This window comes from Actinomyces sp. Marseille-P3109 (assembly GCF_900323545.1).
Lineage (GTDB): Bacteria > Actinomycetota > Actinomycetes > Actinomycetales > Actinomycetaceae > Actinomyces.
In genome coordinates this window covers 2,304,840-2,419,388 of record NZ_OOHN01000008.1, presented here as the reverse complement: position 1 = coordinate 2,419,388, position 114,549 = coordinate 2,304,840, and the positions used below count along the sequence as shown (strand labels likewise).

The window sequence follows — 114,549 nt, the reverse complement described above, 5'->3', positions numbered from 1 at the left end:
AGGTTCTCCGCCAGCCAGAGGAATCCCCCGATGAGGATGAAGGCCACCGTCGTCGGCATCCAGTAGCGGTCCCCGCCGACAGTGAAGTGGACGGCGCTTCCCCACAGGGCGATGAGGAAACCGGCGGTAATGCCCCAGCGCAGGTCGATGATGACGTGGTGGGTGAAGAAGTTGAGGTAGGCGGCCACGGCCAACAGGCTCACCGGCCACCACCGAAAGCCGCCCACGTGCAGGTCGAGGCGTCGGAAGGCCTGGCAGATGTAGGAGCCGACAGAGGCGTACATGAATCCGGAGAAGACCGGCACCCCGCCGATGCGCACCACCCCGGCGTCCGGATAGGCCCAGGAGCCGGTGTGGACCTTGAATACCTCCAGCGCCAGCCCGATGAGGTGGAAGGCGCAGATGACGCCGAGCTCGCGCCAGGTCTCCTGCTTCAGGGCGACGAAGGCGATCTGAACAACGACGACGTAGATCATGAGGGCGTCGTAGCGGGCGATCGGAGGATCCGCATGGTTCCAGATCAGGGCGCTGACCGCGAGCCCGGCGAAGATGGCGATGGCGAAGGCGCAGCAGGCCAGTTCCAGGAGGGCGAACTGGACCAGGCGGCGGGGGAGTAGCCGCCACCGACTCAGCGGAAGGCGCACGGTTTCAGGCACGGCCGAAGTATGCCGTACCGTGACGTCGCCCTGGCGGACGAGAGCCCTGTGGCCCCCGAGGTCCGCCGCGCCAGGGCCGGCATCATCTCCCGTCAGGTCAACCTCTGACCAGTCCCCATCACCGCCGGATCGAGCGCAGTGCTCGCTTGATGATCCGTTCAGTGGCCGGGGTGGACGACTCCTCCTGCCAACGCTCGCAGAGCCCAATGGCCCAGGCGGGCTGTGTCTTGGAGGCGTCGTGTACCCAGTTCGCCACTGAGTCCTGCACATAGCGGGAGGAGTCGGCACGCAGCGGCTCGAGCAGCGGAAGGCCCCGCTCAGGCTCCTTCTTGAGCGCGGGGATGTGCCGTGCCCACACACCGCGTGGACGTAGCGCCTCGCTGGCGAAGCGCCGAATGCGCTCCGAGGGTTCTGAGGTCCATGGCCGCAGCGCTCGGATCGCCTCGTCGAGCTGGGGCACCAAGTGCGGACGCACCGCCATCCATGACCACTCGCGCACTCCGAAGTGCGGGTCGTCCGCGGCCGGTCGTGCCAGGGTCAACAGCGTGTCGACGTCGGCGTCCTTCTCCCGGGAGACCAGGGCGAAGACTGCCCAGCCCCGGACGGTGTCGGCCGGGTGGTCGGCGAGATCCAGGCAGGCAGAGCGACCAAGGTGCGTACACAGCGCTTCTCCCATGGTCTGCATGCGAGCCAGGATGCCGAGCGAGTCGGCATGCTTGGCCGCTTCAACCAGATCCTCTGATGCATCCGGCACCACCTGCGTCAAAAGGGTGGAGTGGGTGATGGCCAGGATCTCTGCCAGTGTTCGGGACTCGTCTCGTCCCGAGTTCAGGTCGGCCTGGCGCTCTGCGGTGATACTCGCGGCGGGGCTCATACGTCACTTCACCGCGAGGCGGGCGACGTTCTTGAGGTGCTTCTTGTGCTGGCCTCGGCTGGCCTTACCGACCTTGCCGAAATTGACCCACGACCGTCCGTGCATGCCCAGCTGCTTGATGGCGGCGCCCAGGAACACCGAGCCGACGTAGTTGCCGCAGAACCGGCGCAGGTACCAGGTGGGGGAGGTCGAGGTGGTGAGCACCAGGACCTGCTTGATGTGGCCGAGGTGCCCCTTCACCCCCGAGGTCGTCGCGTGGTACGCCCAGCGCTGCTTCATGATCTTGTCCACGAAGCCCTTGACGATGGCGGGCACCTCACTCCACCAGATCGGGCAGATGAAGATGATGCGCGAGGCGCCCTCAATGAGCTTCTGGTAATGGCTCACCAGCGGGTCCAGCGTGCCGCCCTCGGCGAAGAGGGCCAGCTCCTCGGCGGTGTAGCGCGGATCGAAGCCGTCGGCGTAGAGGTCGACGACGTCGTAGGGCTTGCCCGCCTTGTCCAGGGCGGAGGTGGCGGCCTCGAGCACGGCGTGGTTGAAGGAGCCGTCGTAGGGGTGGGCGTACACGATGAGGGTGCGGTCGCCCGTTGTCTTGAGAGTGTTCTTGGCGGTCATCAGCTGTCTCCTATCGTGACGATGGCGCGCAGGGCTGCGCGCATGAAGGTGGCGTCGGCGGCGGTGGCGCCGGCGGCGATGAGCTGGGTGTAGCCCTGCAGGCAGGACCACACTAGGAGGTGAAGCGATTCCGGGTCGGTTCCCCGTTGCGCGGCCAACCGCTCGACCTCGCCGCGGGTGAGGGCCAGTAGCGGGTGCTCGTCCGGGTGGTCGAAGGCCGCAACGGCGGCGGGGCTGACCTGGTTGAACTCGAAGAGCCGAGGGTGCTCGGCGGCCATGTCCACCAGGAGGGACCCGATGCCGACCAGCGACTCGAGCGGGTCGTCCCGGACCAGGGCGCCGGCGCGCGCGCCCAGCGATGTGGACAGCTGGCGGGCCGCCGCCTCGAAGAGGCTGGTCTTGGACGGGAAGTGCTTGTAGCAGGCAGGTGCGGTCACCCCGCAGGCGCGGGCCACGCCGCCCAGCGTCACCTCGCTCCACCCGTGGGTCTCGATGAGGTCCAGGGTGGTGTCGATGAGCCGCTGACGGGTGTCCGTGCTGCGCCGGTCTATCTTCACACTAAGTAGGTTAACTTAGTTCACCTATCTGTCAAGGCGAGCCTTCGGGTGCCGCCCGGGATGCGGAGTACTCGCGCTTCGCCGACGCCGTCAACCGCGAGAGACCACGATCAACCGCGAGTGACCACGATGTGGTCGTTCCGAGACTCGGGGGTCCGGCCCGGGAGGGTTGCGGTCGCTTGCTTGTTAACGTTGCCAATGGCGGTAGCGCAACGACGTCGGACGGTCACTGAGACCGCCCCTGACCAGCGCGGATATCGGTACGGGTGAACCTTGGGGGTCAGAGCCTTGACACCCCCTGCCGCGGCGGCCTTGAATCATCTCAAGTCCATCACAGCACGACGAACGCCTCAGCGGCGCCGGGATGCTCCCGGCCCGTCCGGCATGAAAGGAGCACTGATGACGCGTACCGCTTGCGGCTCCGCACTGCGGTCGACGCCGATGCGCGTGACGCTGCCGTGCTCCGGCCGGTCGTCCAGCCGGCGCCATCGATGCCGGTCGACCGCCGCCCAGTGACCATTCGCTGACCATCCGCTGACGTCTCGAAATCCGTCAGCGTCGGTCGGAGGGTCTCGGGGAGCATCAGATCTCCGAACCCGTCGCCGAGGGGTCCCGCTCAGGCTCGTCGTTGAGTCTCGTCAGTCGGGTCCCTGCTCAATGCCAGTTCCCAGTGACACCCGCTGTCTCCCGGCAGCGCGAGGCTGCACCTCAACTCATCCGATCCTGTTCGCTGTCAGATCCATGATGCCTATGGACCTTGAATTCGGTTCCTGGCACTCTGTTGGGACGGCAGCGTCGCCGCCGGGCCCGCCCGCCACGCGGCGAGTGAAGCGAAAGGCCTGTTGTCATGACCACTGACCCCGCGAACCGTCCTCATTCCGAAACCGCCGCATCTCCAACCGACTCCCACGATCAGGATGCGCGAACCGCAGGCGCGGGCACCGTCCCTGCGCCCACTGCCATCCCGGTCAGCACCGGGCCACCCGAGCGTCCACCGGTCTACCCCCAGCACCCGAGCTCCGGGACGTGGCGCCCCGTCAGTGCGACCGGCGCCCCCCTGGGCGTGCGCGAGGTGGAGGCGGCCGCTCCCACCGCCACCGCCGCCCACACCTCCGCCCAGGCCATCAGCCGCTCCTCCGTCCGCTCCCCCTCGGAGACCGCCGCTGCCGGCGTCGTCCTGCGTGACCTCGCCGACGAGTACGCCATGCTCCTGTGCGCCCACGACCCCGAGGCGGCGGCCCGCACTGGCCTGCCCGGCGGCGCCATCCTGCCCGACTACTCGCCCGCGGGCCTGGCCGAGCGTCTCAGCGCCGAGCGCTCCCTGCGTCACCGCGTGGCCGCCGTCGACCGCTCGACCGGCTCCGACGAGCTCCTGCGCCGCCACCTCCTGGAGCGTCTGGAGACCTCCATCCAGTTCATCTCCGCCGGGGAGGAGGGCGGCAACCTCGGTTTTCTCTCCTCGCCCTTCCAGCAGATCGCCCGGCAGCTGCACCGGCCCCCCGAGGCCCCTGACCGCGCCGGCTCCGATGAGGCGGACCTGGCCGAGGCCGAGGCGAAGTGGGAGGACGCCTGGAACCTGCACCGCACCCGCCTGGAGGCGCTGCCCGCCGCCCTGGAGGGGCTGGCCGCCTCCCTGGCCGCCTCCGCCGAGGCCGGCGCCATCGCCCCGCTCAGCCAGGTCGACGTCGTCGCCGGACAGGCGCGCGACCTCGCCCGCCGCCGCACCCGGGGCCTGCCCGAGGACCTGCCGGCCACCCTGCACGTCCAGCTGCAGGAGGCCGACATCCTCGCCCGCCGCGCCGCCCTGGATTTCGCCTCGCACCTGCGCACCACGCTCTCGCCGCGCGCGCCGCAGGCCGAGGGAGTCGGACGCCGGCGCCACGCCCTGTGGATGCGCCGCATCCTGGGGACCCGGGTCGACCCCGAGGAGACCTACGCCTGGGCCACCGAGGAGCTGGGCCGGGTCATCGCCGAGCAGGACGCCATCGCCGTCGACATCCTCGGTCCCGGTGCCGACGCCAACAAACTCAACCGGCACCTGCGCGCCGACCCGACCCAGGCCCTGCGCCCGCAGGACTACATCACCTGGGCGCAGGAGGTCGCCGACGAGGCCTGGGACGTTGTCGTCGGCCGGGTCCTTGATCCGCCCGACGGCCTGGGACGCCCCTGCGTGCGTCTGGGCGAGCCCGGGGCCGGAGCGGTCCACTACGAGGAGCCGCGCGGCACCGGCGGGGAGCGCCGGCCCGGCATGGTCCTACGGTCCTTGGCCGACGGCGAGCGCATCGTGTGGCCGTGGATGGAGCGGACCACGGTCCTGCACGAGTCGGTCCCCGGACACCACGTCCACGTCGGCGCGCACGCCACCAGCACCCGGCTGACCGCCTGGCAGCGCTATCTCGGTTCCGTGCCCGGCTGCGACGAGGGCTGGGGCCTGTACGCCGAGTCCCTCGCCGACGAGCTCGGGCTCATGCCTACGCCCGAGGACCGCTTCGGCCGCCTGGCGGCGCGCCGCTGGCGCCTGGCCCGGGTCCTGGTGGACCTGGGCGTCCACTCCCGCCTGCCCGTGCCCGACGACGTCGCGGTTCTGCCCGGTGCGAGCCGGGAGTGGGACCGGGCCACCGTCACCGCCGTGCTGCGCCATCACACGGTGATCTCCGAGGGGCGTCTGCGCTTCGAGGTCTCCCGGCACCTGGGCTGGCCGGCGCAGCCGCTGGCCTACGCGGTGGGCGAGCGGGTCTGGCGGGCCGGCCGGCGCAGTGCCCAGGCTCAGGCCCGTGCCGAGGGTGGCGAGCTGGACCTGAGGGCCTTCCATAACCGGGGCATCGACCTGGGGAGTGTGGGGCTCGATCTCCTCGCAAGCGTCTTGCACTGAGGCGCGTGTGGGTGCGGAACCGGCACTGCCTGCGCAAACGTGGTCGGACGGGCCGTGGTGAGACAGCGGTGGGTCGGCAACGAGGTAGTGGTGGGGTCAGGGCGTGCCGGGGCGGCAGGGGTGTCGCCCCGGCACACGAAAGGACGCGTGATGCGTCGGCGGAACCCGGCTCCATTGACGGGCTCCATGTCTTCACTGTGCCATGAAAAGGGGGGTGACGTGCCGAAACGGGCAACTTTAGCGTTTCGATCAGGCAATGTGCTGCTTTGCTGCAAGATTTGTCAGTTTCTCCGGGGACCGTTGTCCCATGATGAAGGTTTGACACAAAATCACTGAAGAAAGCCTGGGCGCGGGTGGGTGTCTGGCTGTCGGTGAATGTCTCCTCGGCGTGTCGCAGCGCAGGATGGAGGCGCCTCCGGCGCGGTAGCGGTAGACGCGCGTTCCGCGCAGGGCCCCGTGATGCTGCAACAAATCGTACAAAACACGGAAATTTGACGGTCATCACAAAAAAGGTGAGCGACAACGGGTCACTTAGGAGTCGGCCGGAGGCCGCATGTCTGGCTACCCTGGTGGTGTGAGTCCCACCAAGCGCCCCGACCAGCGCGTTGCCGTGGTCATCCCCGCCAAGGACGAGGCCGAGCGCATCGCCACCACTGTTCGGGCCTGCCGCTCCATCCCGCGGGTGGACCTCGTCATTGTCGTCGATGACGGATCGACCGACGGAACCCAGGACCATGCCCGTGCCGCCGGTGCTGTCACGGTGCGCCACTCCGTCTCACGCGGGAAGGCCTCCGCTATGGAGACCGGGGCCTCCGTCGTCGCGATGCGCGACTACGTCGACGGGCCCGCCCGGCTCCTGCTGTTCATCGACGCCGACCTGGGCGACTCGGCCGCCTCCTGCGCCGAGCTGGTCCCCCCGGTCGTCGACGGCGTCGCCGACATGTCCATCGCGGTGCCCCCCAAGCAGGCCGGGGCCGGCGGTCGCGGCCGGGTCGTGCGCGCGGCCAGGAGGGCCATCTCGCTCGCCACCGGGTGGTCTCCCGTGGCGCCGTTGTCCGGCCAACGATGTCTGAGCCGCGAGGCCTACGAGAAGGCCGTGCCCCTGGCTGACGGCTGGGGGGTCGAGGTCGGCCTGACGATCGACGTCCTCGTGGCCGGGCTCGCGGTCATCGAGGTCCCCTGCGACATCACTCACCGTGTCACCGGCAATGACCGGGCCGGCACGATGCACCGGGCCTCCCAGTACAAGGACGTCCTGCGGGCCGTCACCCGGCGCAAGCTGCGCCGCCACCGCGTGCCGCGCCACAGCTTCGAGAAGGCGGCCGCCGAGCAGGACCACTTCTTCGTCTACCGCGCCGTGCCGCCGGCGCCCAAGGCCGACGACGACGTCGAGTCCGACGACAAGCCTCACGATGAGGTCGACGGCTTGGAGGCCACGGCGTCGGAGGCCGTCGACGGTTGAGGCGCCGGGAGCGCATCCAGGACGGACTTTGGGCCGCCGAGCCGTGAGAGCTCGCTGACCCCGTCGCTGTCGATATGCGGCGCCACGCCCCGGTGTCGCGTCAGGCGTCGATGTGCCGTGGGGCCGAATCGCTCTCGGTCAGTGCTAGCGACAGCAGGGCCGGAGCCGCCGCCGCCAGGATGAAGCCCGCCATCGTGACGCCGGAGTCGTTGACCAGGACGGACACGAGCGTCAGCACCCCCAGCGCGCGCAGTGCCACCGCCCCCCACTGCACGGACGGGGACATGCCACGCGGCCGGGAACCGGAATCCCGTCCCCGGCCGCGTGGCATATCCCCGTCGGCGGCGGGGGCGAGCCAGGCATACGGGCTTGTACCGGCGCGCCAGGACCGCACTTGCCGGCGCAGCCACCACAGGGCCGCGGCGAGGAGGGCCAGCGCGCAGGCCAGGCCGGCCGCGGCCGCCGGCCGGGTCACGAACGGGCCGACCAGTGCGTACGCCTTGCGCCCCAGCACACCGACGGCGGAGCCGTCCGCCACCTGACGGGCGAAGCGTCCCAGATGCGTGGGCCCACCCGGCCGGATGAGATCGACGGCGGCGAAACCACCCACGACCAGGAGCGTCGTCGCCCCGATGGCCAGCCATCGCCGCCAGCTCAGACGCAGGGCCGCCAGGCCCGCTCCGAGGAGGGCCAGCGTCGGCACCAGGGTCAGGGCGCCGCCCACGTCCGCACCCAGCTGGGGGGCTCCGTCGACGATCAGCGCCGCCCCGCCCAGCATGCTCGTCATAAGCAGCGCGGTTCGGCGGCCACGGCCCAACGCCTCCCAGACCCCGGCGATGGCGACGACGAGCGCGCCCGCGGCGAGCGCGAAGGCCGTATTGGACACCCCGTAGAAACGGCCCGCCACCGCCGCGTTCATACCCAGTGGGTTGTTGAAGGCCAGGTGCGCGCCCGCAGCGGCGTCCGTCAGCCACGCCAGCGGGATCGCCGCCACGACCAGCAGCCTCATCAGGCTCACCCCGCTGGAGGGCGGAGGCGACGACGAGGAGGGCTTGGGGTTGTCAGCCTCGTCCTGCTGCGGCTCTGCCGCGGCGACCCCCCGGGCGGGGAGGGCATCGGCTGATCCGGCTGCCTCAGCGGCTGCCGCGGCCTCGCGTGCTGAGGGCGAAGGAATCGGCGAGGTGACGGAGCGGAGCTGCTTGCGTCGCCGCACCTGCGTCGCGATACCGACGGCCAGGCCGACGACACAGGCCGCGACCACGACGGCCGCGGTCAGAGCTGCGGCCGGCGTCCACAGCGAGGGGGAGCCGGCTCGGGCCCCCACGCGCCACCACGGGACGGCATTGACCAGCAGCAGCGCCGTCGGCAGCGCACTCAGGAGGGTGGCCGCCCCGGCGACCCGACGGCGAACCGCCGAACGCCGGCCCGCTCCCGGATCGCGCAGAACGACGGCCGCCCAGACCAGGAGCACCACGGCCGCCCCGACAAGCAGGGCGCTGGCCGGGATGACGGTGGCCTGTGAGGCGCGGGCGTGCAGGGCGTCATCGGCCAGCCGGGCGATGCGGGAGTCGTTGGGTGCTGCGGTGGTGGTGCTGGGCGTGCTACCGCCGGCGGGTATCTCCAGGGCCTGACCGTCGAAGGCCGGGTCGCTGCGGCCGGCCAGGGCGAGCGTGAGGGTGGGAGCGAGGTCGGTCAGCTGGGCCAGGCCGGGGCGGTGCGTCGAGGTTCCGATGACGAGCCCGTCGGAGGTGCCACGGGTGCTCGTCGTACCTGCCGGGAGGACCGCCATCTGGGGGCCGGGGTCCTCGTCGTCCGCCAGGGAGGCGATGACGATGCGGGTGCCCGGGCGAGCCCGCTCCTGAACCGTGCGCAGGGCCTTGTCCAGCGCGGCGACCCGGTCGGCGTCGGTGGTGGAGCCCTCGGCCGTGTCGACGATGGTGAGGTCGGAGCCGGTGGACAGGGCCTCGGGCAGGGAGGGCGCCAGGGAGACGGACGTGTTCGGCGAGCTCCCCGGTGCTCCGGTGGCGAGCCGTGCCCCGGGGCCGACGGCCTGGATCGAGACATCATGCCCGAGTGCCCGAACCAGGGGAGAGGCGCTGCTGTCAGCGATGGCGGCGCCGGGGCCGGCGCAGGAATCGGTCGGCTCGACGGCGCTCGCTCGGGCGCCCCGGCCCAGGGTGAGCCAGCCGTCGGCCGGGCAGGTGCGGTCCGCAGGGGTGCGCACCGAGAGGTTGATCGGCTCGCCCTCGGAGGCGAGGGTCAACAGGTGGGTGGCGGCTGCGCTGACATCACTGATGCCGGTGGCAGTGCCGGAGACCTGGGACCGCAGGTCCGCCCAGGTGAGATTGCTCGTCCCCAGGACGACGACCGGCGCCGGCCGCGAGGACGAGGCGGTGTCGGATACCGACGCCGTCGGGACCGCGGCGGCGAGCGCCGAGCCCACCATCGTCAGGATCATGCCGATGACCACCAGCAGCACGAGGACGTACACGACCGCGCGCACCAGGCGTTGTTGGCGTCGTCGAGGTCTCACCCGACCAGCCTACGGGGCCTCGTCGCCCGAAAAGTGTCCACAGGGGACGACTTTGACGTCGTCTCCGGTGGTCGACGCGCAGGCAAATTACCCTGACCAGCACAAACGCGGACGGCTTTTCTCGTAGCCGGTTCCAAAGTCGTCCCAGGCGGACAAAATGGGCGCGATGTCCTGGCCGGCATCGGCTCACAGGTACTGGCGGGCTACGGCGACCGCCTCACCGCCATAACCCCCGCCGAAGAGGAAGGCGTGAATCATGATGATGTGCCATGAGTGGAGGCCCACCCGTTCGCGCCAGCCCGCCGCCAGCGGTGAGACCTCGTGGTAGGCCGTGTAGATCCGGTCCAGGTAGCGCTGCCCGAACACCCCCAGGGCTGCCAGATCGGTCTCGGCGTGCGCGCCCTGCGCCATGGGGTCGATGAGCACGCCGACCACCGTGGGCGGGCCTGCCGACTGGTCCGCCCGCTGTCCGGGATCCGCAGGAGCTCCCCCGGACGCCGACGCCTGCGGCCCGAGCCCAGCGCGAGGCGGCGCCCACTGCGCCGCCTCGTCGGCCGGGGTCCACAGGACGTTGCCGCACCACAGGTCCCCGTGCGTGCGGGCCACCGCGACCCGAGCGCCGCGCTCGCGGGCACCGGCGCGTACCAGGGCCGGCTGGTCGGTGTCGAAGTCGCCGTCGCGCAGACGCTCGCACAGCCGCTCCACGATGCGGGCCCCGCCAACGCTGATCGAGCCGTTGTCCCGACTGGGTCGCAGGTAGGGCAGGATCCGGTCCTCGGCGTAGAACTCGCCCCAGCGGCGCGGCTCGCCCTCCTCGGCTGCGTGCGGTCGCAGCCGGATGTCCGAGCGGCCCATCTGCGCCCGGCCGTCCCATCCGGGAGGCGCGGCCCCGAAGGCAGGGGCACCCGCCGCGTGGGTGACGGCCAGTGCTCGGCCGAAGGCCTCCGCCCCAGCCGGCGTCACGCTGGTCGTCGTCAGTCGCGGCTCCTCCAGCCAGCCCGGGCCGCTGGTCACCGGCACCACGTGCGCGCCGCCGTCGACCATCGCCTCGGCGAGCCAGGTCAGGCCCTGGGCCTCCAGGGCGGTGGAGACCGGGCCGTCGTCGTGCTTGCGGAAAACGCTCATGGCCCCAGCCTGCCAGGCCCGCGGCGGCGGCGGGAGGGCCGCGGAGGCTCCATGCCCGGCCGAGGCTGCCGCCGCGTCCCACGTCGTCCCGCGGAGCAGTCCGGTTCCGGCCGACCGGCCCGGACCTGGCTACCCTGTGCCCATGACTGCTCCCGCCCCGCTCTGGTCCTTCCTGGGACCGGCCGGTACCTTCACCGAGATGGCGCTGCGCCAGGTCGCCCCCGTCAACGTCGAGCTCGACCCCTGCCCGGACGTCCCCACGGCCCTGGACCACCTGCGCGAGCGCACGGTGGAGGCCGCCGTCGTGCCCATCGAGAACTCCGTCGAGGGCGGCGTCAACGCCACGCTCGACAACCTCGTGGCCTCCACGCCCCTGGTCATCGCCGCCGAGATGGCCGTGCCGATCGCCTTCGTCCTGGCCGGCCGCCCCGGCACCCGCCTGGAGGACGTGCACGCCATCTCCACCCACCCGCACGCCTGGGCGCAGTGCCGCGGCTGGGTCCACCACAACCTGCCAGGCGCCGTCTACGTGGCCGGAACCTCCACCTCGGCACCCGCCCGCGCGCTGGCCGCCTCCGACGAGGATACCGGCTTCCAGGCCGTCCTGTGCAACCCGCTTGCCGCCAAGGAGTACGGGCTGGAGGTCATCGCCGGGGGCGTCGCGGACAATCCCGACGCCGTGACCCGCTTCGTCAAGGTGACCCGGCCCGGCCGCGTGGGCGAGCCGACCGGCGCCGACAAGACCACCCTCCTCGTCCAGCTGCCGCACGACCGCTCCGGCGCGCTGCTGGACATGCTCGAGCAGTTCAGTGCCCGCGGCGTCAACCTCTCGCGCATCGAGTCCCGGCCCGTGGGCGACTCCCTGGGCCGCTACCGCTTCTCCATCGACGTCGAGGGGCACGTGCGCGAGGAGCGGGTTCAGGCCGCCCTCATCGGGCTGCACCGCACCTGCCCGGTGGTGCGGTTCCTGGGCTCCTACCCGCGGCTGGACGCCCGACCGACGGCGGTGCTGGCCGGCACCAGCGACAAGGACTTCGTCGTGGCCCGCTCCTGGGTGGCCGACGTCCTCGACGGTCGCGCGCTCTAGGCCTGCCCGCGTTGCCGACGGGGGCATTCCGTGCGGCCGGGTGCGTGTAGCTCCGGGCGGGGGCATTCGACGCCGTCAGGGGCGGAACTCCTGCACCCCTGCGCGTGGGATGTCCCCAGCCGCAAGGAAAGGTCCCCGTACGCGTGGCACGTCCCCATCGAACGCGACCCCGGCCGGTGGACAGGCACCCGGGCCGTGCGCAAGGCTCGGGGTCGTGACCACCTCTGACGCCAGCGCCGAGACAACCGCCGCTGTGACCGCTTCCGCCTCCGTCTCCCGTCCGGTCGTCCCGGCGCCTGCCTCATTGCCTCGACGCCGCGGCTCCGGGACCTACCGCGTCATCATGGTGTGCACCGGCAACATCTGCCGCTCCGCCATGGCCGAGATCGTCCTGGGCGACCGCCTCGCCGCCGCGGGGATTCGCATGCGCGAGCCCGACGGCGTGGTCGTCACCTCCGCCGGTGTCTCCGACGAGGAGCGCGGCAACCCCATCGACTCCCGGGCCCGCCGCGTCCTGGCCGAGGCCGGCTACGGCACCGGCGCCGACGATGTCTCGCGCGCCACGGACATCGCCATCACCTCCCACACCGCCCACCGCATCACCGACGCCGAGATCGCCGAGGCCGACCTCCTGCTGGCCATGACCGACTCCCACTGGAACGTCCTTCAGCGCCGCGCCGCCGGCCTGGGGACGGAGCCCTCCAGGATCCGCATGTACCGCGAGCTCGACCCCGCCGCCGCCCAGCAGGCCGAGGCCGTTGCCGCGGGTCGGGCCTCCCGCAGCGTCCTCAACGTCCCTGACCCCTGGTACGGCACCATGGCCGACTTCGTCGACACCCTCGAGGTCGTTGAACGGGTCAGCGATGAGCTCACCGCGCTCCTCGGCTGAGCTCAGTGCAGGCGGTTGTCCAGCCAGTGCATGACGGCCTGAAGGTACTCGGCGCGCGCCAGCGGCCCGGACAGGGCCAGGTCGTGGACGCCCTCGGGGATCTGGCGGACAGTGACGTCGTCGCCCAGGTACTGGGAGCGGTCGATGATCTGCTCCACGTCGAGGACCACGTCGGAGCGCTGGGCCTCCTCCAGGCTCGCCTTCGCGCCGTTGCTGACCGTTGAGCAGCACACGAGGATCGGTACGCGGATGCCCAGCCCGTGGTGGACCTCCCGCTGCAGACGGCGGATCCCCGCCAGGAACCCGGCTCGCACAGGGAAGGACGGCGCCGGCTTGAGCGCCAGGTCCCAGTCCCACTCTCCGCGCCAGCGCCGGTGCAGGGCCGCCCCGTAGTTGTCCTCCGCGCCGCTGCCGGGCTCGCTGATGACACGCTCGGGGTCCCAGCGCGAGATGAGGTCCACCAGGGCCGACCCGTAGGAGCGCACGAGCGCCGAGCCGCGCAGGTCCAGCCACGGGGAGTTGAGCACGACCGCGTCCACGGTCCCGGGGTGGTCGGCCGCCCAGATGGCCGCCTGCAGCCCGCCGGTCGAGTGCCCGTTGAGGACGACGACGTCGTGCCCGTGCTCGGAGCGGATGATGCGCAGCGCCTCGGAGATCTCCTCGTCGTGGACGCGCAGGTCGCGCACGTCGTGCGGGGAGGCGTGCCCGACGCCGGCGCGCCCGCAGGACCGCAGGTCCAGCGCGTAGAACTCGTAGCCGGCGTCGAGGTAGGCCTGCGCCAGGTGGGACTGGAAGAAGTAGTCGCTGCGCCCGTGGAGGTAGAGGACCGCGCGCGAGTGGCGCGGCCGGCTGGCCCGGCCGGCCGCCTCGCGCTGGTAGACGAGCACGGCGTGGTCCGCGCCGGGTGCCTTCGTGGGCGACTCGGTCACTGGGATACGGCGCGCCAGCCACGGCTCGCCCAGGATGTCGGGCGTGATCGCGCTATCGGGGGCGTCTGCCGTCCCGGCTGTCCTGGGGGCGGCGCCTGGGGCGGTGGTGCGGGTCGGACCTGCCGGGGCTGCTGGCTTCGCGGCGTCGGCCGGAGCCGGAGGCGGGGGCACGGGCCCGAGGCCGGCGGGGATCTTCGCAGGCGGCGAGGGCGCGGGTGCGGGCGACGTCGAATCGTCCCCCGTGGCGGGTCCGGTCGGGGTCGGCTCGGGGGAGGTCTGATCTGAGGTCGCACTCATGAGCAGATCCAAACATGCCGCCCTGTGCGGTGCGAGTAGCGTCGCCGATACGAGACCTGGGAATACTCAGAACGTTGCCCAGGCGTCGACGAAGGCCCGATCGAGAAGGCCCGCCCGGCGGCGAGGGCGCCGGCCCGTGATTCGGTCTGCCGCGGGCTCGGCGTCAGCGTGACCTAGGTCCCTTGGGGCCCGCCTCGCTTGCATTGCCGAGGAGACGCTGCGTAAGTTATTTGTGGCCATCCAGAGCAACCGAGAGACCTGGCTCGACGACATTGCAGCAACCCCCTTCATGGTGCGGGTGCTTCCGCCAGGAACGATGGAGGAATACGTGACGACATCAGATCAGTCGGCTGCCGGTTCTGACCGGCGCGAGGGGAATGACCCCTCGGGCCCGCAGGGCGTTGGCCACCAGGAGGGCGTGAGCGCCGACCCTCGGGGCGCCGATTCGCGAGACTCTGAGGCGGACTCCTCCGCCGAGCCCATGATCTCCCTGCGCGACGTCCACAAGGTCTACCGTCTGCGCAGCGGCCGGGAGGTGCGGGCCCTGGACGGCCTCAGCCTCGACGTCGCCCCCGGCTCCATCCACGGCATCGTCGGCACCTCCGGCGCCGGCAAGTCCACGCTCGTGCGCTGCCTGACCTCCCTGGAGCGCCCCACCAGCGGCCACGTGAGCGTCGACGGCCAGGACATGACCACCCTGTCCGCCGGGCAGCTGCGCGAGGCCCGACGCCGCATCGGCATGGTCTTCCAGCACGCCAACCTTCTGGACCAGCGCACCACCGCACAGAACATCGCCTACCCGCTGGCGCTCGCGGGCGTCCCGGGCGGGCAGCGCCGCCCGATCGTGGAGCGCATGCTCAGCCTGGTGGGCCTGGCCGACCGCGGCGCCTCCTACCCCTCCCAGCTCTCCGGCGGACAGAAGCAGCGCGTCGGCATCGCCCGCGCGCTCGCCGACGACCCGGCCGTCCTCCTGTGCGACGAGCCCACCTCCGCCCTGGACCCGGAGACGACCCGCTCCATCCTTGACCTCATCAAGAGCGTGCGCGACACCCTGGGCCTGACCGTCATCATCATCACCCACGAGATGAGCGTGGTCCGCCAGGTCTGCGATTCCGTCAGCCTGCTCGAGGCCGGCAGAATCGTCCAGAGCGGCCGCCTGGAGGACGTCGTGCTCGACGTCGACTCCCGGCTCTCGCGCGAGATCGTACCCTTCCCGAAGGTGCCCGAGGCCGCGGTCGCCCACGGGGAGAGCGTCATCGACGTCTCCATCACCGCCCACCCGGGCCAGCCCGCCGCGGTCGCCCTCATGTCCATGGTGGCCGAGCTCGGCGGCGACATCGCCGCCGGTGTCTTCGAGACCATCGGGGACGCCCAGATCGGGCGTCTGGCCGTCACCGTCCCCGGGTCCGACACCGAACAGGCCGTGAGCACCCTGCGTCAGGCCGGTATTGCTGCGGAGGTCCGCTCATGAACTCGATGCTCCTCCCGCTGACTGAGGCCGCGGCCCGCTCGAGCAACCGCACCTGGTTCGATAACCCGGTCATCCAGCGCAAGCTCGGTGACGCCCTCATCGAGACCCTGTCGATGACCTTCGTCTCCGGGGCCCTGACGATCCTCTTCGGTCTTCTGCTCGGGCTCGCCCTGGTCTCCACCGGCAAGCGCGGTCAGTTCCGCAACCCGGCGCTGTACTGGGTGCTCTCCCAGATCGTCAACATCGGCCGCTCCATGCCCTTCATCATCCTCATGGTGGCCCTCATCCCGATCACGCGGATGCTCGTGGGCACCTCACTGGGCTGGCAGGCGGCCTGCGTGCCGCTGACGATCGGCGCGATCCCCTTCTACGCGCGCCTGGTGGAGACGGCCATCAACGACGTCGACCACGGCAAGGTCGAGGCCGCCCTCATGATGGGCGCCTCCGGACAGCAGATCACCTGGGGCGTCCTCGTGCGAGAGGCCCTGCCGATCCTCATCCAGTCGGCGACCGTCACCATCATCACCCTCCTGGGCTACTCCGCCATGGCCGGTGCCGTCGGCGGCGGCGGCGTGGGCGACCTCGCCATCCAGTACGGCTACCAGCGCAACATGGTGGACGTCATGGTCATCACCGTGGTGGTCATCGTCATCATCGTGGGCATCATCCAGCTCATCGGCGACATGCTCAGCCGGCTGGTGAACCACCGCTGAGGCGATCACCAGCCGGGTAAGCGCGCTGAGCCGTCCAGAGCCGGTCGGCTGCGTCGTCGGCCCCAGCACCGTCAGACCTCCCCTCCCCGACATTGGGGCCACCCGGCCCTGCGAAAGGAACCACTATGTCCTCCTCCATCTCCCGCCGCACCGTCATCGCCGGCGGCCTGGCCACCGCCGCCGCCCTCACCCTGGCCGCCTGCGGCTCCAAGTCCGGCAAGAACGGCGACGTCCAGGGCATCAAGGTCGACGGCGGCACCGCCACGATCACCATCGGCGCCACCCCCAAGCCCCACGTCGAGATCCTCCAGTGGGTCCAGGACAACCTCACCGAGGGCTCCGGCATCAAGCTGGACATCAAGGAGATCAACGACTACCAGACCCCCAACTCCTCCCTGGACGACGGGTCGCTGGCCGCCAATTTCTACCAGACCCCCAACTTCCTGGAGCAGCAGAACAAGGAGAAGGGCTACGACTTCGTCTCCATCGCCGACGTCCACATCGAGCCCATGGGCATCTACACCTCCAAGGGCTACAAGGACGTCAAGGAGATCCAGGACGGCGGCACGATCGTCCTCAACAACGACCCGGCCAACACGGCGCGCGGCCTCAAGCTCCTGGCCGTGGCCGGGCTCATCGAGCTGGACAAGTCCGCCGAGCTGCCCACTGACACCGACGTGACCTCCAACCCGAAGAACCTCAAGTTCACCACCGTCGACGGCGCCCAGGTCTACAAGTCGATGCCGGACGCCGAGGCCGCGGTCATCAACGGCAACTACGCCATCGAGGCCGGGCTCAGCCCGAAGAACGACTCCCTCTTCCTGGAGAAGGGCGGCAAGGACTCCGAGTACCCCAACCAGCTCGTCGTGCGCAAGGACGACAAGGACAACGAGCACCTCAAGAAGCTCGCCAAGCTCCTCAACGACGAAAAGCTGCGCCAGTACATCACCACGACCTGGCCCGACGAGGCCGTCATCCCGGCGTTCTGACGTCAGGGGCTGCGGGCTGGTCGCGGGGGCCGGCTGCGGTTGGTCGTGAGGCCGGCCGCGGCCGGCCCCCGCCCGTTCGAGGATGCACCCGGCCGCGCAGAGTGTCCCCGCCCGTGTCGGTTCAGGCGGCGATGGCGGCGCCCAGGAGGATGAGGCGCAGCGCCCGCTCGGTGGCGTCGGTGACGAGCTCCTCGGCGCGGGAGACTGCCTCGGGCAGGTCCATGGGGACCGGGATGATGCCCATGACGGCGTCGATCCCGGCGGCGTGGACCGCCTCGGAGCCGTGGCCGATCGAGCCGGCCAGCGCGATAACAGGCTTGCCCGCCAGCTTGGCCCGGCGCCCCACCTCGGCGGGGATCTTGCCACGGGGCGTCTGGAAGTCGACGGCGCCCTCGGCGGTGATGACCAGGTCCGCTCGGGCGATCTGGGCGTCGAGGTCGACCCCGCACAGGTCGGCATCCATGAGCACATCGAAGCGTGAGCGCAGCCTGGCCCCCAGCCCAGCGGCGAGCCCAGCGCCCAGTCCGCCCGAGGCTCCGGTGCCCGGGCCGGTGAGCAGGTTACGGTGGGCGGCCTGGGAGGGGAAGGCCTCGGCCAGGAGACCGGCCCAGTGGACCAGCCCCTTCTCGAGAGCCTCCACCTGCTCGGGGCTCGCCCCCTTCTGCGGCCCGAAGACACGGGCCACCCCGTGCTCGCCGGTGAGGAGATTGTGCATGTTGCCGGCCACGAGGACCTCGACGCCGCGCAGGCGGGGGTCCATGTCGGAGGTCTCGATCCGCTGGACCCGGATCAGGTTCGAGCCGATCGGGTCGACCTCGTGGCCATCGGCGTCCAGGAGCCGGGCGCCCAGGGCGACGAGCGCCCCCGCCCCGCCGTCGCAGGTCCCCGAGTCGCCGCAGCCGATGATGATGCGCTGGGCCCCGCCGTCGAGCGCCACCGAGATGAGCTCGCCGACGCCGGTCGTCGTCGTGGCGCCGGGGTCTCGCATGCCGGCGGGCACCAGGCGCAGGCCGGCCGCCGCGGCCATCTCCACCAACCAGGTCCCCTGGGCCGAGCCGCCCAGCCGGGCCAGGTAGGAGTCGACCGGCTCGCCGACGGGACCGGTGACGCGGGTGGTGACGAGGTCGCCGCCGGTGGCCCGGGCCATCGTGGCCGCCGAGCCCTCTCCGCCGTCGACCAGGGGCAGCTCGACGACGACGGCGCCGGGCAGGAGGCGGCGCACCCCGGCGGCCACCGCCTGGCACACCCCTTCGGGGGAGAGGCTCTCCTTGAAGCCCGAGGGGGCGACGAGAATGCGGGTGGGTACGGTCGTAGGCATGATCTTCCTCCGGAAGTACTGGGTTGTCATGATGTGTCAGGAGATGGCGGGGGTGGTTGGGAAACAGAGAGGTACGAGGCAATGGCGTTCCGCAGTGAGACCGTCCGACGCCGCTGGGCCGGCCGGTCTCACCAGTGCAGGCCCAGCAGCGGCCACAGCCAGGCGCTGCAGGCCATGACCAGGACCACCATGAGGGGCCCCAGAAGCAGCGACAGGCGTCGCAGGTCCTCGGGGGAGAAGGTCTCCGTGCCGTCGATGTCGGAGAACATGGCCACCGGCTTGGCCGAGGACGGCAGCGTGTGGCAGAAGCCGGCGGCCGCCGTCGAGGCGAAGGCGGCCGCGGCCGGGTTCACGCCCACCGCCGGCGCCAAGGCCACGATGATCGGGATGAGCACCGCCGAGCGGGCCGAGCGCGACTGGATGACCAGGTGGGAGGCGGTCGAGAGCCCCACCACCACGAGCATGAAGGGCCAGGGCGAGTCGATCCGCAGGGCATCGAAGGCCGAGGTCGCCACCCACTCCGCGGCGCCGGTGGACACCAGCGCGTCTCCCATGGCGAGGGTGGCCGCCATGAAGACCAGCAGCGACCAGGGGGCCTTGGCCAGCGCCTTGCGCAGCGCTACCGAGCCGTAGCCGGGCAGCGAGGTCACCAGCACGCCCAGGAGGGCCACGATGGCTGGGTCGACGCCGTGCAGGGACTCGGTGCACCACAGCACCACCACCGTGCCGACGAGCAGGGCGGCCCGGTTCTCGGCCTGGGTCAGGGGACCGGTGAGCGGGGTCGGGCAGGCCGCTGCGAGGTCGGCGATGTCGACGCGCACCCGACGGCGCATGTCCTCCTTGCGGGTGAACAGCCACACGATGAGCTCGGTGGACAGGTGGCTGGACAGGGCCGCCAGGGGCAGGCCCAGCAGGAGCCAGCCGGCGAAGGAGAACTCCTGCCCACCGGCCGAGGCCACGATGTGGGAGGTCACCAGGTGGGCGCCCGCCCCCAGGAAGGAACCGACCGCGGACAGCAGGATGACGGTGGGGAAGATGAGCGACAGGGCGTGGATGAGCCGCTTGCGTGAGGCTGCCAGAGCGGGGTCCTTGTCCGCCCCGGTGCGCAGCGCGCTGGCCAGGGACGTGTAGACCGGTAGCAGCAGAGCCGCCCGCCCCGAGGTGGAGGGGGCTGCGAAGACCGTGGCGACGATCGCGGCCGTCACCAGGTGGACCAGGACGCGTGGGTGGTCGGTGCCGGTCACCAGCCAGGCCGCCAGGCGTCCGGTGAGGCCCGAGGCGCTCACCCCGACGGCGATGACGAAGGCCGCCACCAGCAGCCAGATCGTGTCGTCCCCGAGGCTCGCGAACATCTCGTCCGGGCTCAGGCCGCCGGTGAGGACCAGGGCGGTGGCGGCGCCCAGGGAGATGTAGGTGTCGTCGACGTTGGTGAAGGCCCAGGCCCACACCGCGGTGATGAAGATGATCAGGGTGAGCGCGCCGGTGACCGACAGGCTCCCCTCGGCGCCGCCCGCCCGCCAGGAGGCCACCCCGACCGCCGCGCACAGGCCCGCGGCGAGGACGGCGGACAGGATGCGACGCCACGGCAGACGCCGGGCCGGAGCGGGCTCGCCGCGCCTCGCCAGGGAGAGCGGCAGGGTCTCGCGCACGGTGGGTGTGTCGGTCTCGAAGGAGTTGGCGGTGTCAGTCGCGGTGGTCATGAGCCGGCCTCCTCTCCCGAGGCGTCATGCGCGCGGTCGTCGTGGGCAACCGCCGGCTCACCGGTGGTCACTCGGGGCGCCGTGTCCGCCGAGGTGCGTGAGGAGGGGACGGTGGCCGGGGAGGAGACGACGGCGGGATCGGGGTCCGAGGAGAGGTTCCAGGAACTGTCGGCCGGGATGCGCAGGCCGACGGTGGCCCCCTGGCCGGAGGCGGAGATGGCGAACACGGTGCCGTCGTGGGCGTCGGCGATGGCCCGTACGATGGCCAGGCCCAGCCCGGCGCCGCGCGGCCTACCACCGGTCTCGCCCTGCGTGAAGCGCTCGAAGAGCCAGTCGACGTCGTCGTCGGCCAGTCCCGGACCCTCGTCGGTCACGGAGATCTCCAGCCCGCTGCGGCCGTAGCCGTCGGTGCCGGGGGCGATGGTGAGGGTCAGGGGGCCGTCGCCGTGCTGCAGCCCGTTGCGGGCGAGGTGGCCGGTGGCCTGACGCACGCGCTCGACGTCGAGCGTGGCCGTGCCCCGGACCCTCAGATCGAGCTTCCAGCGGCCCGGGGCCATGGCCTCGACGTCGTCGAGCAGGGTGCGGGCCAGCTCGGTGACCTCGACGTCGGGAGTGAGGTGGGCGAAGTCGCGCCGTTCGGCCTGGGTGAGGGACTGGAGGTCGTCGAGGATCCGTTGCAGCTCGGCGATCTGAGCGCGTTGCTGGAGGACGGTACGGGTGGCCGGCTGGCTGGCCAGGCGCGCGTCCAAGACGGCCAGGGGACCGGAGATCTCCTGGTGAGCGCGCAGGACGAACTGGGTCTGGCCGTCGAAGGCCTCCTGGAGGCGGTCTAGCATGTCGTTGAACTCCTCGGTCAGGCCGGCGATGTCATCACGGCCCTTGACGGGCAGGCGCCGGTTGAGGTCCTGGGTGGAGACGGAGGCGGCCGCGGTGCGCAGGTCGCGCAGGGGCCTGAGGATCTGGCGGGCCACGAGCAGCCCGACGACGCCGGTGAGGACCAGGACGGCCGCGCTGATGCCGACCATGAGCCAGATCGTGGCGTTGATCTGGTCCACGCGCGAGGCGGTGAAGCTCATGGTGATGACGGATAGGTGCTGGGAAGGGTCGTTGGGCTCGAGCTCGACCCGGGCCCAGCGGACCTCTCCGCTGCCGTAGTCGGTGGCGCCCGACGGCGACTGCAGCAGTTTCACGAACAGGGGATCCGTGCTGGTCAGGTTCAGGGTCGGGGCGGAGGCGCCGGAGGCCTGGGTGGCCTGGCCTGTGGCGTGGTTGTAGATGATGGTGGCTTCCCGGTCGGTGAGCTGCTGGCTGTCCCGGTAGACCTCCATGAGGCGGGTGGTGGAGGTGAAGGGCTGGGAGGTCCGCGGGTCGACGCCGGTGGCCGCGAAGTTCTGGAGCTCCTTGACCTCGTGGGCGACGTCGGTGTTGGCGGAGCGGGAGATGTCCGCCATGAGAGTGGAACGCACGGAGACGATCATGCTGGTCAGACCCAGGGCGACGACGAACAGTGTCCAGGCGACGATGCGCAGCCGGGCGGGGAGTCAGCTCCCCTCTCCGGCGGAGGAGAGGTGGACCGGGCTGGGCTGCGCGGGCGGGCCGGGGACGACGGCCATGAACTCGGCGGCCAACGCCAGCGCCACCGGGACGAGCATGAGCAGAGCCAGGGCGAGGATTCGGCGTGAGGTGTTCATGTCTCAACTGTCACGAGCCATCCCTAGAGGGACCACAAGTGAGCATGAGAGTTCTCTTATGTTAAATAGACTAACGAAACAGTAATATTTGTAGGTCTTTGATGATGGCTGGGGGTGCTGCTCGTGGCGGGGGACGTACGTGTCCCACGAGGACTGCGTCTTCCGACAGATCACTGGGGTCTGACTGTCGTCGTGTGCGGGAAGGGCACGTCCTGGGTGCGAAGGCACGTCCTCGATGTGTGCGGCCGGCCGCGTTGTCAGCGGGCCCGGCGTTGTCATCATCTGTGGACAGTTCGCGGTCTGCGGGTCCGGGAGCCGGCGCGGCCGCCTAGGTTGAAACCGCGGGCGCCCGACGGTGTCCAATGGTGCCAGCGGATTCACGGATGAGAGGACGGTCAGATCCATGGTGGTTCGGGGCGGGGACGGTGCGGACAGGGCGGGCGGCGCTGCCGGCATGAGCGCCGTCGGGCCGGCTGTCGAGGCGCGCGATCTGCGCAAGTCCTTCCCGACCCCCGGTGGGGAACCGATCGAGATCCTGCATGGCGTCTCCTGCGCGATGATGCTGGGGCGGATGACGGCGCTGGTCGGCCCCAGCGGCTCGGGCAAGTCGACGGCGCTGCTGTGCCTGGCCGGGTTGGAGGCGGCGACGTCGGGCCGGGTCAGGATCCTCGGGCACGACCTCGGCGGGCTCCCGGCGGCGCGGGTGGCCGAGCTCTACCGCGATCGGGTGGGCTTCGTCTTCCAGGCCTACAACCTCGTGCCCTACCTGACGGTACGGGAGAACATCACGATCGGTGACACTCTGTCCGGCCGGCGCCCCGATTCGGCGAGGGTGCGGGAAGTCCTGGCCGGGCTGGGGCTGGAGGCGCGCGCCGATGCGCCCACGACGACGCTCTCGGGCGGCGAGCAGCAGCGCGTCGCCCTGGGCCGAGTCCTCTACCGCCGTCCACCAGTCGTCTTCGCCGATGAGCCCACCGGGGCCCTGGACACCCGCTCGGCCGCCTTCGTCCTGGCCGAGCTGCGGCGCCTGGCCGACGATGGGGCCGCCGTCGTCCTCGTGACGCACGACCTGGGGGCCGCTGCCCTGGCGGAGACCGTGCTCATCATGCGCGATGGCCGCATTGTCGACCGCCGCTGTGGTGCCACCCCCGACGAGCTGCTGGCCGCCGTCAACCAGACGGGAGCTGCGGCATGACCCGCTACACCCTGCGCGCCCTGGCTGCCCAGTGGCGGGCCTGGTCGGGGACGGTGGCGGTGCTGGCCCTCGCCGCGGGGCTCGTCAACGTCTGCCTGGTGCACCGCATGACCGTCACCCGGCCCGACGTCGTCGCTGCGGCGTGGGCGGCGGGAGTGGACCCGGCCGAGCTCACGGTTCCGGGTGTCTCGGTCGCCTTCTACACCGCGATGGTGACGGTCCCGGTGGTGGCTGTCGTCGGGCAGTCCTGCGTGCAGGCACTGCGCACGAGCTGGGCCCTGTGGCGGCTCGCCGGCGCCCTGCCCCGGCAGGTCCTCGTCGCCGTCCTCGCCACCGTGGCGGTGCTGGGGCTGGTGGCCTGCGTGCCCGGGATCCTGCTGGGGATGGTGGCGGCCCAGCCCTTCGCCTCGGTACTCACCCGCCTGGCGGCCGCGCGCATGGGGCGGATCGAGGTCGCCCAGACGCCGACGACGCTGCTGCTCACCGTGGTGGTCGTGGTCGCCGTCGCGGTCCTGGGGGCAGTGGGCCCGGCACGCGCCGCGGTGCGGACGCCTGCCGTGGAGGCGGTTCGCGACGCGGCCCCGGGTGGGCGACGCCGCATGGGTGTGCTCCGGTGGGTCGCGGCGGGGCTGTGGGGGCTGGCGTGCGCCGGCCAGCTGGTGGCGGCCGTCCTGGTCCGGCCCGGCCGGATGGTGGAGGGGTGGCCGACCGGCGGGGGCCAGGCGACCCTGGCGTCCCTCCTGCTCGCGGTCCTCGTGGTGCTGCTCGCACCCGCGCTCATCCCGGGGCTGCTGCGGATGTGGTCGGCGCCGTTGGCGCGGCTGGGTGGGCCGTGGCTCATTGCGCGCCGTTCGGCGCTGTGGCGCAGTGCCTCGGCGGCGAGTGCCATCGGCCTGCTGGCCCTGGCGATCTCCTTCACTGCGGCGCTCACGACCAGTCTTGCCACGGGGCAGGCGGTGGTGGAGGCGGCGCACCTGAGCGTGGCGATCAACCAGGTGGACTCGCTGGTGCTGGCGGCGATCCTCGGGGCGATGGCGCTGCTGGGGGCCGTGGCCGTTGTCGGCATGTCCTCCCGGTCCCGGCAGCGTGAGCTCGCGGTATTGCGCTGCGCCGGGAGCACGGTGCGCGGCGTGCGCCGGCAGGTGGTCATCGAGGCGGGCCTGTACGTGGGGACGGCGCTGCTGATCTCGATCGTGCCGCTGGCGGTGACGGCGGTCGGCGAGGCTGTTTTCTACGCCAGGGCCGGGCTGCCGCTGGTGGTGCGCCCCGGCGTCGGGCCGGTGCTGCTGGTGGCGCTCCTGTCCTTTCTGGCCCTGGCTATGGTGCTGCTTGCTCCGATCCGGGGCGCCACCCGGACCCCGATCGGCACCGTCCTGGCGGCCGAGTGAGGTTGTGATCGGGTCGTACCGTTGGTTGCCTGGGGTTCGAGGAGTCTGGCAGAAGCGACAGCCCTCGCCTTGTGTCGACGCCTGCTGAGGTTTACACTCAAATCGCTCAAAACGATCAACTCGAAAACAGTGAACGAACAGCAGTGTTGGAGTGTGCCATGACCGTGACGATTGAGAGCAAGACCTACCTTCCTGAGGAGGATGTCGCCGGGCATTTTGCCGAGATAGTGACGGAACTGGAGGCATCCTCCGGTGCGACGCCCCGGCTGACCGTCAATGGTGAGACGATTGACCTCCCTCCCGCGGTGGCTGAGGCCCTTCTTCAGGTCGTGGATGCGATGCGTCGAGGATTGGCCGTGACGGTGGCGCCGCAGGATCAACGTCTGACGACCCAGGAGGCGGCTGACATGCTGGGCATCTCGCGGCCGACGCTGGTCAGGATGTTGGAGGCCGGCGAGATCCCGTTTGAGAAGGTCAGACGGCATCGTCGCTTGTTCCTCACTGACGTGCTGGAATTCCGTGAGCGTCAGCGTCGGGCGGCGAATGAGGCCCTGTCGGACATGGTGGCCGACGCTCAGGCGATGGGCGCCTACGACGATGACCCCGTCGAGGCTCGCCAAGTCCTCAAGGATCTCCGCTCCCAGGACTGACCGATGGCGTTTTCCGCAGTACTTGATGCCTGTGTGCTGGTCCCCAGCACACTGCGAGACGTTCTTCTTGAGATTGCTGTACGGAAGGTCTATAGGCCTTTGTGGAGCGAGAAGATTGAGGAGGAGGTTGAGAGAACAGTACTTCGGCTGCACGCCTTGCGCGATAGGGATGAGGAGGAGTCCCGTGGCTACGTCAAACGACTTCGGCGGCGGATGAACCTGGCGCTGCCAGATGCCCAGGTGCAGGGTTGGGAGACTCTTCTACCCTCGGTCCCCAGACTTCCGGATCCTGGCGACCGGCACGTCGTCGCAGCGGCTCTCATGGGACGCGCGGACGTCATCGTCACGTTCAACCTCAAGGACTTCGACGATGCCGCTCTTCCTGGTGAGTTGTTCACCCAATCTCCAGACGAGTTTCTTCTCGATGTGCTGGGGCTGTATCCCGAGGCGGTTCGGAACGTGTTCACAACAGTGGTATCCCGGACTGGTCGTAAAGGGCCTCGATGGTCTGTCAACGACCTGCTCACCCGCCTCGAGAAAGAGGAACTGAATGCCTTCGTTACTGCTTGCCGTCAGGAGCTGACACTCTGAGGCGTCGGAAATTGTCTCGTGTTATTCGGTGTTTGCCGCGACTGTGCCTTGCGGCCTGCTGACTGCGGCCGGGGTTCAGATCTCGGGGCGTAGGGTACGGACGCAACGGGGAGGGAGGGACGCTGGTGTCCGGTGAAGAGCGCGGCTCGTCGTCGGCGATGAGGCTGAGGAACACCTGGCGGACGCTGGGGGAGTGGGTGCGCCAGCCGGCGCCTGCGCAGGCCGGCCCCGGCATCCTGTCCACGCTGCTTCTCATCCTGTGCGCCACCTACCAGGGCGGCATGATCGGCAGCGCGGTGCTGACCGGCCGCGTCGGCGACGGCGGCCTGGTTGGGGGGATCGCCCCGACCAGAATCGGATTCACGGTTCTCATCCTGGCGGCCATTGGGTCGACGGCGCTCCTGACTGCGCGGCGCAGGCACCCGCTGGCGGTCTTCCTGACCGAGTGCGCCGTGTACGTGGCGGCCTCGGCACTGGGGCTCAACAACTTCTTCCTCGTCCCGGTGCTGGTGGCGCTGGGGAGCGCGGTGAGCCGGCTCCCGCTGTGGCAGCACCTCGCGGTCATCGGTGCGGCCTGTCTCATGGCGACGGCCAGCGCCGTCCTGGTGGCCCCGCCCGGGATCCTGATGGAGGAGTGGCTCAGCCAGGTGGTCGCCGTCCTGATGACGGCCATCGCGGCGATGCTTGCGCGCAGCGTCGCGAACTGGCGGGCGGCGCAAGCCGACGCCAAAGCCGAGCGGGAGCGCTTCCGGGTGCTTCGGGCCGAGCGCGACCGCGCGGTGAGCCGGGCCGGTATCGCCGCGGAGCTGCACGACTCCGTGGGGCACGGCCTGACCACGATCATCGCTCTGTCCGAGGGGTTGGCCGGCAGCGCCGACCCGGAGGTCGATGAGGCGCTCGGTGGCATCAACGAGGTGGCCCGGGAGTGCCTGGAGCAGACGCGCCGGGCGGTCAGGGCCTTGGCCGACGGCGGGGACTCACCGAACCGGGACGGCGCCGGGTGCCGGTCCTGGGATGAGATCAGGAGCGTCGTCGGCAGGGTCCGGTCGCTGGGCGTCACGGTCGTCTTCACCGAGACCGGGCAGCGGGCCGACGACGAAGCCCAGGCCGACCTGTGCTTCGCGCTCACCCGGGAGGCGCTCACCAACGCGGTACGGCACGCCCCGGTGCTGTCGCAGGTGCAGGTGTCCTGGGACCACGGCGAGTCGGCGGTGACGGTGACGGTTCGCAACGACGGCGCCTCGGGTGACAGTGGCGGGGAAGACGACGGCTGCCGTGGTGGGTCTGCGGAGGGGACCGGCCTGCCGCGGCTGCGGGACCGGATCGAGGTGGCGGGAGGATCGCTGGACTGGGGGCCCGAGTCCGACGGCGGCTGGCTGGTGACGGCGACGGTGCCGAGAACTCGCGGTGAGGGCTGAGGCATGGGCGTGGAATCGGAGGGGTTGAGGCCGACGTCGGTCATGATCGTGGACGACCAGCGCTACGCGCGCCTGGGGCTGGCGCTCATGATCCGCAAGGCTCCGGACCTGCGCGTGGTGGGTGAGGCCGGTGACGGGCAGGAGGCGCTGGAGGTCCTGGAGCAGCTGAACCGGTCGTCGGGGCTGCCCGACGTCGTGCTCATGGATGTGCGCATGCCGGGCATGGACGGGATCAGCGCGACCCGGGCGATGGCGCGGCGGTTCCCGACGGTGAAGGTGCTGGTGCTGACCACCTACGACGAGGACGACTACGCCTTCGGGGCGTTGGAGGTGGGGGCGTCGGGGTTTCTGCTCAAGGACGTGCGCGCGGCGCAGCTGGCTCAGGCGGTGCGGGCGGTGGCGCAGGGTGATGCGGTGCTTACGCCGCGCGTCACCAAGGAGCTCATCGCGCGAGGGGTTCCGCGGGCGCTGTCCGGTGCGCAGCGCGAGGAGCTGCGGGAGAGGTTCGGGGCACTCACGCCCAGGGAGTTCGACGTGGCCCGGCTCATCGCGGAGGGGATGTCGAACGAGGAGATTGCCGAGCGGCTCGTGCTGCAGCCCGCCTCCGTGCGCCGCAACGTCAGTCGCATCCTGGCCAAGCTCCACCTGCGCGACCGCGTCCAAATCGCCGTCGCCTGGTACAAGGGTGATTGAAAAATAATGAGTAATCGACGTGAAGTTTAATGGGATTAGTTCAACTGAAATTAACGCAAAATAAGTTCGTTCGGAATAATGGAGTTTAACGTGAAAGCTTCATTAATTTTAGACTGATGGTTTTTGAGGCTCAAATTTGGGTCTTGAGTCTCCCGCCGTCGCAGTGCTACCCTCAAGGCACAGCTCAAGTGATTGGGTCTGAAAGGCAAAGTTTGCCAATCATTCTATGTGTTGCCAGCACTGCATTGAAGATATGGGGATCATTATGGATGACATTATTTCTGAAGTGCGTCGCTGTCTTGACTCGGGTCATTACCGTGCTGCGTTAGCTTTGGCTCTGAAAATCCCGGACATCTGTGGACTTGTCGAATATCCAGAGTGTCGAAAGAGGTCGACTAAACGATACGTGGCTTGGTTTAATGGCCACATCCTCGTCAACTAAGCTAAAAAGTTCACTCCTGAGGGTGAGGTGTCTGAATCGTACTTCAACGGCGATATGTGCTATTCGTTGCGTTGCAAGCTTCTTCACGAAGGAAATAGTCACATTGAAGCGAAATCAATAATTGTGAGACAAGTGGCTCTTCGTATTTGAGGGTGTGTCGTTGGCGCCTATGCTCCCCATGGCGGCGGTCAGGATGTCCAGAAGAGGGGCCGGCGCGGACGTGATGGCACGAGAGCTTCCACCCAGCGCCAAGTATTTCAGGCGTCAGGGAATCATTCGCTACTCGTACTCGAGCCTGGGGTGCAAGGATGACTCCTGGGTCGATGCTACCGAGGCCTTCTGCCGCGACCTGGAAGGACTGATCAGATGCCGGAAATACTAGATAACCGATACGCTCAGGGCGCGGTGGTGGTGCTCGGCGGGGTCCTGCTCATGTCCTTCGATGCAGCCCTCATCCGTGCTGTAGATCAGCCGGCCGGGGTGTTGTCGTTGTGGCGCGGCGTGCTGATATGCGCTGCCATGGTGCTGGCGGCAGGAGTCTGCCACGTTGCTGGAGTAAAGCAACGCTGGGACAACGAGTGGGCTGCTTGGGGTAACGGACTGATGTTCGGGATGGCATCGGTGGCGTTCGTGTACTCCATCGAGAGCACTTCCGTCGCTAACACGCTTTTTATCATGGCGACCATGCCGGTATGGTCGGCAGTTCTGGGACGAGTGTTTCTCCGGGCCAGCATCGACCGGCCGACGGTCCTGGCGATCCTGGCGTCGCTGGCCGGTATGACGGTCATCTTCGCTTCACAGCTGTCCAGCGCCGCAGGTCGGGGGGAACTGCTGGCCCTGCTGGCTGCCGTGTCGATGAGCGGTGGTTTCGTATGCTCCTCCAGACGCCGCTCCAGCCCCTTCCTCACCACTGCCGTCGGCGGGGCGCTGTGCGCAATCGCCGCTGCCGCCCTTCTGCATGGGGTCGAGGCTCCTGACGAGTCATCCTCGTGGCTGCCTCTGGTAGCCGAGGGCTTCGTGGTCATGCCGGTCGGTCTGGTCTGCTTATCGGTTGGGCCGAAGTTCCTGCCCGTGCACCATGTGGCGATCTTCGTGTTGGCGGAGACGGTGCTGGGCCCGGTGTGGGTGTGGCTGTTCTTCCGTGAGAATCCCGGGGCGGCCTCACTCGTAGGTGGGTCGGTGGTCATCGGGGCGATCATCGGCCTCAATATGCACTACATTCGCCGCTCAAGGAGGGAGGGAGCGGGTGCGACGTGATAAGCGTGACATGGGGGAGAGTTCGCCAATTGTCAAGTGTGCTGCGGTCGTTCTCCGCGGGAATAGCGTGTTGCTTGTCCGCAAGCGTGGTACGACCGACCTCATTTCTCCTGGAGGCAAGCTGGAGAGGGGGGAGTCGCATGTCGCCTGCCTCGGCCGTGAGCTTGATGAGGAGCTCGGGGTCTCGTTGGTGTCGGCCACCTACTTTGGTGCCTACGATGACGTCTCCATCTTCGACCGGAGCAGGATGATCACCCTATTCGTCTACATGTGCGATATTGTGGGCGACCCGGTCCCTCGCTCTGAGATCGAGGCCGTAGAGTGGGTCCCCGTGACCTGCTCGCCAGGTGATGGGTCCACCTTTCAGAGCAGGGTGATTCCTGATATTGCAAGGATGCGTGGTCAATGCTGAGCGGCCCGGTGGGCGTGGTGACAGACCTGGACGGGACCGTCGTCTTCGGCGGAGTCGCCGATCCACGGCTGGCCCCCTTTCTCAGGCGGGCCGCGGGATGTGAGGACATTTCGGTCATCGTGGCGACCTCGCGTGCGCCCCGAGGAATGGTCGAGGTACTGGGGGACGCCGTGACCTGCCTGGAAGGATCGGTCTGCCTCAACGGGGCTCTCTTGTGCCTAGGAGACAAGGAGAGGCGCTACCCCATGAGTGCGGATCACGTTCGCGCCGTCGTGGACGCCGCCTTCCGCGCGGGCATGCCCCTCTACGTGGACCAGGGCCACTCTTTCACCGCACTGGCAGGGCATGATCCTCTCGCAGAGCCGTCGTCACGGGCGGTGTCTGCAGCGGTCTCAGATGTCGCTGCGTCTCCAGGGGCAGCGGCAGAGAAGGAGACCCGGCGAAGGGGCGGCCAAGACTCCGAGACGGCACCGGGCCTCTGGGACGGCCTGGAGCACATGCGGGACTACCCGGATGGCAAGTGGTACACCGACCCGGCGCAGGTGCCGACTGAGGACGTGCTCAAGGTGACGGTCGTCAGCAGGAGGTACCAGGGCCGTGCGGGGCAGGACATCATCAGGCAGAGGATTGCCGATCCGCTACAGGGAGCGTCGGGTACGAGGGCTGCTGGCGCGCAGGAGACGGGCGGCCCAGAGCCCGCGGACACTCTCCAGGACTTGCTGGGACTGCGCCTCGACGGCGTCGTCGCTTACCCGCATGAGGACGGCGTGGTCGACGTCTGCGCGGCAGGGGTGGACAAGAGCGTCTGCATGAGGCTGCCGACCGGCGAGGAGGAGCTGGCCGCCTCGGGATGGGCGGATACCTCAGGAAGGACGGCCGTCATGGGGCAGACGCCGGGCCTTCGCCACCGGCCCGTCTCCACGTGGGTCGCGGTAGGCAACGACGCCAACGAGGTGGCGATGATCCGCGCGGCAGACATCGGTGTCATCGTCGGGGACGGCCTGGAAGAGGTCAGGGCGAGGAGGCGGACGGTCCGCGTCCCCTCGCGCCCCGGTGCGGTGGTGTCCATTCTGGAGCAGCTGCTTGAGCTGCACCACTAACGTCACCAACTGGCGGGTTCTGGTGGTGGATGCACTACCAGAACCGACCGTACCCGTACGCGTGAGATGTCCCCGTTCGGCCGGGAATGCGCCCGGCCATGTTGCCTCAGGATTCGGGCTTGAAGCCGATGACCTTCCCGTCGTCCTTGTCGTAGCCGATGACGAGGTCGGGTGTCGCGATGATGAGCGAGTCCCCGCTCTTCCAATCGATCCCGCTGAAGGCGATCTCCCGGCCGGTCTTGACGTTCATGAGCATCTGTATCGAGTTGACGTCCCCGCGGTTCCACGTGGTCAGCTTGACGACGCCGCCGTTCCGAGAATCCGTCGCACCGGACGCGCACGTGGGAGAGTCCGAGTCATAGGAGGAACCGCCGCTGTCCTTGGGTTGAGGGACGCTGATGGACTTGCCCTTCTTCGGGCTGAGCTTGGTGATGCATCCTTTTTTGTCAGCTGTTGCTGTCAGCTTGGCCTCGCTGTAGTCCTGGTCCTTGAAATAGGTGCGGTACTCCTCGGCGGTAAGGAGTTCCTCCTCGCTCAGGACAACCCTCTCTCCCGCTGCGAAGGTCACAGTGTAGCTGCTCTGCTTCTTGCCCTTGAAGTCGTACATCGTTGCCTCGTACTGAGTTTTCAGTGACGAGTCCGAATCCGAGTCGGAATCCTCGTCCTTCTCGAAGGTCCCCCAGCCGTCCTTGAAGGAGATGCTCATGAGGTCGGGGTCGGCCTTGGAGTCTCCGCCCAGAATGAGCGTCTCCCCGCTGTCGATGTTGATGATGACGTTGTACAGCCAGGTGTAGCGCTGGTTTCCCCTGGTGAGGATGGATTGGTTGTTATAGAAGGTGGAGGAGGACATCTCTCCCGCCCCAGGGATCTCACGCGTCCACTTCTGCTGCTTCTGGGAGTCCCAGGCGGTGCACTTGTCACTCGCCTTGCAGGAGATGGCGATGTCGTCGGCGATGATCGCCGACTTCTCATCGCCCCAGGGGGCTGACGAGGTGTCGCCGGACTGAAGGTCGATGAGCGTGGACTTGTAGACGAGTGTGTTGTCACCCCAGCTCTGAAAACTGGGGGCGGGGCCATAGGGGGAGCTCAGGTCCTCGTCGTCGAGGGTGGTCTGCCATGCCTCCTTCATATTGTTTCCCAACGCGGTGTAGCCGGTCAGAGTGCCGTCGGACCTGTCGAGCGTGAGGAAATGATGGCCGGCCACGTAGGGCTCCTTGTTGGCTGCGACATCGACGCTCCATGCCTTGTCCGCGCCGTTGACCCAGGCCTCCGATGGGGTCACGAACGGAGAGGACGAGGAGACGTCGCTCCGCCACAGGAAGTACCAGGCGGTCACGCCGCCTCCGGTCAGGAGCAGGGCAATCGGCAGAACAATCGCGAGCACCGTGAGGCCCCGCCTCCTCCGAGGCTGGGCCGGTGGCGCGTACATCGGTGCGCCATACGCTGGTGCGGCGAACTGGCCCTGACTCTGGCCCTGTGCCTGCCCCGGCAGCACGCCGATCCGTACCCCGGGCGGCATCGCGGGCTGCTGATCCACGTGCTGGGCGGCCGACTGCATCGACGGAGCCGAGTAGTGCCGGGAGGGTGGCGGCAGGGCGATGGGCTGCGCCACCTGAGACGGGTCCTGCAGGAGCGGGCTCTGCTGGGGCTGGGCGACCGCCCCATATCCGTACCCCTGAGGCGCGGCCCCCTGGGTCGAGGCCCCCTGCGGTACCGCCCCGGGCGTCGTCGGCTGGACGCTGCCATAGCCTTGGGATGTCTGCCCGTAGCCGGAGCCGGCGGAGGCCGCCTGCTGCGATTGGGGCCCCACCGCCATCGTCGGCGCCATCGGGGCGATCTGGCCGGGGGCCTGCGGCTGTCCCGGCTGCGCGGGCGGCGCGACCCCGGCGGACTGGGGCGCGCCCCGCCCGGCCTGGCGCGCCAGCACCTCCTGGACGACGACGTCGTCGGACCGCTCCAGCATCGCGCGGACCTGGGGCGGGATCGACGGGTTGGTCGCCAGGATCGAGTGCAGGTCGGGACGGGTGGCGGCGATCCGCTCAAGGTCCTGCGGCGAGGCGAACCTGCTGAGTGCCGTCGTCGCGTCGTAGTCCGCGGAAGAAGGTGAGTGCCCCGTCGTCATGGCTCCCGAGCCTAACGGACTTTACGGCGGCATACCGCGGAGTCAGGCCATCAGCACCCGACTCGTTGTTGTTCGAGGGGCAGGCAGTGTATCGGTCAGCTGAGGATTCAGTCGACGATGCCGTAGAGGCGGTCCCCGGCGTCGCCGAGCCCGGGCACGATGTAGGCGTGCTCGTTGAGCCGCTCATCGACCCCGGCGGTCACCACCGTGACGTTCGCGCGCTCCCCGACGGCCTCCTCGAGCGTCCTGACGCCCTCGGGAGCGGCGATGAGGCACAGCGCGGTGACGTCGCGCGCCCCGCGCTCAAGCAGGTAGTCGATGGCGGCCACGAGGGTGTGGCCGGTGGCGAGCATGGGGTCGACGACGAAGCACTGCCTGCCCGAGAGGTCGTCGGGCAGACGGTTGGCGTAGGTCTCCACCTCCAGGGTGTCCTCATCGCGCTTCATCCCCAGGAAGCCGACCTCGGCGGTGGGCAGCAGGCGCGTCATGCCCTCCAACATTCCCAGGCCCGCGCGCAGGATCGGCACCACGATCGGTCGTGGATCGGCCAGACGGCGGCACTGCGCCACCGCCACGGGGGTGCGGATCTCCACCTCCTCGGTGCGCACCTCGCGGGTGGCCTCGTAGGCGAGCAGGGTGACGAGCTCGTCCACCAGCTGGCGGAAGACCGCCGACGGCGTCCTCTCGTCTCGCAGCACGGAGAGCTTGTGATCGATGAGGGGATGATCGGCAACGTGGAGGCGCATGGGGACAGCCTAATCCTACAGTCGAGCCCACACCGCTCCGACGCCGCGCCGGCCTCGTCCTCGCTCACGGCGTGACCACTGCGCCGTGTGGTCAGTTTCAGGCCCGGGCATGCAACCAGGCCAGGACGGCCCGTACACGCCGGTTCTCCTCGCCCGGCTGCAGGTCCAGCCCCCGGAAGATGTTCGCCACATGCTTGGCCACCGCCCCGTCGGAGAGCACCAGCCGCTCGGCGATCTGCGCGTTCGACAGCCCTTGCGCCATGAGCTCGAGTACTTCCTGCTCGCGCCGTGTCAGCCGGTCCAGTCCCGCTCCGCCCGGCGCCGCGCTCGCGATCCCGCCCGGCGGTGTCGGCGGCGATCCCACCCGGACAGGCACCGGCACCCAAGGGCCGGGTGGTGTGGCGGCCGCACTCATCGGCGCACCGGACGCCGCTCCTGGCGTCTGCTCCGTCATTGCTCCCGCGACTCCTGCAGCCTGACCGGTCCAGGTAGCGGGGGCCGCCTCGTGCCCGGTGGCGGCGGCGCGGGCGGCCTTCATGAGGTGGGAGACCACTTCGGGGTCGATGACCACTCCGCCGCCCACGACGACGTCGAGCGAGTGCAGGAAGTCCGCCACCCGCCCCACGCGTTCCTTGAGCAGGTAGCCCACAGCGCCACCGCCGCCGCCGGTCGGGGATGTCGGGGACTCGGTCTCCTCCAGCAGATCCTGCACGTAGGGCCCGGCCACGTAGGCGCTCAGCACCACCACCGGCAGCCCCGGATGGGCCCGGCGCAGGTCGATGGCTGCGCGCAGCCCGTCATCCGTGCCGGTCGGCGGCATCCGCACGTCGGTGACGACGACGTCGGGCAGCTGCCCGGCAGCGGCCAGACGCTCGACCTCGGTGCGCAGGGCGTCGGCGTCGGCCACTTGTGCCACGACCTCGTGGCCGGCGGTGGTCAGCAGCCCTGCCAGTCCTTCACGTAGAAGGGTGGCGTCATCGGCGAGCATGATCCTCATGGGGACATCCTGCCCCAGTCGACCGGGTGGGTGTGGGTTGTGGACACCGGGATCTCTCCCAGGACGCCGGTGCCGCCGGGATCACCGCGGCGGCCGGATCCGTCATGGCCGCCAGGTCTGCAGACCTTGTGAAGGCTGGTGACGTGCTCACGCAGGAGCCGACACCGCTGCCGGCGTCAGCGCTTGCGGCCGGGCCTGTCGGCCCTGGGAGACGCCCGCCGGACCGGCCTCTTGAGCGGCGGGCGCCTGGTCGCCCCCGTGACCGCTGGGTCGCCCGTCCGGCCGATCCTGCTGATCGCCCGCCCGGCCATCCTCCGGGCCGTCCGCGCCCCAAGGCGGCGTCAGCGGGGCCGTGATCATCAGCCGTGTCCCACCGCCGACGGGGGAGTCGACCTCCAACTGCCCACCGATGGACTCCACCCGCTGCACCATGCCCCGCAGGCCGGTGGCATTCTCGCGCTCGGGGTCGGCCCCGCCGCGCCCGTTGTCGGTCACGAGGGCGCTCAGCCCGCTGTCCGTGCAGTGCAGTGTCACCGTTGCACGCTCGGCTTGAGCGTGCTTGGCGGCGTTCGTGACTGCCTCGGACACCGCGAAGTAGACGACCGTCGCCACAGGCTGCGAGATCTGGGCCAGGTCGTCCTCCTCGGCATTGACGACGACACTGGTCGGCAGCGGGGCCCGACCCGCCAGATCCTTCAGAGCCGGTGCCAGGCCGCGTTCGGACAGGACTGCCGGGCGGATGCCGCGCACCGTCTCACGCAGGTCCCGTAGGGCCGCCTCAGCGCGGTCCTGCGCCGTGTCTATCCCCTTCAGCAGGGTGGTACGGGACGTGGCGTTGGCACCGTCGTCGGGCAGGGACTCGGCGGCCAGGCGCAGCCCGCCCAGGCTCATGGTGAGGGCGACGAGGTCCTGCTGGGCGCCGTCGTGCAGGTCCCGCTCAATGCGGGTGCGCTCGGCCTCGAAGGCATCCATGAGGGTGGCGCGGCTGGCCGTGAGGTGGCCGACCTCGGCGGTCAGCTGCTCCAGGCGCTGCTTCTTGCGCTCGCCCGACAGCGCCTCCACCAGCAGCAGCCGCAGTGCCCCGAAACCCAGGAGCGCCCCGGCGGCGAGGCCCAGGCCGAGCAACCCGGCCGGCACCAGCAGCCAGGCCTGCTGCGGGCCGGTGACCGTCATCTCCGGACCGAACAGACGAACTGTGAAGGTGTCCTCCGGGGAGGCCAGGAACGGCGCCAGGATACTGCTGACCGCCGCGGTACCGAGGAATCCGCCGACGAGGAATGATGCCGTGGTCAGGGCCAGGCCCCCCAGGCACAGGGGCAGGTCCTGCCGCCAGAACTCCGCGTGGGCGGGACGCGCCAGCAGCCACGGAGTCTTGCGCTCACCCTCCTTGCGGCCAGAGGGGGCATCCGCACCCAATCTGCGCGCAATGATGCGCTCCAACGCCGCCCCCAGGGGGACCGACAGGTGGAACATCAAGGTGGCTGGGAGGAGGAATAAGACCTTCGGCATCCACAGCACGGCGTGCAGGAGCTCCCACCCGATGATGCGGGGCCACAGGCTACGCCGGCTGTACCAGGCGGGGCGGTGATCGGTAGGCGGGACGCTGGTGGGCATCGAGGTCATGTCGACGACGCTAACGGGATGACGTTTGGGGTGCACTCGTGCTGGCTCCCGTGTGGGGGCTGTACAGGGCGGCAAGGTGGTGCTGGCACCCCGGAGGTAGTGCTCACGCGACCAGGGGTGAGGTAGGGCTAGCCGGATACGAAGACGGGGGTGAGCACCAGTGCGATGGCGGCCCGTGGAGAGTGAACTGGTGCACATGAGCCTCGACCCGTTCCTTCCACGCCATGCAGCCGCTGCCTGCGACACCTCCGGCCCCACCTCCTCAGGACCGGCCCGCACGCCCACCCGCGTCCAGGACTCCGCCGGAACCGAGGTGCTCGGGCCGGGAACCGACGAGCCGGTGCTGCCGGCGGACTCCGATGAGGTACGTGTCCACGAACGACATCGGGGCTATACGCGCTGGTACGTGGCGGTGGGCGCCGAAGCCGTGGCGCTGGCGCTGCTGATTGTCGTCGTCGGGCAACAGCTGACGCCGGTCCTGGGAGCCACCGCGCCAGACGGTATAGCGGAGAGCTTGGCGCACGACCTGGGGCCGGGTGCGCGCGAGCTGCTCGCCAGGATGAGCGGCGCCGAGGTGCGGGCCTGGCTGCCGTCGGTCCTGGCCGCACTGTTCACCATTATGGGACCCTGGCTGAGGAGGTCGGCTGTGCGATGGGGGCTGGGCTCCCTAGCGGGAAGCCGAACGGTATCCGTCCTCACCTGGCTCGTCGTTACGGTCGCAGGGATGTGGGGGCTGTCATGATCCGTCGCCAGGGGCACCCCACCGCAGACGGCGCCGAGCCGGGCGCCTTTTGCGGAGCCCAACAGAAATTCGGCCCGGCTACGCGAGAAATGCCGGTCTCGGCACCTCCGATGACGCCGCCGACGCGGGTGCCGCCGGCCATTGAGGTAGCCGGACTCACCCGCGTCTTCCCCGTCGAAGGCCGCCGCAACGCCGACGTCACCGCGCTTGACGGCGTCAACCTCGTCCTGCCCGTCGGCAGCTTCACCGCCCTGGTCGGTGCCTCCGGCTGCGGCAAGTCAACTCTCCTGCAGTGCATCGCCGGGCTCGACGCCCCCACCGCCGGCATCGTCCAGCTCCTCGGCACCCGGACGAGCTCGCTGCGCCCCCGGCCTGCTGCCCGCTTCCGGGCCCGGCACGTCGGCTTCGTCTTCCAGGACGACAACCTCGTCACCTCCCTGTCCGCGCGCGACAACGTCGCCCTGCCCGGTCGCCTACGCCGTAGACCCCTGAGCCGCAGTGCCGTCGACGAGGCCCTTGAGCGTGTGGGTCTGAGCGACCAGTCCCGCCATCTGCCTCACCAGATGAGCGGTGGCGAGCGGCAGCGCGTCGCCATTGCCCGCGTCCTGGCCTCCCGCCCCGATATCGTCTTCGCCGATGAGCCCACGGCCGCCCTCGACGTCGCAGCCGCCGCGACCGTCCTCGACTGGCTCGCCGAGCTCGCCGGAGGCCCCGGTGCTGTGCCTGGCGCCGTGCCCGCAGCTCCTGCCCCGAAGTCGGCCACCGTCCTCATGGTGACGCACGACGCCGCAGCCGCCGCCCGGGCCCAGCACGTCCTCGTCATGGATGCCGGTCGTCTCGTCGCCGCCCTACCCGGAGGTGACCCCGCCGCCGTCTCCGACGCCGTCCTGTCCGCCCGCGGTGCCGGAGGCTCCCGATGATCCGCCTGCTCCTGTCCGACCTGCGCCACCACGCCGGCTCCTGGGCGTGGACCGCCGTCGTCGCCGTCGTCGCGGCGGCCTCCATCGCCGGTCAGTTCAGGGTCGTCCACGGAATCAAGGCCTCCGCCAAGACCCTCGGCGGTGTTGATATGGAGAGCGTCAATGTGCTTACCGGAATCATCATCGGCACGGTGGTCATCTCAGCCATGACCGTCTTGTCCTCCACCAGCAACCTGGCGGTCTCCCAGCGAGAGCGCGACCACGGGCTGTGGAAGGCCCTGGGCATGAGCCCGACCAGGGTCCGCCTGATCATCCAGGGCCAGCTCCTCGTCCTGGGGCTGCTCGCCTCCCTCGCCGCGGTGCCGCTGAGCCTGCCGATCGGCCGGTTCATGATGCACCGGCTCGTCTCCGACGGCATCTCCCTGCCCGGCGCCGTACCCCAGTGGGATCCCGCCGACCTCATCTGGACCGCGATCATCAGCGCCGGCACCCTCGTCATGGGAGGTCGGGGCGCCGCCAAACGGGCCTCGCGCACCCCGGAGGCCCTGCTGCTGCGCGGGACCGGCGGGCAGCGAACGCAGCGGGACAAGGGCCGTGCCTCCCGGGGCGTCCTGCGACTGTTCTGGGCCGTCCTGGCCGCATCCGGGTGGGTCACGGCGCTCCTCACCATCCGCAACGGGGCGAATCAGGAGAACATCTTCATGGCGATCTTCAACGGCGCCCTGAGCGGGCTGATCCTCGTGTGCATCCTGTGCAGCTGGCTCAGTCCGGTGCTGGAGCGTCTGCTCGCCGCCCTGATCCCGAGTCCCGGCGTCGCCTGGCACGTCGCCGGACGCACCTGCGCCCTGGAGACGCGCCGCTCGGCGGCCACCGTCCTGCCCTTCGTGGTGACGATCGGGCTGGTCGCCATCGCCTTCGGTCCGGCGTCGGTTTCTCCCGACGTGAGCGTCGGGGCATTCTCCTCCGTGTTCGGGCTGCCCTTCCTCGTGTCCTGGACCGGGGGTGTGGCCGTCATCGCCATGAGCGCGGGCCGACGTCGTCGTGACGCCGCCCTCCTGCGTGCCGCCGGCGCCATGGAGCACGACGTCCTGGCCATCGAGGTCCTTGAGGGATTTCTCCACGCCGCCGCTGCGACCGTCCTCGGCCTGCTCGTCACCCTGGCCACGGCCGTCCTCCTGTCCGAGGCTCTGCACCGGTCCCTGGCCAGCATTCTGACGGACTTCCCCTGGACGACGCTGGGCCTCGTGTGCGCGGCGACCCTGGCGACCACCTGCCTGGCCGTCGTCGTCTCGGCTCGAGCCGGAGCGCTCGCGGGCGAGCAGAGCCTGGGGCAGGTCCTGCGTGCCCGCGACTGATGCGCCGACCTGTCTGTGCGGAACGTCCCCGTCAACAGACGGGGCAGCACCGAGCCGGGCATTTCTCGCGTAGCCCGACAGAAATTCCGTAGGGCTACGCGAGAAATGCCCGGCTCGGCGCCGTTGGTCCCGTCGACGCACCGGCCCGGCTCGGCGCCGTTGATCCCGTCGACGCACCGGTTGGGCCGGGCGCGAAAGGGGCTGACGCCGTACCCTCCGACGGGACTAGGTTGCCTGCACCGAGCGCATCGAAGGAGAACTCATGGCCACTGACTCCGCCCCCACCATCACTCTCAACAACGGCGTCGACATCCCCCAGATCGGCTACGGCGTCTTCCAGACCCCGCCGGATGAGACTGAGCGGGCCGTGCTCGAGGCCTTCGAGGTGGGCTACCGCCACGTCGACACCGCCCAGGCCTACCGCAACGAGGAGGGTGTGGGCGCCGCCGTCGCCGCCTCTGGGCTGCCCCGCGAGAATGTCTTCCTGACCACCAAGGTGTGGATCTCCAACGCCGGGGACGAGCGTGCCGCCCGCTCCATCGATGGCTCCCTGCGCCGCCTGGGCACCGACTACATCGACCTGCTTCTGGTCCACCAGCCCTTCGGCGACTACTACGGCACCTACCGCGCCATGGAGAAGGCCCTGGACGCCGGCAAGGTCCGCGCCATCGGCGTCTCCAACTTCTTCCCCGACCGGTTCGTGGACCTGGCGCAGCACGTCGAGGTGCCCCCGGCCGTCAACCAGATGGAGACCCACGTCTTCAACGAGCAGGCCGACAACCGCATCTGGTACGCCAAGTACGGCACCGCCCTGGAGTCATGGGGGCCGCTGGCCCAGGGCCGCAACAACATCTTCACCCACCCGGTGCTCACCGCCGCCGGCGAGAAGTACGGCAAGTCCGCCGCCCAGGTGGCCCTGCGCTACCTCATCCAGCTCGACGTCATCGTCATCCCCAAGACGGTCCACCGCGAGCGCATGGTCACCAACCTCGATGTCACCGACTTCCAGCTCGACGACGCCGACATGCGGGCCATCGCCGCCCTCGACGAGGGGCGGGGCGTCGTCGACCACTACGACCCCGAGCTCCAGGAGCGCCTCTCCGCCTACACGATCGAGGAGGACTGACCCTCCCGGCCTTCTCCGACTGCTCCCGGCCACTGGCGGGGACGTTCCGCGCGGCCGGGTGCAACTGAAACCGGGCGGGGACATTCGACGCCGTCGGGGACAGGAATTCTGTCCCCGCCCGCGTGGAACGTCCCGTTGGCGTGCGGGCAGGTGCGGGTCAGAGCCGGCGTGAGAACCGGGACTCGGTCTTCTCGGAGGTGCCCACGTACTCCAGCCAGCGCTCGTAGTGGTCGAGCACGTCATGGGCCACCTGGTCGGAGTTCCAGTCGACGACGTCGTAGCCCTGGCCGCCGCTGTGCGGGCGCACCTCGAGGCGCACCGTGAGGTCGTCGGCCTCGTGGACGGCGAACCCGTAGGCGGGCACGGGCGTGACCACCATGCGCACCACGTAGCGGAAGGAGTCGATGGAGCTGGACTGCTCCTCCCCGACCTCGCTGGCCGGCTCGGAGGAGACGACCAGGCTGGCCCGCCCCAGGAAGGTGCGCTCGTCGTCGGGGTCCTGCGCCTCGGGCCCCTCAACGAAGACCTCGGCGGAGACGTTCTCCTTGCGCAGCTCGGTGGCCACGGCCTCCAGGGCCGGCACGATGCGCCGCTCCATGGCGTGGCCGGCCTCGTCGGGCGAGACGGAGTTGAGGGTGTGGGCCAGGCGCTCGCGCCACGGCGTCTGCTCCAGACCGGCCGCCGAGCCGTTGAAGCCCAGGGCGCGGTTGCGGTTGGCGATGGACAGGGCCTGGTTGTAGGTGTCCTCGGTGCTCAGGGACCGCCACAGCGTGTACATGATGAGGATGAGCACCCCGGAGAAGGGCAGCGCCATGACGATCGTGGCCTGCTGGAGGATGGGGATGCCGCCGGCCACGAGCATCGCGATGGTGAGGATGCCGGTCAGGGTGGCCCAGAAGATCCGCAGCCAGGCGGTGGCGTCCTGGCGCGCCGAGCGGATACGGCTGGAGAGATTGGCCATGACCAGGGCCCCGGAGTCGGCGCTGGTGACGTAGAAGAGGATGCCGATGAACAGGGCCAGGGCGATGAGGATCTTCTGCCCCGGCAGGTGCTCCAGCATCCAGTACAGGCCCTGCTCGGGCTGGTTGAGGGTGATGTCGCGGAACTCGCCGTTGCCGCGGATGACCAGGTCGAGGGCGTGGTTGCCGAAAATGGCCACCCACATGAGGATGTAGCAGAAGGGCAGCAGGAGGCTGCCGAGCACGAACTGGCGGATGGTGCGGCCGCGCGAGATACGGGCCAGGAACATGCCCACGAAGGCCGCCCAGGCGATCCACCAGGCCCAGAAGAACAGGGTCCAGGCGTTGAGCCACTCATCGGGCCGGTTGTAGGCGTAGGTCTCCAGCGTCAGCAGCGGGAAGCGGGTGAAGAAGTCGCCGATGGAGCCCACGAGCGCGTCGATGAGGAAGGCGGCGTTTCCGGTGATGAGCACCCACAGGGCCAGGCCGATGGCCAGCAGCACGTTGATGGTGGACAGGACGCGCACGCCGCGGTCGACGCCGGAGACGGCTGAGACGGTCGCCATGATGACGGCCAGGGCGGTCAGCCCGATCTGGGTGGGGAAGCCCTGCGGCAGCCCGAACAGGATGTTGAGGGCCACATTGAGCTGGACGACGCCGACCCCCAGCGAGGCCGCGATGCCGAAGACCCCGCCGACGAGTGCCGCGGCGTCGACGACGTCGCCGATGATGCCCTCGGTGTGCCGGCCCAGCAGCGGACGCAGGGTGGAGCGCAGCGTGAGCGTGTCACGGCGTCGGTAGGCGAAATAGGCCATGGACAGGCCCACCAGTGCGTACAGGCCCCAGCCTGAGATGCCGTAGTGGAACAGGGACAGGACGATCGCGTCGCGGGCGGCCTGGACGGTCTGACCGTCCCCGGTGGGCGGGTGCATGTACTGGTCGACCGGTTCGGCGACGGCGAAGAACAGGATCTCGGTGCCGATACCGGCCGCGAAGAGCATGGCCGTCCAGGAGAAGGTGGAGAAGTCCGGTGTCGAGTTGTCCGGCCCCAGGCGCACCCGACCGAAGCGGGAGAAGGCCAGCGCCAGGATGAAGACGAGCGCGGCGGTGATGAGGAGGATGTAGAAGGACCCGAACCAGCGGCTCGTCCAGGTCACGGCCGTGCCGAAGGCGTCGTTGACCACCTGGGGGGCGAAGATCGCGGCCAGGGCGACGACGGTGATGATGGCGGCTGAGACGAAGAAGACCACCGGGTTGAGAGGCTGCTTGCCGGGCGGGTCGTCGGGCTGAACGCCGGACTGGGACTCGGGCTGAGCCTCGAGCGGTGGAGTGTGCTCAGAGGGATGGGGGGCGCGGTCTGAGGGCTCGTCCTTTGTGGACTCGCTCTGCTCGCTCGTTTCGGGGGACCGGCTCACCGACCTGCTCCGTTCTTCATGGGGACTCGTTGGAGTACTGGGCTTGGGGACGCGAGGGGAAGCCACCAAGACACCGGGGACAAGATATAGGGGGTGCCGGCGGGTCAGGTACCGGCCCGGGTCCGGGCGCCTCGTGTGGAGCCTATAACGGAGACGATGTGTCCGTTATGTATTCCGCCCGACACTGGTCGGCGGCGTCAGGGCTGTGAGGGGCAGTTCTCGGCGCGTGAGGTCCGATCGCAATCGGTGAGCTGAGGTGGCACGGATCGAGCGGAGTCGGGCGAGAGCGGGGTGAGAACGGTTGCTCCGTCGTTCCCCCTCCTGGTCTGTCATCCTTGGGGCTGTGACGCCTTCACCTTCCGCGCAGCCGCCGGTCCCTCCCGCCCCGGCCGACGTCGGTGCGGGCCGGGGCGCTGCAGGCGCTGCCGGCGTCGTGGGCCGAGCAGCCGACCGTGTCCTGGACGCCGCGATGGCCCGGGCCCTGGAACTGGCCCGCTCGGCGGGTGAGGCGGGGGAGGTGCCGGTGGGCGCCGTCGTCCTCTCGCCGCAGGGAGCCGTCCTGGCCGAGGCCGCCAACGCCCGCCAGGCCGAGCACGACCCGACGGCGCACGCCGAGATCCGCGCCCTGCGCGCAGCCGGCGCGGCCCTGGGCGACTCCCACCTGGACGACTGCACCCTCGTAGTCACCCTCGAGCCGTGCACCATGTGCGCCGGCGCCATCGTCCTGGCCCGGGTGGCCCGACTGATCCTGGGGGCCTGGGAGCCGAGAACCGGCGCCTGCGGCTCGGTGCGCGACGTCGTGCGCGACGCCCGCGCCAACCACCAGGTCGAGGTGCGCGCCGGCCTGCGCGCCCAGGAGTCCCAGGACCTCCTGACCGCCTTCTTCGCCGACCGCCGCTGAGGGCCGACGTCGGTCGTGACTGATACCGCAGAATGCCGCGTTGGGGCGCGGGCCGCCGTCCGTGTACCCTCATGAGCGAGGTAGCGTGTCCGAGCGGCCGAAGGTGCAGATCTCGAAAGTCTGTGTGGTTCATAGCCACCCTGGGTTCGAATCCCAGCGCTACCGCCACCACGGGAGGGCCCGCCGAGCAGCCACGAGCTGTCCGGCGGGCCCTGACCGTCTCTCGTCACGCGGAGAGCCGTCCAGTGCAACGCCGTGAAACGGGCTGCAACGTCAGATGCGGCAGGACCTGCACACCTGCCACGCGCGCTGAAAGCGCTTGGTCCCTCATGTGTCCGATGTCGGGATCTACCCTTGACCCATGAGTCGCCGTCCCCACGAATCCCGCACCCCGGCCGCCCGCGAGACCCCGACGGTGACCAGCCCGCTCATGGACCGGGCCACGTCCAGGCGCGGCTCGCGCGCCAGCGTGGAGTCCACCACCACCCGGATCCCGGGAACCGTCAGCGAGGACTCGGCCACATTCGTGGACACCACGACGCGCCGCCGCCCCGCCGGGCTCGGGGTCAGGGCCGTGTCCTGCGCGCTCGCGGGCAGGCGGCCGTGCAGCGGAAGGACGTCCACGTTCCCGGGCGCGCCGGCGCGCAGGCGAGCGACAACGTCGTCGACCTCGCGGGCCCCGGGCAGGAAGACCAGCACATCACCGTCCTGCTCGGCCAGGGCCTGCTCCACGGTGGCGGCGACGTGAGCGAGGAACTCGCGCGGCACCCCGCGCGGCCCCAGACGACCGGTCCGTCCCGGCGGCGCCCACACCTTCTCCAGGGGGTGGAGGCGGCCGGGAACCTTCACCAGCGGCGCCCGGCCCCGGCCTGCATCGTTCGTGCCGCCCGAACCCTCCAGCGTGCCGCCCAGGATGTCGCGCAGGCGATCGGCGTCGAGCGTGGCGGACATGGCCACGAGCGTGAGGTCCTCGCGCAGGGCGGCGCGTGCGTCCGTCAGGAACGCTAGGAGCAGGTCGCTCTCCAGGGATCGCTCGTGGACCTCGTCGAGGATGACGGCGTCGACGCCGACCAGTTCCGGGTCGCGTTGGAGGCGACGCAGGAGGAGTCCAGCGGTGACGATCTCGATCCGGGTGTCCGGGCCGGTGCGCCGTTCCCCGCGCACCGCGTAACCGACGGTGCCGCCGACTTCCTCGCCCAGCAGGCCGGCTAGGCGGCGGGCGGCAGCACGGGCGGCAATGCGCCGCGGCTGGGTGACGACGACGCGGCCGGGCCGTCGTCCCGGGGTGTCGCCGTCCGGCGCCCCGGCGCCCGGGGCCGAGGTAAGAGCGCCGGCGAGGACGTCGGCCAGGAGCGGCGGTACGAGCGTCGTCTTGCCGGTGCCGGGCGGTGCGGTAAGCACCAGGCAGGCGCCGACGCCGTCGGACCCAGTGAGACCCAGGGAGAGGCGCTCGCGCAGCTCGGGCAGCACCTCGACCACCGGCAGGTGAGGGGGAGAGGCGAGCAGTGCTCTGATGGGGTCGGTCGGTCGAGTCATACCGACATTTTCTTCACAGGATGCGCGGAGCCGCGTCATCTGTGAAGAAAATGTCGGTGAGTGAGAAAAAGGTTCTCGTGGGGGCGCAAGTTACTGCACGCCCAGGAGGATCCCCTGGGACTGCAAGACCTGGGCGAGTTTGGCGACGTACTCTTCGTGCGTCTTCAAGGACTTGTGCATGCCCATCGCCCCGCCGATGAAGGCAGAGTCCGTCGAGGAGAGGTAGCGCACCAGGGTCTCGCCCCGAGGACCGGTCCCGAACTGAAGGTTCTGCGAAAGATAGAAGGTATCGCCCATGAGCGCGCCGAAGGCGATGGACATGCCCTTCTTGCCGCGGGAGATTTGGATGGTGTCTCCGGAGAAGGGGGAGACGGTCCAGCCTTCACTGGTGAAGACGTTCAAGACCGCCACCCGGGCCTGATCCAGCGGTGCATTAACGACGAAGGTTCGTTCAGCCATGACTGAATGCTAGGCGTCGCTCTTCTCTTCTTGCACACAGCATCCAATAAAGCTGTTGTGTGAAGCAGACTTGACATGGTGGATGTTGTCAAGCACACTAGACATGTCAAGCAAACACGACATCCTCTCGTGGGGTGTGTGTCCACTCGGAGGATGATCGCCTTGGATAACGACGTGCGCAGCCTGCGCGAGGCCCGCGGCCTCACCCAGGCCCAGCTCGGAGCCGCCCTGGGCGTGTCCAGACAGAGCGTCAACTCCATCGAGAAGGGCAAGTACGACCCCTCCCTTCCCCTCGCCATCGCCATCGCCCGCTACTTCGAGACCACTGTCGAGGAGATCTTCCATGTCTGAGTCAGATCCCACGCCCACCCCTACCTCCACCCCGACCGCCGGTTCGTCCTCCTCCGGCTCGACGCCGAAAGCGCGGAAAGGCCCGATGACCGCCGTGCCACGGCAGATCGCCGCCGCAGGCATGACGTCCGCCATCGTCATCGTGCTCCTCCTGTGGGTGGCCACCTTCACGATCCCGATCCGCAACGGCTTCCTCTATGGCGCCGCCAGCGGGGGGACGGCCGCAATGCTGGCGCTCGTCGCCCTGTTTGTTGCCAAGAGGTTCGGATACGACACCTTCTTCGTCCGGGAACTCGAGAATCGGGAGGACGAACGGGACAGGGCCGCCTCGCGGCGGGCCTGGGCGCTGGTAGGCGTCGTCGGGTTCATCGGAAACCTTGTCGCTGTCCCCGTAGGCGCCTTCGGGGGCCGGATGGAGCCGGTCGTCGGTATCGTCCTGTGCCTTCAGGTCTTCGGTCTCATTGGGGCGAACATCTACTTCGATCGCACCATGTAGATGTCGCCGCAGCTCTCCGCGGCAGGCGACGGGCGACAGTTGACCGCGACCGCCCGGAGTCGGCTGGAGCCGTTGGGACCGGCTGGGACCGGCGGCGCGCCCCGACATCTTCGCGTAAACTTCGCCCCACCCTGACCGGTGCCCCCGTGCCGGTCATCGTCCCCGCCCTTCCGCCCGCCCCGGGCCCATCCGAGGAGAACCCATGGCCCAATGTCGGGATCTACCCTTGACCCATGAGTCGCCGTCCCCACGAATCCCGCACCCTGTCCCGCACCCAGACCCACCCCCACCCCTACGCATCCGAGGTCGCGCCTCACGCGGCCGCCGACCTCTACGCCCTCCTGTGCGACGCCATGGTTGCCGGCGACACCAAGGCGATCGACGCCCTGCTGACTGACGACTGCGTCCTGACCCACATGACCGGCTACCCCCAGCCCAAGATCGAGTGGCTCGGGGACATCGACACCGGCGCCATGCGCTACCACGCCCACGAGGTGGTCTCCGTCCAGGCCGACACGATCACAGGCTTCCCGGTGGTGCGCGGCCGCACCCGCACCACGGCCACGCTGTGGGGCGGGCGCGGTACCTGGAACCTCCAGATCGTCGGGTACGTCGTGCCCGACGCCGATCCCGACACCGAGCACAACCCCACCGGCTTCCGCTTCAGCCGCCTGGACGCCTCCACGTGGTGAGTCGTCGCTGAGCCGGTCGTCCTGAGAGCGCCGGGGTCAGCCGGAGTCGTGGGGGCCTCCTCGGGCCTCCTCGGGTTTCTCGGTGGTGCCGGCCCTCTGCGGCACCTGTCGCCCGCCGTCCCCCGGATGCCCCCTCGGATCATCCTCACTCCCACTCACCGACGTCGTCCGGTCCCCCTCGTGGCGGGCGCGTTCCACGGGTCCTCGGGCCAGGCGTGCTTGGGGTAGCGGCCGCGCATCTCGGCGCGCACCTGCGGGTAGCCCTGCTCCCAGAAGGAGGCCAGGTCGTCGGTGACGGCCACTGGCCGGCGCGCCGGCGAGAGCAGGTGCAGCTGCACCGCCACCCGGCCCTCCACGATCCGCGGCGTGGTCGCCCAGCCGAAGCACTCCTGGACTCGCACCGCCAGCACAGGCCGACCCGCCTGCCCGGCGCCGGTGGAATCGCTGGCAGTGGTGGAGCCGCCGCCTGTAGAGGTGTAGTCCACCCGCACCTGTGAGCCGGAGGGGACCTCGAGTCGCTCGGGCACCAACTCGTCCAGGCGCCCCGCCTGCGGCCACGGCAGAAGTGCCCGCAGCGCTCCGGCCACATCCAGCCGCTCCAGGCTGAAGCGCCTGCTCCCCGCGCCCGACGCCGCCTCCCCGGCCGACCCGCCGCCCTGCCCGACCAGGCTCATGACCGCCGGCGCCAGCCACTCCTCGGCCCGGGTCTCCAGGGCCGCATCACTCATATCCGGCCAGGGCTCGCCCAGGTGCTCGTGCAGCAGGGCCAGCCGTGCGCGCAGGCTCCGGGCCTCCTCGTCCCACGGCAGTACGACCAGGCCCGCATCGGCTCCCTTGGCGCGCACCCGTTCGACGACCGCGTCCGCCACCGCCTGCGGTCCCGGAGGCGGCCCCGGGGTGGCGGCGAGCGTGATGGCCCCCAGCCGGCGCACGCGCTCGGTGCGCAGCCGCCCACCGTCCCACACGGTGCGCTCCTCCTGGGCCAGCCAGGCCCCGGCCAGCTCCAGCGCCGCCAGCTCATCGAGGGGCGCCGCGGCGCGGATGAGCGCGTCCCCGCGCCCGGCTGTCAGGTCGACGCCGGCCACCGCCAGCCACTCGGACTCTGCCAGCGCCGAGCCCGCAGCCAGGCGCAGCCCGGTCCCGGCGACGCTCGCGTACTGCGCCTCCTGCCCGGCCCGAGGCGCCGGCCCACGCCGCCGGGCGATCCACTGGGGCTGAGCCGTCCCTGCCACCAGAGCCACTGAGGCCTCCAGATCGTGCGCCCCGGCGGCCTCACCGGCCACGGTCTCAGGAACGTTGCCGCCGACGCCGTCGGGCCGGGGCTCGGCGTCCTGGCCGCGGCTCTTGGCCGGGGACCCCGACGCCCCCAGTGCCCCCGACGCCTCAGGGGCGGCGCTCGCAGTGCCGGGATGCTCGGGATGCGCGGAGACGGCACGCCGGCAGGCCTGCTCCAGGCGGCGCGCCTCCGCCTTCCAGACCCCCGACCCCGCCCCGCCGCCGCGCACCTGCCGGGCCAGGGCCGTCAGGTCCCCGCCGGGGGCTCGCAGGTCGGCGGTCAGCAGAGCCGTCGCCCGAGCCGCCCGCCGTGCCCCCAGAATCGGCGCCGTCGCCAGCAGGGCCCGGCCCGCGCGCACCGGCGCCGGCAGCCCGGCCACCGCCCGACCCAGGGGAGTCACGCCGTCGGCGCCGGCCAGCCCCAGGCGCTCCAGCGTTTCCCGAGCGGCCGCCATCGCCGCGGCCGGAGGCTCGTCCACCCAGGCCAGTGCCGCGCCGTCGGGCACGCCCCACACGGCCAGCTCCAGGGCCGCACCGGTGAGGTCCGCGGACAGGATCTCGGGGATCGGGGCCAGCGGGGCGCGCGCCCAGTCCGTGGGCGAGCAGCACCCCGGGCCCATCCGAGGAGAACCCATGGCCCAGCAGCCCGCCTCACCAGGAACCTGGGATGAGGACCCCGATGGCGCCTCCATCCTCCTGGCCACGGGTCGCGCCCGCCACGACCTCCTCGTCGTCGCTGAACCGGCCTTCCTGCGCGACCTCGACCAGGCCTGGGGACGGCCTGCCGCCCGCGTGCGCCTGTCCTTCCTTCCCGGCGTCCATGCCCCGAGCGCCCCCGGCCAGGAGGACGCCCTGATGTCCTACGAGCGCGGTGGCCTCGGCGTCCTCGTCGCCCGCGGCCGCACCAGCCTGTACGAGGGCGAGTCCGCCCGCAGCACGACGGCGCTGGCTCGGATCGCCAGCGGCGCCCGCCTGCGCGCCGCCCTGTTCATCACGCGCGCCACCCCGCTGCACGGCTCCGGTGACATGGCCGGCGGCCGGTCCGGCGATGCGGCGCCCGGCCAGGTGCGTGTCGTCGCCGACCACCTCAACCTCTCCGGCGGCCCCCTCTTCCCGGCCACCGGCATGGTCTCCGCCGGCTGGGACGCGAACCTCGCCGAGCGCCTGGGGCGCCTGCGGGGAGTGAGCGGCAGCGCCGTCGTCGCCCTCATCCCCGGCCCGCTGCGCCCGAGTCCCGCCGAGGCTCGAGCCCTGGTGTCCCTGGGTGCCGACGTCGCCGTCACCGACTCCGTTGCCGAGGCCATGGCCCTGGCCTGCCGGGGCGTGTCCGTCGCCGCCCTGACCTACCTGGACGCCCCGGCCGCCGGCGGCAACCTCGGGCGGGCGCAGCACTCCCTGCGCCAGGCCTCCGGCGTCGCCCTGGCCGCCGTCGAGGAGGTCCTCAGAAGCCTGCAAGCCGGCGCCTGAACGTGATTCTGAGAACGGCGTGAGAAACAATGCTGCCCCGCCTGTCAGCCCCCGCTAAGGTCATCCCGTGAAACCCTTCCTCTTCCTGGCCACCCGCAGCGACGACGAGCCCGCTGACGCCGAGTACGAGGCCTTCCTCAAGCGCACCGGCCTGGACGAGTCCACGCTCGTCCGACTGCGACTGGAGTCCCAGCCCCTGCCGCAGGTCGACCTGGACGACTGGTCCGGCATCCTCGTGGGCGGCTCTCCCTTCAACGCCTCCACCCCGCCGGAGAAGAAGTCCGCCATCCAGAAGCGGGTCGAGACTGAGCTCTCCGGCCTGCTCGATCGGGTCGTCGAGGCCGACTTCCCCTTCTTCGGCGCCTGCTACGGCGTCGGCACGCTCGCCTGCCACCAGGGCGCCGTCGTCGACGCGACCTACGGCGAGGCCGTCACCGCTCCCGACGTCAGCCTCACCGAGGCCGGGCTGGCCGACCCGATCTGTGCGGGCGTCCCGGAGGTCTTCCAGGCCTTCGTCGCCCACAAGGAGGCCGTCACGGAGCTGCCGCCCCACGCCGTCGTCCTGGGAACCGGCCGGGCCTGCCCCGTTCAGATCTTCCGCATTAAGAGCAACCTCTACGCCACCCAGTTCCACCCCGAGCTCGACGGCGACTACCTCGCTCACCGGCTCGGCTTCTACTCCGGCCACGGCTACTTCGCCGACGGCGAGCTCGCCGAGCTCCAGGCGCGCGTGCGCCTCGACGACGTCTCCGAATCCTGGAAGCTCCTGGCCAACTTCGTGTCCGTCCACGCCCGCGACTGACGAGCGCGCCGTCGGCGTATTTCCCAGTTCGCCCAGCGCGGGAGGAGGCGCGTACGGCGCGGGCGGGGTGAATGCTGGGGCACACCCGGGCCGAACCGTTTGATCGGCCCCGAAGGTTCAAGAACTCTTCAGAAAGGGCGTCGCACATGTCCCGCATCGTTATGATCGGAGGCCACGGCAAGGTCGCGTTGCTGGCCGCCCCGCTGCTCGTGGAGGCCGGTCACGAGGTCGTCTCCCTCATCCGCAACCCCGATCAGGCAGACGACGTCGCCGCCGCTGGCGCTATCCCACTGGTCCTGTCCGTCGAGGAGGCCGACGTCGCCGAGCTCGCCCAAGCCTTCGCCGGCGCCGACGCGATCGTCTGGTCCGCCGGGGCCGGCGGTAAGGGCGGCCCGGAGCGTACCGACGCCGTCGACCGCGCCGCCGCCATCCGCTCCATGGAGGCCGCGGCGGCAGCAGGGGTCAAGCGCTACGTCATGGTCTCCTTCCTCACCGCCTATGGGGAGGTGTCCGTGGACCACCCGCTGCGCGCCTACGCCATCGCCAAGATCGCGGCCGACCGCCACCTGCAGACCACCGACCTGGACTGGACGATCCTGGGACCGGGCCTGCTGACCCTGGAGGAGCCCACCGGAGCCATCACCGTGGCCCGCGTACTCAAGGGCACCCCGTCCTCGAAGGCACCGACGTCTCGTGGCAACGTGGCTCGTGTCATCGCCGCCGTGCTCGCCGAGCCGGCCAGCATCGGCAAGGTCATCCCCTTCTACGACGGCGACACCCCCATCGCCCAGGCCGTCACCGATGCGCCTCAGGAGTACGCCGACCTGTCCTGATCGCAGCCTTCGTGGTGACAGACGTCAGACCGATTCCGGCCCGTGCTCACTGAATGGGCGCTGGCCGAAGCTCTTCTTGCAGACGGCGACGAGCAGGGAGGCGGACACGATCTTGCGAGTGCGCGGAGGAGACTCCTTGGTGACGCGGTGTGGTGGGAAGGTCGGGTGAGTAGCGGCGCGCCGCTGGGGTGTGCCGTCACTAAGAGCTCGGAGCCGGGTGAGGAGTGGGCGGGGCCAAACGAGGACTCCGCTCACTGGCGGTTGATGTGAGTGGAGACGCCGTTACCTCGCGTAGGGGTGGTAACCCTGGTACTGAGGTTGTGCGGCCACCACTGCCCGCATGCCCTGGCCCATCTGGGTGGGTCTCCTGGCTGACGAGCGGCGGTTCAGCAGTACCGTCACCCCGACGGCGATGAGACCCAGAAGGATCGACGCCACCCATGCGCGAAAAGCCGCGTGAGGGTGGCTCCCCTGACCAATGACGGTGAAGCCGAGCGCGGAGATGACGGAAGCGCCGGAGAGGCCGAAGGCGGAGAGGATGTAGATATTGTGCAGGGTGATGATCATCGGGGCGATTCCGCAGAGCTTCGCGAATACGGGCCGTCGCGATGGGCGGTACCCGAAATACAGGGTGACTGCGGCAATGATGGCGGTGATGATCGTCAGGAGGATCCCGGGGGTGTATGGAGTTCCGGGGTGCTCGTTCGAGGGGGACGGGACCATCCACAGTCCGATTGTGGCGCTTCGTACGTGATAGACGTTAGAAGCGTACAAGATGGACTTCACAAGACGATGAAGCATGCTCACGAGTATGAACAGATTGACTGACAGTCCCAGGGTAACCGGCCACGGCCATGGTGACGGGGTGCGTTGATTCATGAATGCCGTGGCGATGGCTGCGCTCGCCATCACCAGAAGGCAGAGGATGGGAAGAGGATTGCTGATGGGGCTGTTGTTGAATATCAGGACGTCTATCAGGAACAGCTGTAATGCTGCTGCCGCCGGTACTGCCGTGGGGCGATTCCTGCATATGGATCTCAGTGGCAAGAGAATAAGAATGAACCACCAGGCTCCCGGAGTGTGGAAGATGTAGAAGGCCAATTCAACGAAGAACTGCATCGTGAATCCCGCATCGGTATGGAAGGACGGATGCTTGAAGGCGTCGATCAGGGTCCATACGAGTTGGGTCCCGCAAGCGAGTAGCATCGCGATCAGCGCGATGACTCGCTCTCGCCTCCAAGGCGCAGATGCGGAGGGAACGGCCATGCGGGTGGCACTGGGCGCCGGGGAACCGGCGAGTCGTGGCTGCGCGAACGGCTGCGGGGTAGCGGTGACAGCGGCAGGTGAAGGCGCGCGAACGGATCTGGGAAAGGTTGCTGTGGGACCGGTCTGATAAGGCCTTGGGCTTGTCTCACCGACGACGAGCCCGCTGGCGGGCTGCCCGGCGCTGGAGAGGTGCTGAGCCACTGGCTGGGTCGGAACGGCGGTCTGCCCGCGGTACTGCAGGTAGGGGTAGTCGGCCGGTGGGGCGGCTTGGGGTGACGACCCGTGCGCGAAGGCGGCGTACGGGGAGACCGACGGCGATGGGGGACCGGGAGGTAGACCGTGCAACTGCTCAGGTCTTCCCTGGGGTCCGCCCGATACCGGAGGGGTGTGGCTGGCCTGAGGTGGCGGGAACGGCTGCGACATAGCTGCATTGTGGTCGACCTGATGGTCGGTGTCGATGAGCGAGATGAACCTGAGTGCCGGCCTCACGCCTCCTGAGCGATCTCAGTATCCGCCTCCCAGGGGCGACTGGGGCCGGCCGTACTGACGGAAGCGGCTGTGCGCGCCCGGTGCAGACGTACCTCCGGTGTGAGGGCCATACGGGTTGCCGTTGGTGGATGACGCGATAGGGCGACGCCCTGCGAGCAAGGTCGATCCGATTAGGACGGCTCCAATGATCGTGATGGTCAGCACTTCCACTCCCATGTCGGAGGGTTTGTGCGCGTGCTCGCCGCTGGTGGGCAATCCGTAGGTCAGGACGATGACGAGGTTGCAGAGGGTCAGCAGAGAGACGGCGGTCACGGATGTGATTCGGAAGGCTCTGCTGTGGGGAGACCGCGTTCCCAGGAAGACTCCGGCGGCGGCCAGAGAAGTGATCGCGACCAAAATGACCAGTCCCGGTAACAGAGGAAGTCCGACCCCTCCTGAGCCTGACCATACGAGCCATGTGCTGGCCGTGTACTGACTGATGTTCTTGCCTCTCGATGTCGCCGTGTAGGCGAAGACACCGAGTTCCGCCAGGCGGAGAGCATTGTTGAGCAGCACGAACTGACAGGCCCCCAGGGCGACAGTGATGGTCCATGGCTGTGGGGTCCGTAGTCGCTGATTGAGTCGTGCGGTTAAGACGGCACCCGTCGTGGTGACGATGAAGGACAGGACGACGACGACGGCCAAGAGGTCAGCGTGTGGATTGTTGTCGGATGTGCCGCTCAGTTGCCCGAGTACTCCATAGCCGAACCACAGTGAAAGCCCTACCATCTCGGAGACCGGTTGGTTGCGGAACAGGTGGCGTAATCCGAAGTAAAATGACCAGATCACCGGTGTAAGGCAGATGAGCATGACACCGACGAGCAGGAAGCTCAACCAGTCATTGTTTTTTGTGAGGTTGAGGATCATGGCGATGAAAACGATGGCCTGGAGAGTGCAGGCAACGATCATCATGATCAGTACTGCGGCCTTTTCGCCGCGCCATGGCACATGGTGTCCTGCGCCGATGGCCTGGGGTGCAGGCGCTCCTGCGCCCGGGTGACTCAGTTGTGGGAGCCGGCCTCCGGGGGAGTAACCGGGCGCTGTGGCCGCTCCGCTCAGGTACGGGGACCTGGAGTCCGCATACGGCTGGTGCTGCTGGTATGGCCGGTACCGCGGTGCTCCGGCGGGGCCGGTGAGGTACTGCGGCGCCGGAACCTGTGCCGGTGGGTAGACCTGCCCCGGGAAGGCGGCCTCTCCCGGAGCGCGATACACCGACTGGGTCGGGATCGCGAGCTGCTCGGGGGGCAGATAGGCGGCCTGGCCGGCCGGCGTCGGCGCCTGCCCGTGCGGAGTCCCGGCGTACGGGGCGTACGGGGCGTTCGCGGGCTGCTGGCCGTACATCGCATAGGGAGCGTACGGCGAGCCTGCGCTGCCCTGGCCCTGAGGCGCCCCTGGATGGGGTGGCGGGTATGTCATGGCGTAGTCCTGGTCGTTGTTGCTGAGAGAGGTTGCGAGCCTCGTCTCCTGCCCGGTTTCCAGGGCGTCAGGCGGCCTGCGCGCCGGGTGTGTCAGTTGCGTGCGAAGTGCGAGACGAAGTTACGGATGATCTGCCCGGCATCGTGCGCCTCGGAGGACCGGGCCTGGGTGAGGATGTCCTCGCTCATGTCCGGGTCGCCGTAGCCGGCCTCATCGTAGATGCTCACGCGCTGCTCGAACCGGGCGGCGTCGAGCTCGGGGTTGAACTGGCAGGCGTAGATGTTCCTGCCCACGCGCAGCATCTGAACGGGGCAGTTGGGAGAGCTCGCCAGCAGCGTCGCGTGCGCGGGCACTTCTCCCACGCCCTCGTAGTGCCCGGCGAACACGGTGATGGCCTGGGGAAGCCCCGCCAGGACCGGGTCCTCACGGCCGTCCGCCGTCAGGAACAGGTCGACGGCGCCCAGCTCCTCGCCGAACTCCTCGTGCGTCCCGGTGCCCAGGTAGGCGGCCAGGACCTGGAGGGCGACGCCGGTCGCCAGGAGCGGGATCCCCTCCTTGAGGACTACCGCCAGCAGCTCGCGGATCTGGTCCTCTACGTACTGCTGGCTGCGGGTCTTCTCCGCGGCCGGCGTGTCCGCGTTGTAAGGGCTGGCACCGATGAGCACCCCGGAGACATCGGCTGCGGTAAAGGACTCGAGGAAGTCGACCTCCTCCAGAGCGATGTGCTGCAGGTCGCCGCGCGACAGATCGCTCTGGGCAAGGAAGGACTCGTACTCGGCCTGCGCCGCCTCGTGCTCGGGGCGCGTCGTCACCATGATGAAAGGCTTCACGGGACCACTGTAGGGGACCCGTCGAAGGCGCGGGGCACCTACTTCGCGAACAGTACGAGCACGAGGATGAAGAGCCAGATGATGGTGAAGGCGGATCCGAGGATGAGTCCCAGCCAGGCCATGCCCTCCCCGGCGTCGTAGCTGCGGCGCAGCCGCCGCAGCGCACTGATGCCCAGGATGATCGCGACGATGCCGACGACGGGGACGAGGCTGAACAGGCCCCAGACCATGGCGGCCGTTGCCCCGGAGTCCGTGCGAGGGCGCGGTGCCGTGTAGCCGGGACCGGAGAAGATCTCCGCGGGGTCGAGGTTCTCGGTGCCGGGGAAGACGAACCCCGGTGGGAGCCCGTCGACGTACTGCTCCGAGCCCGGGGAGAAGGGCGCTGCGCTCTGTCCTGGAGGTGCGGGCCGGGCGGTCATCATGACTCCATCATGCCCGCCGTCGCTGGAGACGGCATCGTTCCCACGGAGGAACTGGCAGGGCACTGGACTCGCCTGGGTGCAGTTGGACACGGCTGGGTGCGGCGGGCCGCGCCTGACCGCGGCCCGCGACGAGCGGCCTGACTGGCCCGACCGGCCCAGACCGGCCCAGAACGGCCCAGTCCCCGGCCAGGGGCTATGCTGAAGTCCCGGCAGGCTCTGCCGGGTCCTGCCGAGCGTCCCGCCGGTCCTTCCACGGGACACTGTCATTCACCTCTTCGCTCAGGCAGGAGACCACTCGTGTCCTCTTCTCCTTCTCGTGGCTGGCGCCTCCACGGCGACGGCCGGTCGATCGCTCCGGGCGAGGTCGTCGCCCCCGGTGAGCGCCTCACCTGGCCGCGCACGATCGGCATCGGCATCCAGCACGTCGTCGCCATGTTCGGCGCCACCTTCCTGGTGCCGCTCCTGACGGGTTTCGACCCGGCGACGACGCTGTTCTTTACCGGTGCGGGCACGCTCCTGTTCCTGGGGATCACCTTCGGGCGCCTGCCCAGTTACCTGGGCTCCTCCTTCGCACTCATCGCCCCCATCGGAGCCGTGACCGGCTACACGGCCAACGGCGGCGGCCCCATCGATCCCCACAAGGCCTCCCTGGCCCAGGGCGGGATCATCGCGGCGGGACTGTCCCTGCTGATCGTGGGCGTCGTCGTCCACCTGGCCGGGGCCGGCTGGATCGACCGGCTCATGCCCCCGATCGTCACCGGCGCGATCGTCTCCCTCATCGGATTCAACCTGGCGCCCTCGGCCTGGAACAACGTCAAGCAGGCCCCAGTGACGGCCGTCGTCACCATCGTGTCGATCCTCGTCATCACCGTCCTGTTCAAGGGCATCGTCGGGCGCCTGGCGATCCTCATCGGCGTGCTCATCGGCTACGCCACCGCGGTGGTGCGCGGCGAGGTGCAGTTCGACAAAGTCATCGATGCCCCCGTCCTGGGCCTGCCCCACTTCCACCCCCCGGCCTTCGACGTGAGCTACCTGGGCCTGTTCGTCCCCGTGGTGCTCGTCCTGGTCGCCGAGAACATCGGTCACGTCAAGTCCGTCTCCGCGATGACCGGGGAGAATCTCGACGACGTCACCGGACGAGCCCTGTTCGCCGACGGGCTGTCCACCATGCTCGCCGGCACCGGCGGCGGCTCGGGAACCACCACCTACGCGGAGAACATCGGCGTCATGGCCGCCACCCGCGTCTACTCCACCGCTGCCTACGTCGTGGCGGCGCTCACCGCCCTGAGCCTGTCGCTGCTGCCGAAGTTCGGCGAGATCATCGCCACCATTCCGGCCGGCGTCCTGGGCGGTGCGGCCACGGTCCTCTACGGCATGATCGGCATGCTGGGCGTGCGCATCTGGGTGCAGAACCGGGTGGACTTCTCCGACCCCGTCAATCTCAATACGGCGGCCATCTCCATGGTGGTGGCCATCGCCAACTACACCCTGGCCTGGGACGGCATGACCTTCGAGGGCATCGCCCTGGGGTCGCTGGCCGCGATCGGCGTCTACCACGCCATGCGCTGGATCTCGAAGGTGCGCGGCACCAACCTGGAGCAGGCCTCCCCGGCCTCAGCGCCCGCCGGCACCGAGCTGGAGGGCCCGGCCTACTCCAGCCGCGCCGCCCACGCCCCCTCGGCCGCCTCCCCCGAGAAAGCCTCGATGCAGTCGATCCGTGGGGGCGGCAGTGCGGGCGACAGTGCTGGCGAGGACAAGGACGGAGCCTAGGAGCCGGGTCGCAGTCCGACGGCGGCGTCCCGGCTCAGCTCTTCTTCGCGGCCTTGTCAGCCGGGACGCAGTCGCTGGGGGCGGCGATGGGCTTGTCGGCGCCGAGCAGCTTGATCTCGTCGGCGTTCAGCGCGTTCTGCAGGTACTCCTTGCCCAGCACCACCGAGACCGTGGGGTCGTCTTCGGCCAGGCTCTCATCGATCTGCACCGCCGAGTTGGGGAAGATCTGAGCCAGGGAGTAGGCATTGGTCAGACTGCCCTTGGAGGACAGGATCTGGACCTCGCCTTTGTAGATGCCCCCCGGCCAGTCGCTCGCGGAGGCGACGGTCAGGCCCGCCTCCTCCAGTTCCTGCTGCACCGTGGTCGCCAGGCCCACCGACTCGGAGCCGTTGTAGACGTTGATCGTCAGCGAGGTCACGTCCACGGTCTTCGCGCCGTCGGGCGGGCAGGGCTGCGGCACGTAGGTCGCGGTGCTCTTGGGCTGCGAGAAGCCCGGGTTGTAGGCGGGCAGGATGCCCAGCGACACCAGGAGGCTCACGGTGACCGCGACGACCATGACAGCCAGGACCGATCCGATGACGGTCGCCTGGCGGTGCTGCATGTGTCGCCGGTACTCGGTGCGCGGATCTACGGGACTACTCACGCGATCCAGAGTAATGGACGACGGCGCTCGCCGGGCGTCGCCGGGCCCGATGTGACATGGGACCGAGCTGGGCGGCGAGGAGCCCGCGGTGTCAACCGCTGCTCACCGCTGTCATTCGGTGGCCAGTCAGTGGTCAGTCGGTGTCGGGCCGTGTCAGGCGGTCGGCGGCGCGGGCGCGAGCCGCGGTGTCCCGTCCTCGGTGACCTCCAGGATGCGGGCGTGGATCGCGGTACGTCCCTGCAGGGCGGCGCGCAGCGCCCTGTGCAGCCCGGTCTCCAGGTAGAGGTCCCCCTTGTAGGAGACCACGTGGGCGAAGAGATCCCCGAAGAAGGTGGAGTCGTCGTCCAGAAGGCTGCGCAGATCGAGGGTTGCCCGGGTGGTGGTGAGATCGGCCAGGCGGATCTGCCGAGGTGCGATGACGGCCCACTCGCGCTGAGTGGTGACCCCGTGGTCGGGGTAGGGGGGCCTCTCTCGCACTGCCTTGAAGATCACGGGGGACATCCTAGTGAATGAAGTGGCGCAAGGCGCACGGGAGCGCCGTGGGGAGGTGCACCCGTCCGCGGAGGCCTGCTGAACGGCCCGACCGGCCTCCGAGGGCGAGTCGCCAATCCGTTATCTGTCTCACTAGTTGGAATGTGGTCTGCGGAACGATCAATCCGTCATCTCATTGTTATTGGCGTTATCACAACGAAATCTAATGGTTTGCTGGGAATGGGGGTTGTCTGATGTCGACAAGTGGCGCTGTTGCTGATCTCCAGACTGTTCCCCTCGTCTTCGGCGCTCTAGTACCGTGTTGGGTGCACCGACGTCGACCGAAAGGATGCCGCAGCCATGACCATCGCGGTCCGCCGAAGCGGCTTCACCATTCCCCTGTCCCTTGTTGTCCTCACCTCGACCGCCATGCTCCTGGCCGGTTGTCAGTCCGGTGGCGCCTCGAACGCCAACCAGCAGGGCACCGCGGGCTCGTCGTCCTCCGCCAAGACCCAGTCCACGGCCAGCGCCAAGCCGACCTCCGGGCAGCAGCCGGCTCACGCCTCTCCACGCATCCCCAGCCCCACCGGTAAGGGCGCTGGCGAGTCCTCGTCGCCCCAGTCCTCCGCCAGCACCGGTGCGCGTCCCTCGAGTCCGCGCGCCAGCGAGCCGCGCCCGGCCGCCAGCGGGACGCAGTCATCCGGCAGCGGAGCGGCGAGCTCAGGAGCCTCCAAGGCGAGCACTCAGAACGGTGGTGCGTCCAAGGCCCCGGAGGCGGGCGGCAGCGCGAGCCAGCCCAGCGGGCCTCAGGTCGACACCTCTCAGCCGGCGCAGCCCGCGGCGCCCGATGCACAGACGGCACCGGCGCCCGCCCCGGCGCCCGCCGACAACTCCGGCGATGCCGACAAGACCACCCCCGCGCCGGCCCCGGCCGAGCCGGCTGCCCCGCAGGCTGAGCAGGCCACGTCCTTCGTTCCGGACAACCTCGTCTCGGAGAAGACTGCCATGATCGTCTCGCCGTCGGGCAACATCGGCTGCGACCTGTCCGCCAACTATGCGGGCTGCGGTGTGCTGTCCTACCGCTCCGACGGCACCTTCGGCCAGGACTCGGCGGGCTCGCCCAACTGGTGGTTCGACCTCAGCAGCGGCGCGACGCCTCAGATCGGCGGCCGCGGCGAGGGCGCGTTCTCCCTGGATGAGTCCTTCCGCGGCGGTGGGTCCTCCTCGCCTCAGGTGGTTGAGTACGGCCAGTCCGTCGTCTTCGGCTCCTGGGTGTGCAGCTCCGAGGAGACCGGTATGACCTGCCGCAACACCGAGACCGGTCACGGAGTCTTCCTCAGCTCCGCGCGCTACGAGACCTTCTGAGTCGGACCTGACTGGTTCCGACCACGTGCATGTTCGCCCGGGTTCTCAACCCGGGCGAACATGTTTCCATGTCCCAGGAAGAAGGCCCTGTGTCCGAGTCTCGTGAATCTCCTGGCACGCCGAGCGGTGCCGGCCACTACGGCTACGTGCCCCCGGCGCCGGGCGTCGAAGGCGTCTACGGCTACCCGCAGCCGCCCGCCTACGTGGTTCCCCCGCGGCCTCCGGTGCCGGAGATCATTGTGGGCGACGCCGTCAAATGGGCCTTGTCCCGCACCTTCGCCAATCCCCTCATCATCGCCTGGATGCCGCTGAGCCTCCTGGTGATGGCAGTGGTGATGGTCGGAATCGTCAGCGTGGTCGGTGAGGAGAACGGCGCGATCATTGCCGCGATCGGGATCCCGGCGGCGCTGATCTGGGGGCTGATGATGGCGCTGGGTTTCTACACCGCTGCGCTTCGGATCGCCCGTGGGGAGAAGGTGACGGTCCGGTCCCTCGTTGTGCCGCCCCATGGCTTCGATGCGGCTGCCGCGCTCGTGCTCGTCGGTCTTGCGGGCTCCATCGCCTCCATCTTCCCCCTCGGCGGCTTGGTGGTCGGCTACTTCTTCTGGGTGGCGGTGGTCGTGGCCATGAACGAGGGCTGCTCCTGCTTCAAGGCGATCGGCCGCTCATGCCACCTCATGAAGCAAGGGGGGAACGCGCCGCTGTTGGCGCTCGTCATCCTCCCCCTCTACTTCGCCGGGTTGCCGACCGTCATCGGATTGCTCGTGGTTATCCCGATGATCTTTCTACTGACGGTGTACGTCTACATGCGCATGTCCGGTGGTGACGTGGCGCGCTGATCGTGCTGACGGCGGCCACTGCACGTCGGTCCGGGTGGCTCACCTAGGGCGCAACGGGCCAGTGAGGTAGTGCTGGATCGTAGGCCCGACGACCTCCACCAGGTGGTCGACGCTCGCGCTCGCGACGGGCTCCAGTCTCAGGACGTAACGGATCATGGCCAGCCCCACCAGCTGGGACCCGGCCAGGGTGGCCCTCTCGCGTGCGGATATCCCTGACAGGCCCGACTGCTTGAGGGCCTCGGCCATCGGGACGGCGATCTGCTCGGTCGCGTAGGACTGGATCGCCTCGGGGGCGCTGACGTCCGTGGCCATCCACCGCAGCAGCGTGCGGAAGGTCGCGCCGTCGGCGGCGTCGTCCCAGGCGGTCAGTGACAGCCTCACCAGGCGGGGGCCGGCCGAGCGCAGATCCCCGCTGACGGCGGCCGCGATCTCCTCGCTCGCCCGTACCCGCAGGTTGACGGCCGCCCCGAAGAGATCCCCCTTGGAGCCGAAGTAGTAGGAGACGAGCGCCGGGTCGACCCCGGCCGTGCGAGCCACCGCTCGGATCGTCGTGCCCTCGTAGCCCTGGGCCAGGAACGACTCTCGCGCAGCGGTGAGAATCGCCTCCCGTGTCGAGTACTGCTGGGCACTGCCCGCTTCTGGCCGGCGGCGCGGTCCCCGACGGCGCCCACGGCCGGAAGCGGGACGGCCGGGTCCCATCTCCCATGGTGAGGCGCTCGGCTGCGGCGCACTGACGGCATCACTGGTCACTCCAGGAGATTACGGGCGTCACCAGACCCTTCGGCCCTACCGCCTCGTCGAACCGGAGAAGTCCCGGGAGAACACGGCCCTTACGTGGGGTGGCGGGACGCATGGGTGTGTGACGAGCACCCTATTTTTAGGTAAGTCTATCGATGCGATATTCAACGATGTTCAGATCCGCGGAGAGCCGGGATCGAGGTCGACGGGGTCTGTGGGCGTCATCGCGCCAAGTGCGGCGAGGTGTTCCGTCGTGACGGCGTCGGTATTTCAACAGCGTTGAGGGTGGTAGTTCGCCTCGATACCGTGGGCCACAGCCCACATCGTCGTCGGCTCTCATGGGGTCGGCGCAAGCACGCGCCGAGGTGAAGAATGTCCGTTCCTGCTTCTGTTGCCGGCTTGCAGAGACCTGCGCCCGCTGCGTCCGCGGTGACCACGGGGCTCGCCGCACGCACGGCGACCTCAGTGCCCGGCGGCTCCGGCCTCGTCGGTGTCCCGACGGTCCTGCGGATGGGGCTGGATATCGGCTCGACGACCATCAAGCTGGTCCTCCTGCCCGAGCGCCTGCCCGAGGCGGGCGCCGGTAACCGTCCCGACTCGGCGTCGGCCCCGGCGGTTCCGGTGTCCCCGGTGTTTGCTGAGTACCGGCGCCACAACGCGGACGTGCGCGGCGAGCTGACCCGGCTGCTGGAGGAGGTCGGCCGGGCCTACCCGGGCGCCGTCGTGCGTGGGGCGGTCACCGGCAGCGCCGGGCTGTCCCTGGCCACCCTCATGGGCCTGCCCTTCGTCCAGGAGGTCATCGCCGAGACCGAGACGGTGCGCGTGTGCGATCCGCAGGCCGACGTCGTCATCGAGCTCGGTGGTGAGGACGCCAAGATCACCTACCTCCACCCCACCCCCGAGCAGCGCATGAACGGCACCTGCGCGGGCGGCACCGGTGCCTTCATCGATCAGATGGCCCAGCTCCTCCACACCGACGCCGCCGGCCTGGACGACCTGGCCTCGCGCTACACGACGCTCTACCCCATCGCCTCGCGCTGCGGCGTCTTCGCCAAGTCCGACCTCCAGCCGCTCATCAACCAGGGTGCTGCGAGTGAGGACCTGGCCGCCTCCGTCCTCCAGGCCGTCGTCACCCAGACCATTGCGGGCCTGGCCTGCGGGCGCCCCATCCGTGGCCACGTCATGTTCCTGGGCGGGCCGCTGCACTTCCTGCCCCAGCTGCGCGCCGCCTTCGAGCGGACCCTTGCCGAGCAGGTCGACTCCTTCACCTGCCCCGACAACGCCCAGCTCTACGTCGCCATCGGCGCCGCCCTGCTCTCCTCGGGTGAGCCGACGCCGATCCCGGAGCTGTCCACCCGCCTGGCCACCCGCAAGGCCCTGTCCCTGGGCACCTCCCGGATGCGTCCGCTCTTCCAGGACACCGCCGAGCTGGAGGCCTTCCGTGAGCGTCACGCCCGCGCGCACATTGAGCGGGCCCACTGGCCGGTCCCCGAGGAGTCCCCCGAGGAGAGCGGACCCGAGCCGGACGGCCCGGACGACGAGCTCGACGGTATCGACGACGAGGGGCCTCATGCGGCGTCGGCGTCGGGGACAGGCGGGGAGTTCCGGGACGGTGACTGCTTCCTGGGGATCGACGCCGGCTCGACGACGATCAAGGCCGTCGTCCTGGACGGGCGCGGGCGCATCGTGTGGGAGCACTACGCCGGCAATGAGGGCGACCCGGTGACGGCCGCCGTGGAGATCCTGCGCCGCATCCACCGCGAGATGCCTGATGGCGTGCGGATCGTGCGCTCCTGCGTCACCGGCTACGGGGAGTCCCTGGTCAAGGCGGCGCTGCGCATCGACGAGGGCGTGGTCGAGACGATGGCGCACTACCGGGCGGCGGCCTACCTCAACCCCGGGGTCACCTCGGTCATCGACATCGGCGGCCAGGACATGAAGTACCTGCGCATCAAGGGCGACGCCATCGACTCCATCAGCGTCAACGAGGCCTGCTCGGCCGGCTGCGGCTCCTTCCTGCAGACCTTCGCCCGGTCCATGGGCCTGGAGATCGGTGAGTTCGCCGAGGCCGCGCTGCACGCCGAGCGCCCGGTGGACCTGGGCAGCCGCTGTACGGTGTTCATGAACTCTTCGGTCAAGCAGGCTCAGCGCGAGTCGGCCACCGTGGGGGAGATCAGCGCGGGCCTGTCCTACTCGGTGGTGCGCAACGCCCTGTACAAGGTCATCAAGCTCAAGGACGCCGACCAGCTCGGCGAGCGGGTCTCGGTCCAAGGCGGCACCTTCCTCAATGACGCGGTGCTGCGGGCCTTCGAGCTGCTCACCGGCCGGGAGGTGGTGCGCCCCGACATCGCCGGCCTCATGGGCTGCTTCGGCGCGGCCCTGAGCGCCCGGGCCACCTACGACGGCGTGCCCTCGGGCCTCATGAGCCTGGGCGAGCTCTCCCGCTTCAGCCTGACCACCGAGACCGCCACCTGCAAGCTGTGCCAGAACCACTGCCAGCTGACCATCACCACCTTCAACGACGGACAGCGCCACATCTCCGGCAACCGCTGCGAGCGGGGCGCCACCCAGGAGCGGCGCGCCACCAAGTCCGACCTGCCCAACCTCTACGACTACAAGTACAAGCGGGCCTTCTCCTACCGGCGCCTGCGCGAGGGCGCGGCCACGCGCGGGGACATCGGCATCCCCAGGGTGCTGGGCATGTACGAGAACTACCCGCTGTGGTTCACGGTGCTCACATCGCTTGGCTTCCGCGTCATGATCTCGGGGCGCTCCAACCACGAGCTCTTCGAGTCCGGCATGGACACGATCCCCTCGGAGAACGTCTGCTACCCGGCCAAGCTCGCCCACGGGCACATCGAGGCCCTCATCGCCAAGGGCGTCACGACGATCTGGTTCCCCTGCGTCTTCTACGAGCGCGAGCTCGTCCGGGGCGCCGCCGACCACTTCAACTGCCCGATCGTGGCCACCTACCCCGAGGTCATCCGCAACAACGTCGAGGCCGTGCGCGACGGGCAGCCCCACGGTGGCGAGGGTGCTGACGGCGCTGAGGGGGGCACGGGTCCCGGGGGTTCGGGGGTGCGGATGCTCTCCCCCTGGGGGGCACGGGTCCCGGGGGTTCGGGGGTGCGGATGCTCTCCCCCTTCCTCAACCTGGCCGACCCCGCGACGCTCGCCGAGCGGCTCGTCGAGGTCTTCGCCGACTGGGACGTCACCCTGCCCGAGGCCCGCCGGGCCGTGGCCGCCGGCTTCGCCGAGGACGCCGCCTTCAAGGCCGACGTGCGCGCCGAGGGCCGCCGCGCCCTGACGTGGATGGAGGACAACGACCGCAAGGGAATCGTCCTGGCCGGACGGCCCTACCACATCGACCCCGAGATCAACCACGGCATCCCCGACGTCATCAACACCCTGGGCCTGGCCGTCCTGTCCGAGGACTCCCTCCTGCCCGAGCCCGACGCCGCAGCCCCCGGCCCGACCGGGGCGACCGACTCCGCCGTGGCGAGCGCTACCGGGTCGGCTGCCGGTCCCAGCGCCGGCTCCCAAGCGTCGGGCAGTACCCGGCCATCTCGCTCCGACGCCGACCGCGGCGGCGAATCCGGAGGCAGCGCCGACGACGAGACCACCGGGCAGGCCCGAAAGGCGGGCGAGACCGGAACGGCTGACAAGGCCAGCAGAACCGAACCGGGCAAGCGCCCCGCCAGGCCGGCCAGACCCAAGAAGCCCAAGAAGACCGACTGGGCCGCCATCGCCCGCCAGGCCGGCAACGAGGCCGCCGGCCAGTCGACTGGTGAGGCGGCAGGCAAGGCCGGAGCTCCTGACCCCGGCGACGGCGCCGAGCACGCCGTCGCCACCGGGGCGCTCAGCCGGGCCGTGGCCGCACTGCGCCGTCGGCTGGGCGAGTCCCGGACCGATCCGCAGGCTCCGGCCGACTGGTCCGACGTCACCGGCGTCGGCCTGCCCACTCCCAAGCCCGTGGCCACCCGGGGCGTCACCGGGCGCCTGCGGGTGCGCGACCAGTGGGCCTACCACTCGCGCCTCTACCAGGCCGCCGAGCTCGTCACCACCCGCGACGACCTCGAGCTCGTCCAGCTCAACTCCTTCGGCTGCGGCGTCGACGCCCTGACCACCGACCAGGTCCAGGAGATCCTGGAGTCCGCCGGTGGCGTCTACACGAGCCTCAAGATCGACGAGGTCTCCAACCTCGGCGCCGCCACCATCCGCCTGCGCTCCCTGACCGCCGCCTCCCAGGCCCGCGCCGCGGAGAAAGAGACCGCTGGGAAGGCCACCCGCACCGAGGAGGCCCCCGGCGAGGCCGACGGCACCTTCGACGACGCCGTCGAGATCGACACGACCGCGCCTGCCGAAGAGCTCGCAGCCAGGGGTGATGAGGAGACAGGCGAGGAGATGCCGGACACGACGGCTCGGGAGACGGCCGGCGCCGTCGGAGGGCGAGAGCTGCCGGGGGCCACCGGTCCGGTCTTCACCGAGGCCATGCGCGCCACCCACACCATCCTCATGCCGCAGATGAGCCCCGTGCACTTCCGGCCCCTGGAACCGCTCATGCGGCGCCTGGGATACAAGGTCGAGCTCCTGGAGTCCGCCACCCGCGACGACCTCGAGGTGGGCCTGCGCTACGTCAACAACGACGCCTGCTTCCCCGCCATCATGGTCATCGGCCAGCTCATCGGCGCCTTCACCGACGGCAGCCACGACCCCGACTCCTGCGTCGTGGCCATCTCCCAGACCGGCGGCATCTGCCGCGCCACCAACTACGCCGCCATGCTGCGCAAGGGACTGCGTGAGGCCGGCTACCCGCAGGTGCCGGTCGTGGCGATCTCCCTGCAGGGCATCGAGTCCAACCCCGGATTCGAGCTGACCGCCACCATGGGCCTCAAGATGCTCCAGGGCATTATCATCGGCGACACCCTCAACACCTGCCTGCTGCGGGTTCGCCCCTACGAGGTGGTCGAAGGCGCCACCCAGGAGCTCGTCGATCGCTGGAACCGCATCATCGGGGAGTACTTCGAGCACAAGGGCCGCTCGGCCACCTGGGGCGGGCGCATCGGCTACCGCCGCCTCCTGCGCGAGATGGTCCGCGAGTTCAACGACCTGCCCCGGCGTGACGAGCCCCGGCGCCCGCGCGTCGGCGTCGTCGGCGAGATCCTGGTGAAGTTCCAGCCCGACGCCAACAACCACGTCATCGACGTCATCGAGGCCGAGGGCTGCGAGGCGGCCGTCCCCGGGCTCCTGCCCTTCTTCCTGTCCGGGCTGGTGACCGCCCAGTGGGAGGCGGACGCCTACGGCATCGGCAAGGAGAGTGTGGCCAAGAAGAAGGCGGCCGTCTGGTTCATCGAGCAGCTCCAGGCCCCGGCCCGCGCCGCCCTGCGAGCCGCCGGCGGCACCTTCGACATCGAGCCCTCCACGGCCGAGCTGGCCCGCAAGGCCTCGACGGTGCTCTCCCTGGGCAACCAGGCCGGAGAGGGCTGGCTGCTCACCGGAGAGATGATCGAGCTCATCGAGCACGGCGTGCCCAACATCGTGTGCTGCCAGCCCTTCGCCTGCCTGCCCAACCACGTGGTGGGCAAGGGCATGTTCCGCGAGGTCCGACGCCGCTACCCCCGGGCCAACATCGTCGCCATCGACTACGACCCCGGCGCCAGCGAGGTCAACCAGCTCAACCGCATCAAGCTCATGATCTCCACCGCCCACATGGCGCAGGCGGAATCTGCGCGTGGGACGCCTGAACCGGAGGGCGGCCCCGGCCCCGTGGGCGAGTCACAGGCCTGCGTGACCACGGACGACCTGCTGGCGGGACTCGGGCCGGTGGCCGACGGGACGCCGTCGTCCCCGGACGTCGCCGAAGAACGGCGTCCTCAGCGGACTCGGGTTCGCTGAGGACGCCGGTGCGGACTACTTCTTGGAGTCCTTGGCCGAGCCCTTGACCTCTGACTTGTCTCCCTGAGTGACCACGCAGGTGACGAGGCGATCTCCCTTGGCCCAGGTGTCCTGGCTGGGGGAGAGGTACTCGATCTGGTAGCTGGAGCTGCTGGCCTCGACCCCGACGTACGTGGTGAAGTCCTCCCCCTGGCAGAAGCCCTCGCCCAGGGACTTGATCGCGCCCTCGTTGGGGAGCGTGTCGACGTCGTCGGGGAAGGTGGTCTGGGCGATGACCTCGTAGGTGTGGGTCTTGGCGCAGTCGACCACCGTGACCTCGCCGACCGGGTTGTTGCCACCTGCCTTGCTGCTCACGGTGTTGTAGCAGTTCCCGACCTTGAGGTCCTTGGTGGCGGTGGTGGTTCCCGAGGAGAACAGGCTGCAGGAGGACAGCCCCACGGCAAGAACAGCGGACGCGGGAAGAACAAGGAGCGTGGTCAGCGGGCGCATACACCGAACCGTAACAGTCGGAATGCCCGGATTGTGCCGGTTTTCCTCGGGATCCTGGCCACGTGTGGGGAGCGGGCTGTAAATATCTGGGATAAGGCCCGGGTGGCGACCTGAGACGGAGAGACGGAGGGTCGCCACCCGGACGGAGTGGGTGGCAGGACGGTTGTCGTCACGGGAGTCAAGGGGTGAGCCGTGGCTCCCGCATGGCGGTCCGTCTGCCGGTTGATGTTCTGCTCAACGGGGACAGACTAGGAGTTTTTGATGGAATTGTTCAATGGGGACTTATCCGAGTTCTGGGCGAAGCACACGAAGGTGCGGTCGCCCTGGTCCCAGGTCTCCTGCGACGGCGTGACGGCCAGGATCCTGTAGCTGTTGGCCTTGGAGGGGGAGCCGACGTAGCTGGTCACCAACGGCTCGCAGATCTTGGACATCTCGGTACTGGTGTCGGCCTCGGAGAAGGTGGAGGCCGTGGTGTCTCCGGTTCCGACCATCTCGTACTGGTGGGGCGTCGAGCAGTCGACGACAGTTGCCTCGGTGGCGACCTTCTGGCTGTCCTGAGTGTCGGTGGCGATGTCGGAGACGCAGTCGCCGGCCTTGAGGTCCTCGATGGTGACGGTCCGGGCGTTGGGGTCGGCGGTGGCGCTGGAGGAGGATGTCGACGAGGCGCTGGCCTTTGACGAGGGCGAGGCGTCGTCGGAGTCCTTCGAGTCCTGTGACTCATTGTCCGAGGAAGTCGATGAGTCGTCGCTGCTCGACGACGAGGAGTCCGTGGGGGTGGTGCTCACTGCGTCTTCGTCGCAGGCGCTGAGGCTGAGGGCGAGCAGGAGTGCGGTGGGCAGGGCGATGAGGGCAGAGGTTTTCGTGCGCATGGGGTAACCGTGGCAGGAGTCGGTGGCCGCGTCGATGGGGAGAGGTACCAGTCGGTCGTCTGCCGGGGGAGACGGCATGGAGGGGAGACAACGAAACCCCGGGATCGCTCAGATCCCGGGGTGGTGGCGGAGGATGGGGGATTCGAACCCCCGAGGGCTTGCACCCAACACGCTTTCCAAGCGTGCGCCATAGGCCACTAGGCGAATCCTCCAGGCGCTCCACGCGGCGACAACCGCGTGCAACGAGAAAGCAATATATCGGACCGCCCATCCCCGGGGCCAGCCCGGGGCGGTGGGATCTGTCACGCGAGACCGGTTCTGCTGCATCGGCTCCCCACACGGACGCACCGCAGGCCTCAAGGACCTACCTCCCAGGACAGCCCTCGAGCCTTACGGTGCGTCCTCGAGCTCGGGTGCGGGGATGGGACCGGTCGGGGCCGGTTCGCAACCGGGGGCCGGATCGGGTATTCTCTCGCTCGGCCCCTCGTGCGGCGTCATCCAGTGAATCCCCCAGGACCGGAAGGTAGCAAGGGTAAGCAGGCTCTGACGGGTGTGCGAGGGGTCCTGACGTCTTCCGGCAGCGGCGGGGCGGTCTGCTCGGGCGGCAGGCCGGCGGGCTCGACGGCGCCCCGCAGTCCTCCTGCTGTACTCCACGAGGGTCGGGGTCTACTGCTTGGGGGATGGGTGTACTCCACGAGGGCCCGGGGCTCGTTCAGTACGGACAACTCCCTGCCAGTGGGACCCGAGGTTCGTGGAGTAGGTCAGGGTCACGCCGCGGCGGCGTCGACCTCCTCCAGGCGGCCGGTGGCCAGGTCCAGGACGAAGCCGCGCACGGCGTCGGTGCGGGGGATGAACGGCGAGGCCTTGATGCGGGTGATCGATCGGCGCACGTTGTCGGCCAGGTCGGTGAAGAACCCTGGTGCCCAGGCCGGTCGCACGCCCGTCTCCTCCTCCAGGGCGCGGCAGAGCTCGTCGTCGGTGAAGGAGAGCATGCCGCAGTCGGTGTGGTGGATGAGGATGATCTCCTCGGTGCCCAGGAGGCGCTGGCTGATCGTCAGGGAGCGGATCGTGTCCTCGGTGACGACGCCGCCGGCATTGCGGATGACGTTCGCCTCTCCCGGGTTAAGTCCCAGGACCGCGAAGACGTCCACGCGCGAGTCCATACAGGCGACGACCGCGACCTTCTGCGTGCCCTTGGCCGCCAGACCGCCCCGGGCGCGGACCTCGGCCGAGTAGGCGAGGTGGCGGGTGAGGAGCGACTCGGTGACGGACATGGTTCCTCCGTTTCTGCCGCCGACGACGGACGAGCGCCCCCATCGTGCCAGACCGTGCCAGTGGGCCCCGACTCGCCCGGTACCTCGCACGGGGTCGGCCCGGCCGATTAGGCTCGGCCCGTGACCACCGCTCTGTACCGCCGCTACCGCCCCGACGCCTTCCAGGAGGTCATCGGGCAGGACCACGTCACCGCTCCGCTCATGGCGGCGCTGCGGGCCGACCGCGTCACCCACGCCTACCTCTTCTCCGGCCCGCGCGGCTGCGGCAAGACGACGTCGGCGCGCATCCTGGCCCGCTGCCTCAACTGCGCCCAGGCCCCCACCGACACCCCCTGCGGCACCTGCCCGTCCTGCCGGGACCTGGCCACCGGCGGCCCCGGCAGCCTCGACGTCGTCGAGATCGACGCCGCCAGCCACAACGGCGTCGACGACGCCCGCGACCTGCGCGAGCGCGCCGCCTTCGCCCCGGCCCGCGACCGCTACAAGATCTTCATCCTCGACGAGGCCCACATGGTCACCGCGCAGGGCTTCAACGCGCTGCTCAAGCTCGTCGAGGAGCCTCCCGCGCACGTGAAGTTCATCTTCGCCACCACCGAGCCGGAGAAGGTCATCGGCACCATCCGCTCGCGCACCCACCACTACCCCTTCCGCCTCGTCCCGCCCGACATCCTCGAGGGCTACCTGGGGCAGCTGTGCCGGGCCGAGGGCGTCGAGATCGGCCCCGGCGTCTTCCCCCTCGTGGTGCGTGCCGGCGGCGGCTCCGTGCGCGACACCCTGTCCGTCATGGACCAGCTCATCGGTGGGGCGCACGACGGCGGCGTCGACTACCAGCGGGCCGTCGCCCTGCTCGGCTACACCGACACCACCATGCTCGACCAGTGCGTCGACGCGATCGCCGCCGCTGACGGCGCCGGCGTCTTCCGGGTGGTCGACCGGGTCGTCTCCTCCGGGCACGACCCCCGCCGCTTCGTCGAGGACCTGCTGGCCCGCCTGCGCGACCTCCTCGTCATCGCCCTGGCCGGCTCCGAGGCCGGCGCGGCCCTCGGCTCCATGCCGCTTGACGAGCTCGAGCGCATGGACCTTCAGGCCCGCACCATGGGGGCCGCGGCCCTCTCCCGAGCCGCCGACACCACCGCCCAGGCCCTGACCGCCATGGTCGGCGCCACCTCCCCCCGACTCCAGCTCGAGCTGCTCGTGGCCCGCCTGCTCATCCCGGCCGGCCACGCTCCGACCGGTGGCGCCGCGGGCGCGGGCGGCGCGGTTGGGCAGGTCGGAGGTGCCGGGCCGACGTCGTCGCCCGCCCCCGGTGGTGCAGGCGCTGGCGCCCCCGGCAGTGCGCCCAGCGGCATGCCCGCCGGTTCCGGGCGCGAGATGGCCGCCCAGATCGCCCGACAGGCCTCCGCGGACGCCGCCGGCCGGCGAGGGGGCCCGCGACCCGAGAACGTAGGGGGACCGGAGGGAGCCGCGAGTGCTGCGCCCGCCTCGGCTCCGCAGGCTCCCCAGTCCGACGACGGCTGGGGGCAGGTGTCGAAGGCGGGCGGCTGGAACGAGTCCGGTGATGCTTCAGCGAGTGCTCCGGCGACGGCGTCCGCGCCGGCCCCGGCCACGGCCTCGGCGCCCGCCGCAGGCTCGACGTCAGCCGTGCGGGTCCCGCAGGCCGGCCCTGCCGTCAGCTGGGACGGTCCGAACGACGGCGCCTCGTCCCACGGGCCAGCCGCTTCAGTCGCGTCGTCGGCCTCTGTTGCGCCGGGCTCTTCCGCGCCGTCGGCTTCGGCGGCGCCGGCCCACGGCCCTGCTGAGCAGCCCCCACGCGGAGTCGGGCCGGCGAGCGCCCCGGCTGCTCCGAGCGCGCCTGCGGCCCCCGCGGCCCCTGCGGCCCATGGGAGCGTCGGTGCTCCAGGCGGTCCGGGCGGGGGCGAGGCGGCCGACGCGGAGATGATCCGCACCCGCTGGGAGGAGGTCCTGGAGGCGGCCAAGCGCTCGCGGCGCGCGACCTGGGCGCTGGTCGGCCCGAACTCCCGGCCGGGCACCGTCTCCGGGGGCTTCTTCACCCTTCTGTTCACCGCGCCCGGCCTTGTGGGCGCCTTCGACAACGGCGGCCACGGCCCCATCTTCTCCGCGGCCCTTCACCAGGCTCTCGGCCTGCGCCTCGAGGTACGTGCCATCGTCGCCGGCGACGACGGGCCAGGTGGCCCCGGAGGTGGTCCTGGGGGACCGGGCGGACCTGGCGGTGGCCCCCAGGGACCTGCCGGCCACCTCGGTTCTCCTGGTGTGAGCGCTCCCGGCCATGACGTCGGTCACGGTGGACCGCAGGGATCCTACGGTGGCGCAGTGCCCGGGGCGGGCCCGAGCGGTCCTGGCCCGCAAGCCGGCGCCTTCGACTCGGCCGCCCACGGTGGTGAGTCGGAGGACTTCAACGGCGCCGAGATGCACGGCGCTGATGCTGACGCCGGTCAGGCCGTCCAGGCCCCGGCAGATCAGGCCCCCGCTACTGGATCCACCCGGCCGGCCGACGTCGAGCCCGCCGACCGCGCTCAGGCGCGTCGGCCCGTCTCCACCACGTGGGACGACGGTTCCCCGATCATCGAGCCGCCGGCCGAGGACGACTGGGGCGGAGATCCCTATGCCGAGTACTCCGGGTCCCTCGGTGCCGATGAGTCCTCTGGTCCCGCTCAGCGCACCGATCCCGCCGGACACCACGCCGCGCCGGAGCCCGGCGGGCGGGACTCCGTGACCTCACCCGAGCCGCGCGCGGCGCCGGCCGGTCCTGCGCCCTCCGAGTTCCAGGCGGTTTCCCCGGAAACCCCGGCGGTCTCCGCCTCCTCCACGCCCCAGACGGCCCCGGGGGCCGCCGCCCATGCTGCCCCGACGGCGTCGGCGGTTCCCGCGAACCCCGCGGACCCCGACGACGGGTGGGGGCCCGTTGCGATCCCCGGCGGCGGCTCGGCCCCGGCGCCCGCCTCAGCACCCGCTCCTGCCTCCGGCGGCGCCGGCTTGGACGACGGCTGGGGCCCGGTCGCCGTCCCCGGCGGCGGAACCGTGCCCACCCAGTCCGTGCCGACCTCTGCGCCGTCGTCTCCTGCGGTCGGCGGTTCCCCCGCCTCGACAGCGCCCGCGGGCCCCGGGACCGAGGCGTCATCCCCCTACGCTCCGCGAACCGCCGTCGGCTCTCAGCCCAGCCCCGCCAGTCCTCAGCACGCTTCTGCGCCTGCCTCGACGTCGGCTCCGGCCGCCTCAGCTTCTCCCGCGCAGTCCCGTTCCGCTCCCGCCGCGCAGGCGCCCGACGAGGCGCCCCTGGCCACCGTCCACCGTCTGCGCGCCCTGCCGGAGATTCCCGGCGGGGCCGCATCGTCCTCATCGGCCTCAGCCGCTCCCCAGTCGTTCCAGCCGCCGCAGTCCCCTCAGTCGCCACAGGCGCCGGCCGCAGGCGCGCCTGGCGCCCTCGACGCCACCGCCGGCTCACCCGGCCTGGCCCCCGTCACCTGGGAGGGGACGCCGTCGAGCCCCTTCAGCCCGGGCCCAGCCCCCGAGGAGCTCAGTGCCTCGAGCGCCCCTCCCGAGGACGATGCCACCTGGGCGCCCTCGGGCATCGCGGGCTCGCGCCTGGCCGCCGCCATGGCTGCTGCCCGCGCCGCAGCCCAGGACACCGGCACGGACTCCCTGGCCGACGACACCCCCAGCGAGGACGACCCCGACGCCGAGGACGCCGGCGTCGTCGGCCTGGAGGTCGTCAAACGGATCCTCGGCGCCCAAGTCATCGAAGAGGTCACCGTGACCCAGGAAGGACGCTGACATGCCCGCCGTCTACGAAGGCGCCGTCCAGGACCTCATCGACGAGTTCGGCGAGCTGCCCGGCATCGGGCCCAAGTCCGCCCAGCGCATGGCCTTCCACGTGCTCGCCGCCGACTCGGCCGCCGTCGAGCGCCTCATCGAGGCCCTGCGCGCCGTCAAGGCCAAGGTCCGCTTCTGCGAGACCTGCGGCAACATCGCCGAGGCCCCCCAGTGCGCCATCTGCCGCGACCCCCGCCGCGACCAGCGCGTCATCTGCGTCGTCGAGGAGCCCAAGGATGTCGTCGCGATCGAGCGCACCCGCGAGTACCGGGGGCTCTACCACGTGCTCGGCGGCGCCATCGACCCCATCAACGGCGTCGGCCCCGACGACCTGCGCGTGCGCGAGCTCTTCAGCCGCCTCGGGACGGGTGAGGTCGAGGAGGTCATCCTGGCCACCGACCCGGACGTCGTCGGTGAGGCGACCGCCGCCTACCTCACCCGCATGCTGCGCACCATGGCCGTGCCCGTCTCCCGGCTCGCCTCCGGCCTGCCCGTGGGGGCGGATCTGGAGTATGCCGACGAGGTCACCCTCGGGCGGGCCTTCGAGGGTCGACGCCGCGTCGAGGACTGAGACTCCTTCCACTTCCACCCTCCCTCCCTTCTCTGTCGTCGAGCCGGGCGTTTTTCGCGTAGCCCCACCGTTTTTCCGTTGGGCTACGCGAAAAACGCCCGGCTCGACGGGGCGGGGTGGCTGGAAGAGTGAGGGGCGAGGACGAGACGCGACATCAACCAACTCGGTCCGTATAACTTGTAAAACTAGTTATACAGTGCGACGATAGGTGGCGTGAGGGCGCGCAGAGCCCTCCCGCTGAGGCGATCCACCTCGACGGACACCATCATCCAGGAGTCCCGATGAACGCCGTCACCTGCACCCACGTCACCCGTCGCTTCGGCAGCCTCACCGCCGTCGACGACGTCAGCCTCCACGTCGCCGATGGCGAGATCTTCGGCATCATCGGCCCCAACGGCGCCGGCAAGACCACGCTGCTGTCCAGCATCGAGGGCCTCGACGAACCCACCTCCGGCGAGATCACCGTCCTGGGCCACCATCCTGTCAAGGACTCCGCCGAGCTCGCCCGCCGCACCGGCATCCAGCTCCAGCAGGCCGCGCTCCTACCCCGACTGCGGGTCGGCGAGGCCCTCGAGCTCTTCTCCTCCTTCTACGACCACACCGTGCCCTGGCGCCCACTGCTGGAGCGCCTCGGCATCGCCTCCAAGGAGAAGGCCGACGTCGCCCGGCTCTCCGGCGGGGAGCGCCAGCGCGTCTTCATCGCCCTGGCCCTCGTCCATGACCCCGAGCTGCTCTTCCTCGATGAGCTGACCACCGCGCTCGACCCCCAGGCGCGCCTGGCCATGTGGGACGTCGTGCGCGACATCCGCGAGCGCGGCAAGACGGTGGTCCTGACGACCCACTACATGGAGGAGGCCGAGGCCCTGTGCGACCGGGTCGCCGTCATCGACCACGGACGCGTCATCGCCCTCGACACGATCCCGGCCCTCATCGCGGCCCACGGCGGCCAGGCCACGCTCCGGCTCAGGCTCAGCGCTCCGGCACCCAGGACGCTGTCCGACGTCGAGGGCGTCACCTCCGTACGAACCGACGGCGCCGTGACCGTTGTCAGCGGCACAGGTGCCTTCGCCCAGGCGGTCCTGTCCCGCCTGGCCCAGGCCGATGTCGTCGTGCAGAGCATGGAGACCCATTTGCCGGGCCTGGAGGAGGTCTTCCTCAACCTCACCGGACGCGCCCTCAGAGAAGCCTGACCGGCCGGGATCCGGCTGAGCAACCGACTACCGAAAAACCGAGCGCTGAGAAGAGACACGACCATGCCGACCATGCCGACCGCGCGCACCCGCCGAACCTTTACGACCCTGCTCGTCATGCTGGCCCGCTCGACCCTGCGCGAGCCCGTCGGCCTGTTCTTCACCCTCATCCTCGCCCCGCTGCTGGTGGCCGTCCTCGGGGTGCTCTTCGGCAATGACCCCAGTCCCCAGTTCGGCGGCCACGGCTTCATGGACGCCACCCTGCCCGCCTGCGCCTGCCTCGTGGTGGGGATGACCGGAATCATCATCCTGCCCACCAACCAGCTCCAGCTGCGCGAGAGCGGGGCCCTGACCCGTCTGCGGGCCACGCCGCTGAGCCCTCGGGTCTTCGTCGCGGCCGACCTGACCGTCAACTTCCTCATCAGCCTGGTGGGAATCGTCCTGGCGCTGCTGGTGGGAGCCCTCGGCTTTGGGGTGCGGCTCCAGGGCAGCCCGGTGGCGGTCCTGGCCGCTGCGGCCCTGGGGCTGATGGCCTTCCTGGCGCTGGGCTACACGTTGGCCGCCCTCTACCCCTCCTCGCGCGCGGCCACCGGAATCGGCAACGGGCTGTTCATCGTCATCATGATGACCTCCGGGGCCTTCGTCCCCCAGAGCCAGATCCCGCAGGGCGTCCAACGCGTGGCCCGCTACTCGCCCTTCCACTACCTGGTCGACCTCCTTCAGGGGATGTGGTCCGGCCGGTCCTGGACGGATTACGGGACGGCGCTCGCGGTGCTCATCGGCATGACGGTGGTCTGCGGCCTGCTGGGGGCTCGGCTTTTCCGTTGGAAGACGGCCTGACCGAGGTCCACTCACACCCCTCACGCCGAGCCGGGCAAATTTCGCGTAGCCCTACAGAAAAACGGTAGGGCTACGCGAAATTTGCCCGGCTCGACGAAGGGAGGGAAACGCCTCCGCTCAGGCCAGACGCACGCCGCGCGGCAGCCTGCCGGCCGGCACGCGCAGGCGCCTGCTGGCCGTCACGACGCCGCCTGCCCCCAGGGCCATGAGCGCCACCAGGCTCACAGGCCAGAAGGCCAGGTGCTCCGCCTTGGGGCCATCGCGGCTGCCCATGCTGGAGGGGCCGTCGTAGGAGTCCTCCCGGTCCTCGCAGTAGTTGTAGACGACCCGCTCGGGCTGAGGGTTGCGCATTGCGTCAACGCCCTGTCCGGTGAGGGACAGGAAGGAGTCCGGGGCGCCGAAGCCGGCCGAGGCCGGTTGCTGCGGCGCGTGGGCGGTGGCGTCCCCCAGGGCCACGAAGGGGTTGGGGGTCAGCATCCACCAGATCCGGTCGGTGCGGGTGACCTCATGGGTCTCAACCTCGGGCTCTGAGTGGCAGACGAGCTTGTCGTCGGTCGATCTGTCGTAGTCCACGTGGTAGTCCACCTCGGTCTGCGTGCCGGTCACCAGGGATGAGGCGATCGCCGTGGTCAGGGGCGTCCCGACGGTCAGGGCGGCCACCACGATGTAGGTCAGGACCGCGGAGGCCGAGGGGCGCGCCGTCAACGCTGAGAAGCCCAGGCCGATCGCGCACACCGCTCCCAGTGTGAAGACGAGGATGACCAGGTGGGCGACGAGCGCCTGCCAGTGCGAGCCTCCCGCAACCGTCAGAATGATGAGGAAGGGCGCCGCCACGGCCAGGAAGGCGATCGCCGCCGCCCAGGCCGCCAGCAGCTTGCCGACGACGATCTCCTGGCTGCGCAGCGCCGTGGCCTGTAGCAGCGCGAGGGTCGCGTCCGCCCGGTCCCCGTTGATCGACGTCGCCGACAGCGTGGGGGCCACAATGAGCCCGATCCCCAGGACGAAGCAGACGACGACGTCGTAGAGGGCCAGAAGGTACTCGTTGGATGTGTCTCCGGGGCTCGTGGTCTCCACGGCGATCGCCAGCCCGCCGCACAGCAGGATGAGGACGGCCAGCCAGATTCCCAGCATGACGCGCCAGCGCGTGGCCCGCACCCGCTGCCGCAGCTCGAGCACCATGATGGCGCGTACACCATTCCAAGTCATCGGCGTTCTCCTTCCAGGGCCAGGTAGGTCTCCTCCAGAGTTCCGGACAGCGGGGCGAAGGAGACGACCTCCACCCCGGCCTCGACGGCCTCGCGCAGCAGGTGGGCCGCCGCCGCGTCATCGGTGACTGCGATGCGCAGCTGCCCGTCCCCCTCAGGCGTGACCGGCAGCTGCACCGAGTGCGCCCACTCGCCCAGGCGCCCGGCATCCAGGGCCCGCATCCGCCAGGTCCGGCGCACCGGGACCGGGCGGGCGGCGACGTCGGTCCCCGCGCCAGCGGCCGGGACCTGGTCCGGTGCCGAGGGGACGGCGGTTCCGCGGGACATGAAGACGACGCCGTCGACCATCTCCTCCATCTCCGAAAGGATGTGGCTGGAGAGCAGGACCGTGGTGCCGCCCGAGGCCAGGTCGCGCAGCAGGACGCGCAGGTCGGCGCGCGAACGCGGGTCCATGCCGGCGGCGGGCTCGTCCAGGAGCAGGACCTTGGGGTCGTGGATGAGGGCGCGGGCCAGGCCCAGGCGCTGCTTCTGGCCCCGGGAGAGGACCCGGGCGGGCGTGCGCGCCATCTCATCGAGGTGGACCAGGGTGAGCATCTCGACGGCGCGGGCGCGGGCGGTGTCGGCATCCATCCCCTGGGCGGCGGCAAAGGTCAGGAGGATCTCAGTGCAGGTCAGGGAGTCCCAGGTGCCGAAGGCATCGGGCATCCAGCCCACAGTGCGGTGGACCTCGCGCGACTGGGTGACCGGGTCCAGGCCGGCCACGCGGATCGTCCCGGAGTCCGGGGCCAGGAGGGCCGCCAGCATGAGCAGCAGGGTGGTCTTGCCGGCGCCGTTGGGGCCGACCAGACCGGTGACGGAGCCGCCGGGCACCGACATGTCCAGCTGGCGCACCGCCGGTGCCCGGCCGAAGAAACGGGTGAGCTGAGAGACTTCGATGCTCATAACGGCAGGCTAATGCGTGGAGGACCGCTGTGGTCGGGGAAAGGTACCCATTGTCGATGGCCGTCGGCCCGCCGCGTGTGTGGGGGGTGGGCTCCAGGAGCGGGCGGCCGGGCCTCGGGGCTGCTCCCCTCGAGCGGTCCGCTGATGCTGTGATCTCGGATGCGTGTGATTTCCCGGCAACACGGCGCACCGTATGCTTGGCCCAGCCACGCCGTCGTGGGCGCCGCACGGCGACGGCTCCAGATTCCGGAAGCCCCTGCCGGGACGCCCGCACCGGCGCGGAGCCCCTGATTCAAGACACGCACCGATACCAGGACCCGAGGAGCGCCCCATGGCACTGGTCGTCCAAAAGTACGGCGGCTCGTCCGTCAGCGACGTCGACGCGATACGACGCGTCGCCCGGCGCATCGTCGCCACCCGCCAGGCCGGCAACACGGTCGTCGTCGTCGTCTCCGCGATGGGGGACACGACCGACGAGCTCCTCGATCAGGCCGCCGCCCTGACGACTGCCCCACCCGCCCGCGAGATGGACATCCTGCTGTCCGCCGGTGAGCGCATCTCCATGGCTCTGCTCGCCATGGCCGTCACCGAGCTCGGCGTGCCGGCGCGCGCCTACACCGGCGCCCAGGCCGGCGTCCTCACCGACTCCAAGTACGGCAAGGCCTCCATCGTCGGGGTGCTGCCCGAGCGCGTGGCCCGCTCCATCCAGACCGGCGCGGTCGCCGTCGTCGCCGGCTTCCAGGGCATCAACGAGGTCGAGGACACCACCACCCTGGGGCGCGGCGGCTCCGACACGACCGCGGTCGCCCTGGCCGCCGCTCTCAACGCCGACGTCTGCGAGATCTACACCGACGTCGATGGCCTGTTCACCGCCGACCCCCGCATCGTCCCCACCGCCAAGCGCATCGAGTCCCTCTCCAGCGAGGAGACCCTGGAGCTGGCCGCTCACGGCGCCAAGATCCTCCACCTGCGCGCGGTCGAGTACGCCCGGCGCTTCGGGGTGCCGCTGCACGTGCGCTCCTCCTTCTCCGACAAGACCGGGACCTGGATCTACGACGGCCGCCGCGAGGGAGCCTTCGTGCCCTCGGTCGTGGCCGCCCAGCTCGACGACGTCGTCGCCGCCGACACCGCGACGCCTGGTAGTCCTGCGACGCCGGCCTCCCCGGCCAGCGCCGACACTCCTGCGAGCCCGGCGACCCAGGGGGACTCTCCTGCGGCCTCCTCCTCGCCTTCAGACCCCGCCGGACTCGACGAGGGCCCCTCGGCCGCCGTCGTCGACACCGCCCACCGCAACGCCATCGCCGCGCGGGCCCAGGCCCGCCCNGCCTTCGTGCCCTCGGTCGTGGCCGCCCAGCTCGACGACGTCGTCGCCGCCGACACCGCGACGCCTGGTAGTCCTGCGACGCCGGCCTCCCCGGCCAGCGCCGACACTCCTGCGAGCCCGGCGACCCAGGGGGACTCTCCTGCGGCCTCCTCCTCGCCTTCAGACCCCGCCGGACTCGACGAGGGCCCCTCGGCCGCCGTCGTCGACACCGCCCACCGCAACGCCATCGCCGCGCGGGCCCAGGCCCGCCCCCGCCCGTCCGCCAAGGAGGACCACGTGGAAGCCCCCGTCATCTCCGGAATCGCCCACGACCGCAGCCAGGACAAGATCACGCTCGTGGGTGTGCCCGACGTCCCCGGCGCCGCCGCCCGCATCTTCGCGATCGTGGCCGGCACCGACGCCAACATCGACATGATCGTCCAGGACGTCTCCGCCGAGGGCACGGGCCTGACCAACATCTCCTTCACCTGCCCCGACGGCGACTCCGCCACCGCTCGCGAGGCCCTGGAGGCCGCCCGCGAGGAGCTGGGCTTCCGCAGCCTGCACTTCAACCCCGACATCGGCATCCTGTCCCTGGTGGGGGCCGGCATGCGCTCCAACCCGGGAGTCTCGGCACGCCTGTTCGGCGCCCTGAGCGAGGCCGGGGTCAACATCCACATGATCTCCACCTCCGAGATCCGCATCTCGGTGGTGGTCGACGACGCCGCACTCGACGAGGCCGTGCGCGCCGTCCACTCCGCCTTCGGCCTCGACGCCCAGGCCGCCGAGGCGGTCGTCTACGGAGGGACCGGACGATGAGCAATCCCGTGAACACCTACACCGGCCCGGCTGATGGCGTCTGCGTCGCCGTCGTGGGCGCCACCGGCCAGGTCGGCCGCGTCATGCGCGCCATGCTGGCCGAGCGCGACTTCCCCGCCCGCTCGGTGCGCTTCTTCTCCTCGGCCCGCAGCGCCGGGACCGTCGTGGACTTCCGCGGCGTCCAGATCGAGGTCGAGGACGTCGCCACCGCGGACCTGGCGGGCATCGACGTCGCGATCTTCTCCGCCGGGGGCGCCGCCTCGCGCGAGCACGCCCCCCGCTTCGCCACGGCCGGGGCCGTCGTCGTCGACAACTCCTCGGCCTGGCGCAAGGACCCCGAGGTGCCGCTCGTGGTGAGCGAGGTCAACCCGCACGCCCTGCGCGAGCGGCCCAAGGGCATCATCGCCAACCCCAACTGCACCACCATGGCGGCCATGCCCGCGCTCAAGGTGCTGCACGAGGAGGCCGGGCTCATCCGCCTCATCGTCTCGACCTACCAGGCCGTCTCCGGCTCGGGGCGGGCCGGGGTGGCCGAGCTGGCCGGGCAGGTTCGCGCCGTCGTGAATGAGGACATGGAGGGCCTGGCCCTGGACGGGCGGGCCGTTGAGTTCCCCGCGCCTGAGGTCTACGTCGACACCATCGCCTTCAACGCCGTGGCCTGGGCCGGTGGCGACGCAGGCGACGGCTCCGGCGAGACCGATGAGGAGCAGAAGCTGCGCAACGAGTCGCGCAAGATCCTGGGGATCCCGGACCTGCTCGTCTCCGGCACCTGCGTGCGCATCCCGGTCTTCTCCGGCCACGGCCTGAGCGTCAACGCCGAGTTCGCCCGTGAGATCAGCGTCGAGCGCGCCCGCGAGCTGCTTGAGGCGGCGCCCGGCGTCACCTACCAGGACGTGCCCAGCCCCCTCAAGGGCGCCGGCCGCGACGGCACCTTCGTGGGGCGTCTGCGCGCCGACCAGGCCTTCGCTCCGGGCCATGGCCTGCAGTTCTTCGCCGTCGGGGACAACCTGCGCAAGGGCGCGGCCCTCAACGCCGTCGAGCTCGCCGAGCTGGTGGCCGCCGAGATCCGGGGCTGAGCAGTCTTTTCCCGCCGAGCCGGGCATTTCTCGCGTAGACCTACCGAAAAACGGTCGCACTACGCGAGAAATGCCCGGCTCGGTGTCTATTTGACCGGCTCTGTGGTGGCGGGATGGGCGGCCGATCCGAACTTCAGGATGCCTCCTTCGGAGAGGTCTCGGAGGTGGGGGCCAGGCCCGGCTGGTCGTCGGTAGGTGCCTCGGCGTCCCCGACCTCGGGCGCAGTGAGATCTCGAGGAAGGAACAGAGGGCCGATGATCGTGGGCGTGAAGAGGATGAGAACGAAGACGATGCTTGCGTTCGTAAAAGGGGTGTGCTCGGTGACTCCATGAATGGAGATGAAGGAGATCAAGCAGATAATGGTGGCCGTGGGGGAAATGGATGCCAGCAGGGTGATGAATAGTCCGGCTGCGAGCCAAAATAGCACTGTGTTCTCGTTCGTGGCTGCCTGAGCCTGTTCGATCTGCGATGACTGGACTGATGGTTTAAAGAGGGCCAGCACGAGGATGATTCCGGTTGCAGCCGCGGCGAGCCGCGCAGGATGGAGGGCGTATCGCCACCCACGTATGTGCGGGCGCCACGAGCGTATGCGTTCTCCCGCAATGAGGGCGAGCGCCGCTCCCAGGAGCAGGCCGGCGAAGAACCATAGAGTCCTGTAGGCGAGATAAAGATCGTTCGGCCCGTCGCTGTTGTACGGTGCCAGGATGCTCACTGTCAGCAGCATCGCTCCGGAGGTTGCCAGGCTGGGCGGGTGATTCCAGGTGACCCATGGGAGAATCATCAAAAGCGGGATGAGGATCAATGGGTTTCCGGGGTGATCCGTGCTTGCACTGGAAGCGAGCAGTGATGCGAAAACTGCTGTGAGGGCCATAGTGAACGGGGGTCTCACCTGTTGAAGAGCCTCGTTGTCCTTCATAGGTCTCCTCCCGTTGTCATGTTGCCTGCGTGGCTGGTTGAGGTTTCTTGTAGCTGTACATGGTGAACAGTCCGGCCGTGGCTGCTATCGCGATCAGCGGGAGGGAGACTGTTTCGATGTGGCTATGCCAAGTGCTCTCTTCGCTGTCGGCGACATAAATCCATGTCAGTGTTATTCCCAGAAAGGAGAGTGAGCTGACAGGTGAGATGGCCGCAAGGGCTGCCATGAAGAATCCGGGGAGGAACATCAGAAGCGCGGTCCCGGTGTTGCCTGTGAAGAGGCCCGATGGTGAGTTGGATGGTGCGATCAGAAATATGATCGGGAGGATCGGGGCCAGTACGGCGATGATGGCTCTGTCGGGCTGGAAGATGCTGTCGACCTCCTCCGGGCGTCGATCGCTGTTGCGGGAGGAGGTCAATACGGTAGCGAATGTTGATCCGCACATGATGCCGGAAAGAGCCCATAAAGTCGGATCGGTCGAGGTGAAATCGCTGTTTCCGTCACCTTCTCCTGATTGCAGTTGTGTAGCCATGAAGGCGGTGACGGTGAATACCATGCATGAGGCTGCTTGTGCTTGTGGTGAGTTCCATGCGGCGGCACCAATGCACAGTGCCCAGAAAATGATGGCAAAAACAGAGAGTGAAGAGTCGGTCGAGTTGTACTCGGGTCCGGTGCCGTGCAGGTCCGCGACGGCGAAAACGATGAAAATGCTGAGGACTGCTGTTATCGGGGCCCGGAGTGGCTGAAAAGCCTTGATTCCACTCATGCGGTGTTCCTCGTTCCTCCCGAGAAGGTGTGCCGATGCGGACGATGAGGCGGGTTGTTGTGCGCGGTTGCGCTTTGCCTCTCCCGTGGGCGTCGTTGAGAAGAGTAGCGAAGAGGGCTATCCGAGGTGACGGTTACGGTATGTCAAGGGGCCGGGGAAGGCTGAGTCGGGTGAGTAGGGGCATGTTACGCATTGGGCTGTTGTGTGACATCTGAAGGGGTGGATCGCGTACAACGGGCGCTTGCTGAACGTCGTGGGTGGGTGCCCGGAAACGGTCATGCTCGGTGAGGACTCAGGCCAGCAGGAGCCCGGCCGCGGCGCCGAGGTAGAAGACGTAGACGGCCAGCAGGAAGATCCGCTCCGAGATCCCGAAGGCGTAGGGTCTCAGGCGGCGGACGACCAATGCGATCACCAGGGCGGTGAGTGCGGCGGCGGTCACCCACCGGGTCGCCCCGAGGAGGGACACCAGCCCCCGCGGCGCGAGTGGGGTCAGCAGCCGGACGATGTTGCCCATGCACGAGTAGGCGATCGCGAACCACGCGATGGCGGTCACCAGGTGAAGGCGACCGATGAGAGTGGTCGGCTGCCCCTCGACGTCGGTCGGCAGGAACGGCAGCGCCGCGAAGATGACGGCCAGGACCGCCAGCCAGAGTGCCACGCCCTTCTCCGGCGTCGGCGGTCCGAGGGCGACGGCGCCTGCGAGCACGGCCCAGAACACCGCCGAGGTCCAGGTGACGGCAGCCGCCAACCGGCGGGTCGGCCCGACGGCGTAGTCGCTCACGGCGTGCTGCACGATGTTGTAGTCGCTGGGGACGAGGTGAAGGGCGATGAACATGGCCAGCCGCGCGACTCCCAGGACGAGGGCGACTGCGGCAAGGACGGTCGTCATTGAACCGGCTCCTTCCGTGCGGGTGCGACTCGATGCTAAACCCTTCCAGTCCGTCGCGGCTGGGGATGGTTCTTCGTCGGGGACGGTGCCGTCCTCCTCTCGCGAACGGGGACACTCGACGCCGTCGGCGGAGGTGGATAGCCGGATGCGCCAGGAATAGGGTGGGCCCCGGTCGTGTTGGCCGCAGTGGAACCGATCAGTATCCGCAGTCTTGAAAGGAACGCTCATGGCCACCAAGAACATCACCGGTCCCGAGTTCAAGGACACCATCCACGGCGAGGGCATCACGTTTGTCGACTTCTGGGCCTCCTGGTGCGGCCCGTGCATGCGCTTCGGCCCCATCTACGAGAAGGCCGCCGAGGCCAACCCGGACATCACCTTCGCCAAGGTCGACACCGAGGCCGAGCAGGACCTCGCCGGGGCGCTGGGCATCTCCTCGATCCCCACGCTCATGGTCTTCCGTGACAATGTGCTCGTCTACCGCGAGGCCGGCGCCCTGCCCGCCCCCGCGCTGGACTCCCTCATCACGCAGGTGCGCGAGCTCGACATGGACGCCCTCAAGGCCAAGATCGCCGAGGAGGAGGCCGCCGGGGCACAGGCCTGAACCGGCCCACGCTGTCCGACGTCGCCCGGGAACCCGCCGTTTCCGGGCGACGTCGTCGTCTGTTACCCGGCTCGCCCAGCCAAGGGCAGAACATCACGTTTTGATATCCTATGATGGCCCGCGTGAAGTTGGAGTCCCACGTCAGTCACGCTGTCAGAGCCCGATGGGCGGTACCCGTCGGCGCCTCGGGCCGCGACGCGCTGGTGCGCCATCTGGTCTACGCCTTCATCCGCTCGGATCCCGAAGGGGCCACGGACTGGATCGACTCGACGGTCCCCACCGACCCCGATGAGCTGCGCACCATGCTCGACTTCCTCCTCACCGCCCGCCCCCCGGCGCCCCTGCCCGAGGACATCGCCGCCGACCTCGACACCCTCCTGGAGGCCGAGGCCGCTGAGCGCGGCATGGTCGACGCCACCGAGATCCCGCCCCTGGCCATCACCGACCACGTGCCCGGCCTGCTGGGCCGCAACGTGGCCTTCTGGCGCGGCGACCTCACCCGACTGCGCGCCGGCGCCGTCCTCAACGCCGCCAACTCCGGGATGCTCGGCTGCTTCGCCCCCGGGCACCGCTGCATCGACAACATCATCCACGCCGTCGCCGGGCCGGCCCTGCGCGCCGAGTGCGCCCGCTACATGACCTGGGCGGAGACCTTCGACCCCACCCGCCGTCAGGGCGGGGAGCCGGCCGGCCGGGCCGTCTTCACCGGCGGCTACCACCTGCCCGCTCAGCACGTCATCCACTCGGTGGGCCCCATCATCGAGGACGGTCGCGAGCCCACGCTGCGCGACCGGCGCCTGCTGTCCTCGTGCTACACGAGCGTCCTCAACGTCGCGCACGCCGCGGGGCTGGGCAGCGTCGGCCTGTGCTCGCTGTCCACGGGCGTTTTCGGCTACCCCAAGCGGCAGGCAGCCCTGGTGACCCTGGAGACGATCGGCCGCTGGCTGGCGGCCCACCCCGACTCCCGGCTGCGCATCGTCATCAGCCTCAACGCCGACGTCGACGTCGCCGCCTACGAGGCCGCCCTCGCCCCGCCGCCCTGGAGGCCGTGAGAGGTTACGAGAGGCCTGAGCCCTCAACGCGCCCGAGGCGGCGTACTGCACGAGGGTCGGGTGCCACTGGCCGACAGGTGGGTGTACTCCACGCGGTGCGGGGGTTCGTGCAGTACGGACAACCTCCGGCCAGTACGTCCCAGACCTCGTGGAGTGCGGGCGGCTGTGGGCGCCGACGTCGGACCAGATCCACTGAGGGCGGTCAGTTCGCCCGGGCCCGTGCCGCGGCGCGCGCGGCCGCCGGGGCCGCGTCCGCAATCGCCTCCAGCTCCGCCTCGCCGTGCGCGGCCGAGACGAACCAGGCCTCGAACACCGACGGCGGCAGGCTCACCCCGGCCTCGAGGAAGGCGTGGAAGAAGGGCCCGTAGCGCCAGGTCTCCTGGGCGCGGGCCGCCTCGTAGTCGCTCACGCCCCGCTCGGCGGCCCGCTGCCCGAACATGAAGGAGAACAGGGAACCCGCCCGCTGCACGCGGTGGGGCACGCCCTGCTCGGTCAGGGCCGCCGAGACCACCTCGCCGATGCTCTGGGCGCGCCCGGCCACCGAGGCGTAGACGGCGTCGTCGGCCAGCTGGAGCGTGGCCAGGCCGGCCGCCGTGGCCAGCGGGTTCCCCGAGAGCGTGCCAGCCTGGTAGACGGGGCCGTCCGGCGCCAGCAGATCCATGACCTCCGCGCGTCCGCCGACGGCGGCCAGCGGCATCCCGCCGCCCACGACCTTGCCGAAGGTCACCAGGTCCGGCACCCAGACGGCGCGCTCGCGCCAGTCCGCGCCCGGCCAGGTGGGGGCTGCGGCGTCGGCGGGCTCGGAAGAAGTGGCACCAGCGGTGGAGGGCCGGGCGGTGAAGACCGGCAGGTCCGAGGCCCAACCGTCGACGGCCTCCAGGCCCCACCAGCCGGCCGGGCCCACGCGGAAGCCGGTGAGGACCTCGTCGAGGATCATGAGCGCGCCGTGCTCGGCGGTGATGCGGCGGATCGCGGCGTTGAAGCCGGGCGCCGGCGGCACGATCCCCATATTGGCCGGGGCCCCCTCGGTGATGACCGCGGCGATCTCGGGGCCGCGCTCGGCGAAGCAGGCCTCCAGGGCGGCGACGTCGTTGTAGGGCAGGACGATCGTCTGAGCGGCCACGGCCGCGGGCACGCCCGCGCTGCCCGGCAGGCCGCCGGTGGCCAGACCCGAGCCGGCCGCCGCGAGCAGGCCGTCGCTGTGCCCGTGGTAGCAGCCCGCGAACTTCACCACCAGGTCGCGGCCCGTGGCGCCGCGGGCCAGGCGCACGGCCGTCATCGTCGCCTCGGTGCCGGTGGACACGAAGCGCACCCTTTGCGCGGCCGGCACTCGGCGGCGCACTTCCTCGGCCAGGAGCGTCTCCGACTCGGTCGGGGCGCCGAAGGACAGGCCGCGGGCGGCGGCCTCCTGGACCGCGCTGACGACCTCGGGACGGGCGTGCCCCAGAATCGCCGGGCCCCATGAGCCCACGAGGTCCACGTAGCGGCGGCCCTCGACGTCGACGACGTGGGCGCCGCTGGCCGAGGCGATGAACCTCGGCGTGCCGCCCACCGAGCCGAAGGCGCGCACGGGGGAGTCGACGCCCCCGGGGATGACGGCGCGAGCCGCCTCGAACAGGGCGGTGTTGGTCGTGGTGCTGGAGGGCTGGCCTGCAGGCCGCGGCTGCTGGGACACGGGCGTTCCTGTCGGTGACGTGGCTGGTCGGGGCCGGTTCAGGCGGGGTCGCCGCACCGGCCGGGGCTGCCTCCCAACCTACCGGACTGGCATGGCGCATGAGTGGCATCAGCGCGAGTACCTCCAGGGCTCGCGGACGCGCCCTGGACCTCGACTACTGACGTCACGGGTGCAGTCCGCGAGATCTGAGGTGCGTCCGCGGCGAGCCACGTGCGTGGCCGCGGCCCTGGGATCGCCCCTGCCTTCGTCACATGATCTACCGCAGGGCCGGGTTCTCGGCGATCTCCCGGGCCCAGTAGGTCAGGACCATGTCCGCCCCCGCGCGCACGATCCCCAGCACCGACTCGGCGATGACGCGCTCGCGGTCGACCCACCCGCGCTGCGCGGCCGCCTCCACCATCGCGTACTCGCCGCTGACCTGGTAGGCGGCCACCGGCACCGGTGAGGCGGCGGCGACGTCGGCCAGCACGTCCAGGTAGGGGCCGGCCGGCTTGACCATGACGATGTCCGCCCCCTGCTCGACGTCGAGCATGACCTCGCCCAGGCCCTCGCGGCGGTTGGCCGGGTCCTGCTGGTAGGCGCGCCGGTCCCCGGTGAGCGTGGAGCCCACGGCCTCGCGGAACGGCCCGAAGTAGGCCGAGGCGTACTTCGCCGAGTAGGCCAGGATCGCGACGTCGTCGTGCCCGGTGGCATCCAGGGCGGCGCGGATCGCGGCGACCTGCCCGTCCATCATCCCCGACGGCGAGACCATGTGCGCCCCGGCCTCCGCCTGGGAGACCGCCATCGCCTGGTAGGTGGCCAGGGTGGCGTCATTGTCGACCTCGCCGGCGCGCGGGCCGTCGGGACGGATCAGCCCGCAGTGGCCGTGGCTGGTGAACTCGTCCAGGCAGGTGTCCGCGCACACGACGACGTCGTCCCCCACCTCCGCTCGCACGGCCGCGATCCCGCGGTTGAGGATGCCGTCCTCGGCCCAGGCAGCGGTGCCCGAGGCGTCGCGGGCGGCGGGCACGCCGAACAGGTCGATGGCGCTGACGCCGGCCTCGGCGCAGGCGGCGGCCTCGCGGCGCAGCGAGTCCAGTGTGTGCTGGACGACGCCAGGCATCGCCTCCACGGGGTGGGGGGCGTCGATGTCCTCGCGCACGAACACCGGCAGGATGAGTGCGGCCGGGTCCACGACGTGCTCGCGCGTCAGGCGCCGCATTGCCGGGGTGGTGCGCAGGCGGCGGGGGCGGACGGTCGGGGCCTGCGNCGGATCTCCGGAGAATCCGTGGGGCGGGAGACCAACGACCACCAGGAGCACCCCATGACCGACGCCCTTCGACCGGCCGCCGACTTCCTGTCGCGCCGCTCCGTCCCCGACCCGCAGGCCCCGACCGTCCGCCCCCGCCGCCTGCGCACCACCCCGGCAATGCGGCGCCTGACGCGCGAGCACGTCGTGGACCCGGCCGCACTCATCCTGCCGGTGTTCGTGCGCGAGGACATCGACGCCCCCCACCCCGTGGAGGCGATGCCTGGCGTCGTCCAGCACACACTGGACTCGCTGCGCCGCGAGGCCGCCGCCTGCGCCGAGGCCGGCAGCAGCAGGCGCCGTGCGGTGCCCGGGGCGGCTCCCGGACCACCGGCGAGGGCGGGCTCCTTCAGGAGCGCGGTGGCCGAGCCCCGGGCCACCAGGTCGGGGGTGGCTCCAGCGAGCTCTGCCCAGGCGCGCGCGGTCGCCGGCCCGACGACCGCCACCCGCACCGGCGAGATCGCTGCGGCGGGCTCGCGCTGCCCAGGTGATGTCGCTCGGGCGCGGCGAGGTGCAGCGTCGACGTGGGCATTGGAATCGCCGGAGTCGTCGTGATGGCCATGGTTGCCGGTCGCCGAGCCGATTCCGGCTTCTGCGAGCAGGTACGGCGCCAGCGCCTCGATGGTCCGGGCCGAGGTGAGCACCAGCCAGGCGGCCTCACCCGCCGCGATCCGCCGCGCGGTCGCCTCCAGGGCCACGGCGTCCCCCGGAACGGTCCGCGTCACGGCGGCGCGCAGTACCTCCGCCCCGGCCCGCTCCAGCGCCGAGGCGATCCGGTCGCGATCCTTGACCCGTGGCATCAGCACGACCCGCCCCGCCAGCGGCGCGTCGGCAGCCTCGTGGGGCCGGGCCGGGGGGTGCTTGAGCGGGTTGCTGCGTGAGGTGGACTCAGCCATGGCCGCAGTCCCGCCGCGGTTTGTTGGCATGCAGGTCGACGATATCGCCGGCACCGTCCTCCAGCAGGATCTCGGCCACTCGGACTCCCAGCGCCTCCGCCGCCCGAACCGCCGCTGCGGCCTCACGCGGGCTGCCGGAGCCGCCCGCTGTCCCGGGCAGCTCGGTGCTCAGCTCGCAGCCGACTTCTTGGCCGCCGTCGAGCGAGGTGACCACCGCCCGCAGCACGAGCACCCGCGGCGAGCGGCTCGACGTCGTTCCGCCGTGCGGCTGTCCATCCCCAGCACCCCGGTCCGCTCTCCCGTCGTCACTGCGGGTCCCCTCGCCGCCGTCGGCCCGGCCCGCGGTGACTCCGTCTGACTGGCGGCTACTGCTCGCACACCCGGCACCTCGGCGGGTTCCGGACATTGCGTTGTCATAGCGGCAGAAGGTCTCGTTCCACCCGGCCTCGCGCTCGCCGCAGTCCTCCCTCCGCTCCTGTTCGCCGCCCCGCAGGCGCGCCCAGGCGCCCACCGGCGCCGCGCAGCCCGCGCCGAGCCGGGCCATGAGCGACCGCTCTGCCGTCACCGCCAGACGCGTGGGCTCGTCGTCGAGCGCCGCCACCGCCCGGGTCAGCGCGGTAGAGCTCGCTGCGGCCTCTCCATTCTCCGAGCGCTGTGGGTTCTCCGGGTCTCCTGCGGTCTCAGCGCTCTTTGAGATCCCTCCGCCCTCCCGGGCCTCCAGGGCGCCCGCCCTCGCCTCCACGGCCAGAGCCCCCTGGGCGGGCGCGGGCAGCATCATTTCCAGGTCCAGGACCTCACTCGCGCAGTGCTCCAGGCCCAGGCGCCGTAGCCCCGACAGGGCCAGCACCACCGCGTCCAGGTCGCCGGCGGCGTCGGCCCGGCTCGGCGCGACCGGCTCATCAGCTCCGACGCCGACCGCCCCCAGCCCCCGCACCCGCGCCAGCCGTGTGGGCACGTTGCCGCGCAGGTCCACCACCTCCAGGTCCGGTCGGGCAGCCAGCAGCTGGGCGGCCCGGCGCGGCGAGCCGGTGCCCACGCGGGCGCCGTCGGGCAGGGTGGCCAGGGTCAGGCCGTCGCGGGCGCACAGGGCGTCGCGCGGGTCCTCACGCGGCGGCACGCAGATGACCTCCAGGCCCTCGACCGGCTGGGTGGGCAGGTCCTTGAAGGAGTGGACCACCAGGTCCACCTCGCCGTCCAGGAGCGCATGGCGCAGCCGGGCCGCGAATACCCCGACCCCCCCGAGACTGCGCAGGGGCGTGCGATCGCCGTCGCCGTCCGTGCGCACGGTGACCAGCTCAATGTCCAGGTCGCCGCCGTGCTCGTCGGGGCCCTCACCATGGTCGTCTTCGACGGCGGCCGCACTGTTGGCCGCGGCCCGACGCAGCGCGTCGGCGACCTGCCCGGACTGGGTCAGTGCCAAGCGCGAGCCGCGCGTGCCCAGCCGAACCCGACTGCGCTCCTCAGGCGTGCTCATGCCCATCTCCTCCTTGATATCGCCGGCCTCGTCCAGGCGCCGCGTTCGTACGGTACGGCCCGCCTTCGTCCCCTGGGGGTACGAACTCGCGGCCTAATATACGAACGCGACGAGGGCACCGGTTCCGGCGGGCCGCCTCATGCGCCATGCGGACCCACCAGGCGCCCGGCGGCGGCGCGGGCGTGCTCGACGACGGCCGCGATCCCGGTCCCCGCCACCCACGCCCCGGTGACCTCCAGCCCCGATACCATCGCGAGCTGCTCCTCCAGGCGCTCCGTGCGCTCCCGGTGGGCCGGCGTCACCGGCGGCAGCGTCCCGTCCCAGCGCACCAGCATGTGGTCGACGACGTCGCCCGGCTCGATCCGCACCCCGGTCAGGGCGGCCACATCATCCAGCGCCACCGACAAGCCCACCTCCGGGCGCGGCTGACCGGGCCTGCCGTAGGACAGGCGCAGCGCGTGGATGTCCGGCCCGTGCAGTGCGCGCAGCTCGGCCCCGACCCACGGCCACTTGGCGCTCAGGTGCGACAGCGCCTTGGCCCGCGCCGGGCAGACCGCCCCGCCCGAGGTCGCCTGCTCGGCCGGTGCCACGAGCAGGCCCGAGCCCACCGGCTCCCCGTTCAGCCCCGGCACCCGCGCCACCAACGTGAATCGGGCGACCGGCGCCCCCACCGGCACGGTCAGGTCCGTCGCGCTCGCGGGCAGGGCGGGGACGCCCCGCAGCAGGCGCAGCGCGGCGCCGGCCGAGCACGCCAGGATGACCCGGTCGGTCACGGGCGGCCCGGCCCCGCCCAGGGCCCGGCCGCCCCTCGCGGTGCCGACCGGACCGCAGGCCTGGCCGCTGACCTCAGCGCCGATCCGGCCGGCATCCCGGCCAGCCTGCCGGCCACCGACCCGCTGGCCCCTTACGACGCCGTCCTCCTGCTGTCCTACGGCGGTCCCCGCCAGCCCGAGGACGTCCTGCCCTTCATGCGCAACGCCACCGCCGGCCGCGGCGTGCCCGACTCGCGCCTCCTGGAGGTCTCCGGCCACTACCAGGGCTTCGGCGGCGCCTCCCCGATCAATGCGCGCAACGCCGAGCTGCGCGACGCCCTCCAGGCCCGCCTGGCCGAGCGCGGCTCCCGGCTGAAGGTCGTCGTCGGCAACCGCAACTGGCACCCCTTCGTCAGCCAGGCCCTGCGCGAGCTCGCCGACGCCGGGGCTCGCCACGTCCTGGCCCTGCCCACCGCCGCCTTCGGCTCCTACTCCGGGTGCCGTCAGTACCGCGAGGACCTGGCCGGGGCCGTCGCCCTGCTCGCCGCCGGTGCGGACGGGGCCACCGGCGACGGCTTCGAGGCCGACGCCGCCGCCCGGGTCGGTGGGGACGGCGGCGGCCCCGTCGACCTCACCGTGGACAAGACACGCCCCTACTACAACACCCCCGGCCTGCTGGAGGCCAACGTCGACGCCATCGTCGAGGCCTACGGCAGACTCGCCGAGCAGGGGGTGGCCGCCGCGGACGCTCGCCTCGTGCTCGTCACCCACTCCATCCCCCTGGGCATGGAGACCGGTTCCGCCCCGAGCCCCGACTCCGACGGCGCCCACGGCGTTGCGGACGTCGACTACCCGACCGAAACCGGGCAGCCCGGCCGGCACTCCGCACACCACCCCGGCGGGCGCTCGGCCACACTCACCCCGGCACAGCCCGCCGAGCAGCGCGAGCCCGGCGTCACCGCGGACCTGTCCACGGAGATCTCCTACGTCACCCAGCACGAGGCGCTCGCCGCGATCCTCGTGCCCGAGGTCGCCCGCCGTCTTGGCCTGGCGCAGGTGGAGGCCGACCTCGTCTACTGCTCGCGCTCCGGCCCGCCGCAGGCCCGCTGGCTCGAACCGGACGTCAACGACCACCTCGAGGCCCTGGCCGCCGGGCGCCTGACCGACGGCAGCCCGGTGGATCGGCCCGGGGGCGTCGTCGCGGCCCCCTTCGGTTTCATCTCCGATCACATGGAGGTCGTCTTCGACCTCGACACCGAGGCCGCCCAGACCGCCCACGACCTGGGGATGCCGTACGCGCGCGCCGCCACCGTCGGCACCCACCCGGCCTTCGTCGACTCCCTCGTCGACATCCTCATCGAGCGGGCCGCCGCCGCCCGGGGCGAGGACGTCCATCCCGGCTCGACCACCGGCGTCGGCCCCTTCCACACCGTCTGTCCGCCCTCCTGCTGCCGCCCCGGTACCCGTCACCCCGGCACCCGCCCGGCCGACGGCGCAGCTCACGAGCCTGCCGCCGGCCACCAGCCGGCCATGAGCGGGTCGTGACCGAATATCGGCCGGCCATCGACTGGCCAGCCTGACGGCTCCGACGGAACCCCGATAGCCTCCAGCCCAGCAGCTCCGGAAGATCAAGGAGAAGAGATGAGCACCGACACCCACGAGCAGCACGGCAGTCACGGTAACCGCCATGGCGCGCACGGCAGCGGCCACCCCGGCGGACACCCTGCCGAGGGCGGCCTGCACCGCTTCGAGGACGAGGAGCGTCGCCCCCACCGCGACCCGCGCGACGCCACTGACGTCGACCTCGAGGCCATCAACAACCAGTACCACTACACCCTCTACTCCGTCTTCCGCCTCACCCGGCGCCTGCCCGCATCCCAGCCCGAGCGCGAGCAGCTCCTGGGGGAGAGCGCCAACTTCGTTGAGGCCTGCGGCGTGACGACGCGCGGCTGGTACGACGTCGGGGGCCTGCGCGCCGACGCCGACCTGCTCGTGTGGTGGCTCGACGACGACCCCGAGGTCCTCCAGAACGCTTACCACCGCCTGCGCAGCAGCGCGCTGGGCCGCTATCTGGAGCCGGTGTGGTCCTGCATGGGGCTGCACACGCCCGCCGAGTTCAACCCCCGTCACGTGCCGGCCTGCCTGGCCGGGGTGGCGCCGCGCGACTGGGTCATGGTGTACCCCTTCGTGCGCTCTTACGAGTGGTACCTGCTCGCCCCCGAGGAGCGCTCGCGCATGATGGCCCAGCATGGGCGCCACGGCTTCTCCAAGTACCCGGACGTCAAGGGCTCCACCCTGGCGACCTTCGGCCTGAGCGACTACGAGTGGATCCTCGGCTTCGAGGCCGACACCCTCGACCGGCTCGAGGGCGTCCTGCACCACCAGCGCTACACGGACGCGCGCATGCACGTGCGCGTGGACACGCCTTTCTACACCGGGCGCCGCGTCAGCCCCCAGGAGTGGGCCGAGCGCCAGCCCTGGGCCTGACTCCTCGTCTACGGGGACAATCGACGCCGTTGGGGACCGCTCTCCGCGGCCGGCTGGGCGCGGTGCGTGCGTTTCTCTCTCAGCGACCGGCCGGCTCCGGAAAAAACGGCGTAGGGTGGGTTGCATGAGTGCAGAGACTGCAGCAACACCGTCCGTATCCTTCGCCTTCACTGCCTCCGCCGCCCTGAGCGACAGCCTCCAGCGCGTCCTGGTCGACCTCATCGCCCTGGGTGTGGCCACCAAACAGGCTCACTGGAACATCGTGGGTGAGAACTTCCGCGACCTTCACCTGAACTTCGACGAGGTCGTCGACATCGCCCGCGAGGGCTCCGACGAGGTCGCCGAGCGCATGCGCGCCATCAACGCCGTCCCTGACGGCCGACCGGCCACCGTTGCCGCCAACGCCACCGTCCCGACCCTGCCCAAGGACGAGATCACCGTCTCCGAGGGCGTCGCCTACGTCGTCTCCGCCATTGAGGCCGTCGTTGGAGAGTCGAAAGGTGGAGTGCGGGCGACGAACGTCGGGACGTGCTCGTGACCTTCGCGGTAGTGTCGACGGGTTGGTTTCCGCCGGTTTGAATCCGGCCGACTGGGAGGATCCCCCGTGACACGTGCCGAGACCTGCCTCGTGAATCGATCCGACGTCCGCCGTCGGGCCACCGCACTGGGTTGTCTGCTGTTGGCCGGATCGCTCGCCCTGGCGGGCTGCTCGTCGAACACCTCCAAGCCCGGTGCCAAGGCCTCCGCGAGCAGCTCGGGTGCCGCAGGCAGCTCGACGTCGTCGCCCTCGGGCGTCGCCACGGCGTCGGGCAGTGCCGGTCCCGTCACGGCGGCCTCCCTGTCCGACACCCAGCTGGGCTACACCGTCACCACCATCCCCGCCGGCCTGGACGTCACCCAGGTCAAGATCCTCCAGGACTTCGTCGCCTACGACCAGATGTCCTGGAGGCTGTGGGTCGGCGGCGGTCAGGACACCAGCAAGGTGCCGACCGTCAGCACTGGCAGCCTCCAGCAGCAGCTCACCAGCGACGCCGCCGACATGAAGAGCAAGGGGCAGAGGGCCAAGACCCCGGTCAGGGTCGCGGTCTCCGAGGTCGCCATGAGCGCTGACGGGCAGAGCGCCACCGTCTCGTACTGCGTGGATATGACGCAGGTGACCTTCGTTGACGCACAGGGCAATGACGTCACCGAGCCCACCAACAAGGCGCAGATCCCGGCGAAGAACACGATGCTGCCCAGTGGCGACGGTCGCTGGCTCGCCTCCGAGGAGGAGGAGACGGGCGAGCCGAACACCTGCTCGGTCGGCTGAGCGGCTCGCGCGCATCCACGCAGGTGGACGCCGGTTCCAAATGAGGCTTGGCTTGCCTGTGAATCATAAGTAACACCCACAGAGACTGGCAATGTAGTAAAGTAGTAGCCATGAACGCAGACACCATCGCCACCCCGTCCATCAACCTCGCCTTCACCGCCTCCGCCGCCCTGAGCGACAACCTTCAGCGCGTCCTGACCGACCTCATCGCCCTCGAGCTCGTGGGCAAGCAGATCCACTGGAACGTCGTCGGCCCGAACTTCCGCGACATCCACCTCAACCTGGACGACGTCGTCGACATCGCCCGTGAGGGCTCCGACGAGGTCGCCGAGCGCATGCGCGCCATCAACGCCGTCCCCGACGGCCGCCCCGCCACCGTCGCCGCCGCGACCACCGTCCCGGCCGCCCCTGAGGGCGAGATCCTCACCAGCGAGGGCGTGGCCTACATCGTCTCCGCCATCGAGGCCGTCGTCGCCACCCTGCGCGGTGTGGACGAGGACGTCGACTCCGAGGACCCCACCTCCTCCGGCATCGTCGAGGACCTCATCGGCAAGCTCGAGCAGCAGGCCTGGTTCCTCTCCGCCGAGATCCGCAAGCCCGTGCGCTGAGCCCGAGGCTCGCGCCGACGCTCCGGCTCTTCGACGTGGGGCCCACCTCCTGGCGAGGTGGGCCCCACGTTCTTGTCTTCGTCCTGTCTCGTCTCGTCCTGCCGCCTTTTCTTTCGGGGTCTCCGAGCTGATGCCGGTCCTGCACTTCTCTGACCGTGGGACCCGACCCGCTCGGGGTCGCGCTGAGCCGCTGTGGTCCGACGGCGCAGTCGGCCGGCCCGCGCCCGCTCCTCATGCCCGCCAGTCGCCGAGCGCCCCCTCCAGGCAGCCCAGCGCCGCGTCGACCAGACTGTGGCGCTGCTCGGCCGGGCAGCCGGCGCGCACCCAGCGCAGGCAGGCGTCGTCGAGGAAACCCAGGTAGCCCCAGAAGGCGAAGTCGTCGCGGTGCCCCCGACTGCCACCGACGACGTCGGACAGTGCCGCCACTGCCGCCTCACGGGCCGCCTGACGCACCTGGGCGGCCTCGCCCGGCTCGTGCCCCGCGAGGATCTGGTAGGCCATCCAACCGGGGGAGCGCTCCGCGATGAAGTCCAGGTAGGTCAGGATCGAGGTGCGTACCCGGTCGCGCGCCGAGGAGTTCGGGGGTAGGGCGTCGTCGGCCTGCCGGGTGCGCTCGGCGAGCTCGTCGGTGGCGCGCTGAAGGATCTGGGCGTAGATGCCGGCCTTGCTCGTGAAGTACTTGTGCACCAGCGCCTCAGAGGCATGGGCCTCCTGAGCGATCGCGGCCAGCGAGACCTCCTCGTACGGGCGGCTCGCGAAGGCGCGGCTCGCCGCGGTCAGAATGAGCTCGCGGCGCTCGGTGGGGTCCATGCGCAGACGTGGGCGCTTATCGGTACGGGACGGCACCTTGACATGCTAACGGGTTCGGCGCACCCTTGGAGACATGACTAGTGAGTCGTCTGGAATAAGCCATCCCGTAACCCCCGCCTGGATCGACCACGCCATCTGGTGGCAGGTCTACCCCCTCGGCGCCACCGGCGCCCCCATCCGCCCTGAGCCGGGCGCACCCCTGACCGAGCCCGGCGCCCCCGCGCGCCTGGACCGCCTGGCGCCCTGGCTCGACTACGCCGTCGAGCTGGGCGCCAACGGGCTGTCACTCGGCCCCATCTTCGTCTCATCCACCCACGGCTACGACACCACCGACCACCTGCGCATCGACCCCCGCCTGGGTGACGATGCCGCCTTCGACCGCCTCGCCGATGCCTGCCGCGCTCGCGGCCTGTCCCTCATGCTCGACGGCGTGCTCGGGCACGTCGGCACCGAGCACCCCCTGTTCCGCGCCGCCCGCGCCGGGGGAGGGGAGCGCAGCCTCTTCCGCTTCGATGACGCGGCAGCCGGAGAGGGCGGCAGCGGCGACGCGGCCGGCGGCCCCGGCTACGCCACCTTCGAGGGGCACGAGTCCCTGGCCGCCCTCAACCACGACTCCACTGAGGTGCGCGACCTGGCCGTGCGGGTGCTCACCCACTGGCTCGACCGCGGCGCGAGCGCCTGGCGCCTGGACGCCGCCTACGCCGTCGACCCAGCCTTCTGGGCGAGCGTCCTTCCCGCCGTGCGAGAGCGCCACCCCGACGCCTGGTTCATGGGCGAGGTCATCCACGGCGACTACGCCGGCTTCGTGGAGGCCTCCACCGTGGACACCGTCACCCAGTACGAGCTGTGGAAGGCCACCTGGAGCTCACTGGCCGACGTCAACTTCTACGAGCTCGACTGGTGCCTGAAGCGCCACAACGAGCTGCTGGATCGCTTCGTCCCGGCCACCTTCGTCGGCAACCACGACGTCACCCGCATCGCCAGCAAGGTCGGAGCCGGTGGGGCTGCGCTCGCCGTCGTCCTGCTCATGACCGTGGGCGGTGTGCCCAGCGTCTACTACGGGGACGATCAGGCCTTCCGCGGGGTGAAGACCGAGACCCTCGGTGGCGACGACGAGGTCCGCCCCTCCCTGCCGGCCGCGCCGTCCGAGCTCGCGCCGCAGGGCGCCTGGATGCTGCGACTCCACCAGGACCTCATCGGGCTGCGGCGGCGCCACCCCTGGCTCGTGCGCGCCCGCACCGAGGTCACCGGGCTGGACAACCCGCAGCTGTCCTACGACGCCGTCGGCGAGGAGGGGCAGCGACTGCACGTGAGTCTCAGCCTGGAGCCGACGCCCCGCGCCGAGGTGCGCGCTCCGGGCGAGGCGCCGCTCGTCGTCGAGCCGCCCGCGGAGTGACCCCGTCCGTTCCACCTCGCGTCGAGCCGGGCATATCTCGCCTAGCCCTACCGTTTTTCCGTTGGGCTACGCGAGATATGCCCGGCTCGACGCCGAAGACGGCCCTACGTGTCGAATGTCCCGGCCGGCACAGCCTGAGGCGTCCGTGAGATTGGGGGATCGGCGCGGAACCGGCGTCGATAGGCCGACGGCGTCGTGCCGAGCGCCCGGGCGAAGGCCTGCCGCAAGGTGACGGCGCTGCCGAAGCCGCAGGTCGAGGCCACCTGCTCGATCGCCAGGTCCGTGCTCTCCAGGAGGCGCTGGGCCTCGCGCACCCGCTGGGCGCGCACCCAGGTCGCCGGCGCGGTACCGGTCGCCTCCCGGAAGGCGCGGATGAAGGAACGAGCGCTCATCTGTGCCGTCCTCGCCAGTCGCTCCACCGGCAGCGGCTCGCCCAGGTGCTTCAGCGCCCAGCCCACCGTGCGGCTGATCGGATCGTCCCCGGCCTGCTGCGGCACTGGCCGCTCGATGTACTGGGCCTGCCCGCCCTCCCGGTGCGGCGCGATGACGAGCTGGCGCGCCACCTCGTTGGCGGCCTGTGCGCCCAGCCGCGTGCGCACCAGGTGGAGACAGGCATCCAGTCCCGACGCCGCACCCGCCGAGGTCAGGACGTCACCGTGGTCGACGTACAGAACCGACTCGTCCAGCGCGATCTCCGGGTGCTCACGCGCCAGCGGTTCGAAGGCCCGCCAGTGCGTCACCGCCCGGCGCCCGCCGATGAGGCCGGCCTCGGCCAGCGGGATCGCCCCCAGGCACAGACCGACGACGCCGGCGCCGCGCGCGTGCGCAGTCTTCAGTAGCGAGCGCAGGTCCTCTCCAGCGGCGCGCCCGTCGGCGAACCATGCCGGGACCACGACGACGTCAGCCTCTCGCGCCAGTTCCGGACCGCCTAGGCCGCTGAGGATGTAGCCCTCCGAGGTGCGGATGGAGAGAGTGGGTAGCGAGGAGGGCGAGGTTGCCGGATCCTCCCGATGCGTTGGTGGTGTCGGAGTCTCGGTGCTCACGGCGGTCTCGGGAGCGGCGGTGCTCTCCAAGAGTGCCGTCGTTCCGGAGCCGGTGGTGAACAACGAGACCCGCCAGTCCGCCAGCCCCAGCTGTCTCACGGTCCCGAAGACCATCTGGGGGATCGACAGGTGGAACATGGTGATGCCGTTGAAGGCGTAGACGGCGATATGCATGAGGCCTCCCTGGATACTTCCTGCCTTGTGCCACCTCGGCACGCCTCATCGGATTGGCGTGAAACCATCGTTAAGGAGCATACGTGCCACTGGTGGGCGTCAGTCCGATCGCACATTCTGAGTGTCACCACGCAACCACCGCGCCAAGGCGCGCACCTTTGGAGGCACCGTGACTGATCCCGATGAACTGGCCCGAACCAGCCCTCGCCGGGCGCTTGTCGTCGTCGACGTGCAGAAGGAGTACGCCCGCCCGCCGCTGCGCATCCGCTACCCGAGCCTGAACGACTGCCTGAAGCAGATCGAGAGGGCACTCGACGCCGCCGAGAACGCCGGACTCCCCGTGGTCTGCGTGCAGCATGCCGGTCCGCCCGGCGGTGCGATCTTCGACCCCGGCGGGAAGGGCTTCGGCCTCTGCCCGAGCATCGAGCGCCGGCGGACCCCGCAGTGGAAGCGCGTCGTCAAGCACCGCGGGTCGATCTACGCGGGAACAGACCTCGCCGCGTGGCTGCACGAGCAGGGTGTCGACACTGTGACGCTCGTTGGATTCATGGCGAACAACTGCATCCTGGCCTCAGCGGCCTGGGGTGAGACGATCGGCCTGACGACGGAGGTGCTCTCAGACGCCGTCGGTGCCATCAACCTGAGCAACCGCGCGGGAAAGGTGGATGCGCGCACGGTGCACTCCACACTCATGGCGCTGCTGCACTCCAACTGGGCGGCGGTGGCCACCACTGATGACTGGTGCCGGGCACTTGGCCGTGACGAGCCGTTGTCGCGCAGTAACCTCGTCGCCTCCGCGATCGCGCCGTTCTGATTCATCTCTCCACCAGGGGAGGAACACATCGTCACGCCGGCCGTCGGTGTGACGACGGCTTCTGCCCGCACTCGCCCGTCGGCCGGGAGGAGACGGAGAAGTGGCCCGGGCCGGCCTTGACCCTTACGTAGCGTGAGGGATAAGGCTGCGCGCATGAGCACCTTCAACGCATTCGAGATGAGTCCGGTCCCCACGCCCAGAGAGGACGCCCAGCCTCCCGAGCCCTTCCACGGCATCTACGGGATGCCGATGTTCGTCACCGTCCCGACGTCGGACCTGGACGCCTCGGTGGACTTCTGGACGGAGGTACTCGGCTTCTTCCCCCTGTTCAGCATTCCCGGCCGGCTCGTGCATCTGCGCCGCTGGGCCTTCCAGGACGTCCTTCTGGTGCCGGCCTCGCAGGAGCCCTCCCCGGCCCCTGGCTCCGCGATGAGCGTCAGTTTCGCCTGCGTCCTGTCCCAGATCGACGAGATCGCCACGGCCTGCGAGCAGCGCCGACCGGGCAGCGTCACCGGCCCGCGCATCACGCCGTGGAACTCCTCCGAGGTCGAGGTCACCACCCCCGAGGGCGTGCACGTCGTCCTCACCGCCGCCAGGCCCCTGGACCCCGGCAGTGAGCAGGCCGACAACTTCCGGCGCGTCGGCATCGAGGTGCCCGAGGTCTGACCGCAGCTGTCTCGCCTTTTCTTGCGGTCGGGGGCATTCGGCGCCGTCGGGGACGTTCTGCCGCTGGTGGGTGCCATCGACGCGTACGGGGACAGAATTCCTGTTTCCGTACGCGTGGGATGTCCCCGGCCGGACGGAAGGTGGTGCGCGGAGTCAGAACGCGGGGTGGAAGTGGGCACCCGACGTCGGATCGGCCAGCCATGCCAACGCCGCCTCAATGCGCCCGGGCGTCGAGCCCAGCAACGGCTCGGGCAGCGCATTCGGCTCGAACCAACCCACGTGCGTGGACTCGTCGTCGGCCGCATGGGCCCGGGAAGCGGCGTCGGGCCGCGCCCGCCCCACGAAGTTGATGTCCATGAACACGCAGTTGTCCCCGTTGGGGAAGGCGAAGGGATCGCCCGCGGTCACGCTCGTGAGCGCCAGCACCTCCACGTCCACGCCGGTCTCCTCCAGGCACTCGCGCCGGATCGCCACCGCGGGCTGCTCGCCGGGCTCGGGGATGCCGGAGACCACCGCCCACCGACCATTGTCGGCCCGCCGCCCCAGCAGGATCCGGCCGGCCTCGTCGACGACGACGATGCTCACCCCCGGCAGCCACAGCATGTCGTGCCCGATCTTCTGCCGCAGGGAGACGATGAACTCCGGAGTCGCCATGCCGCGAGCCTAGACGATCACTCGCCGTGGAGGTGGAGGTGGGGTCGGCCGGGAGTCACCAGGTGCTGGCACGTACCGCCAGCGCTTGCTCGCACTCAACACTTCGACCAAATCTTCATAAACGACGGTGGGGTCTGGTGGTGGATGCACCGCTCGTGGGAGGGGTGTTTTGTGTCTGGGGCTTGGTTTGGTCAGGGTGTGCGTCGTGATGCGGTGGCGCGGGTGGTGGCTGGTGAGTCGGCTTCGGCGGTGGCTCGGGATCTGGGGTGCTGTCGTGGGTCGGTGAGTCTGTGGTGCCAGGCGGTGGGGGTGGAGCTGGTAGGCGGACGACGGGGTGGGACGGTCCAGTCCGACCAGGCCAGACGTGTCAAGGTCGCCCAGGCGGTCCTGGCCGGAGCAACGCTGACCCGGGCGGGAGCCGCGGCCGGGGTGAGCCGGGACAGCGCGAGGCGGTACTGGCACGATCAGGCCGTGGAGAGTGCAGCAACGGCATCAAGGCGCTCATCAAGACGCTCGTTGGGGCGGCGGGGGCGTGGGGGCTGGTCGGTGTCGGCCTGCTCGGGNCATGACAGACTGTGCGTGTGCGTACCGGTGAGAACCCCTCGCAGACCGCCTTCGACCGCCCCGACGACGCCCGTCGCATCCCGCGGGCCGGCTCCTCGGAGCCTCTCGGTCGGTCCAGCCAGTCGAGTCAGACCGATCCGACGGCTCCCGCGGCGCCCGTGAGCGCGCCCAGCCTGACCGCCCTGCCCGACGACCACTCCGACGAGCTCGAGCCCTCTCCGCGCGAGGAGTGCGGCGTCTTCGGCGTGTGGGCCCCCGGCGAGGAGGTCTCCCGCCTGACCTACTTCGGCCTGTACGCCCTCCAGCACCGCGGTCAGGAGTCGGCCGCCGCCATCGCCCGCTCCTTGGGGCGGTGCCGTCAGACCGTCTCACGGGAGATCGCCCGCAACACCGGCCCTGACGGGGTCTACCGGGCCCCGGGGGCCTCGGTGGCGGCCCAGGAGCGTCTGGCCCGCCCCAAGGCCAGGAGGCTCGAGGCTGATCCCGTTCTGCGTGCCGAGGTGGTGGCCCTGCTCGAGGACGGGGCCAGCCCCCGCCAGATCAGCGCGCGCCTGCGCTGGGCCCACCCCGACAATGAGTCCATGCGCCTGTCTCATGAGCAGATCTACCAGGCCCTCTACGTCCAGGGCGCCGGGAGCCTGCGCCAGCAGCTGCGGGTGGACAAGGCCCTGCGCTCAGGGCGTACCCGACGCCTGCCCCGCTCACCGCTGGCCGGCCTGCCCCGCAGGTCCAGGCGCCCCTGGATCGAAGGGGCCCAGATCAGTGTGCGCCCGCCCCAGGCCGCTGACCGGGCCGTGCCGGGCCACTGGGAGGGCGACCTGGTCATCGGCGCCGGCGGGCGCAGCGCCCTGATCACCCTGGTGGAGCGCACCAGCCGCTTCGTGCTCATACACCGCCTGGGCGGGGGCCACGACTCCCAGACCGTCACCACTGCCTTGCAGACCATGGTCGCTGACCTGCCCCGGGCCGTGAGGGCCTCGATCACCTGGGACCAGGGAAGCGAGATGGCCCAGCACGCCGCCTTCACCGCCGTCACCGACATCCCGGTCTACTTCGCCGACCCCCACAGCCCCTGGCAGCGCCCCACCAACGAGAACACCAACCGCCTGATCCGCGAGTACCTCCCCAAGGGCACCAGCTTCACCACCATCACCGACACCCAGATCCAAGACATCCAGGACCGCCTCAACCGCCGACCCCGCATCGTCTTGAACGGACAGACCCCAACTGAGAAACTCAACGACATCATCAACGGTGCAAACACCACCTGACTCCACCGNCCGACACCCAGATCCAAGACATCCAGGCCCGCCTCAACCGCCGACCCCGCATCGTCTTGAACGGACAGACCCCAACTGAGAAACTCAACGACATCATCAACGGTGCAAACACCACCTGACTCCACCGACCCGGAGCCGCGTCGTTTATGAAGATTTGGTCGAAGTGTGTGGGTGTTAGCCCGGCGCAGCCCAGCCCGGCCTGCGCACCCCAGCCCGGTCGGGCCCATCTACATGAGCATGGCGACGATGAACCGTGTCAATGCGGCCATCACCCAGGCGGTGACGAACATGTAGCTGTAGGCGATGACCGGCCATTTCCAGGTGCCGGTCTCGCGGCGCATCGCGGCGGCCGTGGACATGCACTGGAGGGCGTAGACGAAGAACACGAGGATCGCCGCGATCGTGGCCGGGTTGAACAGCTGCTCCCCGGCCTTGTTGGTCAGGGTGTCGTGCTGGTAGGTCATGGTCGCCAGGTGCGCGCTGGGCTGCTCGGGGTCCTCGGCGGCGGCGATCTGGCCGAGCGTGGCCACGAAGGTCTCGCGCGCGGCCAGCGAGGACAGGATCGCGACGTTGACGCGCCAGTCGAACCCCAGTGGCTCGAACACGGGCTGGACCGCCTTGCCGACGCTGGCCGCCCACGAGTGGTCCATCGTGTAGGAGGTCCTCTGGGCCTCCAGCAGCTTGCCGAGCTCCTCGGGGTCGGTGATGACCTGCCCGTCGTCTCCCTTGACGGTGGACGACGACGGGTCCTCCGCCGCGGCCGACACCGCTGCGCACTGAGTGTCCGAGGCGCAGTGCTCGGTGAACTGCTCCTCGGAGCGCATCGGCACATTGAGCAGCACCCACAGGACGAGGGTGGTCAGAGTGATGACGGTGCCGGCCTTCTTCACGAATCCCTTGCAGGCGTCCCACACCATGAGCCCGACGGTGCGCGGCCGCGGCAGCCGGTAAGGAGGCATCTCCATGTAGAAGGGCAACAGCACTCCGCCGCGGTCGGTGAGCTGCTTGACCACCCAGGCCGCCAGCATCGCCGAGAACGCCCCCAGCAGGTAGAGGGCGAACATGACAGTGCCGCGTGCGCCGAGCGGGCCGATCTTCGCGTCCCCGGGCACCATGAGAGAGGTGAGCAGGACGTAGACGGGCAGGCGCGCCGAGCAGGTCATGAGCGGGGCGGCCAGCATCGTGGCCACCCGGTCCTTGGCGCTCGGCAGCGTGCGGGTGGCCATGATCCCGGGGATCGCGCAGGCGAAGGAGGACAGGAGGGCCACGAAGGCCCGCCCCTCCAGCCCGGCTCGACTCATCACCTTGTCCATGAGGAAGGCGGCTCGTGACATGTACCCCACGCCCTCGAGGAAGGCGATGATGAGGAACATGATGATGATCTGGGGGATGAAGGTGAGCACGGCGCCCACGCCCCCGATGAGACCGTCACCCAGCAGCCCGGCCAGCAGCGGGTGGGAGTCGTCCAGCCAGCCGTGGACCAGCTGCCCCAACGCGCTGATCCCTCCCTCAACGGCGTCCTGGAGGGGCGCGGCCCAGGTGAAGATCGCCTGGAAGAAGACGTACATGATGGCGAAGAACACCAGTGACCCCAGGACCGGGTGGAGCAGCACCCGGTCGATGGCGGCCGTGACGCGGTCCTGCTGAGGAGCCTCGTAGTCGGCGGCCGCCAGGATCGAGTCGGTCCAGGAGGCGACCTCGCCGGGGGTGGCAGGGGGTGGCAGCGGTGGGCGCTGCCAGTCGGCGACCTCAGTGAGCCGTTCGCGCAGCTCGGGCATGCCGATACCGCGGTTGCCGACCACCCGCACGGCCGGGATCCCCAGGGCCTGTCCCAGGGCCTCGACGTCGAGGCGCCCGGCGCGCCGCGTGAGCTCGTCGGTCATGGTGACCACGAGGCAGGTGGGCAGGTCCAGGGCGAGGGCCTCGGCGACGAAGCTCATCCCCCGCCGCAGCGTCGTGGCGTCAACGACGACGACCAAGGCGTCGGGGACGGAGACGGCATCCGAGGCATCGGTGAGGACGTCGCGCACCACCTGCTCATCGGGGCTGATCGGGTCCAGGGAGTAGGCACCGGGCAGGTCCTCGATCGTCAGGTCGGTCTCGCCGATCCGACAGGTCCCCAGCGACCGCGTCACAGTGACTCCCGGGTAGTTGCCGGTCTTGGCGCGCAGGCCCGTCAGGGCGTTGTAGATGGAGGTCTTGCCGGCGTTGGGGGCACCGGCCAGGGCAATCCGCCGGGCCCCGGCCACCAGCGTCTTGGAGCTGGAGGACCCGCAGTGGCAGTCCGGGGCGCCGGGGACCTCGTGCGCGGCGCAGTGGTCGCTCATCGGTCCTGCTCCTCTCCCGCGGGCTCGGTGGCCGGCTCCGCGGAGGCGACTCGCCCGTCCACGATCACGGTGACGGTCTCGGTCTCGACGACGACGTCGGCATCGTTGACCGCCTCAACCCGGACGATGCGGGCCTCGTGGTGGCGCAGGCACAGCTCGTAGTCGGCCACGCGGTAGACGACCGGGTCGCCCAGCGGGGCGCGGCGCAACGGCGTCACGATCCGTCCGGGAACGAAGCCCAGGTTGCTCAGCCGCTTGATAATGGGGCCGCTGGCTGCGTCCTCCAGGAGACCGACGACGCGGCCGGCAGTGCCCAGCCCGAGTTCCGACAGCGAGATCTCCGCGCTCACCCCCACGCGCTGCTCGGATATCCCCACTGCGGGAAGAGTGTGTGCCGTGCCGATGGGGGCCGACTCGCCGTGATGTGTCGCTGTCGTCGCCATGATGTCCTCGGAGTTCCTCAGAGTCCTCTGCCTGTCCTCGGTCTCGATGCGGACGTCGCGCATCGATCATTCCAGTCTAAGGTGAGGCTTCTCTACAGTCAGGGCTTCGAGGCAGGACTGACACAGATCAGGGGGCCGGCGCGGCGGGCAGGAGGGCGCTCGCCGCGTGCAACGCACTGAGCCGGGCATTCTTCGCGGAGCCCAACGGTAGGACTCCGCGAAGAATGCCCGGCTCAGGGGAGAGGGAGAGGTGGTGCGGAGGCGGCCCGTCTCGGTGGAGAAGGACGACGCCGGAGCTGTCCTACCCCTCGACGCGGCGGACCTCCACCAGCCAGGGGCAGCGGCGCCGCAGCAGATGCTCGAAGCGCGCGTGCATCGTGATCTCGGCGGCCGGGCAGTCGTCGCAGGCGCCCTCCATGGCGATCTCGACGACGCCGTCGCGCACCGAGCGCACCACGAGCGAGCCGCCGTGGCTGTTGACGAAGGAGCCCAGCGAGCCGCCGGCGATCTGCCGGGCGGCGGCCTCCAGGGAGTCGTCGGGCCCGGAGGCCCGGGCCGCCTCCCCTCCCTTCCAGGAGCCCGGGGCACCCAGGGCGTCCACCAGCGCGCTGCGCACCCGGGCGCCTTCCGCTCGCCAGCTGTGGCCGGGGCCCAGGAGGGTGAGGACCGCCCCGCCGTCGACCCGTACGGAGCTCAGGGTGCCATCGTCGATGAGTGCCTGGAGCAGCGCCGGTGCGTGGGCCACCTCCCCGGTGAAGGGCAGCAGGCCGTCAGGGACGACCCACCGCAGCACGTCAGGGTCCGGCGTGATCACCGGGTGCGTGGGAACGACGGGCACGGCTGCCTCACCTCCTCCTGCTCGCCGGGGCGACCTGCTGTCTGCATAGCCGATGTCCTCGTCATCGTGGTCATCGTGCTGATCCCGGTCATAGGAAGACGGCGACGAGCGCGCGGGTTGCCGCCCCCATGACCCAGGCAGTGATGAACATGTAGGTGAAGGCGATGACCGGCCACTTCCAGCTGCCGGTCTCGCGGCGCATGGCTCCGGCCGTGGCCATGCACTGGAGGGCGTAGACGAAGAACACGAGGACCGCGACGACGGTGGCCGGGTTGAACAGCTGGTCGCCGGCCTTGTTGGTCAGGGTGTCGTGCTGGTAGGTCATGGTCGCCAGGTGGGCGCTGGGCTGCTCGGGGTCCTCGGCGGCGGCGATCTGGCCGAGCGTGGCGACGAAGGTCTCGCGTGCCGCTAGTGAGGAGAGGACTGCCACGTTGATGCGCCAGTCGAAGCCCAGTGGCTCGAAGACCGGTTGGACCGCCTTGCCGGCGCTGGCCGCCCATGAGTTGTCCATCGTGTAGGAGGTCTTCTGGGCATCGAGCAGCTTGCCGAGCTCCTCGGGGTCGGTGATGACCTGCCCGTCGTCTCCCTTGACGGTGGACGACGACGGGTTGTCCACCGCGGCGGTGACGGCGGCGCACTGGGTGTCCGAGGCGCAGAAGGCCTCGAACTGGGCGTCCGAGCGCATGGGGACGTTGAGCAGCACCCACAGGATGATGGTGGTCAGGGTGATGATCGTGCCGGCCTTCTTCAAAAAGCCCTTGCAGGCGTCCCATACCATGATGAGGACCGTGCGCACGCGGGGCATGCGGTAGGGCGGCATCTCCATGTAGAAGGGCAGCAGGATGTTGCCGCGGTCGGTGAGCTGCTTGACCACCCAGGCGGCCGCCATCGCGGAGACCGCTCCCAGCAGGTAGAGGGCGAACATGACGACGCCGCGCGCCCCGAAGGGCCCGACCTTGGCGCCGCCGTCGACCGTCAACGAGATCATGATGACGTAGACGGGCAGGCGTGCTGAGCAGGTCATGAGCGGGGCGGCCAGCATCGTGGCCACCCGGTCCTTCGTGGAGGGCAGCGTGCGGGTGGCCATGATCCCGGGGATCGCGCAGGCCAACGAGGACAGGAGGGCCACGAAGGCCCGCCCCTCCAGCCCGGCGATGCTCATGACCTTGTCCATGAGGAAGGCCGCCCGCGACATGTACCCCACGCCCTCCAGGACGGAGATGATGAGGAACATGATGATGATCTGGGGGATGAAGGTGAGCACCGCGCCCACGCCCCCGATGATGCCGTCGCCCAGGAGCCCGGCGATGAGCGGATGGGACTCATCGAGCCATCCGTGTACCAGTGTCCCCAGCGCCCCGAAGCCGTTCTCGACGGCGTCCTGGAAGGGGGCCGCCCAGGTGAAGATGGCCTGGAAGAAGAGGAACATGATCGTGAAGAACACGATGGTGCCGGGGACGGGGCGCAGCAGGACCTTGTCGATCGCCGAGGTGATCTGGTCGCTCTGGGGCGGCTGGTAGTCGGCTGCCGCAAGCACCGAGTCGGCCCAGGAGGTGATCTCGTCGGGGTCGGTGGGCGGCGGCAGAGGGGTGCGCTGCCAGGTGGCGACCTGGGCGAGCTGGGCGCGCAGGTCGGGCATGCCGATGCCGCGGTGCCCGATGACCCGCACGGCCGGGATCCCCAGGGCGTGCCCGAGGGCCGCCACGTTGAGCCGGCCGGTGCGGCGGCTGAGCTCATCGGTCATGGTGACCACGAGGCAGGTGGGCAGGTCCAGGGCGAGGGCCTCGGCGATGAAGTTCATTCCCCGCTGCAGCGTCGTGGCGTCAACGACGATGACCAGTGCGTCCGGTGCGCTGACCGTGGTCGAGGTCCCGGTGAGGACGTCGTGGACGATCTCCTCGTCGGGGCTGATCGGGTCCAGGGAGTAGGCGCCGGGTAGGTCCTCGATCGTCAGGGTCGTGTTGCTGACCTTGCAGGTTCCCAGGGACCTCTGAACGGTGACGCCGGGGTAGTTGCCGGTCTTGGCGTGCAGGCCGGTCAGGGCGTTGTAGATGGAGGTCTTGCCGGCGTTGGGGGCTCCGGCCAGGGCGATGCGTCGCGACCCGGCCACGAGCATCTTGCTGCTGCCCGAGCCGCAGTGGCAGTCAGCTCCGCCATGGTGGTGCTCACTGGTGGCGTGCTGCATGGTGTCGTGATTGCTCACTGCCTCTCTCCTGCTGTCTGTTCCGTCTCTGTGGCCACGTGCCGTCCGGCCGGCCTGGGTTGAAGGATGATGCGGTCCTCGACGTCGACGACGGTGACCTGGATGAGCCGGGCCTCGTGACGGCGCAGGCACAGCTCGTAGTCGGAGATGCGGTAGACCACCGGGTCGCCCAGGGGGGCGCGCCGCAGCGGCGTCGCGATCCGTCCCGGGATGAACCCCAGGTTGCGCAGACGCCTGCTAAGGATCCCGTCGACGCCGTCGTCGAGCAGGTGGGTGATACGTCCGCTGGTGCCGGGGCTGAGGTCGGACAGCGAGAACGTGGGGGCTCCCGACTCTGGGAGCTGCGTGGTACCCGCAGGGGCGCGGTGTCGTGGAACAGCAAATGCCATGGTGTCCTCGGCTCGACGTGAGGGGGCTTCGTCGATTGGGAGTGTAAGGCGATGCTTCTCTGCCTTGTGGGACTTCGGGCTGTCTGGTGCGCAACTGCGATCCTGTATCGCTCCGGCGGGTTCGTATCACCTGTTCCTTTCGCGTGACGTGTGTGGTGAGAGCAAGGGGGAGCGCTTTTTATGCTTCCGGGTGGTCGACAGAGGAAAGGTTCCGTAAAAAATGTGGTATGACCACTTTCTGACCCCACGAGCTTTGTACTCATGGAGTCAGAAAGTGGTCGTTTGGTGCTATGGATTGGGGATGCTGTGTCGAAAACCTTCCCGACCTGGAACCGGTGGCGGGAGTGGTTCGGCGCAGGGAGTTGTTTGGGGGGACCTACGAGGTTCCTCGGAGGTATCTGCTGAGGTGGTGGTGGGTTAGCGGGCGGAGGGAGCAGGCATGTTCTGGGCGCCCAGGTAGTACACGTAGCCGAGCGGCACGACGAAGAGGAAGAAGGCGATGCGGACCAACCAGGCATTGATGTTCCACTTGTTGGCAAGGCCTCCGCAGACGCCGAGCCAGACCTTGTCTGCAGAACGGGCGGGCCAATCGAAACCGGATGAATTCTGTGCTGTCATGGTGCGATTCTGCAACATCGACGGCTCAAGTGTCACGTTTCTGTCGCGGCCTGAATAAATCGGTGTCCTATAAGTGGATGAGGGTGGTTCTGGAGTGGCGCTGTGTCGGAAGTTGACGGAACTTGAAAGCGAAATCGATTTTTTAGTTTTACACGGATGTCATGAAAACAGCCTGAGGAAATACTGGGTGTTCAATAAGAGTGACAAGGCTCTCTTTCAGGATTCTTGTGAATTAGGTTGCACAAGACTTACCTAAATGAGGGGTGTCAGGCCGTGGTCGAGCCAAAAAGACGGAGTCCTCCTGGTTTTATGCGTGCCCGGGTGCGGCGCGGTGACGCGTTGCAGGAGTTCGGGGAGAGTCAGCGCGGCCGGGACATGGCCACGGTGCGGGCGCGCTCGGCCCAGGTGTCGTCGAGCGGCTCGGGCTCCCAGGCGGCGCCGGTGTGCTCGACGGCGCGGGCCAGCAGCCAGTCGGCCACGGCCGGGTTCTTGGGCAGCAGGGAGCCGTGCAGGTACGTGCCGATGACGTGGTGGACGCGCCCGCCCTCGGTGGCGTCCTTGCCGTTGTTGCCGTCGCCCATGCGCACCTTGCCGAAGGGCCGCGTGCCCGGCCCCAGGGTGGTCAGGCCGGAGTGGTTCTCATAGCCGACCACCGCCCCGAAGTCCTGAGTGTCCAAGGTGATGTTGCCGATGAGGCGGGTGTCTCCGGCCACCGTGTGGGCGTCCATGAGGCTGATACCGGGGATCTCGTGGCCCTTGGCGGTGGTGAAGCCGTGCCCGAAGAGCTGGTAGAGCCCACAGATCACCAGCATCGGGACGCCGTCGGCCGCCCACGCCTTGAGCGTCGGGCCGACCTTGACCAGGTCCTCCTTGATGCGGTTCTGACCGGAGTCCTGGCCGCCGCCGCCCACGAGGACGTCGACGTCGCCGGGCAGCTCGTCGCCCGGGTCGTAGGAGAGGAGCTCGACGTCGTAGCCCTGCCACTGGGCGCGTCGGGCCAGGACGAGCGTGTTGCCCCAGTCCCCGTAGATGTTCATGTCCCGCGGGTAGAGCTGGAGCAGGCGCAGGTGTCCGCGGGCGGGGCCGTCGGTGGTGTGCTCGTAGCGCGCGGTCATGACATGACCTCCTCAACGTCTGTGATCTCGCCCAGGATCGAGCGCAGGGCCAGCATGGCGGTGTAGGTGGTGAAGATCCGTATGGGGCGGTCGGCGGCATCGGCGGCCCGGCGCATGAGGGCCACGGCCTTGCGCAGGTCGGGCTCGACGTCGGTGACCTCGACGTCGTCGTAGCGCAGCCGTAGGGCCATGTCCCAGGCCCGCACCCCCGTGACGACGGCGACCCCGCCGGCGCGCAGGGCCGCGAAGTCGACGTCCCACAACCAGGACATGTCCCGGCCGTCGGCGTACTCGTCGTTGATGGCCACGACCACGACCTCGCCGGCCTGAGCCTGGGAGGCTGCCGAGAGCAGACCCATGCGGAAGCCGGCCGGGTTCTTGACCAGGGAGAGCTGGACGGTGTCGCCGTCCAGGGTGAGGACCTCGCCGCGACCGAAGGCGGCCTGCACGGACCCCAGGGTGGTCAGCAGCCCGGGCAGGTCGGCGTCCTCGCCCAGGACCTCCAGGACCACCCCGAGGGCGGCGCAGGCGTTGAGCAGGTTGTGGACGCCGGGGATGGCGAAGTCGACCTCGTGGTCGACGCCGTCGACGCGCACGGTGGCGCGCTGGCCGTTGATGGCCTCCAGGGTGACGCGCGGACCCGGCCCCTCGCCGTGGTCGCGGGGGCTGACCAGGCCGGTGCGCAGATCGTCGTCGGACAGGAACAGGGAGCGCAGCTCCTCGCCGGCGCCGAAGGAGACGACGCGGGCGGTGACGCCCTCGAGGAAGGCGGGTGCGGCCAGGCGCGGGTCGTCGCCGTTGAGGACGACGACGTCGCTGGTGGCCTTGGCGATGGAGTGCAGGAGGGAGGCCGTGTAGTCGATCTCGCCGAAGCGGTCGAGCTGGTCGCGCATGACGTTGAGCAGGAGGCAGGCGCGCGGGCGGACCTGGGCCACGAAGTGCACGGCGTGGGCCTCGTCGAGCTCGAGGACCGCGATGTCGGCGTCCAGGTTGCCGGCGGCGTCGACCTCGGTGAGCAGGGAGGCGAGCACGCCGCGCACGAAGTTCGAGCCGGTCCGGTTGGTGAAGACCTTGAGGCCCTGCTCGCGCAGGAGCTGGACGATCATCTTGGTGGTGGTGGTCTTGCCGTTGGTGCCCGAGACCACGACCACGCCGCGGGGGAGCCGGTTCAGGGTGCGGGCGAGGAAACCGGGGTCGGTGCGCTCCATGACCAGGCCGGGGAAGGCGGTACCGCCGCTGCCGCCGCCGCGCAGACGCGCCGCCAGTCGTGCCGCGTGGCCGAGGGTGACCGTGAGTCGAGAACGCATGGGACTCCTGCTGACTGAAGAAGGGCGCACCGGGGTGCGGACGAGGCGCTGGTGCCCTGAGGGGCGGTGTAGGCGCCCAGGGGAACACCGGCTGCGGGCAAGTCTAGGGCAGTGGACCGGTCACGGACGCGTCACGATGCTCACGTGAAAGGTGTGAGGGAAAAGGGGACGCCCGTGGGCGCCTGGGTGTTCGTGTGGCGGGTGGGGCGTGGGCTCCGTCTGGGGCCGCGTGGGCCGCGGTCCCAGACGGGCCTGCCGGCTCACCTGGGGACGACGATGCGCAGGGCCCCATGGTCGACCTCGGCCCTCAGGGTGCGGGTGGAGCCGGCCGTGTCGCCGTCGAGCTCGAAGGGGACGGGGCGGTCGGTCTCGATGAGGACACGTCTGGCGCGGGTGAGGGTGAAGCCCTCCATCTCCTGGCCGGTGAGGATCTGCGCGCCCAGACGGGCCCAGTCCACAACCTTGCCGGGGCTGGCCAGGAGCAGGTCGACCATGCCGTCGGTGGGGGCGGCCCGTGGGAAGAGTGTCATACCGGCGGTGATGGTGCCGACGTTGCCCATCAGGGCCATGACCATCTGACGGCGCACGGGGGGTGCGTCGTCGAGCGTGATGGTGGCGTTGAAGGGGTCGGGGATCGCGTTCTGGACGGCGGCTACCGCGTAGGCGCCCGAGCGGATGACCTTCTTCAGACCCGAGTCGGTGGATTCCATGATCTGGGCGTCCAGGCCCATGCCGGCCATGACGACGAAGCGCTCCTCGCCGTCGTCGAAGGTGCAGGTGACCATGTCGATGGGCTCGAGGCGTCCGTGCAGGGCCAGGCGGATGGCGGCATCGGTGTCCATCGGGATCGAGAGGTTGCG

At 70.1% G+C, this 114,549-nt stretch carries 98 protein-coding genes, 2 tRNA genes, 1 other RNA gene and 2 pseudogenes (2 of these 103 running past the window's edge); 51 read left to right on the top strand and 52 right to left on the bottom strand.

Going from position 1 to position 114,549, the window contains the following annotated elements; translation table 11 throughout:
* From BQ8008_RS10490 to BQ8008_RS10475, 4 genes are all read right to left on the bottom strand, one after another.
* A protein-coding gene (locus BQ8008_RS10490; protein ID WP_108833947.1) for a DUF817 domain-containing protein crosses the window boundary here: on the bottom strand, positions 1–656 show its 5' portion. The gene continues 202 nt to the left of window position 1, outside the view; the window shows 656 of its 858 coding nt (coding positions 1–656); the start codon lies at positions 654–656; its stop codon lies beyond the left edge, outside the window.
* 118 nt (positions 657–774) lie between these two features.
* On the bottom strand, positions 775–1,530 hold the full coding sequence (locus BQ8008_RS10485; RefSeq protein ID WP_108833946.1) for a DNA alkylation repair protein: 756 nt from the start codon (positions 1,528–1,530) through the stop codon (positions 775–777).
* A 3-nt stretch (positions 1,531–1,533) separates the two neighbouring features.
* A complete protein-coding gene (locus BQ8008_RS10480) occupies positions 1,534–2,145 on the bottom strand; it encodes an NAD(P)H-dependent oxidoreductase (protein WP_108833945.1) in 612 nt (203 codons plus the stop codon).
* A complete protein-coding gene (locus BQ8008_RS10475; RefSeq protein WP_108833944.1) occupies positions 2,145–2,702 on the bottom strand; it encodes a TetR/AcrR family transcriptional regulator in 558 nt (185 codons plus the stop codon). The genes BQ8008_RS10480 and BQ8008_RS10475 overlap by 1 nt, the downstream gene beginning before the upstream one ends.
* 847 nt (positions 2,703–3,549) lie before the next feature.
* On the opposite strand from BQ8008_RS10475, the gene BQ8008_RS10470 reads away from it, so the two are divergent.
* Positions 3,550–5,574: a DUF885 domain-containing protein gene (locus BQ8008_RS10470; protein ID WP_108833943.1), complete on the top strand. Its 2,025-nt coding sequence runs from the start codon at positions 3,550–3,552 to the stop codon at positions 5,572–5,574.
* Between the two features lie 574 nt (positions 5,575–6,148).
* Positions 6,149–7,036: a glycosyltransferase family 2 protein gene (locus BQ8008_RS10465; protein ID WP_108833942.1), complete on the top strand. Its 888-nt coding sequence runs from the start codon at positions 6,149–6,151 to the stop codon at positions 7,034–7,036.
* A 100-nt stretch (positions 7,037–7,136) separates the two neighbouring features.
* Here BQ8008_RS10465 and BQ8008_RS10460 read toward each other — a convergent pair whose 3' ends face one another.
* Complete coding sequence (locus BQ8008_RS10460) at positions 7,137–9,539, bottom strand: hypothetical protein (protein ID WP_108833941.1); 2,403 nt, start codon at positions 9,537–9,539, stop codon at positions 7,137–7,139.
* 216 nt (positions 9,540–9,755) lie between these two features.
* Positions 9,756–10,694 (bottom strand): fructosamine kinase family protein, encoded by a 939-nt coding sequence (locus BQ8008_RS10455; protein ID WP_108833940.1) that lies wholly within the window; start codon positions 10,692–10,694, stop codon positions 9,756–9,758.
* A 142-nt stretch (positions 10,695–10,836) separates the two neighbouring features.
* On the opposite strand from BQ8008_RS10455, the gene pheA reads away from it, so the two are divergent.
* Positions 10,837–11,781, top strand: coding sequence for a prephenate dehydratase (pheA, locus tag BQ8008_RS10450; protein ID WP_108833939.1), 945 nt, complete (start codon positions 10,837–10,839; stop codon positions 11,779–11,781).
* Between the two features lie 343 nt (positions 11,782–12,124).
* The gene (locus BQ8008_RS10445) at positions 12,125–12,670 is read left to right on the top strand and encodes a low molecular weight protein-tyrosine-phosphatase (protein ID WP_199908038.1); all 546 of its coding nucleotides are present in this window, start codon (positions 12,125–12,127) and stop codon (positions 12,668–12,670) included.
* A gap of 2 nt (positions 12,671–12,672) precedes the next feature.
* Here the strand turns inward: BQ8008_RS10445 and BQ8008_RS10440 are convergent, their stop codons facing one another.
* A complete protein-coding gene (locus BQ8008_RS10440; RefSeq protein WP_234415356.1) occupies positions 12,673–13,896 on the bottom strand; it encodes an alpha/beta hydrolase in 1,224 nt (407 codons plus the stop codon).
* 232 nt (positions 13,897–14,128) lie between these two features.
* On the opposite strand from BQ8008_RS10440, the gene BQ8008_RS10435 reads away from it, so the two are divergent.
* From BQ8008_RS10435 to BQ8008_RS10425, 3 genes are all read left to right on the top strand, one after another.
* Positions 14,129–15,367 (top strand): methionine ABC transporter ATP-binding protein, encoded by a 1,239-nt coding sequence (locus tag BQ8008_RS10435; RefSeq protein WP_108833937.1) that lies wholly within the window; start codon positions 14,129–14,131, stop codon positions 15,365–15,367.
* The gene (locus BQ8008_RS10430) at positions 15,364–16,080 is read left to right on the top strand and encodes a methionine ABC transporter permease (protein WP_108833936.1); all 717 of its coding nucleotides are present in this window, start codon (positions 15,364–15,366) and stop codon (positions 16,078–16,080) included. Before BQ8008_RS10435 ends, BQ8008_RS10430 begins: the two co-directional genes overlap by 4 nt.
* A 125-nt stretch (positions 16,081–16,205) precedes the next feature.
* Positions 16,206–17,069 (top strand): MetQ/NlpA family ABC transporter substrate-binding protein, encoded by an 864-nt coding sequence (locus tag BQ8008_RS10425; RefSeq protein ID WP_108833935.1) that lies wholly within the window; start codon positions 16,206–16,208, stop codon positions 17,067–17,069.
* A gap of 121 nt (positions 17,070–17,190) precedes the next feature.
* Here BQ8008_RS10425 and BQ8008_RS10420 read toward each other — a convergent pair whose 3' ends face one another.
* From BQ8008_RS10420 to BQ8008_RS13470, 4 genes are all read right to left on the bottom strand, one after another.
* Positions 17,191–18,387, bottom strand: a complete 1,197-nt coding sequence (locus BQ8008_RS10420; RefSeq protein WP_108833934.1) for a glycerate kinase family protein — start codon at positions 18,385–18,387, stop codon at positions 17,191–17,193.
* A 128-nt stretch (positions 18,388–18,515) separates the two neighbouring features.
* On the bottom strand, positions 18,516–20,087 hold the full coding sequence (locus BQ8008_RS10415) for an SLC13 family permease (RefSeq protein ID WP_108833933.1): 1,572 nt from the start codon (positions 20,085–20,087) through the stop codon (positions 18,516–18,518).
* Positions 20,084–21,553, bottom strand: a complete 1,470-nt coding sequence (locus BQ8008_RS10410; protein ID WP_234415355.1) for a sensor histidine kinase — start codon at positions 21,551–21,553, stop codon at positions 20,084–20,086. Before BQ8008_RS10410 ends, BQ8008_RS10415 begins: the two co-directional genes overlap by 4 nt.
* Before the next feature lie 75 nt (positions 21,554–21,628).
* Positions 21,629–21,778 (bottom strand): hypothetical protein, encoded by a 150-nt coding sequence (locus BQ8008_RS13470; protein WP_199907978.1) that lies wholly within the window; start codon positions 21,776–21,778, stop codon positions 21,629–21,631.
* A gap of 454 nt (positions 21,779–22,232) precedes the next feature.
* Here BQ8008_RS13470 and BQ8008_RS10405 point away from each other — a divergent pair, with 454 nt between their 5' ends.
* From BQ8008_RS10405 to BQ8008_RS10360, 9 genes are all read left to right on the top strand, one after another.
* Entirely contained in the window at positions 22,233–22,973 is a 741-nt protein-coding gene (locus BQ8008_RS10405) for an ABC transporter ATP-binding protein (protein WP_108834905.1), read from the top strand.
* A complete protein-coding gene (locus tag BQ8008_RS10400; protein ID WP_108833931.1) occupies positions 22,970–24,361 on the top strand; it encodes an FtsX-like permease family protein in 1,392 nt (463 codons plus the stop codon). The genes BQ8008_RS10405 and BQ8008_RS10400 overlap by 4 nt, the downstream gene beginning before the upstream one ends.
* 158 nt (positions 24,362–24,519) lie before the next feature.
* Positions 24,520–25,011, top strand: a complete 492-nt coding sequence (locus tag BQ8008_RS10395) for a helix-turn-helix domain-containing protein (RefSeq protein WP_108834903.1) — start codon at positions 24,520–24,522, stop codon at positions 25,009–25,011.
* 3 nt (positions 25,012–25,014) lie between these two features.
* Positions 25,015–25,602, top strand: a complete 588-nt coding sequence (locus tag BQ8008_RS10390) for a PIN domain-containing protein (RefSeq protein WP_108833930.1) — start codon at positions 25,015–25,017, stop codon at positions 25,600–25,602.
* A gap of 125 nt (positions 25,603–25,727) precedes the next feature.
* Positions 25,728–27,020 carry a sensor histidine kinase gene (locus tag BQ8008_RS10385; RefSeq protein WP_234415353.1) on the top strand — a complete coding sequence of 431 codons (1,293 nt, stop codon included), beginning with the start codon at positions 25,728–25,730 and terminating at the stop codon, positions 27,018–27,020.
* 3 nt (positions 27,021–27,023) lie between these two features.
* On the top strand, positions 27,024–27,713 hold the full coding sequence (locus BQ8008_RS10380; RefSeq protein ID WP_108833928.1) for a response regulator transcription factor: 690 nt from the start codon (positions 27,024–27,026) through the stop codon (positions 27,711–27,713).
* A gap of 808 nt (positions 27,714–28,521) precedes the next feature.
* Positions 28,522–29,412, top strand: coding sequence for a DMT family transporter (locus BQ8008_RS10370; RefSeq protein WP_108833926.1), 891 nt, complete (start codon positions 28,522–28,524; stop codon positions 29,410–29,412).
* Positions 29,402–29,824: an NUDIX hydrolase gene (locus BQ8008_RS10365; protein WP_108833925.1), complete on the top strand. Its 423-nt coding sequence runs from the start codon at positions 29,402–29,404 to the stop codon at positions 29,822–29,824. The genes BQ8008_RS10370 and BQ8008_RS10365 overlap by 11 nt, the downstream gene beginning before the upstream one ends.
* The gene (locus BQ8008_RS10360) at positions 29,818–30,924 is read left to right on the top strand and encodes an HAD family hydrolase (protein ID WP_108833924.1); all 1,107 of its coding nucleotides are present in this window, start codon (positions 29,818–29,820) and stop codon (positions 30,922–30,924) included. The genes BQ8008_RS10365 and BQ8008_RS10360 overlap by 7 nt, the downstream gene beginning before the upstream one ends.
* 106 nt (positions 30,925–31,030) lie before the next feature.
* Here the strand turns inward: BQ8008_RS10360 and BQ8008_RS10355 are convergent, their stop codons facing one another.
* From BQ8008_RS10355 to BQ8008_RS10340, 4 genes are all read right to left on the bottom strand, one after another.
* A complete protein-coding gene (locus tag BQ8008_RS10355; RefSeq protein ID WP_108833923.1) occupies positions 31,031–33,046 on the bottom strand; it encodes a variant leucine-rich repeat-containing protein in 2,016 nt (671 codons plus the stop codon).
* 107 nt (positions 33,047–33,153) lie between these two features.
* On the bottom strand, positions 33,154–33,792 hold the full coding sequence (gene upp, locus BQ8008_RS10350; RefSeq protein ID WP_108833922.1) for a uracil phosphoribosyltransferase: 639 nt from the start codon (positions 33,790–33,792) through the stop codon (positions 33,154–33,156).
* Between the two features lie 97 nt (positions 33,793–33,889).
* Positions 33,890–34,789, bottom strand: coding sequence for a response regulator transcription factor (locus tag BQ8008_RS10345; protein WP_108833921.1), 900 nt, complete (start codon positions 34,787–34,789; stop codon positions 33,890–33,892).
* A 147-nt stretch (positions 34,790–34,936) separates the two neighbouring features.
* Positions 34,937–36,412 (bottom strand): sensor histidine kinase, encoded by a 1,476-nt coding sequence (locus BQ8008_RS10340; RefSeq protein WP_108833920.1) that lies wholly within the window; start codon positions 36,410–36,412, stop codon positions 34,937–34,939.
* 196 nt (positions 36,413–36,608) lie between these two features.
* On the opposite strand from BQ8008_RS10340, the gene BQ8008_RS10335 reads away from it, so the two are divergent.
* The 4 genes from BQ8008_RS10335 (at position 36,609) to BQ8008_RS10320 (ending at position 40,555) form a co-directional block, all read left to right on the top strand.
* Positions 36,609–37,154 carry a hypothetical protein gene (locus BQ8008_RS10335; RefSeq protein ID WP_108834901.1) on the top strand — a complete coding sequence of 182 codons (546 nt, stop codon included), beginning with the start codon at positions 36,609–36,611 and terminating at the stop codon, positions 37,152–37,154.
* Positions 37,151–38,074, top strand: a complete 924-nt coding sequence (locus tag BQ8008_RS10330) for an ABC transporter ATP-binding protein (RefSeq protein WP_442778223.1) — start codon at positions 37,151–37,153, stop codon at positions 38,072–38,074. Before BQ8008_RS10335 ends, BQ8008_RS10330 begins: the two co-directional genes overlap by 4 nt.
* Positions 38,071–39,429: an FtsX-like permease family protein gene (locus BQ8008_RS10325; RefSeq protein WP_108833919.1), complete on the top strand. Its 1,359-nt coding sequence runs from the start codon at positions 38,071–38,073 to the stop codon at positions 39,427–39,429. Before BQ8008_RS10330 ends, BQ8008_RS10325 begins: the two co-directional genes overlap by 4 nt.
* 262 nt (positions 39,430–39,691) lie before the next feature.
* Positions 39,692–40,555 carry an aldo/keto reductase gene (locus BQ8008_RS10320; protein WP_108833918.1) on the top strand — a complete coding sequence of 288 codons (864 nt, stop codon included), beginning with the start codon at positions 39,692–39,694 and terminating at the stop codon, positions 40,553–40,555.
* Positions 40,556–40,712: 157 nt separating this feature from the next.
* Here BQ8008_RS10320 and betT read toward each other — a convergent pair whose 3' ends face one another.
* Complete coding sequence (betT, locus tag BQ8008_RS10315; protein WP_108833917.1) at positions 40,713–42,929, bottom strand: choline BCCT transporter BetT; 2,217 nt, start codon at positions 42,927–42,929, stop codon at positions 40,713–40,715.
* A gap of 343 nt (positions 42,930–43,272) precedes the next feature.
* Here betT and BQ8008_RS10310 point away from each other — a divergent pair, with 343 nt between their 5' ends.
* A complete protein-coding gene (locus tag BQ8008_RS10310; protein WP_199907976.1) occupies positions 43,273–43,830 on the top strand; it encodes a nucleoside deaminase in 558 nt (185 codons plus the stop codon).
* A gap of 79 nt (positions 43,831–43,909) precedes the next feature.
* Positions 43,910–43,998: transfer RNA gene (locus tag BQ8008_RS13365), tRNA-Ser, on the top strand.
* Between the two features lie 180 nt (positions 43,999–44,178).
* On the opposite strand, the gene BQ8008_RS10305 is transcribed toward BQ8008_RS13365, so the two are convergent.
* Both BQ8008_RS10305 and BQ8008_RS10300 read right to left on the bottom strand, forming a co-directional pair.
* Entirely contained in the window at positions 44,179–45,366 is a 1,188-nt protein-coding gene (locus BQ8008_RS10305) for a helicase-related protein (protein ID WP_234415351.1), read from the bottom strand.
* 90 nt (positions 45,367–45,456) lie between these two features.
* Positions 45,457–45,825 (bottom strand): hypothetical protein, encoded by a 369-nt coding sequence (locus BQ8008_RS10300; RefSeq protein WP_108833916.1) that lies wholly within the window; start codon positions 45,823–45,825, stop codon positions 45,457–45,459.
* Between the two features lie 162 nt (positions 45,826–45,987).
* On the opposite strand from BQ8008_RS10300, the gene BQ8008_RS10295 reads away from it, so the two are divergent.
* The 3 genes from BQ8008_RS10295 (at position 45,988) to BQ8008_RS10285 (ending at position 47,364) form a co-directional block, all read left to right on the top strand.
* Positions 45,988–46,176 (top strand): helix-turn-helix transcriptional regulator, encoded by a 189-nt coding sequence (locus BQ8008_RS10295; RefSeq protein WP_034473807.1) that lies wholly within the window; start codon positions 45,988–45,990, stop codon positions 46,174–46,176.
* The gene (locus BQ8008_RS10290; RefSeq protein WP_199907975.1) at positions 46,169–46,672 is read left to right on the top strand and encodes a hypothetical protein; all 504 of its coding nucleotides are present in this window, start codon (positions 46,169–46,171) and stop codon (positions 46,670–46,672) included. The genes BQ8008_RS10295 and BQ8008_RS10290 overlap by 8 nt, the downstream gene beginning before the upstream one ends.
* 233 nt (positions 46,673–46,905) lie before the next feature.
* Positions 46,906–47,364 (top strand): nuclear transport factor 2 family protein, encoded by a 459-nt coding sequence (locus BQ8008_RS10285; RefSeq protein WP_108833915.1) that lies wholly within the window; start codon positions 46,906–46,908, stop codon positions 47,362–47,364.
* Between the two features lie 155 nt (positions 47,365–47,519).
* Here BQ8008_RS10285 and BQ8008_RS13810 read toward each other — a convergent pair whose 3' ends face one another.
* A complete protein-coding gene (locus tag BQ8008_RS13810; RefSeq protein WP_234415350.1) occupies positions 47,520–49,274 on the bottom strand; it encodes an ATP-dependent helicase C-terminal domain-containing protein in 1,755 nt (584 codons plus the stop codon).
* Here BQ8008_RS13810 and BQ8008_RS10275 point away from each other — a divergent pair.
* The 3 genes from BQ8008_RS10275 (at position 49,273) to BQ8008_RS10265 (ending at position 51,741) form a co-directional block, all read left to right on the top strand.
* The gene (locus BQ8008_RS10275) at positions 49,273–50,106 is read left to right on the top strand and encodes a purine-nucleoside phosphorylase (protein WP_108833914.1); all 834 of its coding nucleotides are present in this window, start codon (positions 49,273–49,275) and stop codon (positions 50,104–50,106) included. The genes BQ8008_RS13810 and BQ8008_RS10275 overlap by 2 nt on opposite strands.
* A 67-nt stretch (positions 50,107–50,173) precedes the next feature.
* A complete protein-coding gene (locus tag BQ8008_RS10270; protein ID WP_108833913.1) occupies positions 50,174–50,908 on the top strand; it encodes a glutamine amidotransferase in 735 nt (244 codons plus the stop codon).
* Between the two features lie 146 nt (positions 50,909–51,054).
* On the top strand, positions 51,055–51,741 hold the full coding sequence (locus BQ8008_RS10265) for an SDR family oxidoreductase (protein WP_108833912.1): 687 nt from the start codon (positions 51,055–51,057) through the stop codon (positions 51,739–51,741).
* Positions 51,742–52,023: 282 nt separating this feature from the next.
* Here the strand turns inward: BQ8008_RS10265 and BQ8008_RS10260 are convergent, their stop codons facing one another.
* From BQ8008_RS10260 to BQ8008_RS10245, 4 genes are all read right to left on the bottom strand, one after another.
* Positions 52,024–53,007 (bottom strand): hypothetical protein, encoded by a 984-nt coding sequence (locus tag BQ8008_RS10260; protein WP_108833911.1) that lies wholly within the window; start codon positions 53,005–53,007, stop codon positions 52,024–52,026.
* A gap of 504 nt (positions 53,008–53,511) precedes the next feature.
* Positions 53,512–54,447: a hypothetical protein gene (locus tag BQ8008_RS10255; RefSeq protein ID WP_234415349.1), complete on the bottom strand. Its 936-nt coding sequence runs from the start codon at positions 54,445–54,447 to the stop codon at positions 53,512–53,514.
* A 596-nt stretch (positions 54,448–55,043) separates the two neighbouring features.
* Complete coding sequence (locus BQ8008_RS10250; RefSeq protein WP_108833909.1) at positions 55,044–55,781, bottom strand: glutamine amidotransferase-related protein; 738 nt, start codon at positions 55,779–55,781, stop codon at positions 55,044–55,046.
* 38 nt (positions 55,782–55,819) lie between these two features.
* Positions 55,820–56,203 (bottom strand): DUF4190 domain-containing protein, encoded by a 384-nt coding sequence (locus BQ8008_RS10245; protein ID WP_108833908.1) that lies wholly within the window; start codon positions 56,201–56,203, stop codon positions 55,820–55,822.
* Positions 56,204–56,500: 297 nt separating this feature from the next.
* Here BQ8008_RS10245 and BQ8008_RS10240 point away from each other — a divergent pair, with 297 nt between their 5' ends.
* A complete protein-coding gene (locus tag BQ8008_RS10240; RefSeq protein ID WP_234415348.1) occupies positions 56,501–57,973 on the top strand; it encodes a uracil-xanthine permease family protein in 1,473 nt (490 codons plus the stop codon).
* 34 nt (positions 57,974–58,007) lie between these two features.
* Here BQ8008_RS10240 and BQ8008_RS10235 read toward each other — a convergent pair whose 3' ends face one another.
* On the bottom strand, positions 58,008–58,574 hold the full coding sequence (locus tag BQ8008_RS10235; protein WP_108833907.1) for a LytR C-terminal domain-containing protein: 567 nt from the start codon (positions 58,572–58,574) through the stop codon (positions 58,008–58,010).
* A gap of 195 nt (positions 58,575–58,769) precedes the next feature.
* On the bottom strand, positions 58,770–59,108 hold the full coding sequence (locus tag BQ8008_RS10230; RefSeq protein ID WP_108833906.1) for an antitoxin VapB: 339 nt from the start codon (positions 59,106–59,108) through the stop codon (positions 58,770–58,772).
* 339 nt (positions 59,109–59,447) lie between these two features.
* Here BQ8008_RS10230 and BQ8008_RS10225 point away from each other — a divergent pair, with 339 nt between their 5' ends.
* Both BQ8008_RS10225 and BQ8008_RS10220 read left to right on the top strand, forming a co-directional pair.
* Positions 59,448–60,452, top strand: coding sequence for a hypothetical protein (locus BQ8008_RS10225; RefSeq protein ID WP_108833905.1), 1,005 nt, complete (start codon positions 59,448–59,450; stop codon positions 60,450–60,452).
* 68 nt (positions 60,453–60,520) lie between these two features.
* A complete protein-coding gene (locus tag BQ8008_RS10220) occupies positions 60,521–61,291 on the top strand; it encodes a hypothetical protein (RefSeq protein ID WP_234415347.1) in 771 nt (256 codons plus the stop codon).
* Between the two features lie 39 nt (positions 61,292–61,330).
* On the opposite strand, the gene BQ8008_RS10215 is transcribed toward BQ8008_RS10220, so the two are convergent.
* Positions 61,331–62,041 carry a TetR/AcrR family transcriptional regulator gene (locus BQ8008_RS10215; protein WP_108833904.1) on the bottom strand — a complete coding sequence of 237 codons (711 nt, stop codon included), beginning with the start codon at positions 62,039–62,041 and terminating at the stop codon, positions 61,331–61,333.
* A gap of 498 nt (positions 62,042–62,539) precedes the next feature.
* Between BQ8008_RS10215 and BQ8008_RS10210 the strand changes: the two are divergent.
* A pseudogene (locus tag BQ8008_RS10210) lies at positions 62,540–65,469 on the top strand (acyl-CoA dehydratase activase-related protein); the annotation flags it as partial.
* A 2,469-nt stretch (positions 65,470–67,938) separates the two neighbouring features.
* Here BQ8008_RS10210 and BQ8008_RS10200 read toward each other — a convergent pair.
* The 3 genes from BQ8008_RS10200 to BQ8008_RS10190 all read right to left on the bottom strand — a co-directional run bounded on the left by BQ8008_RS10200 (position 67,939) and on the right by BQ8008_RS10190 (position 69,493).
* Positions 67,939–68,412, bottom strand: coding sequence for a septum formation family protein (locus BQ8008_RS10200; RefSeq protein WP_108833902.1), 474 nt, complete (start codon positions 68,410–68,412; stop codon positions 67,939–67,941).
* Between the two features lie 248 nt (positions 68,413–68,660).
* Positions 68,661–69,281 (bottom strand): septum formation family protein, encoded by a 621-nt coding sequence (locus BQ8008_RS10195; RefSeq protein ID WP_108833901.1) that lies wholly within the window; start codon positions 69,279–69,281, stop codon positions 68,661–68,663.
* Positions 69,282–69,405: 124 nt separating this feature from the next.
* A tRNA-Ser gene (locus BQ8008_RS10190) sits at positions 69,406–69,493 on the bottom strand.
* A gap of 263 nt (positions 69,494–69,756) precedes the next feature.
* Between BQ8008_RS10190 and ffs the strand changes: the two genes are divergently transcribed.
* Positions 69,757–69,851, top strand: an RNA gene (gene ffs / locus BQ8008_RS10185) — signal recognition particle sRNA small type.
* A gap of 197 nt (positions 69,852–70,048) precedes the next feature.
* Here ffs and BQ8008_RS10180 read toward each other — a convergent pair.
* Positions 70,049–70,555, bottom strand: coding sequence for a beta-class carbonic anhydrase (locus BQ8008_RS10180; protein ID WP_108833900.1), 507 nt, complete (start codon positions 70,553–70,555; stop codon positions 70,049–70,051).
* A gap of 120 nt (positions 70,556–70,675) precedes the next feature.
* Here BQ8008_RS10180 and BQ8008_RS13805 point away from each other — a divergent pair, with 120 nt between their 5' ends.
* The 4 genes from BQ8008_RS13805 (at position 70,676) to BQ8008_RS10160 (ending at position 76,987) form a co-directional block, all read left to right on the top strand.
* Complete coding sequence (locus BQ8008_RS13805; RefSeq protein ID WP_234415346.1) at positions 70,676–74,347, top strand: DNA polymerase III subunit gamma and tau; 3,672 nt, start codon at positions 70,676–70,678, stop codon at positions 74,345–74,347.
* A 1-nt stretch (position 74,348) separates the two neighbouring features.
* On the top strand, positions 74,349–74,957 hold the full coding sequence (recR, locus tag BQ8008_RS10170) for a recombination mediator RecR (protein WP_003785942.1): 609 nt from the start codon (positions 74,349–74,351) through the stop codon (positions 74,955–74,957).
* 281 nt (positions 74,958–75,238) lie between these two features.
* Positions 75,239–76,147 carry an ABC transporter ATP-binding protein gene (locus BQ8008_RS10165; protein WP_108833899.1) on the top strand — a complete coding sequence of 303 codons (909 nt, stop codon included), beginning with the start codon at positions 75,239–75,241 and terminating at the stop codon, positions 76,145–76,147.
* 63 nt (positions 76,148–76,210) lie between these two features.
* Entirely contained in the window at positions 76,211–76,987 is a 777-nt protein-coding gene (locus tag BQ8008_RS10160; protein WP_234415345.1) for an ABC transporter permease, read from the top strand.
* Positions 76,988–77,104: 117 nt separating this feature from the next.
* Here BQ8008_RS10160 and BQ8008_RS10155 read toward each other — a convergent pair whose 3' ends face one another.
* Together BQ8008_RS10155 and BQ8008_RS10150 are read right to left on the bottom strand one after the other, a co-directional pair.
* On the bottom strand, positions 77,105–78,193 hold the full coding sequence (locus BQ8008_RS10155) for an ABC transporter permease (RefSeq protein WP_108833898.1): 1,089 nt from the start codon (positions 78,191–78,193) through the stop codon (positions 77,105–77,107).
* On the bottom strand, positions 78,190–79,134 hold the full coding sequence (locus BQ8008_RS10150; RefSeq protein WP_108833897.1) for an ABC transporter ATP-binding protein: 945 nt from the start codon (positions 79,132–79,134) through the stop codon (positions 78,190–78,192). The genes BQ8008_RS10155 and BQ8008_RS10150 overlap by 4 nt, the downstream gene beginning before the upstream one ends.
* A gap of 331 nt (positions 79,135–79,465) precedes the next feature.
* Here BQ8008_RS10150 and BQ8008_RS10145 point away from each other — a divergent pair, with 331 nt between their 5' ends.
* Together BQ8008_RS10145 and BQ8008_RS10140 are read left to right on the top strand one after the other, a co-directional pair.
* Positions 79,466–81,256 carry an aspartate kinase gene (locus BQ8008_RS10145; RefSeq protein ID WP_108833896.1) on the top strand — a complete coding sequence of 597 codons (1,791 nt, stop codon included), beginning with the start codon at positions 79,466–79,468 and terminating at the stop codon, positions 81,254–81,256.
* On the top strand, positions 81,253–82,332 hold the full coding sequence (locus BQ8008_RS10140) for an aspartate-semialdehyde dehydrogenase (RefSeq protein WP_108833895.1): 1,080 nt from the start codon (positions 81,253–81,255) through the stop codon (positions 82,330–82,332). The genes BQ8008_RS10145 and BQ8008_RS10140 overlap by 4 nt, the downstream gene beginning before the upstream one ends.
* Before the next feature lie 133 nt (positions 82,333–82,465).
* On the opposite strand, the gene BQ8008_RS10135 is transcribed toward BQ8008_RS10140, so the two are convergent.
* The 3 genes from BQ8008_RS10135 to BQ8008_RS10125 form a co-directional block, all read right to left on the bottom strand.
* Entirely contained in the window at positions 82,466–83,248 is a 783-nt protein-coding gene (locus BQ8008_RS10135) for a hypothetical protein (RefSeq protein ID WP_108833894.1), read from the bottom strand.
* 16 nt (positions 83,249–83,264) lie between these two features.
* Positions 83,265–84,014, bottom strand: coding sequence for a hypothetical protein (locus BQ8008_RS10130; RefSeq protein WP_108833893.1), 750 nt, complete (start codon positions 84,012–84,014; stop codon positions 83,265–83,267).
* A 292-nt stretch (positions 84,015–84,306) separates the two neighbouring features.
* Positions 84,307–84,903 (bottom strand): DUF998 domain-containing protein, encoded by a 597-nt coding sequence (locus BQ8008_RS10125; RefSeq protein WP_108833892.1) that lies wholly within the window; start codon positions 84,901–84,903, stop codon positions 84,307–84,309.
* Positions 84,904–85,129: 226 nt separating this feature from the next.
* Between BQ8008_RS10125 and BQ8008_RS10120 the strand changes: the two genes are divergently transcribed.
* Positions 85,130–85,507, top strand: a complete 378-nt coding sequence (locus BQ8008_RS10120; protein ID WP_108833891.1) for a thioredoxin family protein — start codon at positions 85,130–85,132, stop codon at positions 85,505–85,507.
* Positions 85,508–85,617: 110 nt separating this feature from the next.
* Positions 85,618–86,559, top strand: a complete 942-nt coding sequence (locus BQ8008_RS10115; RefSeq protein ID WP_108833890.1) for a macro domain-containing protein — start codon at positions 85,618–85,620, stop codon at positions 86,557–86,559.
* A 202-nt stretch (positions 86,560–86,761) separates the two neighbouring features.
* On the opposite strand, the gene hemL is transcribed toward BQ8008_RS10115, so the two are convergent.
* On the bottom strand, positions 86,762–88,234 hold the full coding sequence (gene hemL / locus BQ8008_RS10110; protein WP_108833889.1) for a glutamate-1-semialdehyde 2,1-aminomutase: 1,473 nt from the start codon (positions 88,232–88,234) through the stop codon (positions 86,762–86,764).
* A 256-nt stretch (positions 88,235–88,490) separates the two neighbouring features.
* A complete protein-coding gene (gene hemB, locus BQ8008_RS10105; protein ID WP_234415343.1) occupies positions 88,491–89,435 on the bottom strand; it encodes a porphobilinogen synthase in 945 nt (314 codons plus the stop codon).
* Positions 89,436–89,537: 102 nt separating this feature from the next.
* Between hemB and BQ8008_RS14135 the strand changes: the two genes are divergently transcribed.
* Positions 89,538–90,077 (top strand): hypothetical protein, encoded by a 540-nt coding sequence (locus tag BQ8008_RS14135; protein ID WP_442778238.1) that lies wholly within the window; start codon positions 89,538–89,540, stop codon positions 90,075–90,077.
* 56 nt (positions 90,078–90,133) lie between these two features.
* On the opposite strand, the pseudogene BQ8008_RS14005 reads toward BQ8008_RS14135, so the two are convergent.
* The 3 genes and pseudogenes from BQ8008_RS14005 to BQ8008_RS13800 all read right to left on the bottom strand — a co-directional run.
* Positions 90,134–90,322, bottom strand: a pseudogene (locus BQ8008_RS14005) (uroporphyrinogen-III synthase); the annotation flags it as partial.
* Between the two features lie 88 nt (positions 90,323–90,410).
* Positions 90,411–91,892: a hydroxymethylbilane synthase gene (locus BQ8008_RS10090; RefSeq protein WP_108834885.1), complete on the bottom strand. Its 1,482-nt coding sequence runs from the start codon at positions 91,890–91,892 to the stop codon at positions 90,411–90,413.
* Positions 91,893–92,029: 137 nt separating this feature from the next.
* A complete protein-coding gene (locus tag BQ8008_RS13800) occupies positions 92,030–92,923 on the bottom strand; it encodes a hypothetical protein (RefSeq protein WP_234415487.1) in 894 nt (297 codons plus the stop codon).
* Between BQ8008_RS13800 and BQ8008_RS13795 the strand changes: the two genes are divergently transcribed.
* From BQ8008_RS13795 to BQ8008_RS10065, 5 genes are all read left to right on the top strand, one after another.
* A complete protein-coding gene (locus BQ8008_RS13795; RefSeq protein WP_234415470.1) occupies positions 92,813–94,189 on the top strand; it encodes a ferrochelatase in 1,377 nt (458 codons plus the stop codon). The genes BQ8008_RS13800 and BQ8008_RS13795 overlap by 111 nt on opposite strands.
* A 96-nt stretch (positions 94,190–94,285) precedes the next feature.
* Positions 94,286–95,131, top strand: a complete 846-nt coding sequence (hemQ, locus tag BQ8008_RS13790; protein WP_234415342.1) for a hydrogen peroxide-dependent heme synthase — start codon at positions 94,286–94,288, stop codon at positions 95,129–95,131.
* Positions 95,132–95,255: 124 nt separating this feature from the next.
* Complete coding sequence (locus BQ8008_RS10075) at positions 95,256–95,669, top strand: Dps family protein (RefSeq protein ID WP_234415341.1); 414 nt, start codon at positions 95,256–95,258, stop codon at positions 95,667–95,669.
* A gap of 66 nt (positions 95,670–95,735) precedes the next feature.
* Positions 95,736–96,440 carry a hypothetical protein gene (locus BQ8008_RS10070; protein WP_108833887.1) on the top strand — a complete coding sequence of 235 codons (705 nt, stop codon included), beginning with the start codon at positions 95,736–95,738 and terminating at the stop codon, positions 96,438–96,440.
* A 110-nt stretch (positions 96,441–96,550) separates the two neighbouring features.
* Positions 96,551–97,048 carry a Dps family protein gene (locus BQ8008_RS10065; protein ID WP_108833886.1) on the top strand — a complete coding sequence of 166 codons (498 nt, stop codon included), beginning with the start codon at positions 96,551–96,553 and terminating at the stop codon, positions 97,046–97,048.
* 231 nt (positions 97,049–97,279) lie between these two features.
* Here the strand turns inward: BQ8008_RS10065 and BQ8008_RS10060 are convergent, their stop codons facing one another.
* Positions 97,280–97,894 (bottom strand): TetR/AcrR family transcriptional regulator, encoded by a 615-nt coding sequence (locus BQ8008_RS10060; protein WP_108833885.1) that lies wholly within the window; start codon positions 97,892–97,894, stop codon positions 97,280–97,282.
* 37 nt (positions 97,895–97,931) lie between these two features.
* Between BQ8008_RS10060 and BQ8008_RS10055 the strand changes: the two genes are divergently transcribed.
* Positions 97,932–99,254, top strand: coding sequence for an alpha-amylase family protein (locus BQ8008_RS10055; protein WP_108833884.1), 1,323 nt, complete (start codon positions 97,932–97,934; stop codon positions 99,252–99,254).
* Positions 99,255–99,358: 104 nt separating this feature from the next.
* Here the strand turns inward: BQ8008_RS10055 and BQ8008_RS10050 are convergent, their stop codons facing one another.
* The gene (locus BQ8008_RS10050; protein WP_108833883.1) at positions 99,359–100,471 is read right to left on the bottom strand and encodes a GlxA family transcriptional regulator; all 1,113 of its coding nucleotides are present in this window, start codon (positions 100,469–100,471) and stop codon (positions 99,359–99,361) included.
* Between the two features lie 169 nt (positions 100,472–100,640).
* On the opposite strand from BQ8008_RS10050, the gene BQ8008_RS10045 reads away from it, so the two are divergent.
* Both BQ8008_RS10045 and BQ8008_RS10040 read left to right on the top strand, forming a co-directional pair.
* Entirely contained in the window at positions 100,641–101,285 is a 645-nt protein-coding gene (locus BQ8008_RS10045) for an isochorismatase family protein (protein ID WP_108833882.1), read from the top strand.
* A gap of 153 nt (positions 101,286–101,438) precedes the next feature.
* On the top strand, positions 101,439–101,951 hold the full coding sequence (locus BQ8008_RS10040) for a VOC family protein (protein ID WP_108833881.1): 513 nt from the start codon (positions 101,439–101,441) through the stop codon (positions 101,949–101,951).
* A 153-nt stretch (positions 101,952–102,104) separates the two neighbouring features.
* Here BQ8008_RS10040 and BQ8008_RS10035 read toward each other — a convergent pair whose 3' ends face one another.
* Entirely contained in the window at positions 102,105–102,605 is a 501-nt protein-coding gene (locus BQ8008_RS10035; protein WP_108833880.1) for an NUDIX hydrolase, read from the bottom strand.
* Positions 102,606–103,327: 722 nt separating this feature from the next.
* On the opposite strand from BQ8008_RS10035, the gene BQ8008_RS10030 reads away from it, so the two are divergent.
* Positions 103,328–104,440 (top strand): IS30 family transposase, encoded by a 1,113-nt coding sequence (locus tag BQ8008_RS10030; protein ID WP_267896237.1) that lies wholly within the window; start codon positions 103,328–103,330, stop codon positions 104,438–104,440.
* 236 nt (positions 104,441–104,676) lie between these two features.
* Here BQ8008_RS10030 and feoB (BQ8008_RS10025) read toward each other — a convergent pair whose 3' ends face one another.
* The 9 genes from feoB (BQ8008_RS10025) to BQ8008_RS09985 form a co-directional block, all read right to left on the bottom strand.
* Complete coding sequence (gene feoB, locus BQ8008_RS10025) at positions 104,677–106,776, bottom strand: ferrous iron transporter B (protein ID WP_108833879.1); 2,100 nt, start codon at positions 106,774–106,776, stop codon at positions 104,677–104,679.
* On the bottom strand, positions 106,773–107,219 hold the full coding sequence (locus BQ8008_RS10020; RefSeq protein WP_108834880.1) for a FeoA family protein: 447 nt from the start codon (positions 107,217–107,219) through the stop codon (positions 106,773–106,775). Before BQ8008_RS10020 ends, feoB (BQ8008_RS10025) begins: the two co-directional genes overlap by 4 nt.
* A 301-nt stretch (positions 107,220–107,520) precedes the next feature.
* The gene (locus tag BQ8008_RS10015) at positions 107,521–108,057 is read right to left on the bottom strand and encodes a NifU family protein (protein WP_108833878.1); all 537 of its coding nucleotides are present in this window, start codon (positions 108,055–108,057) and stop codon (positions 107,521–107,523) included.
* An 88-nt stretch (positions 108,058–108,145) separates the two neighbouring features.
* Positions 108,146–110,260: a ferrous iron transporter B gene (feoB, locus tag BQ8008_RS10010; protein ID WP_108833877.1), complete on the bottom strand. Its 2,115-nt coding sequence runs from the start codon at positions 110,258–110,260 to the stop codon at positions 108,146–108,148.
* Positions 110,257–110,649 (bottom strand): FeoA family protein, encoded by a 393-nt coding sequence (locus BQ8008_RS10005; RefSeq protein WP_108833876.1) that lies wholly within the window; start codon positions 110,647–110,649, stop codon positions 110,257–110,259. The genes feoB (BQ8008_RS10010) and BQ8008_RS10005 overlap by 4 nt, the downstream gene beginning before the upstream one ends.
* Positions 110,650–111,066: 417 nt before the next feature.
* A complete protein-coding gene (locus tag BQ8008_RS10000; RefSeq protein WP_108834878.1) occupies positions 111,067–111,267 on the bottom strand; it encodes a PspC domain-containing protein in 201 nt (66 codons plus the stop codon).
* A 359-nt stretch (positions 111,268–111,626) separates the two neighbouring features.
* Positions 111,627–112,382 (bottom strand): type 1 glutamine amidotransferase, encoded by a 756-nt coding sequence (locus BQ8008_RS09995; protein ID WP_108833875.1) that lies wholly within the window; start codon positions 112,380–112,382, stop codon positions 111,627–111,629.
* Entirely contained in the window at positions 112,379–113,689 is a 1,311-nt protein-coding gene (locus BQ8008_RS09990; RefSeq protein ID WP_108833874.1) for a Mur ligase family protein, read from the bottom strand. Before BQ8008_RS09990 ends, BQ8008_RS09995 begins: the two co-directional genes overlap by 4 nt.
* Positions 113,690–113,949: 260 nt before the next feature.
* On the bottom strand, positions 113,950–114,549 hold the end of the coding sequence (locus BQ8008_RS09985; RefSeq protein ID WP_108834876.1) for a diacylglycerol kinase family protein. Its footprint extends 969 nt past the window's final position; 600 of the gene's 1,569 nt are visible here — the last part of the coding sequence; the start codon falls outside the window, past its right edge; its stop codon occupies positions 113,950–113,952.

Coding starts and splice junctions, on each gene's coding strand:
- BQ8008_RS10225 (WP_108833905.1), top strand. CDS start 59,448: ATGACCATCGCGGTCCGCCGAAGCGGCTTCACCATTCCCCTGTCCCTT.
- hemQ (WP_234415342.1), top strand. CDS start 94,286: ATGAGCACCGACACCCACGAGCAGCACGGCAGTCACGGTAACCGCCAT.
- BQ8008_RS10335 (WP_108834901.1), top strand. CDS start 36,609: ATGAGCCTCGACCCGTTCCTTCCACGCCATGCAGCCGCTGCCTGCGAC.
- BQ8008_RS10180 (WP_108833900.1), bottom strand. CDS start 70,555: ATGTCCGTCACCGAGTCGCTCCTCACCCGCCACCTCGCCTACTCGGCC.
- BQ8008_RS10005 (WP_108833876.1), bottom strand. CDS start 110,649: ATGGCATTTGCTGTTCCACGACACCGCGCCCCTGCGGGTACCACGCAG.
- pheA (WP_108833939.1), top strand. CDS start 10,837: ATGACTGCTCCCGCCCCGCTCTGGTCCTTCCTGGGACCGGCCGGTACC.
- BQ8008_RS10040 (WP_108833881.1), top strand. CDS start 101,439: ATGAGCACCTTCAACGCATTCGAGATGAGTCCGGTCCCCACGCCCAGA.
- BQ8008_RS10055 (WP_108833884.1), top strand. CDS start 97,932: ATGACTAGTGAGTCGTCTGGAATAAGCCATCCCGTAACCCCCGCCTGG.
- BQ8008_RS10150 (WP_108833897.1), bottom strand. CDS start 79,134: ATGAGCATCGAAGTCTCTCAGCTCACCCGTTTCTTCGGCCGGGCACCG.
- BQ8008_RS10425 (WP_108833935.1), top strand. CDS start 16,206: ATGTCCTCCTCCATCTCCCGCCGCACCGTCATCGCCGGCGGCCTGGCC.
- BQ8008_RS14135 (WP_442778238.1), top strand. CDS start 89,538: ATGACCGACGCCCTTCGACCGGCCGCCGACTTCCTGTCGCGCCGCTCC.
- BQ8008_RS10420 (WP_108833934.1), bottom strand. CDS start 18,387: ATGCCTACGACCGTACCCACCCGCATTCTCGTCGCCCCCTCGGGCTTC.
- BQ8008_RS10035 (WP_108833880.1), bottom strand. CDS start 102,605: ATGGCGACTCCGGAGTTCATCGTCTCCCTGCGGCAGAAGATCGGGCAC.
- BQ8008_RS10345 (WP_108833921.1), bottom strand. CDS start 34,789: ATGAGGATCATGCTCGCCGATGACGCCACCCTTCTACGTGAAGGACTG.
- BQ8008_RS10370 (WP_108833926.1), top strand. CDS start 28,522: ATGCCGGAAATACTAGATAACCGATACGCTCAGGGCGCGGTGGTGGTG.
- BQ8008_RS10160 (WP_234415345.1), top strand. CDS start 76,211: ATGCCGACCATGCCGACCGCGCGCACCCGCCGAACCTTTACGACCCTG.
- BQ8008_RS13810 (WP_234415350.1), bottom strand. CDS start 49,274: ATGGGTTCTCCTCGGATGGGCCCGGGGTGCTGCTCGCCCACGGACTGG.
- BQ8008_RS10195 (WP_108833901.1), bottom strand. CDS start 69,281: ATGCGCACGAAAACCTCTGCCCTCATCGCCCTGCCCACCGCACTCCTG.
- BQ8008_RS10065 (WP_108833886.1), top strand. CDS start 96,551: ATGAACGCAGACACCATCGCCACCCCGTCCATCAACCTCGCCTTCACC.
- BQ8008_RS10285 (WP_108833915.1), top strand. CDS start 46,906: ATGAGTCGCCGTCCCCACGAATCCCGCACCCTGTCCCGCACCCAGACC.
- BQ8008_RS10165 (WP_108833899.1), top strand. CDS start 75,239: ATGAACGCCGTCACCTGCACCCACGTCACCCGTCGCTTCGGCAGCCTC.
- BQ8008_RS09990 (WP_108833874.1), bottom strand. CDS start 113,689: ATGCGTTCTCGACTCACGGTCACCCTCGGCCACGCGGCACGACTGGCG.
- BQ8008_RS10135 (WP_108833894.1), bottom strand. CDS start 83,248: ATGAAGGACAACGAGGCTCTTCAACAGGTGAGACCCCCGTTCACTATG.
- BQ8008_RS10320 (WP_108833918.1), top strand. CDS start 39,692: ATGGCCACTGACTCCGCCCCCACCATCACTCTCAACAACGGCGTCGAC.
- BQ8008_RS10360 (WP_108833924.1), top strand. CDS start 29,818: ATGCTGAGCGGCCCGGTGGGCGTGGTGACAGACCTGGACGGGACCGTC.
- BQ8008_RS10455 (WP_108833940.1), bottom strand. CDS start 10,694: ATGAGCGTTTTCCGCAAGCACGACGACGGCCCGGTCTCCACCGCCCTG.
- BQ8008_RS10330 (WP_442778223.1), top strand. CDS start 37,151: ATGATCCGTCGCCAGGGGCACCCCACCGCAGACGGCGCCGAGCCGGGC.
- BQ8008_RS10400 (WP_108833931.1), top strand. CDS start 22,970: ATGACCCGCTACACCCTGCGCGCCCTGGCTGCCCAGTGGCGGGCCTGG.
- BQ8008_RS10470 (WP_108833943.1), top strand. CDS start 3,550: ATGACCACTGACCCCGCGAACCGTCCTCATTCCGAAACCGCCGCATCT.
- BQ8008_RS10245 (WP_108833908.1), bottom strand. CDS start 56,203: ATGATGACCGCCCGGCCCGCACCTCCAGGACAGAGCGCAGCGCCCTTC.
- hemB (WP_234415343.1), bottom strand. CDS start 89,435: ATGCGGCGCCTGACGCGCGAGCACGTCGTGGACCCGGCCGCACTCATC.
- BQ8008_RS10275 (WP_108833914.1), top strand. CDS start 49,273: ATGGCCCAGCAGCCCGCCTCACCAGGAACCTGGGATGAGGACCCCGAT.
- BQ8008_RS10140 (WP_108833895.1), top strand. CDS start 81,253: ATGAGCAATCCCGTGAACACCTACACCGGCCCGGCTGATGGCGTCTGC.
- BQ8008_RS10075 (WP_234415341.1), top strand. CDS start 95,256: ATGAGTGCAGAGACTGCAGCAACACCGTCCGTATCCTTCGCCTTCACT.
- BQ8008_RS10355 (WP_108833923.1), bottom strand. CDS start 33,046: ATGACGACGGGGCACTCACCTTCTTCCGCGGACTACGACGCGACGACG.
- BQ8008_RS10020 (WP_108834880.1), bottom strand. CDS start 107,219: ATGGCGACGACAGCGACACATCACGGCGAGTCGGCCCCCATCGGCACG.
- BQ8008_RS10340 (WP_108833920.1), bottom strand. CDS start 36,412: ATGACCTCGATGCCCACCAGCGTCCCGCCTACCGATCACCGCCCCGCC.
- upp (WP_108833922.1), bottom strand. CDS start 33,792: ATGCGCCTCCACGTTGCCGATCATCCCCTCATCGATCACAAGCTCTCC.
- BQ8008_RS10300 (WP_108833916.1), bottom strand. CDS start 45,825: ATGGCTGAACGAACCTTCGTCGTTAATGCACCGCTGGATCAGGCCCGG.
- recR (WP_003785942.1), top strand. CDS start 74,349: ATGCCCGCCGTCTACGAAGGCGCCGTCCAGGACCTCATCGACGAGTTC.
- BQ8008_RS10090 (WP_108834885.1), bottom strand. CDS start 91,892: ATGAGCACGCCTGAGGAGCGCAGTCGGGTTCGGCTGGGCACGCGCGGC.
- BQ8008_RS10255 (WP_234415349.1), bottom strand. CDS start 54,447: ATGATGATCGTTGCCTGCACTCTCCAGGCCATCGTTTTCATCGCCATG.
- BQ8008_RS10000 (WP_108834878.1), bottom strand. CDS start 111,267: ATGACAGCACAGAATTCATCCGGTTTCGATTGGCCCGCCCGTTCTGCA.
- BQ8008_RS10050 (WP_108833883.1), bottom strand. CDS start 100,471: ATGCATATCGCCGTCTACGCCTTCAACGGCATCACCATGTTCCACCTG.
- BQ8008_RS10405 (WP_108834905.1), top strand. CDS start 22,233: ATGAGCGCCGTCGGGCCGGCTGTCGAGGCGCGCGATCTGCGCAAGTCC.
- BQ8008_RS10290 (WP_199907975.1), top strand. CDS start 46,169: ATGTCTGAGTCAGATCCCACGCCCACCCCTACCTCCACCCCGACCGCC.
- BQ8008_RS10265 (WP_108833912.1), top strand. CDS start 51,055: ATGTCCCGCATCGTTATGATCGGAGGCCACGGCAAGGTCGCGTTGCTG.
- BQ8008_RS10415 (WP_108833933.1), bottom strand. CDS start 20,087: ATGACCACCGCGACTGACACCGCCAACTCCTTCGAGACCGACACACCC.
- BQ8008_RS10130 (WP_108833893.1), bottom strand. CDS start 84,014: ATGAGTGGAATCAAGGCTTTTCAGCCACTCCGGGCCCCGATAACAGCA.
- BQ8008_RS10200 (WP_108833902.1), bottom strand. CDS start 68,412: ATGCGCCCGCTGACCACGCTCCTTGTTCTTCCCGCGTCCGCTGTTCTT.
- BQ8008_RS10305 (WP_234415351.1), bottom strand. CDS start 45,366: ATGACTCGACCGACCGACCCCATCAGAGCACTGCTCGCCTCTCCCCCT.
- BQ8008_RS10480 (WP_108833945.1), bottom strand. CDS start 2,145: ATGACCGCCAAGAACACTCTCAAGACAACGGGCGACCGCACCCTCATC.
- BQ8008_RS10380 (WP_108833928.1), top strand. CDS start 27,024: ATGGGCGTGGAATCGGAGGGGTTGAGGCCGACGTCGGTCATGATCGTG.
- BQ8008_RS10155 (WP_108833898.1), bottom strand. CDS start 78,193: ATGACTTGGAATGGTGTACGCGCCATCATGGTGCTCGAGCTGCGGCAG.
- BQ8008_RS10395 (WP_108834903.1), top strand. CDS start 24,520: ATGACCGTGACGATTGAGAGCAAGACCTACCTTCCTGAGGAGGATGTC.
- BQ8008_RS10325 (WP_108833919.1), top strand. CDS start 38,071: ATGATCCGCCTGCTCCTGTCCGACCTGCGCCACCACGCCGGCTCCTGG.
- BQ8008_RS10390 (WP_108833930.1), top strand. CDS start 25,015: ATGGCGTTTTCCGCAGTACTTGATGCCTGTGTGCTGGTCCCCAGCACA.
- BQ8008_RS09995 (WP_108833875.1), bottom strand. CDS start 112,382: ATGACCGCGCGCTACGAGCACACCACCGACGGCCCCGCCCGCGGACAC.
- BQ8008_RS10440 (WP_234415356.1), bottom strand. CDS start 13,896: ATGAGTGCGACCTCAGATCAGACCTCCCCCGAGCCGACCCCGACCGGA.
- BQ8008_RS10120 (WP_108833891.1), top strand. CDS start 85,130: ATGGCCACCAAGAACATCACCGGTCCCGAGTTCAAGGACACCATCCAC.
- BQ8008_RS13470 (WP_199907978.1), bottom strand. CDS start 21,778: ATGAACACCTCACGCCGAATCCTCGCCCTGGCTCTGCTCATGCTCGTC.
- BQ8008_RS10125 (WP_108833892.1), bottom strand. CDS start 84,903: ATGACGACCGTCCTTGCCGCAGTCGCCCTCGTCCTGGGAGTCGCGCGG.
- feoB (WP_108833879.1), bottom strand. CDS start 106,776: ATGAGCGACCACTGCGCCGCGCACGAGGTCCCCGGCGCCCCGGACTGC.
- BQ8008_RS10115 (WP_108833890.1), top strand. CDS start 85,618: ATGATGGCCCGCGTGAAGTTGGAGTCCCACGTCAGTCACGCTGTCAGA.
- BQ8008_RS10220 (WP_234415347.1), top strand. CDS start 60,521: ATGTCCCAGGAAGAAGGCCCTGTGTCCGAGTCTCGTGAATCTCCTGGC.
- BQ8008_RS10260 (WP_108833911.1), bottom strand. CDS start 53,007: ATGGCCGTTCCCTCCGCATCTGCGCCTTGGAGGCGAGAGCGAGTCATC.
- BQ8008_RS10485 (WP_108833946.1), bottom strand. CDS start 1,530: ATGAGCCCCGCCGCGAGTATCACCGCAGAGCGCCAGGCCGACCTGAAC.
- BQ8008_RS10235 (WP_108833907.1), bottom strand. CDS start 58,574: ATGCAGCACCGCCAGGCGACCGTCATCGGATCGGTCCTGGCTGTCATG.
- BQ8008_RS10445 (WP_199908038.1), top strand. CDS start 12,125: ATGGTGTGCACCGGCAACATCTGCCGCTCCGCCATGGCCGAGATCGTC.
- BQ8008_RS10430 (WP_108833936.1), top strand. CDS start 15,364: ATGAACTCGATGCTCCTCCCGCTGACTGAGGCCGCGGCCCGCTCGAGC.